Genomic DNA, 97,255 nt, shown 5'->3' with positions numbered 1-97,255 from the left:
GGGTACTGGTAACTCTATACTTTTTGTAATATAATTTTTCGATACATTCCGTTAAACAATGCTGATGCATCTTCCTCCACTCGAATATGTTTCTCATACGGCATGATGATTTGTTCGAAATGTCGTCCGATGTCCGTACCCATCGTTGCTACGATGGGACGAAGGATTTTTTTATTACCGGCAAATCCTGCGAGGGAGGGGCAAATTTATCGAAAATGATTATTCGCCCCCCAGCTCGCGTAACCCGAATCATTTCTTGAAAACATCGATTCGGCTCGGGGACAACGGATAAGATCAGATTTGCAATAACCATATCGAACGATTCCGGTGAAAAGGTCAATTCTTGCGCATCCATTTCTATGAACTTAAAATTGGGGGAGTCATATTTATTCCTAGCTTGATCAAGCATTTCGGATGATAAGTCAATTGCAGATACAGAAATATTTTTGTCCATAATGAACTGCAAATCTGCTCCTGTCCCGACGCCTACAAACAAAAAGAACTTTTGCTTTTAGGCTTAATGTCGAGGTTCTCAAAGATCTTTTTCCGTGCCTTTAAAAAAGGACCGGAATTGAAAAGAGAATCATAAAAGGGTGCCCATAACCGATAAATCACTTTATTCCAACGGTTATTCATATCCGATTATTACCTCTGACTTTTAACAGACGAAGGCTATTCAATGTAACAATAAGCGTGGCCCCCATATCTGCGAAAATGGCCAACCATAACGTCAACCATCCAGGGACAATTAGAGCCAAAGCTAAGAGCTTAATACCAAGTGAAAACGTAATGTTCTGCTTGATGATTGCAAGGGTTTTTCGGCTTAGTCGAATCGTATAGGGTAATTTGCTTAAATCGTCAGCCATCAAAGCAATATCTGCGGTTTCGAGGGCAGTATCCGTACCCGCGCCGCCCATAGCGATACCAACCGTTGAAGCCGCGAGCGCAGGCGCGTCGTTAACGCCGTCGCCAATCATCGCAACATTACCATAGTCTTTACGAAGCTGCTTGATGTAATCTAATTTATCTTGGGGCATTAGATCAGCTTTAACGTCTGTAACATTCAAACGCCGCCCGATTGCTTCGGCGGTTGCTTGATTATCACCCGTAAGCATAATCGTTTTCTTGATTCCAATTTCGTGTAATTGCTTAATTACGACTGTACTGGAATCACGCACTTCATCAGCGACTGCTATTAAGGCAAGAATCTGTTGTTCTGTGCCTAATACCATAACCGTTTTCCCTTGTTTTTGTAATTCTTCAATGCGCTGATTCGTTTCAACGCTGATGTCGGAATGAAGTTCAGCAAAGAGTTTCGGACTACCGACGTAATACAATTCCCCGTTTACATTGGCTTTAACACCTTTCCCGGTGATCGATTGGAAATCCTCAACGACTAGGGTTAGGTCTTCTCCGAGGTTTTCCGCTTTACGAACAATCGCGGATGCGAGCGGATGTTGCGAACCTTTTTCGATAACTGCCGCGATTGAAAGCAATTCATTTTCGTTTTTCGTTCCGAAAGTAACGACATCTGTTACTTCTGGAACCCCCTTCGTCAGAGTACCTGTTTTATCAAACGCAATTGCGGATAGTCTGCCGGCTTCCTCAAGGTGAATGCCGCCTTTGATAAGAACGCCATTTTTCGCCGCGTTGCCGATGGCTGTAACAATCGAAACAGGTGTCGAAATGACCAATGCGCAAGGACAGCCGACGACGAGCAACGCTAATCCTCGATATACCCAATCGCCCCAATCTGCACCGACGAACAGAGGTGGAACAACCGCAATACCTAATGCCAAAATCATAATCGCAGGTGTATAGTATTTCGCGAATCGGTCAACAAACGCTTGAGATGGCGCTCTTTCAGCTTGAGCTTCTTCAACAAGGTGAATAATTTTAGAAATCGTTGTATCCTCGACGCGCTTCGTTACTTTGACTTCAAGCAAACCTTCTTCGTTCAATGTACCAGCGAACACTTCATCGTCAATTGTTTTCGTCACGGGAACCGTTTCGCCAGTAATCGCGGCTTGGTTAATGGTTGATGTTCCTTTAATAACAACACCATCCATTGCAAGTTTTTGACCTGGCTTTACAATCATGACATCGCCAACCTGTATATCATCGACGTTTACCGTAATTTCTTCGGAACCGCGGCGGATCAGAGCTTCCTTCGGTGCAATATCCATCAGGGAACGAATGGATTGACGCGCTTTTTCCATGGAGTAACGTTCCAAAACTTCACTGATCGCAAACAAGATAACGACAGTCGCGCCTTCGCCCCATTCTCCGATCGCCGCGGCACCGATGATGGCGACCGTCATTAGGGTGTTCATATCGAACTGAAGCCGGAAAAGATTTTTGATTCCTTTTTTAAATAATTCATAACCGCCGATAATAATAGAAGCCGCGTAAGAAATAGCGGATAAGATGCTTTCCTCACCGTACTGCTCACCTAATAAGTACCCTGCGACAAGCAAGATAGCCGAAAGCAGTACGTTCCAATGTTCTTTCCAGAAAGGCTTTTTCTTTTCAATAGATCGTTGCTTTTCAGGTGTAACTTTCAGGTTTTCAAACGCGCCGGCCTTTTCCAATTCCTCAACTGTAGTCCTTCCATAAACGGTGATTTTAGATGCTCCAAAATTGACTTGCGCGTCTTTTACGCCCGGCAAATTTTTTACATTTTTCTCGAAAATGCCTGCGCAATTCGTACAGGTAAAGCCTTGAACCCTGTAGACGTTTTTATCTTCGGTGTTTTCAATTTTATTTTCCATTGATGATCAACTCCCTCGAATGAGTAGAAGCTAGCTGCACCAGTTGACGAACATGGTCATCTTCCAGCGAATAAAAAACTAATTTACCATCCTTGCGGTATTTGGCTAGGCCAAGCTGTTTTAAGGTGCGAAGGTGGTGTGAGGCTGTGGCCATTGAAGAGCCGATGATGTTAGCCACATCACAAACACATAATTCATCCTCTTCGCACAGGGCAAAGGCGATTTTCATTCTTGTTTCGTCAGCTAAAACCTTGAACATCTTAATCATGCCTTGAATATTTTGTCTTTCGAGCGCATTTTGTACCTTTCGGACTTTAGGTTCGTCGTAACAGTAAATTTCACATGAATCCTTTTCTTTCCTGTTCATATCCTCACCTCAACAATCAAATCAATATTTGATTATCATCATACAATAAATCCATCGATTATTCAAATACTCATTTGATTATTTCGCAAGGGCATCTAAAATATTCAGGTTCGAGATCCACTAATTGTTCCTCTGTATCTATTGGCTCCTTTCAGACCTTTGCATATTTCAGTAAAAAAGAGCTATACCGGAAGCCATCTGCGATGACTTTTAAGGATAGCTCTTCAAGTTTTCCTTATTACAAATCATTTCCACATACCGTCAATAATGTCCGATACCTTTATCCAGCGAAAATCATTGCCATGGGTGAATTTGATGTTTTTTTGTTGTAGATCAATTTTTGTCACGACTCCTGTTATTTCCGTTACATTAAATTCACCGAATAATACTAAAATTACCTCTTTCCTGAGCTGCATTGATTCAGCAATGAGCATGGATATCCGTTCCATTTCTTGATCATCTAATTGTGGCGGCGGACTCTTTCGCAAGTTCTGCTGGTGCAGGATGTAAGCCTCCTTGTGTTCCGGAAGCATCATTCTGGACGATTCGAATAGACCGTTTCCTTGCAGTTTTTTACTCATTTATAATGTCCTCCAATTTTTTGCGCTCGATCCCGCGCTTGGCCCGAAGCTTTTAAAGAAGAGGCCCTCATGATCGCGGTACTTCCGTATTTCTCTTTAATTCGGTCAGTGGTTCTTTCCAACGCTAACTTTGCCTCGCGGTCATTGAATAAAGTAAGTTGGTATTCCTGATCGCTTACCAATTGACTTAGAGTGACCCCGATTTTTCGAATGGGCAACCCATCCCAATGTCGTTTAAATAGTTTTTTCGCTGCATGGAACACCTCATCCGTGAGGTTCGTCGGGTCGGGTAATTTCATTTGTCTGTAGAAGCCGGAAGGGTGATCAAAATCCGCTCCTTGACACCCTACCGAAACCACCCAGCCCATATAGCCTTTCATTCGAGCTCGTTGACATACTAACTCTGAGAGCTCTAATAGGGGAACCATGATATCGTCAAACTCCCAATAATCGTAGGGAAGGGTCATTTGATGGCCGATGGCTTTTTGCAAATCGTGTGTACTTGGCGTTACCGGGGAATGATCCTTGCCGTTGGCAATGAGCCACAGAACTTCCCCGTTCACTCCCCATTTGGCTCTTAATTTGGTCAGGGGAGTCTGGGCCAGCTGGCCAATGGTATATATCCCCATTTTCATTAAATGCCGGCGCATCCGGGAGCCCACCATAAACATCTGATGAATCGGCAACGGCCAAAGCACTTCTTGCAGATCTTTCACAGGCAAGTGAAAAATCCCCGAAGCATTACGTTTGGCGAAATTATCGCAGGCCATTTTGGAGAGCACCTTATTTTCACTAATTCCAATGCGTACACGAACGCCCGTCTCCTTCATGACTTTATCCTGAATGCTCCTCGCAATCTTATCAGGACCGCCAAAAAGCTGTAAGCTTCCCGTGACATCCAAATACTGTTCATCTATGCTGTACGGCTCTACCAAGTCCGTGTAGGATTGATAAATTTCTGTAATTTGCAAGGATACTCTGATGTATTCCTCCATACGGGGACGAATGACCACAAGATCCGGGCATTTGGCAAGTGCCTCTCCCAGCCTCTCTGCCGTAGTGATCCCATATTGCTTGGCAAGGGGACACGCGGCGAGGATAATCCCGGAACGACGCGCGGGGTCTCCTGCAACCACAACAGGTTTGTCTGCATACTCGGGGTGGGCCGCTTTCTCAACACTTGCGTAAAAGGATTGACAATCCGCCAGCATGATGACTCGACTTTTGTTATCGCTTTTCATAGGCCGTCGCTCCTTAAGTCGACGTTAAGATACTTACTCAAATATTGATTAAGCTCCGCTTTCACCAAGCTCCAAAGCATGGAAAATCTATGTTGATAGCCCCTGCACAAATAGCGGGCCTCCATGCCCAATTCAGTACGTTGTTGCTCGAACACCTTGATCCCTCTGTCGCGCATTTGTTTCCGAACCGACGTCAAATCTGCAGTGATCACATCTTGGGCAGTGTGTAAGGCTCTTGCGTACACCACGTCCATCTTTAGCTTTACTGTCCCCAATGCTTTCATATCCCTTTCCAACACATTCAAAAGAACAGGGAGTAAAATGTATTCTTTGACCAACTGGAGATCTTCTTCTGTCTCCAAGGGTGCTGGGGGCATACCTTTCATGAGAACATCCCCTCTTTCCTCACATCGATCCCCAGATAGGCGCAAAGCCGGCGGATCAGTTCCGCCTTGACCAATCCCCACAGCATGGAGAACTCGTACGTATACCCCCGGCATAAATAGCGGGCTTCAATCCCAAGCTTCGTCCGCCGCTCTTCGAATACCTTCAGTCCATGCTCACGCATGCCTTGGCGCACCCGGGCCAAATCCGCGGCTGCGGCGTTCTGCAGCAAGCGGATCAGCCCCTTGTATACCTGAGGCAGCTTCAACGAAGCGGATGCCAATGCGCGCTGGTCTCGTTCCAGCACATCAAGCAACAGAGAAAGCAGCACATATTGCTTGATCATCTCCGCTTCCTCCTGCGTTTGCCAGGGAATAGGGCTCATGCGTCTCCCTTCTTCATACTGTCTGTCATATGCTCACCTTCTAATCAGAACATCTGTTCCTATTATACTCATAATACGAACAAACATTCCCTTTCGCAACAGGTTTATGTTGGATAATTTGGCAGAGCGAAAGCATGCCAAAAAAGGCGGATCCCTTGTCCCTTCGGACTTTGGGCATCCGCCTTCCTTTCCTGCTTGCTGCTTATTGAGCTGTTAAAATCAGCGGTCCGTCCGCCGTCAGCGCGATCGTATGCTCGAATTGGGCCGACAATTTGCCGTCCGCCGTACGCGCCGTCCAGCCGTCATCGTCAATCATGATGCGGAACGTGCCTTCATTGATCATCGGCTCGATCGTAAACACCATGCCTTCCTTGAGCCGAATGCCCTTACCCGCTACGCCGACATGCTCGTAGTTGGGCTCCTCATGCAGGCTGCGTCCGATCCCGTGACCGAGCAGATCGCGTACGACGGAATAACCGTTCGCCTCCGCATGCTTCTGGATCGCCGAAGTCACATCGCCCAGCCGGTTGCCTGGAATCGCTTGGGCGATCCCCAGCTCCAGACATTCCTTCGTCACCCGCATCAGCTTTTCCGCCTCAGGACTCACCTGACCTACCGCATAACACCAGCACGAATCGCCAAACCAGCCGTCCGCCTCCGCAACGATGTCCAGCTTGAGCAGATCGCCGTTCTGCAGCGGCCGGTCCGAAGGGAACCCGTGGGCCACCACATCGTTCACCGATGCGCAGGTTTCGGCCGGGAACCCGTTGTACCCTTTCGTAAACTGCTTGCCGCCCAGCTTCGTAATATGCCGGACTACAAAATCATTAATTTCCTTTGTCGTGACCCCGGGTTGAATCATTTTGGCGACCTCCCGGTGACAATCCGCAACAATCTGATTCGCCCGTTTCATCTCTTCAATTTCCCGCGGCGATTTCAATATAATCATTCAGCTCTCACTCCTTCGAGGGTCCATCGGGTTCGCTCCGACAGCCGATACAATAGCAGACGCGCAATGTCTGCCGCTTCGTGGTCCAGCGTGCCTTGGCGCAGCGGAGAGCCGGCGCAGCCGGCCAGCGCAGCCAGCAACAATTCCGCCTGACGGACGCCCTCTCCCCCAGCGCCTTGTCCCGCCGCTAAGCTAGCAGTCGCAGCGGTCTCTCCGGAACCCGGCGGCAAACCGCGCTCCAGCACCGCGGCGAACGGCAGCAACACCTCGCGGCGGAACGTCTCCGCAAGCGGCAGTGCCCGGGCTTCCGGCAGCAGCTGGAAGCCATCCGCCGCCAGCTTATACAACAGATAAACGCCGTGATCCTTGGCCCACAGCTTCAGCAGCCGGGTACCTGCTGCAACAAGGGAATCGGCGGCCGCTTCCTGCTCCTCCGTCCTCAGGTCGATCCATTCCCCGGCCCGGTCCATCGCCGTCCACAGCACGTCATGCAGCAGATCCCCTTTATTACTGTAATAGTGGTAGACCGTGCCGTAACCAAGCCCGGCCTTGGTCGCCACGTCCCGAATCTCTAACGTCAGGCCTTTCTCAAGAAACACATCGGCGGCCGCGACACGAATTTGAGCAAGCCGGCGCAGCCTGATCTCTTCATTTTGTTCCTTCGTACGCGGGGTCATCCGCCACAACCTCCTTTTATTTTTGACCTACTCTCATGTCAATATAAAACAAAACATGGAGATTGGCAAGCAGAAATGACTCCCGGCGCTTTGTGCCCCGCTCATGTATCGTTTAGCTTATCTCGCCTGGCCCCGGATCATCCCTCCGAGAAAATAGCAAAAGGCCGCCGGGGTACCGGTCCCCAGGGCCTTATCACCCGTCCCGCCGCATCTCTGCGCGCTTGCTCTAGCGGAACATTCCCCATAAGCGCAGCAAGTGAAGCGTATTCCGCGGGTCGATTCGCTGATCGATGACGAATTGGACGATTTGCTCTTCCTGAACGCCGCTCAATCTTTCGCCAAGCACAGAAGCGGCCGTTCTAACGAGCCTGCGCACCTTAACGCGATCCTGCAAATCCGCGCGGGTGAGGCCGTCGACGACCTGTTTCATCCGCTCTTTGATCGCCGGATTTTTCATTTTCAACTTCACCCGTTCGACCAGCTGCGGACTGATTCCATACTGATAATAGCTGGGCATCGTGACTAGCACCTCCTGTCCCGTCATTTCCGGACTTCAACCCTAATATATGACGGTAAGGCTGTCCATAGTGCCTGAAAATCCAAAAGCACGCGGGAAAGCCGCTAGTTCTGTTTGAGGAACGCCGTTGCCTCATGGGTTTGACTCAACCTGAGGATCGTCTCTTCGTATTGCGTCGAGGCGTACGCGAAGAACAAAATATCGATCATGACCAATTGTGCCAACCGCGAGCTGGACGCCCCGCTACGCAGGGTCGCTTCCGGCGCCTGCGGCGTGTACAGCATCAAATCGGCCAGCTCGGCTACTTTATGATTGCCGAAACGGGACAAGCCGATGGTGCGCACGCCGTACTTTTGGGCAACCCGGAACAATTGCAGCACTTCCTTGGTGTTCCCGCTGTAAGAGATGCCCATAAACAAGGCCCCCGGCGGAGCGCTGGCCAGCGCGGCCGCAATTAGATGCTCGTCCTGCAGAGCGAACGCTTGCTTCCCCAGGCGCAGCCACTTTTGTGCGGCATCCGCTGCGACGATCGCCGAAGCGCCTACCCCGTACATATGGATGACGGAAGCCTCTCGGAAGCTGTCCACCACCTGCTCGATCAGTTCGGGCTGCAGGTGAAGCATCATATCTTGAATGGCTTGGAGACTGTTGGAGACCGTCTTTTGAATGACGTTTTGAATCGTCTCCCCGCGTTCAATGTCATAATAGCCTGGTCTTTGCGGTTTGGCATTATCGACCGACAAACGCATTTTCAAATCAGGAAATCCGCTCAGCCCCAGCGAACGGCATAGCCGGGTAATCGCCGCCGCACTGGTCCCCGCTTTATCGGCGACCGCATGGATACTTAAGCCGGAGACTTCCGCCGAAGCCGTCAAAATATATTGGGCCGCCTTTCTTTCCGATTCAGGCAGTTGTTCCAGCATGGCCTCCATTTGCGTAAGTACGCTTCCCGTCGTCACGGTCATCCCCTCCGTATTCCCAATCCGTCTGATGCTATTTCCATTCCCATAAAACGCAAAAGAAACGCGGCGGCCTGGTTAAAGGCAGCCAAACGTTTCTCTGCTGGCTTGTATTATCTATTATGCTCTATAAGCATCTGCTTTGTAAAACCAAAGAAATACGTGAGCAAGAATCCGGCGACATAGGAGACGATCAACCCGGCCAAGTAACCGAGAATCGTCATGCCGATTCCCATTGGGCCTTGAATCAGCGGGATCAGGACGAGGCCGGAAGGTCCAATCGCCACCGAGCCGATGAAGTTCCCCGTCATCGCGAACAAACCAAGCACAGCCCCGCCAAACCCACCGCCAAGACAAGCGGTTACAAACGGCCGGCCCAGAGGCAAGCTGACCCCGTAAATGAGCGGTTCGCCGATGCCAAGAAATCCGACGGGCAACGCCCCTTTGATCATGTTGCGCATTCTCGCGTTATGCTTCAGCTTGATATAAATGGCGATCGCCGAGCCGACTTGCCCCGCCCCCGCCATGGCCAGGATCGGCAGCAACGCCGTGTATCCGACCTGCGAAATCAATTCGGCATGAATCGGAATGAGCGCCTGGTGCAAGCCGAACATGACCAGCGGCAGGAACAGCGCAGCGAGAACGAAGCCGGACAGCGGTCCGCCATGGGCCAACAGCCAAGTTGTTACCTGTCCGATGCCTTGAGAGATAATACCGCTGACCGGCATCAGGAAGAACACGGTAACCAAGCCTGCAAGCAACAGCGCAATGGTAGGAGTTACGATGATATCAATCGCTGCCGGCATCCGTTTACGAATCCATTTTTCCAACACAGAGATCAGCCCTGCGGCCAAAATCGCCCCGATGATTCCGCCCTGCCCCGCATTCAGCTTAATTTCACCAAACAGGGGATAGGTATAAGAGATATTCGCCACCACCGGTGCAACGATGATCGCGGCCACGGCACCGCCAAGCGCGGGCGTTCCCCCGAACTCTTTCGCGGCATTCACCCCGGCAAAGATCGTCAAATACCCGAAGAAGGCCGAGCCAATGACACTAATAATCGGTTGGAGCGTAAGCAGCCAGTCCGCCCCGTTGCCGGAAGTAATCAGGTTATTGATCAAGCCGGCGATACCGTTGATAATCCCGGCCCCTACCAACGCGGGAATCAGTGGAATAAAGATGTTGCCGATTTTTCGCAAGAAATTTTTGAAAGGCGTGTTGTTCTTCTTTTTGAGCTCTGCCTTGATCTCCGAGCCCTCGCGGAGCGTCGCCGTTTGGCCGCCAGCTGCTGCTCCTTGGCCGCCATGCCCCTCTTCTTTCAGAAGTTTGCCAAATTCCTCCGCCACACTATTCACAACACCCGGTCCGAGGATTACTTGATACGTCTCATCATCAACCGCACCAAGTACGCCCTCGATCTGTTTGAGCCCGATTTCGTCAATTTGGCTACGGTCCCGGACCGACACCCGCAACCGGGTCATGCAGTTCGTAAATTGCTCCACATTGTCAGAACCGCCGATGGATTCCAAGATCCGTTTCGCCATAGTTTCATATTTGCTCATTGGGAAGCCTCCTGCTCTCTATAGGATGGTCTTACTTGTTTCTTCAACGTATTGCAGACGCAGACTTCGCAGCCTTACCGATAAACCCTTGGTTCTCCTCCAATTTCTCCAAGGCTACCTCATACGAACATCCTGTCAAAATCATCAGGATCGCTGGTTTCGGTTTCCCTTCGGCAAGGCGCAAGGTGTTCTCAGCGGTTGATGCATCGCAGCCAGTTGCCTCCATCACAATCCGCTTCGCCCGATCGGCCAGCTTCTCATTGGTGGGCTGAACATCAACCATCAAATTGCCGTAAACCTTACCTAAGCCGATCATCGACGCGGTAGACAGCATATTGCAGACCAGCTTTTGCGAGGTTCCCGCTTTAAGCCGCGTCGACCCAGTCAGCACCTCGGGACCGTTCTCGATCTCGATCGCGATGTCAGAAATGGTGCTGATCACCGCATTCTTGTTGCAGCTGATACTAATCGTCTTTGCACCAACTTGCTTGGCGTATTCCAATCCGCCGATGACATAAGGCGTACGACCGCTCGCGGCGATTCCGACGACCGCATCCTTGGCGGTAAGCCCGAGGTTTTGCAGATCCGTCCGACCGAGCTCGGCCCGATCCTCCGCTCCCTCAACGGCCTTGATAAAAGCGTTGCTGCCGCCTGCGATCAGCCCAACCACCTGGTCCGGGGAAGTACCAAATGTCGGCGGACACTCCACCGCATCCAGCAAACCGATCCGTCCGCTTGTGCCAGCCCCCATATAAATCAGCCGGCCCCCTTTTTTGAGCGACTCCGTAATGGCAGTCACGGCCTGGGCGATTTTGGGAATTTCCTCTTTAACCGCTCCGGCTACTTTCGCGTCCTCTTCGTTCATCACCGTAAGCAGCTCGGTCACTTCCATTTCATCCAAGCGCATCGTTCGCTCGTTTCTCGCCTCGGTTGTCAGATTTTCCAGCATATAAGATACACTCCTTTGTTTGCGTCAATCCTAGTTGTAAGTGATTTCGACATAATTATAATCTATTTGATATTTTATTTCAATATATTACTTTTTTATTGAAATAATATGTCAAATCGTGTTACTTCCTGTTTTTTTAAGTTATCAGAAAGTATAAACTTCGGGGCATTGGCATCCTGATATCGCAAGAAAAACTTCCGCTTAAACGCGGTCTGTCAACTTTGAATGTACATCGATAGACGTTTTTCTTATGATGTATTTTGTGCAAAAAAATAACCGTCCGCGGATCCCGCGAACGGTTTGATGCTTGCTTGCCGTATCAATTTAATCGATCAGCTCACCTTGAAAAACCTGCTCCCGCCGCAGATATTCCCGCAGCGGTCCGTACTCGGGCGAAGTCCAGAACGCTTCGCCCGCAACCAGCCGGGCGGCATCGTCCCGCGCCGCCTCCAGCACCGCGTAGTCGCTGACCATGTCCGCGACGCGAAAATCCGGCACGCCGCTTTGCTTCGTGCCGAAGAAATCCCCGGGACCCCTAAGCTCCAGGTCCCGCCGGGCCACCTCGAAGCCGTCGTCCGTATCGGTCATGACCTTCATCCGCTCCTGACCTACCTCCGACTTCGGATCGGCGATGAGCACGCAATACGACGCGTGCTCCCCCCGGCCTACACGCCCGCGCAGCTGGTGGAGCTGGGACAAGCCGAACCGGTCGGCGTCCATCACGATCATCAGCGTGGCGTTGGGCACGTCGACGCCGACCTCAACGACGGTCGTCGAGACGAGCAGCTGCACCTCGTTCTCGTAGAACGCGCGCATCACTTCGTCCTTCTCCGCCGCCGTCATCCGCCCGTGCAGCAGCCCGACCTTCATGTTCGGGAACGCCTGCTGCATCGACACGTACAAGTCGATCGCGTTCTGCACGTCCAGCTTGTCCGACTCCTCGATCAGCGGGCAGATGACGTAGGCTTGCCGGCCTTGCGACACCTCCCGCTCAATAAAGCCAAGCACGCGGTCCATCATGCTGTGCTTCACCCAATAGGTCGTGATCGGCTTGCGCCCCTTCGGACGCTCCGACAAGGTGGATACGTCCATATCGCCAAAGGCGGTAATCGCCAGCGTGCGCGGAATCGGCGTCGCCGTCATCGTCAGCACATCCGGGTTAAAGCCTTTGCGCCGCAAAATGCTGCGCTGATTCACGCCAAACCGGTGCTGCTCATCGGTAATCACCAGGCTCAGCGACCGAAAAAACACGTCCTCCTGGATCAACGCATGCGTACCAACCACGATGTCGGTGAGCCCCATTTGCAGCGAGCCAAGCAAATCCTTGCGTTTGCGCCCCGTCACACTGCCGGTCAACAGACCGACCGTGATGCCAAACGGCTCAAACAACCGGGACAGTGAGCGCATATGCTGCTCGGCCAAAATTTCCGTCGGCACCATAAAGGTGCCCTGGTGCCCGGACTTCACCGCCGCGTACAAGGCGATGGCGGCGATTACCGTCTTGCCGGAACCGACGTCGCCTTGCAGCAGCCGGTTCATGCAATAGGGTGAGCGCATATCCTTTAGAATTTCCAACTCCACCTTCTTCTGGGCATCGGTCAGCTCAAACGGCAGGCTACGCACAAATTCCCGAATCGTGGCGTTATCAACCACATGCGCTACCCCGTCCATCCGCTCGTGGTTCATCGCTCGATACGCCTGCAGCTTGAGTTGGAACAAGAACAGCTCCTCGTACACCATGCGGCGCCGCGCCTGCTGTCCCTCCTCGCTGTCCTGCGGCTGGTGCAGCCGCAAAATCGCCGTCTTGCGGGGCATCAGCCCATATTTGCGAAGCAGTTCGGGCGGCAGGATCTCCGGGATCATCTCCCCGTATTGCTGCAACGCTTGTCCAATCGTCTTACGCATCCATTGCTGCGTAATTTTGCCGCCTACGGAATAGACCGGCTGCAAACTGCCGCTGCGGAGCGTCCCGCGGTCGGGGAACTCCGACTCCGACACCGTCAGCTGGCTGCGGCGCATGTCCCATTTGCCGGTCAGGATAATCTCCCGTCCCGTCGTCAGCTGATCCTTGAGGAAATGACGGTTGAACCATGTCGCCGTAAACATCCAGTCATCGGCGATCATTTTGCAGGTCAGGCGGGATTTCCGCCCGTACCGTTGCAGTACCGGAAGACCCATGATTTGGGCCTGCACCGTCACCTTGTCCCCATCCTTCACTTCCGTCAAGGAGCGCAGCCGGTAATCCTCGTACCGGAACGGATAATATTCAATCAAATCATTCACCGTAAAGATGCCAAAGGCGTGAAGCTCTTCTTGTTTAAGAGCGCTCACGCCGCTGACTTGCTTTACGGGGATGTGATGTAAATCCAACTTCATCCCCTCACTTTATAGAGGTAGTTCAAAAACGCATCTTCGGATCACGTAGTTCAGACGCAACCCGGACAGCAGCCTAACGGAACTGAGAGACGTTATTTATCCTTTTTGCAGCGATTACTGTGGCTAACGGAACGGAAAGACCTTATTTGGAGCTTTAGCAGCTTATGATCAGCCTTTCGAGCCAAATAAGGTCTCTGAGTTCCGTTACACCGGGAAATCGCCGGGAAATGGTCAAATAAGGGCCCTCAGTTCCGTTAAAATCGTCCAGAGCCACGGCCACGGACCACAGCCACAACCACAGCCACAGCCGCACCCACACCGCAACTTCCAAACATCACTTCGCCGGCCAAATAAACGTCGCCACGGTCCCCGGACCTACGTGCGTGCCAACCACGGCACCGATGCTGTTGCGGACAACCTCATGCAGCGTAAAGTGCTGCCGCAGCAGAGCCAGGATCTCCTCGGAGCCTTCCGGATTCACGCAATCGCAAACGGCCACGTTAATGTCCTTCACCCCGGCAAAATCATTCACAAACAACTCGATGACGCGGGCCATAGCCTTCTTGCGGCCTCGGACTTTATCGACAGCGTAAATCACGCCCTCCTGGTCCACCGACAAGATCGGCTTAATGTTCAGCAGGTTGCCCAGAATGGCTGCGGCTTTACCGATCCGTCCGCCTTTTTGCAAGTATTCCAGCGTATCGACGAGAAAATATAACCGACGCGCCTTCCCGAGCCGCTCAACCTCAGCTCGAATTTCCTCGACCGAAGCCCCTTGCTTCGCCATCCGCGCGGCATGCACAACCTGAAGGCCAAAACCGTACGTCGCACACAGCGAGTCAATGACCGTGACATCGACCGGATGCCCCAGCTCTTCTTCCAGCATCTCCTTCGCCAGCACTGCGGATTGATAAGTTCCGCTCATCCCGGAGGAGATATGGATCGAAATGATCGGTGAACCGGGATAGGCGGCAAGCAAGTTGCGGTATACCTCCACATACTGAGACGGCGAGGTCTGCGAAGTAGTAGGCAGTTCCTTCGATTTGATCAACTTATCGTAGAACTCTTCCGCGGTGATGTCGATGCCTTCAAGATAAGATTGGTCTCCGAAGGCCAGCCGCATCGGTACGATGTGAATTCCGTATTCCGAGACGGTCGCCTGCGGGATATCCGCCGTACTGTCGGCAATAATGACAGCCTGATTCATAGGTATCTTCATCCTCTCATGGGGATTAGGACTCTACCGAAAACAGATAATAATAAATCGGTTGCCCGCCGTTATGGACCTCTACCTCGACGTCGGGATATTCCTGATGAATCCAGGCCACCAGCGCATTCGTCATCTCTTCGTCAGCTTCTTCACCGGCGAGTACCGTAACGATTTCATCGCCGCCAGCGAGCATCTTGGCTAATAAGCCCTGACTCGTTTCCAGCAAGCCCTCTTCAGTGGCCACAATTTTAGAATCGGCAATACCGATATAATGACCTGCGGTAATTTCCAAATCATCAAACATCGTGTCACGGACCGCATACGTCACTTGACCTGTCTTTACGTGTTGCACGGCGTTCTGCATGTTATCCGTGTTGACTTCCACGCTTTCTTCTTCTTGGAAAGCAAACGCTGCGGCAATCCCCTGAGGAATGCTCTTGCTTGGGATGACTGTCACATTGCGCTCCCCTTCAAGCAAATCACGCGCCTGCTGTGCAGCCAGAATAATATTCGAGTTATTCGGCAGAACGAACACGTGCTGAGCCGAAATCGACCGGATCGCCTTCACGAAATCTTCAGTGCTTGGGTTCATCGTCTGCCCGCCGGACAGGACGACATCCACACCTAAGCTCTTGAAAATTTCCGAAATTCCCTGACCGGAAGCAACGGCGATAAAGCCATAAGGCGCCAGCTCATCCGCAGGAATCCCTGCCGGATCCACCGGTTGGGCCGGTTCTGCCGGAATTTCGGCGAACAGCTCCGGCATCGGCGGCGCGGCATCCATCCCTGCAATCAACAGATCCCGGTGCTGCTCACGCATGTTCAAGATATGAATTTGTGTAATTTCACCGTAACGCAGCGCCAGATTCAGCACGTCGCCCGGCGTTTTGGAATGGACATGGACTTTGATGATCTCGTCGTCCGCGATCACGATAATCGAATCCCCATTGACCGAAAGCGCTTTCCGGAACTGATCCTCGTCAAAAACAGCATCCTTGATTTCACCGATTTTTCGATTAATGAAAAATTCCATGTCATAGAGGTATTCGATATCCTCTGTTTCGAGCTTGGCCTGTGCCGAAGCTGGAGCATGCACCGGTACGGCCGTTTGAGCACGCTGCTCTGGTTTGGCAACTGGTGCGGGGGCTTGTCCCAATGTCGCTGCGGCTTCACTGCTGGCGCCGCCTTGCAGCCATTGTAAAAATCCTTCATAAATATAAACAAGTCCTTGACCGCCCGAATCCACGACGCCAACCTGTTTCAACACCGGCAACAGCTCCGGCGTATTCGCGAGCGCTTCCTTCGCTTTGGCCAGCACCTCGCTCATCAATTCCGTGATATCCGTTGTTCTGCGCGAATAATAGACGGCATGCTTGGCGGCTTCCTTCGCCACCGTCAGGATCGTGCCTTCCACCGGTTTGACGACCGCTTTATAAGCGGTATCTACCCCGCTTTGTAGAGCGGCGGCAAATTGAGCTGCATTCATCTCTTCCAATGATGCAGCATAACGGCTAAAGCCGCGGAACAGCTGGGACAAGATCACGCCGGAATTCCCGCGTGCGCCCATCAACAGGCCTTTGGATAAAGTGGCTGCTCTGCTGCCCAAACCCCCGGTTCCGTGATCTTTCAATTCCGTTACGCCGGCGGTCATCGTCAAATTCATATTCGTTCCGGTGTCCCCATCGGGTACCGGGAATACGTTCAGGGAATTGACGTGCTCAGCATGCTCTGTCAGCCGCTTTGCGCCTGCCAATACCATAGCGGTGAAATCTGTTCCAGTTAAAGAACGCTTACTCAATGAAAATTCCCCTTCCTAGCTTGATACGCGTACACCTTGGACTACGATATTCACCTGATCCACTTCGAGTCCAACGATTTCACTTAGTACGTATTTCACTTTGAGCTGTATGTTGTGTGCGACCTCGGAAATTTTCGTGCCATAACTGACTATAATATAAAGATAAATAGCTAATCGATGATTATCCAGGTTCACTTCCACACCCCGGGCCAAATTCTCGCGCCCCAGCAATTCGGCAATGCCGTCCTTCAACTGCTTTCGGCTTGCCATTCCAACCAGTCCATAACACTCCATGGCGGCCGATCCGGCGATCACCTTAATGGCTTCCTCCGAAATATCGATTCGTCCATATTTGGTCGTAAGATTTACAGCCACGCCTATCTCACTCCTTCCATAGAAATTATTATGGACTAAACTATATTGTACTATAAGACCAGAGAGAAATAAATAAAAGAGTCGAACGTCAATAGCTGTTGACGGAGCTTTTTTTACTGTGATATTATATTTAAGTATTGTCAATAACCGTGATATTGTATTGTTAGTGTTATTTTCAAGACAGGTGTATCTGGAACAGGAGGTGTAATGAATGGCTCGCAAATGTTATGTGACTGGCAAGAAGCCAGGCAGCGGTAACCATGTATCTCACGCAAACAATCGCAATCGGCGCTCTTGGGGCGTAAACGTGCAGAAGGTCCGGATCTTGGTAGACGGCAAACCGAAACGCGTATACGTTAGCACTCGGGCTTTGAAATCCGGTAAAGTGACCCGCGTGTAACAGACGGGACGAATTATAGACAAAAAGCACCTTTTCCTATGGAGGTGCTTTTTTACTGCGCTTTTTCCCTTGAAGTCAGCGGCCCAAGCAATCCTTGATGGCGGGAACCGCCAGGCGCGCTCTTCCGCTGCTTGGGGCGGGTTCTCAGGCCCCGCCCGCTAGTTCTTGTGAAACGTGTTCAGTACCGCCTTAACGAATCCTCCCAAAAACTTAGGCAGCTTGAATGTGTAAAATTTCATCGTTCACCCTCCCCATCGTGCTCATGCCTTCACCCATATTCTATGTTTGATGTCATTTACTCGTGTATTCCCGCCACAAAAAAAAAGGCTACATGAGAACCTTCGCTCATGTAACCAATGTATGCGCATCTTGAAGCGCCTATGCCAATCCGGCCAGGCTCTCGCGGATTTCTGCCATCGCAGCACGCCGGTCAGCTTGGCCAAACACCGCATTGCCGGCAACCAGCACATCCGCTCCCGCTTCTACAACCAGCGGCGCCGTCGCAGCGGCGATCCCGCCGTCCACTTCAATCCGCAAATCGTTTAAGCCCAGCTCATCCTTCCAGGCCTTCAGCTGCCGAATTTTGCGCAGCGTTCCCGGAATAAACGCCTGTCCGCCAAAGCCGGGATTTACCGTCATCACAAGTACGAGATCGACGTCCTCCAGCACCTCGCGAACGGCCGAAGCCGGTGTGGCTGGATTAATCGCCACGCCCGCCTTAACCCCTTGCTCCTTAATCAGGTGCAGCACCCGGTGCAGATGCACGCAAGCTTCCGCATGTACGGTGATAAGATGCGCGCCCGCTTTGGCAAAGGCCGGGATATATTCCTCGGGCTTCTCGATCATCAGATGGACGTCCAGCGGCAGCTTGGTCTGCGGAGCAATCGCTTGCAGCACCAGCGGACCAAACGTCAGGTTCGGGACGAAATGGCCGTCCATCACGTCCACATGCAGCCAGTCAGCGCCTCCCCGCTCTACGTCAGCGACCTCCTCGCCCAGCTTGGCGAAATTCGCCGACAAAATCGACGGCGCGATATAGATGTTGTTGCTCATGACGTCAATACCTCCGCTTCTTGTCCTTCATCTCTTCATAGAACTGTACATAATGCTCATAACGGCTGGCGGCGATTTCTCCATTGTCCGCAGCCTCTCTGACCTTGCAGCCCGGCTCATGCAAATGGCTGCAGCCGCGGAATTTACAGCCCTCCGCGTAATCGGCAAATTCCCGGAAGCAGCTGGATAACTCCTCGATCCCTAACTCGAGAAAATCCAGCTGGCTAAAGCCCGGGGTGTCAGCCACGTAACCACCGTTCTCCAGCTCAATCAGCTCGACATGCCGCGTCGTATGACGTCCCCGGCCCAGCTTGAGGCTGATTTCACTTGTCTCCAGCGATAACCCGAGCATCGCGTTAAGCAACGAGGATTTTCCGACCCCCGACTGCCCCGAGAAGACGCTGATCTCCCCAGCCAAACGGGATTTTACCTCCTCGGTTCCCATCCCGGTCACGGAGCTGGTGACAATGACCTCATAGCCGATTGATTCATACATTGCTTTGACCTGGCGAATGATTTCGGGAGTTTCTTCCGCCCCGTCCTCCTCCAGCAAATCCTCCTTGGTGAGGCAGATCAATGCTTGCAGACCAGCGTGCTCGATATGCACCAGAAACTTGTCCAGCAGCTGCAAATTGAGATCCGGCTCCCGCAGGGAGAACAGCAGCACCGCCAGCTTGGCGTTGGCGATCGGCGGACGGATCAGCTCGGTTTCCCTTGGCAGGATTTCGTCCACGGTGCCTTCCCCGTTTTCGGTGGGGGAATAGACCACCCTGTCGCCTACCAAGGGAGTAATGCCTTTCTTCTTAAAAATCCCTCGTCCGCGGCACTGGATATAAGCATCCGCTGCCCCGTCCTGTGCCGTCGCCGGCTTCACGTAGTAATATCCGCTTAATGCCTTCACAATCAAGCCTTCAGGCATATCCGCCGGCCTCGCTTTCATATCGGTCTGACTTAATTGCCATTGCCATGTTTGTTTCGTTTACCCGCCTTTCCTTTACCTTGGGCTGCGCCTTGCTCATTCTGGAGCGAAGCCAGCTTACCGGATAAGATCATGCCGGTATCGGGTGGATTATCACCCGAGTTCATGTCCATTGTGTCCTCATCTTCCGTACCGCCTTGATCCGGGAATTGCGGCACAGGTACAGTTCCTTGCTTCGCATCGATGTACGAGATCGGGTAAGTATCCAGCAAGACGCCGTCGCGCGTTACTGTCACGTAACCGTTCTTGTTCGGCGCCAGAACCAGGTCAACCGACAGGTATTGCGGTTTGCCTACCTTTTGCGTGCCCCATTCGCGCCCTTCTCCACGAGCATCCCCATACACGATCGTATATTTGCTGATTTGGCCTTCCTGTGCAGGTGCAGCCGGTACTTGGAACGTATAGTTGATCGCTTCCTGCGGATAACCGGTGCTGATAAACAACGTCACTTTCGAGCCTGGCACCACCAGGTCGTCCGGGGCATAAGGCCACTGTTTCGTTACTCTGCCCGCCTCGACCTCAAAGCTCGATTCCTCTTTGATTCCGTCTTCAGCCAGCACCAGCCCTGCGTCTCGGATCAATTTTTCCGCTTCCGCTTGCGTCTTGTTCACGAGGTCCGGCATTTTCACCTCAGACGGTCCCTTGCTGACCTTCAGCACGATCGTATCCGTCTCGGGATCAAATTCCTCTCCGGCTTCCGGCGATTGGCTGATGATCATGCCTGGCTCAATCTCGCTGTTGTTTTCCTCCACTTTCCGCACGCGGGCCTCGTCTACGCCAAGCTCTTTCAGCTGCTGCAGCGCATCATCATAGTTTCCCGTTAATGCCGGCATTTTTGCCAGCGGCTTCTCCGTGCTCACCTTCAAGTCGATGACTGAGCCTTCCTTGACCATCGTCCCCTCCGGCTTGCTCTGCTCATAGACGATCCCCTCGTCCACGCCTTCTTTGTATTCCCGGGTGATCTCCCCAACGGCAATCCCTTTATCGGTCAGGGTCTGAATCGCCTGTTCCTCGTGCAGATTAAGCACGTTTGGCACCGCGACTTCTGGGACGGTCACCAATTTCGTCACGTACCAGGCAACGCCGGCCAAGGCAAGCAGGACGACCAGCGTCAGGCTGACCCAAAGCGCCGGCTTGCTCCAAGCCTTTTTCTTAGGAGCGCTCTCCCGTTCCTCCACCATCGCCGCTCCGCTGTCGCGGGACAGTTTGGACGGCCCTGCCGCCACACCTTGAGGTTGATGCTGCGGACGGATCGCCGGAATGATTCGCGTGCTGTCTTCGTCATGATCATCTATAAAGGCCAATTTCGATTCCATTCTTCGTTCCGGCAACAAGCAGGTTTCCAGGTCGCGCAGCATCTCTTTGGCAGACTGGTAGCGTTCGTTCGGATTTTTCCGCATCGATTTCAAGATGATGTTCTCCACGCTTTGCGGAATCATCGGATTCACCATACGCGGCTCATCGAATTGCTCCTGCAAATGCTTTAATGCTACGCTGATTGGGCTTTCACCAAGGAACGGCAACCGACCGGTCAGCATCTGGTACAACACGATCCCCAGCGAGTACAGGTCGGATTTCTCCCCAGTGGCTACGCCTTTCGCATGCTCCGGCGAGAAATAATGCACCGAGCCCACCACTGAGCCGGTTTGCGTAATGGTCGCCGACGTGACGGCACGGGCAATCCCGAAATCGGTCACTTTGACGCGTCCGTTTCGTCCAATCAATATGTTATGAGGTTTGATATCCCGGTGAATAATTTGGTTATGATGGGCGTGGTCCAGCGCATCGGCGATTTGCGACGCAATGCGAACGGCTTCTTCAACCTGCAGCGGGGCCCGCTCCTTAATAATTTCGTTGAGATTCTGCCCTTCAACGTATTCCATCACGATGTAATGGATCTCATCTTCTTGTCCAACGTCATACACGCTGACGATATTCGGGTGCGACAAGGATGCAGCAGACTGCGCCTCCCGGCGGAAACGCCGGATAAATTCCTCGTCGTTCACAAATTGTTGACGCAGCACTTTGATGGCCACGTAGCGGTTCAGCAGCAGGTCCTGCGCTTTGTAGACAAGCGCCATGCCCCCTCCGCCGATCCTCTCGATAATTTGATAACGACCGCCCAATTCGTGTCCGATCATGAATTCCACTCCTTTTTGCCCGACCCGGCATCCTCATGTTGTTCCAGCAGGGCAACGCTAATGTTATCGTCGCCTCCTGCGCTTAGCGCCAGCTGGAGCAATCGGTCGGCCCGGCCCTGTAACCCAAGATCTTCTGAGCCAAGCGTCAGAGCCATTTGTTCCGGTGTCACGTAGTTGCTGAGCCCGTCGCTGCAGAGCAGCAAAATATCCCCCGGCTCCAGCGATACCCGGTTCATGTCGACCTCGACTTGCTCATCGGTTCCCAGCGCGCGGGTCACGACATTCCGATGCGGATGCACCGTTGCCTCCTCAGCGCTGATCTGATTGTTCTTGAGCAGCTCGTTGACCAGCGAGTGGTCATCCGTCAATTGGATGAGCTGGCCCTGCCGGAAATGGTAGGCCCGGCTGTCGCCGATATGAGCGATTACGCCGTCGCGGCCTGCAAAGATCCCAGCGACAACCGTGGTGCCCATACTATGGTATTCCACATGCTCTGACGCTTTGCGGAATACGGCTTCGTTGGCGTGAAGAATCGCCTTCTTCAATTCTTCCCCGCAAGCCTCCACCGACAATCCTGTCGGCAGCGCCCCCAAATCCTCGGTAATGGTCTCAACCGCCATGCGGCTGGCAATGTCTCCAGCCTGATGGCCGCCCATTCCGTCCGCGACAATCGCCAGCGTGTATCCCGATTCCAGCTGGTCCACCCATGTGCAGTCCTCATTGACGGAACGGACTCGTCCCACATCACTTACAAAAACACAATTCATCATATTCGCTCACCTCGCACCAGACTCCATGTGCTTCGCCCGCAGTTGTCCGCAGGCAGCGGCAATATCATGGCCTTGCTCCCGGCGGATCGTCACATTGATGCCTTTATCCGCCAGTATGCGCTGAAACTTAAAAATATCGTTACGCGACGTTCTCACGTATTTGCGCTCCGGCACATAGTTGACCGGAATCAAATTGACGTGGCAAAGCATATCCTTGATCACGTCGGCCAGTTCCTCCGCATGCTCCGGCTGGTCATTCACCCCGCCGATCAGCGCGTACTCGAACGTAATGCGGCGGCCGGTTTTGGCGATGTAGTAGCGGAGCGCCTCCATCACGTCGTCAAACGGAAAGCGCCGGTTGACCGGCATCAACTTCGAGCGGAGCGCATCATTTGGCGCATGGATCGAGATCGCCAAGTTAATTTGCGTGTTCTCGTCCGCAAACCGGTAAATGTTCGGGACAATCCCGCTCGTTGATACAGTAATATGCCGTTGTCCGATGTTCAAGCCCTTTTCATGGATCATAATCCGTAAAAATTTCATCGTGGCATCATAGTTTTCAAATGGCTCGCCGGTCCCCATGATCACGATGCTGCTGACGCGTTCGCCTTTGGCGTCCAGAATCTTTTGCGCCTGCACGACCTGGGCGACGATTTCTCCCGGCGTCAGATTCCGCTTCAGCCCCCCTAATGTCGAGGCACAAAACGTACAGCCGACCTTGCAGCCGACCTGGGTGGTCACGCAGATGCTGTTGCCGTAGTTATGCTTCATAATGACCGTTTCAATAGCATGATCATCATGCAGCCCGAACAGGAACTTCACCGTTCCGTCCTTGGATTCCAGCTTCGTAATCTCCTGCAGCGTAACGAACGCAAATTCGTCAGCCAGCTTCTGCCGAAGCGCCTTGGACAGGTTGGTCATCTCATCGAAGGAGCTGACGCGTTTCACGTACAGCCAATCGAAGATCTGTCCGCCGCGAAACGCAGGTTCTCCCTGCGATACGGCCCATTCCTGTAATTCTTCCAACGTATAATCATATATAAAAGGTTTCATTTTCACACACCTGTCCATATCTATTTTGAAAAGTTGCCCACTCATTCTTCCCATTTTATCATAAATTGACTTCCGACTAAAGTCGACCTTCCCGCCGCAGCGGCGCAAAAAGGCCAAGCCCGCCGTTTCGAGCGGCTGCTTGACCTTGTCATGTCAATCCTTCTCTATCAACTTCCTGCGGAGTCGAGCAATATAAAATCCGTCCGAATGGGCGTCCTGAGGCAAAATCTGCAGCCCAGCCTCGACCCGCCCAGCGGCAGCTGCCAAAGCACCGCGCTCCTTCCAGCTGATCGGCTCATCCGCCAGCTCGAATTCCGGATGGCGGCTCAGGAAGGAGGCGACCATCTCGGCATTTTCGCGCGGTTCAATCGTGCAAGTGCTGTAGACGAGCAAGCCGCCCGGCTTCAGCAGCCCGCTCACCGAGTCGAGCAAAGTCCGCTGGACGCCGGCGATCTCCGTCACGTCCTCCGGCTTCTTCGCCCACTTCAAATCCGGCTTGCGGCGGATCACGCCAAGTCCGGAACAAGGAACGTCCAGCAAAATCCGGTCGAAGGAAGCTGCCTTCAGCCGCTCCGCGAGTTGCAGGGCGTCGCCCGATAACGTATCCACGTTGTCCAGCCCTAGCCGCTTGGCATGGTCCTCGATCAGCTTCGCCTTGTGCGGATGGATGTCGTTCGCCAGCACCCGGCCGCGGCCCTCCATGATCTCAGCGATATGGCATGTCTTGCCGCCGGGCGCAGCGCAGCAGTCCAGTACATTCATCCCCGGCTGCGGATCCAACGCTTCGGCAACGAGCATAGAGCTTTCGTCCTGTACGGAAATCAAGCCTTCCCGGTACCAGGAGGTCAGCGCCATATTGCCGCCGCTGTGGACCACAATGCCGTCCGGCGAGATCGGCGAGGCCGAGGCTCGCAGCCCTTGCTCTTCCATGAGGCGCAGCACCTCGTCCCGGCTCGCTTTCGTGCGATTAACCCGAACGCTGACCGAAGGCGGCTCATTGTTGGCACGGCAAATCGCTTCTGCGGCAGATTCGCCGTATTGCTGGATCCAGAGCGCGACCATCCATTCCGGATGGGAATGCTCCAGGGCGATGCGCTGCACAGGGTCCAGCCCCTCCGGCAAACGCAGCTCCTCTTTGCGGCGCAGCACGTTGCGAAGCACACCGTTCACCATGCCGGAAATCCCCTGATGTCCCTTGCGTTTCGCCAGGTTCACCGCTTCGTTCACGGCCGCATGCGGAGGGATCCGGTCCAGATATTGCAGCTGATAGAAGCTGAGCCGGAGCAGATTTCGCACCCAAGGCGCTAATTTCGCCAGCCCCTTCGTCACAAACTGCTCGAGAAAATAATCGATCGTGTTAAGCCGCTGAATGGTGCCGTAGACCAGCTCGGTTGCAAGACCTGCATCCGGTCCGGTTAATCCGGACTTTTGCAGCGCCCCGTTGAGCAGCAGATTGCTGTAGGCGCCCTCCTGCTCAACGGCGGTCAGCACCTGCAGCGCTACGCTGCGGGCCGACGCAGCCGCCTGATTTCGGCCCCGCCCGCAGGATGAAGGCGTGCCAGACGGCTGAACCGAACCCTGGCCGCGGCTGGCTTGTCCAGCTGCTTTCGCACCGGTTCCAGGTCCCTTGCCTCCGCCCGAGCCTAAACCCGGCCGCTTTCCTGCGCCGCTCATGACAAGACCGTCCCGACTTGCATCACGCCGCCGCGAATGAAATCGCTGGCCTCCATCGCCTTCTTGCCTGCGGGCTGAACCCGAGTCAGCCATACCGCGCCGTCCCCGGTTTTCACTTTGATGCCCTGTGACGAAAGCTCAAGCACCGTCCCCGGCGCTGGTTCAGACGTCGACGCGGCCCCGCCCGCAGAAGTTCCTGCCTCCGCAGGCTTGGCCACCGCCCAAACCTTAAATACCTCACCGTTCCAAGTCGTAAACCCGCCGGCAAAAGGCACCAGCCCCCGCACGCGATCATAAATTTGCCGCGAGGTCGCGCTCCAATCGATGCGCTCATCCTCCCGTGTCAGATTTGGTGCATAAGTCGCTTCCGCATCGTTCTGCGGAATCCGCTCCGCCTTACCCTCAAGGATCAGCGGAAGCTGCTCCAGCAGCAGCCGCGCCCCGGCTTCGCTCAGCTTCTCGAACAACGTCCCCGACGTATCCTCATCGTCGATCGGCACCACCGTCTTGGCGATCATATCGCCGGTGTCAAGCCCCTCGGCCATGTACATCAAGGTGATGCCCGTTTCTTTCTCGCCGCCCATAATCGCCCGTTGGATCGGTGCCCCGCCGCGGTATTTCGGCAGCAGCGAGCCGTGCACGTTCAGGCAGCCGTACTTCGGCAGGTCCAGCACGCCCTTCGGCAGAATTTGCCCGTACGCCGCAGTGACGATCAAATCGGGCTGCAAAGCGGCGACCTCGGCCACCGCCTCCGGCGCACGCATCCGCGCCGGCTGCAGCACGGGAAGCCCATGACGCAAAGCGGCTTCCTTGACCGGCGTTGGCGTCAGCACTTTTTTGCGCCCCTGCGGCCGATCCGGCTGCGTGACCACGCCTACGACGTTGTACCCTTCGCGCAGCAGTCCTTCCAGCGAAGGCACCGCAAACGCTGGCGTCCCCATAAATACGATATTCATCGGGCGCTGTTCACTCCTTCTCTTCACCCTCAGGGGTAATCTCGTACACTCTTTCCGCAATGTCCGTATACAATACGCCGTTCAGATGGTCGATTTCATGCTGGAACGCGCGCGCCAGCAGCTCGGAGCCCGTATAAGTCACTTCGTTGCCATTGCGGTCCAGCCCTTTGACGGTGACGGTCATGGCACGGCGAACATCTCCGCGATACCCCGGAATGCTGAGGCAGCCTTCCGGTCCGAATTGCTCGCCTTCCTTGGACACGATCTCGGGATTGATCAGCTCAATCAGCCCGTGCTCATCGCCGACATCAACCACGATCACCCGCTTGAGGATGCCGATTTGCGGTGCAGCCAGACCTACGCCCTCCGCGTCGTACATCGTATCCGCCATATCCGTCAACAGTTTTTGAATATTAGGCGTAATCTTCTTCACTTCTTTAGCTACCTGATGTAGCACTTCATCCGGTTCCTTAACAATAATCCGAATCGCCATGATGGCACTCCCTTTCCCGTCTTCACTTTCATAGTTTCTTTTGCTCTTTCCCTATTTTATCCCAAATATATGCTAGCGGATGAAAAATGGATCATTTCTTCCGTGCTTACATCAGCATTTGCGGATCGACATCGATACTGATCTGAAGCAATGCATCGCGCCATTGGTCCAGCGTCGCCGCTGCTGTCTCCTGGACCAGGCTCACCGCATCAAGGTCGCCGCGGTATTTCACCATGCACTGGATCCGATAGCGGTTCTTGATACGCGGGATCGGCGAAGCTACCGGGCCAAGAATGTCCAGCGCCGCCGGCACGAACCGGTCCAGGCTGCCGAACCATCCCTGGCGCTGGGCTTTCGCCCGCAGGTCGCCGGCAAAATTCTCAGCCATCCGCAGCAGCAGCGGCAGCTTCTCATGCGACAGCGTAACCAGGATCAGCCGGCTGTACGGCGGATAATGCATCGTCTTACGCGTCTTCAGCTCCTCGCGGACAAACGATAAATAATCGTGGCCGCTGGCGTGTACGATCGAATAATGCTCCGGCATGTAAGACTGGATAAATACCTCTCCGGGCAGCTGGTGCCGCCCTGCGCGGCCGGCAACCTGCGTGAGCAGCTGGAACGTTTTCTCCGCCGAACGGAAATCCGGGAAATTCAGCGCCGTATCCGCCGCGATTACGCCAACCAGCGTCACGTCAGGAAAATCCAGCCCCTTTGCTACCATCTGCGTGCCTAGCAGTACATCGCCTTTTTTCTCGCGGAACGCCTGCAACAGCTTCTCATGGGCGCCTTTTTCGCTAGTCGTGTCAACGTCCATGCGAATGACGCGGATGCCAGGAAACAGCTTGGCCAGCTCCCCTTCCACCCGCTGGGTTCCAGTACCGAAATAACGGATATGCTCGCTGCCGCATTCCGGGCAAACAGACGGTGCGGCTTCCGCATAACCGCAATAATGACAACGCAGGTTGTTTGACTTCTGATGATAGGTCAACGAGATGTCGCAATTCGGACAACTCGCCACATATCCGCAGGTCCGGCACATCACAAACGTCGAATACCCACGCCGGTTCAGCAACAACACGGTTTGCTCGCCGCGCTCCAGGCGGGCGGCAATGCCTTGATGCAGCGCGCGGCTGAACATCGAGCGGTTGCCTTCCTTCAGCTCCTCGCGCATATCGACGATCTGAACGCCGGGCAGCCGGCTGCCAGCCGGACGCTGCTTCATCTCCAGCAGGATCGGGGCAAACTCCCCGAACTCGCCGCCTCCGGAACGCGCCGCGTGGTAGCTTTCCAGCGACGGCGTGGCCGAACCTAGAATCACGGCGGCCCCATGCTGGCGGGCCCGTCTCACCGCCACATCGCGGGCATGGTATTTTGGCGTTTCCTCCTGCTTGTAGGAGGTTTCATGCTCTTCGTCCATCACAATCAGACCAAGCCGGCTGAACGGGGCGAAGATGGCCGAGCGCGCGCCAATCGCCACTTCCACGCGGCCTTCGCGGATTTTGCGCCATTCGTCGTACCGTTCGCCGGTGGACAGGCGGCTGTGCAGTACCGCCACCTTCGCGCCAAAGCGCCCCTTAAACCGTTCAACCATTTGCGGGGTTAGCGAAATTTCCGGCACGAGCACGATCGCCTGACGACCCGAAGCGATGCAGCGTTCGATCGTCTGCAAGTACACCTCGGTTTTGCCGCTGCCCGTCACGCCGTGCAGCAAGAACACTTCATGCCGCTGGGCGTCCAGCGTTTCCGCGAGACGGCGGTACACCAGCTCCTGCTCCGGCGTGCGCGGCAGCGGCTCGCTGCGTTGGAAGCGCCGGCCTTGGTATGGATCGCGGAACACCTCGACATCCTCGATGACGGCAAAGCCCTTCTCCGCCAGCTTCTTCACGGTACCGGCGGTCACCTGCAGCGTCGACAGGACATCTTGAAGCGACTGCGGCAACCCAACCTCCAGCAAGTATTGCAGCACTTCCTTTTGCCGGCGCGCCTGCGGGCCAAACGACGCGAGCGCCTCCTGCGCCGCCTGACCGCTGACAGCGGCAGCAACGGTTTTGACCGTCTTCTTGCGCACCTTGTCCTTGATCGCCTGGCTTTCCGTCAGCACGCCCCGGGCCAGCATATCTTTGATGAGGCCGGCAGCCTCCGGATATTTAGCCCCAAGCTGATTCATCGTGACGGTATCGGAGGCCCGGACGAAACGTAAAATTTCCTCTTCCTCAGGCGTGAGCAAATGTGGGAACGTAAAGGCATGGTTTTCGCCTTCTGCCCGTCCATCCGCCCCGGTCAATGCCCCTTCTTCAGCTGCGTCATCCGCCACACGAATATACCGCTCGGCCTTGCCCTTCAGTGCCGCTGGAATCATCGCTTGCAGCGCTGCAATCAGACTGCAGGCATATTTGCGGCTCATCCACTCCGCCAATTCCACCAGGTCCGGCGGCAGCGGCGGCATCATGTCAAGCAGTTCCTGAATCGGCTTCATCCGCGCCGGGTCCATCTCCGGCTGCTCATGTAAGGACACGACAAAGCCCTGAACCGTACGGCGCCCGAACGGAACACCTACCCGGCTGCCCACCTCGATCCAGCCGGCCATCGATTCAGGGATTAAATAGTCAAAAGGCCGGTCGGTTTCCCGGCTCGGCACATCAACAATCACTTTGGCCATACGGTAGGTCATCGGTCATTTCCCGCCAACCGTTCGGCAGCCAGCTCCATAATCTGCAACGCCACCTCATCCTTGGTCATCTGCGGCACAGATCGAACTAAGCCGGATGCGTCGTAGATGTTCACGATGTTGGTTTCGGAACCAAATCCCGCTCCCTGCACGGTCACATCGTTAGCAACCAGAAGATCGCAGTTTTTGCGCTTCAGCTTATCCATGGCGTGCTGCTCCACATTTTCCGTTTCGGCGGCAAAGCCGATCAGGAACTGCGTTGTTTTTTGCTTGCCTAGGGTCTCCAGGATATCGATGTTTTTTACGAGCTCCAGCACAAGCGAATCCCCGGTTTTTTTGATCTTCTGTACGGCCGCTTCCTTCGGCCGGTAATCCGCTACGGCGGCGGCCTTAACGAGGATGTCGGTATTCGCCCATGCCGCCTGCACCGCCTCAAACATGTCTTGAGCCGACTGTACGCGGGTAACCGGAATGCCGACCGGAGGCTCCACCTGCGTATGCCCGGCGATCAGCACGACCTCGGCACCAAGGCGCTGCGCCGCTTTGGCGATGGCGAAGCCCATTTTTCCCGAGGAATCGTTGGTGATATAGCGAACCGGGTCAATTCGTTCCACGGTCCCTCCCGCGGTGACGACGACTTTTTTGCCGGCCAAAGGCTTCTGCGCGATGCGAGCTCCCCGTGCAAAATAATCCTTCACCACCCGGACGATCGTCTCCGGCTCCTCCATCCGTCCTTTCCCGACATATCCGCACGCCAGGAGGCCTTCGCCGGGCTCGATCATCATGACGCCGCGCGCCGTCAGCTCCGCCATATTGCGGACAACCGCCGGGTGCTCGTACATGTGCACATTCATCGCCGGTGCCAGCATAATCGGCGCCTGGGTCGCCAGCAGCGTCGTCGAGAGCATCTCATCTGCGATCCCCGCCGCCATTTTGCCGATGATATTTGCGGTGGCCGGAGCGACCAGCACCAGATCAGCCCAATCCGCTAAATTAATATGTGCGATGGATTCGGCGTGTTTTTCGTCAAAGGTATCGGTGTATACGAAATTTTTCGATAACGCCTGCATCGTCAGCTCTGTGATAAATTTGGTTGCAGATTGGGTCATAATGACGCGGACCTCCGCGCCTTCCTTCACCAGCTTGCTGCACAAGGATGCCGCTTTAAACGCGGCAATGCCGCCGGTCACGCCTAATAAAACCTTCTTGCCGGTTAACATCGCTACCCCTCGCTTTCCCCAAACGAAAAAAATAACAACCTCGCGGTTGTCGTAAAAAGAAGCCCGGAGGCCTTTCGTATATGCTTTGTTCTCTGAGTTAGTCTGGAATTAGTCTTTGTTGATCTCTTCCGACACTACGTCATCTTGTTTCAGCTTAATGTAGTCCCCGTAGATCTCTTCGAGGGCAATGCCCACTGGCTTGTGCGACTTCGGTTGCTTCAGTTCGCTCTTCTCGCCTTCGCGCAGCTGTCTCGCGCGCCGGGAAGCCGCAACGACCAAAGAGTATTTGCTGCCGACTTTTCCAAGCATCTTGTCAATCGATGGATACAGCATGTTCAAAAACACCTCTTCTTATTTGGACTCATCGCCATATGAAGCGTTAGCTAGTACGACTTTCGGATTCTGCAATGCTCAGCGATGATAATGGATTGTATTCTCTGGCAAGCTAAATCGATCTCGTCATTGACGACGGCGTAATCATAATTCTCCATCAGTCCGATCTCATGGGCCGCCACGCTCATGCGGTGATCGATCGTCGCCTGGTTCTCCGTTCCCCGACCTTGAATCCGGCCTTTCAGCTCATCAAGCGACGGGGGAAGCAGGAACACGAACACGCCCTCAGGGAATTTCTCCTTAACCTTGAGCGCCCCCTGAACTTCGATTTCCAAAATGATATCTTTCCCGCCAGCCAGCGTCTCCTCCACGAAATCGCGGGGAGTCCCGTAAAAATTGCCTACGTACTCCGCATACTCCAGAAGCTGATCGTTCTCGATCATTTCCTGGAATTGCTCACGGGTTTTGAAAAAATAATTGACGCCGTTCTCTTCCCCCGCCCGGGGTTGCCGTGTGGTGGCCGAGACGGAATAAACCAGCTCCGGCATCCGCTTGCGCAGCTCAGTGCATACTGTTCCTTTGCCAACGCCAGACGGTCCGGATAATACGATAAGTAACCCTTTAGACATAGCTCTCTCCATTTTATTCGTCGTTGTCTTCTTCCTTGGTGGACAAACGATGAGCGACGGTCTCTGGCTGTACCGCCGATAATATCACATGATCGCTGTCCGTGATGATCACCGCGCGCGTACGCCGCCCGTATGTAGCATCGATCAGCATGTGGCGATCTCTCGCCTCCTGAATGATCCGCTTGATCGGCGCAGACTCGGGGCTGACGATCGATATGATCCGGTTGGCCGATACGATATTACCGAAGCCGATGTTAATAAGTTTAATTGCCATATTCAGGTAGTTCCCCCTAATTTGCTTGACTCACCCGGCGCCGGGTAGATGGCTTACTCGAGATTCGCCGCCTGCTCGCGGATCTTCTCTAACTCGGCCTTCAACTCGACAACCAGGTTGACTAGAGCCAAATGATTGGCTTTAGATCCAATCGTATTGGTTTCCCGGTTCATTTCCTGTATGAGAAAATCCAGCTTGCGCCCTACCGGTTCATAAGCTTGAAGCAGACTGCGGCACTGTTCGAAGTGGCTCTTCAGCCGAATCAGCTCCTCATCGATGTTAGACCGGTCCGCAAACACGGCCACTTCCATCGCAAATCGCTGCTCGTCGTAGTTCCCCTCCAACAGTTCGGCTAGCCGATTTTTCAGACGGCTCCGGTACTCTTTCACGACTTCCGGAGCCAACCGAACCATTTCGCCGTGGATCGCTTCCAGCCGCTGCAGTCGCTCACCCAAATCGGCGGCCAAATGCTTCCCTTCCCGTTCCCGCATACCTAAAAGCCCAATCAGCGCTTCCTCCAAGCCTTCGGTCAGCACCTGTTCCCATCCGGGATCAGCACTGCCGGCCGGGGCTGCTTCCTCGGGCGTCGTCAAGGCATCCGGCAGGGATAGCAAATCTCTGGCGCTTAGCTTCGCGTCGACACCATAGTGCTTGGCGAGCTCACCCGCTGCCTTTAGGTACGCTTCGACGACCGGACGGTTTAATACGTAAGGAAGGGTGCCGGATTCATCGCGTTCTTTACTGATGTATACATCAATGCGTCCCCGTTTGATATGGCGCTGAACCAGGCGCCTTAGTCCGTCTTCGTAGCACGTCCATTCCCGCGGCATCCGCAGAACAACCTCAGCATACCGATGGTTGACGGACTTGATTTCAAATTGGACGACGTAACCGCCATACGATCTGACGGCCCCACCGTACCCAGTCATACTGTGCGACATAGGCATCACATCCGTTACCCTATTGTAATTGATTATGACAACCGAGACAAGTGGGCCGAGTCCCGTTTGGACTTCTCGCGAATATAATTCGTTAAAGCGACATTCATTTCATAGAACATAAACGGCGTCATGAGATAAATTCCGTTAAAATGCTCCATCGCCGTGTCGAGCAGCTCTTTGGCGATCTCGACGCCCATCGCCCGCCCCTCTTCGCCTTGCAGTCCTTCCATCCGCTTGCGGACTTCATCCGACAGCTGGATTCCGGGCACCTCATTATGCAAATATTCGGCGTTTTTGCCGCTGGCCAGCGGCATAATGCCGATGAAGATCGGCACGTCCAAATGCGCCGTCGCCTGCTTGATCGCCACGATCAGCTCCGGATCGTATACTGGCTGGGTCATGATGTAATCGGCGCCGGAAGCGATCTTCTTCTCCAATCGCTCCACCGCTTTGTGCAAATGCTTCACATTCGGATTAAACGCAGCGCCTACGACGAATTTGGCTTTTTGCTTCAAAGGCTTCCCGGAAAAAGAAATCCCTTCGTTCAGCTGCTTGATCATGCGAATGATTTCAAACGACGTCAAGTCGTACACAGAACTCGCTCCCGGCAGATCGCCAAAGCGGGCAGGGTCGCCCGTCACAGCGAGCACGTGGTCGATGCCCAGCGCATCGAAGCCCATCATATGCGATTGTGTGCCGATGAGATTGCGGTCCCGGCAGGCGATATGCACCAGCGGTCTCAGGCCGAGCTGAGATTGGACAAGATGTCCAAGCGCCATGTTGCTCATCCGCGTTACGGCCAGCGAGTTATCTGCCAGCGTGAGCGCATCGATGCCCGCCTCTTTCAAAGCGGCTGCGCCCTCCATGAATTTCCCGATATCCAGGTCGCGCGGCGGGTCCAGCTCAACGATGACGGTATGCCGCTCTTTCACGAGCTCGGTCAAGCTCGGAAGCTTGCGATTCTCCCCGCCGCCGGAAACAGCACCCGTTTCGCTGGAGCCCGCAGGCACCGCATTCGGCTGCTCGTTGAGCGATACGCTAGCGGATAGATGCGGTTCAGGCAGCTTCCGTTCCTTCGCCAGCGGCTGAGCGGCATACCCTTCCAAGGCCTTGGCCATGGCGGCGATATGCTCCGGCGTCGTACCGCAGCAGCCTCCGATCAATCTCGCCCCCAAATCGGCAAAAGCACGGGCGCACTCCCCAAAATAATCGGGAGTCGCTCCATATACATATTCTCCATCGATATAGTCCGCCAAACCTGCATTTGGGAAAACGGACATCGGCACGTTGAGCGGCCCCTCCACGTCGTCCATGACACCCATGATTCCTTTTGGACCGGAATGGCAGTTGAAGCCAACCACGTCTGCCCCTTCTTCAACCAGCGCTCCAAACGCCTGCGGAATCGTAAATCCGTCCAGCGTGCGTCCGATTTGATCGACGGCGAACTGGCAAATGACCGGAACATCCGTCAGCTTGCGGGCTTGTCCCAAAGCGATCCGCATTTCCCCAAGGTCGTAAAACGTCTCGAACAGCAGCGCATCCACCCCTTCGCTCAGCAAGGCAGCAATTTGCTGCTCGAAGTATTTCCCGAGCTCTTGGACGGTGACGTTCGCCCGCTTGCCGCCGCGGATGGAACCAACCGCTCCCGCGACATACGCACGTTCGCCCGCCGCTTGCTTGGCGATCCGTACCGCAGCCCGGTTGATGTCCTCCACCTTGGCCTCCAGTCCGAATTTGGACAATTTATAGTAATTCGCCGAAAACGTATTGGTTTCCAGCAGCCGTGCCCCGGCATCGAGATAACGGCGATGGATGTCGCCGATCACGTCGGGGCGCAGCAAATTAAATTCTTCATAAGAAATGCCGACCGGAAAACCCAACTGGTACAAATACGTCCCCATGGCCCCGTCGCCGACAATAATTTCGCGCTCCAAAGTCGTACGCAAATCCGGTTTCATGCTTCTGCCCCCTGACTGCCGTGATGTTATATCGCTGTATGAATCAATCCCGGCGCAAACTATTATCATATTAATTTATCATAAATCGCTCCGATTGATAAGGTATCGTTCCCGAATATCGCTGGCAGTTATCGTAAAAAAAGCCGGGTCCCCGATCAGGGATCCCGGCAATCGTTCCATCCTAATTTAATGAACCTCTTATATTTCGACGCTGCCTTTGTACACCGCTTCGGCCGGCCCCGTCATGTATACATGATTGTCGCGTTCATCCCATTCGATAAACAGGTCTCCGCCCTTGAGTCCAATCCAGGCGGCACGATCCGTCAATCCGTTCAGTACGGAGGATACCAGTGTGGCGCAAGCACCAGTACCGCAAGCCAGCGTTGGGCCCGCCCCGCGTTCCCATACGCGCATCTCCACCCGCTGGCGGTTCGTCACGGTGGCGAACTCTACGTTGATCTTGCGCGGGAAGTACGGATGTACCTCCAGCTTTGGTCCCCATGTCGTCACATCGAAATTCGGCGCATCATCCACATAGATGACGCAATGCGGATTGCCCATAGAGACGGCCGTAAACTTAAATTCCTGGCCGTTCGTCTCAATCGGCTGGCTCACCACCGGATTCTGATTCAGCGTCGTTGGGATCGTCAGGCCGTCCAGGATCGGTTCGCCCATGTCGACCCGCACCGTTTTGACCACACCGTCCTCGACCTGCAAGGTCACTTGCTGAACGCCTGCTCCCAACGTTTCAATCGTTACGCTGTCTTTATCCACCAGACGGTTGTCGTAGACGTATTTGGCTACGCAGCGAATCGCGTTGCCGCATTGTTCAGCTTCCGTGCCGTCTGAATTAATGATCCGCATTTTGAAATCCGCTTTGTCCGACGGGAGAATAAACACCAATCCGTCTCCGCCGACGCCAAAATATCGGTCACACCACCGAATCGCCAGTTCAGATACGTTATCCGGCAGCTGTTGTTCACCATAAAATACGAGAAAGTCGTTACCTAGTCCATGCATTTTTGTAAATTCCATGCTAACCCCACTCCTGCATCGTTGGATGATAGGGTTAGTCTAGCTTTTGCCAGGTTCAAAAGCTATTGATTTTATGCACGAATATTTGTACTTTTCGCGGTGACAAATGGACGCGGCCCGCTGCTGCGTCGTCTCCGATTGCCTGACCAGACGCTGCCCGCGCCCATCAGGAAGGTCGGAATGCCAGCGGCCACCAGGGTGATCGCCCACTCCCGCGTGCCAAGCGGTACCGTTTTGAAGATCGGCTGCAGCGGTTCAATGTACATTACGCCAAGCAGCAACACAATCGACGACAGGACAGCGGCAACCAGATATTTATTTTGCAAAATATTACGGTGAAAAATCGACCGCGAGCTGCGGCAATCGAACACATGGATCAGCTGCGCCATGACCAGGGTGGCAAAGGCGACCGATTGCGCTTTGACCAGTTGGGCCGGATCCGATGGCGCATAGCGCAGCGTCAACCAAAACGCGCCCAGCGTGCATACGCCGATCAGCACTCCGCGGCTGATGATTTTCCAACCTAACCGGCGGGCAAAAATGTTTTCGTTTGCGCCGCGCGGCTTGTGCTCCATCAAGTCTTTTTCCGGTTGATCGACGCCCAGTGCCATCGCCGGCAAACCATCGGTCACCAGGTTGACCCACAAAATTTGGATCGGCAGCAGCGGCAGCGGCAAGCCCGCCAGCATGGCGAAGAACATCGTCAGGATTTCGCCGACATTGGAGGCCAGCAAATAACGGATGAATTTACGGATGTTCTCGTAAATGCTGCGTCCTTCCTCGATTGCGGCAACGATTGACGTAAAGTTATCGTCGTTGAGGATCAGCGAGGACGCTTCTTTGGAGACGTCCGTGCCCGTCATGCCCATGGCGATGCCGATATCAGCGGCTTTGATCGCCGGCGCGTCGTTTACCCCATCGCCGGTCATCGCCACCACATGCCCGTTCCGCTGCAGTGCCTTCACGATCCGCAGCTTATGCTCCGGCGACACCCGGGAATAGACATAGATGTTGTCTACCTGCTTCTCCAGCTCCTCATCGCTCAGCGCCTCCAGCTGCTGGCCCGACATCGAGGTACCGCCCCGCGGCAAAATCCCCAGATCGGCAGCAATCGCTTCGGCGGTCAGCCCATGGTCGCCGGTGATCATCACCGTTTTGATGCCTGCGCGGCGGCAGACGGTAATCGCGTCCCGCGCTTCGCGGCGCGGCGGGTCGATCATACCGGTCAGACCCACGAAGATCAGCTGCGATTCCACTTGATCTTCATGCTCCGCCCCTTCGGTTGGCTTCAAGTCGCGGTAGGCCAACCCAAGCACCCGGAGTGCACTGCGGGCCATTTGTTCGTTGGCCGCTTGCACTTTCTGCCGGAATGTGCCCGTGAAAGGCACCACTTTGCCATCCCACAGGATATAGGAGCAGCGCTCGAGCAGCATATCCGGTGCTCCTTTGACGAGCGCCATTTTGCCGCCTTGATGGGAGACGATGACGGACATCCGCTTCCGCTTGGAATCAAAAGGAAACTCCAGATCGCGGACATACGTTCCGCTTAAGGCTGCCGGCGTCATGCCCATTTTGGACGCCAGCGTCACCAGCGCCCCCTCGGTTGGATCGCCCTTCAGCTTCCAGACCGATCCGCCTGCAGCGGCGTCCTCCTTCGTCTTGCGGCGGCCGCGCTTCTCCGGATCGTCGTCATAGATGACCGCATTGCTGCACAACGCGCTGATCTGCAGCATCCGGCGCAAGCTTTGGTCATTGCGCAAATCGACGGGCACGCCTTGGTCCAGAATATTGCCAACCGGCTCGTAGCCTTCGCCCGTCACTTCCAGCGATCTGCCTTCCAGCCACAACCGGGTTACGGTCATTTTGTTTTGGGTTAGCGTACCGGTCTTGTCCGAACAGATGACCGTAGCGCAGCCCAGCGTCTCCACCGACGGCAGCTTGCGAACGATTGCTTTGCGTTTGATCATGCGCTGCACACCCAGCGCCAACGCAATCGTCACGATGGCCGGCAGACCTTCCGGTATAGCAGCAACGGCAAGACTCACTCCGGCAAAGAACATGCTGGCGGCCGGCTGCCCTTGCAGAATCCCCAGGAGCACCACAACGACGGTCAAGCCAAGCGCCATATAAATCAAAATTTTGCCGAGCTGCTCCAGACGCCGTTGTAGCGGGGTTTCCTGGACCTCGGTATTTTGAATCAAATCGGCGATTTTCCCCATCTCGGTGTCCATGCCCGTGCGGATCACGATCCCCCGGCCCGTACCGCGGGTGATCATCGTGCCCATGAAGCCGATGTTCTTCTGGTCTCCCAGCGGAACGTCACTTTCACTCAGCACCCCCGCATGTTTGCCCACCGGATGCGATTCGCCGGTCAAAGCGGATTCTTCCACGTCCAGGCTGTTCGTAGATAACCACCGGATGTCAGCTGGAATCCGGTCCCCGCTTTCCAGCAGGACGATATCCCCTGGAACAAGCTCTCTGGCTGGAATGTTCTTGACGACGCCTTGGCGCAGCACATTGGCATGGGGCGCGGACAGCTCTTTTAATGCCCGCAGGGAACGCTCCGCACGGAATTCTTGGATGAATCCAAGCACCCCGTTCAGAATGATGATGGCGATGATTGTGACGGCATCCAGATACTCGCCGAGAAAACCGGAAATCAGCGTGGCACCCATCAGCACCAGCATCATAAAATCCTTGAACTGGTTCAGGAACAGCAGAATCGGGGAGATGCGCTCTCCTTCCTGCAGTTCGTTCCAGCCAAATTCCTCGCGTCTCTTCTGCGCTTCTTCATCGGTCAGGCCCTGTTCACGCGTGACGCCGAAGTGTTGCAGAAGCGCATCACTGCTCCACTGGTGCCAGTTTTTTTGTTCCATCCTCCTTAATTCCCCTTCCGTTTATTATGCAGTATCGGCGTGAAGGCTTTTCCACCTAGGGTAAATGTATTCTAGCCAGTCCCAAATTATCACAGGGGAGCCCTTAAGTTTTTGCCCGAAGTATGGCATCATAGAGGTGGGCTTTCTCGTGAAGCCGCCGCTTTCATACAAAAGTTTCAGAACAGGAGATTATCATAAAATGGCACTCGACGGCATCGTAACCCGAGCGATCGTACACGAATTGCAAACCTGCATCGGCGGTCGCATCAATAAAATACATCAGCCCGCGGAAAGCGACCTCGTCTTTCACCTGCGCACGCAGGCCGGCAATAAGCGGCTCCTACTGTCGGCGAATCCGACGTACCCGCGGGTTCATTTTACGGAAGCCTCGTTTCCGAATCCGCTGGAGGCGCCGATGTTCTGCATGCTGCTGCGCAAGCACTGCGAGGGTGGGACTATCGAAGCGGTGACGCAGGTCAGCATGGAGCGGATCATCCATATCGACGTCCGCACGCGCGATGAGCTCGGCGATTTGTCTATCAAGCGGATCATCATCGAATTGATGGGACGGCACAGCAACATCATCCTGGTCGACCCGGCCACCGGTACCCAGTTGGACGGAATTCATCACGTGACGCCGGCCATTTCCGGCTATCGGATCGTCATGCCCGGCTTCGCCTATACAGCGCCGCCGGAGCAGCACAAGCTTCATCCGCTCGAAGCGGATCGTGCGGCTTTTATGGCCGCCTGGCAAGCGGCAACAGCCGAAGGCAAAGGCACCGGCAGCGGCTGGCTGGTCGATGCCTTCGCCGGGCTGAGCCCGCTGATCGCCGGCGAAATCTATGCCCGCGCCGGGGTCAGCGGCGTTGCAGCGGAGATCGGGCTGAATCCGGAGGAAGCGGAGCGGTTATGGTTAGCTTTTGACGGATTGATGGAGGAGGTTCGCAGCCAGAAGTATGCCCCCATGACCGGCGAAAACGCCAAAGGGAAAAGCATCTTCTCCGCCATTCGGCTCACAAGCGCCCACGGGGAGATTCGAACCTATCCTTCGATCAGCGAATGCATGGAGGACTACTACGGGGATAAAGCGCTGCGGGATACGGTCAAGCAGAAAACGAGCGACCTGCTGCGCTTCCTGCAAAACGAGCGGAACAAGAACATAAAGAAGCTAACTAACCTGGAGAAAGATCTGAGCGAAGCCGAAGATGCCGAACGTTACCGCATCTGGGGCGAGCTGCTGCTGCCTTCGCTGCATACGATCCGCAAAGGCGACACCAGCGTTGAGTTGGTCAACTACTACGATGAAGCGCAGGGAATGGAGACCATCCCGCTGGATCCGCTGCTGACCCCTTCGGAGAACGCCCAGCGGTACTTTAAGAAGTACAACAAATTCAAAAACAGCCTCGCCGTCATCGAGGAACAGATGAAGCTGGCTAAAGAGGAAATTGCTTACCTCGATGGCTTGCTGCAGCAGTTGAACGATGCGACGTTAAGCGATATCGACGAGATCCGCGAGGAGTTGACCCAGCAGGGATATTTGCGGGACCGGGCCAAACGGGGCAAGAAGAAGAAAAAGAACGACCGTCCGACGTTGCACGTCTATACTTCGTCGGAGGGCATCGAAATTTACGTGGGCAAAAACAATCTGCAAAACGAATACGTCACCAACCGGCTCGGCAAACCCAACGATACCTGGCTCCATACGAAGGATATCCCGGGCTCACACGTGCTAATCCGAAGCGACTCATATGGCGATGCGACGTTAAACGAAGCTGCGCAGCTTGCCGCCTATTTCAGCCAGGCGAAGCAATCAAGCAGCGTCCCGGTGGACTGCACCCTCATCCGCTACGTCCGCAAACCAAACGGCGCCAAGCCTGGCTTCGTCATTTACGACCACCAGCGGACGTTGTACGTCACGCCAGATGAACAGCTCATTAAATCGTTGCCGAACACAGTGAAGAACGGCTGATGATTGTTGGCAAAGTCTCAAATGTAAAAGTGCAGTCGAACCCCATCCAAAACCGCCGAATTGAATCAATCAGATGCAAAAGTACAGTAGATTCTCAGCTTCACCTGGGGATTTGCACGGATTCACGCCTAACGGACTGCACTTTTACATTTGCCCAATAAAAAACGGTGCTCCAAAAGGGATCATCGATTCATTGACCCTTTGGACCACCGTTTTTTCAGTTTTTCTCAGCCCGTCTGGCCGCCTCCGCCGCCTGTTTCAACCGTTCCACCGTACCCGGCGGTGCCGTGCGTCCACCCAAATCACCGTGAAAAACAACACCCTGCCGCACGCCGTGATAATCGGATCCCTCGGTCACGATAAGCCCGTACTGCTCGGCCATGGCGGCATAACGGATCTCCTCCTCCGCCCCGTGGTCAGAGTGGTACACTTCTATCCCGTCCGGCTTCCCACGCTCCAGGATCGACCGCACCAGCTCGTCGTCCCCGTACAAGCCCGGATGCGCTAACACCGCCGCGCCGCCTCCCTCATGAATCCACGTGATCGCCTCCTCCGGCGATATACGCGGCAGAGAAGCATATCCTGGTTTGCCTTCGGACAAATACCGATCAAAGGCCTCGCGCATATCCGACACGTACCCCTTGCGGACGAGAACATCGGCGATATGAGGCCGGCCCAAGCTTTCACCCGGACGCAGCGGCCGGGCCACCCCAGCCTTCACTTCCTCCATCGTAATCTCAAGGCCTAATTGCTGCAGCTTCGCGATAATTAGGGTATTTCGCTCCTCCCGAACCGACCGAAGCCGGGCCAAGCGCTCCAGAAGGTGTTCATCCTCGAAATTCAGGAAGTACCCCAACACATGGATGTCTTTGCCCCCGGCGCGGGTGCTGATTTCGATGCCGGGGACAACGTCCACGCCAAGCTCCTTCCCGGCCAGCAAAGCCTCCTCAATCCCGGCAACGGTATCGTGATCTGTGATGGCCAAGCCCGTCAGCCCTTTCTCCTTGGCCAGCCTTACGTTTTCCGCCGGCTTATTCATCCCGTCCGAAGCTTGGGTATGTGAATGAAGGTCGTAACGTTCGTTTGCCATATGTGGTTCCATGTTATCCCATCCTTCATTTTCGCAATGTCTTTTACGTAGTTTGCGGATATTCCCGCAGGAAAGTCAAAAACGTCACCGCTGTGACCGGCAACAGCGTCGATTTCAAGTGGATCGAATAAAACATCCGTTTAAAAGACAACCCTTCAATATCCAGCACCTCCAGCAGTCCCAGCGCCTGCTCATGCTTAACGGAAGAAGGTGAAATAATCGTGATGCCAATCCCGGCCTCGACCGCCGATTTTACCGCCCCCGTGCTGCCGAGTTCCATAACAGTACGAATTTGATTGATGTCAACACCGCATCTCCGCAGTTCATCCTCCATCACCTGACGAGTGCCAGAGCCTTTTTCCCGCAGTACAAAAGGGTAATGAATCGCTTCCTCCACCGTTACAGACCTTCTCCCCGACAACGGGTGGCCTGCGGGAACAATTAGCTTGAGCTCATCCTCCATGACAGGCTCGGATACCAAGTCCGGATGTTGAACCGGCGCTTCAACTAACCCGAAACTCAGCTGGTGATTCAGGATCTCCTCGATGATTTGCGTCGTGTTGATCACCTTCATCACGATTGAGATATGAGGGTATCGCTGTCCAAACGGCCCAAGGAGCCGAGGGAGGACGTATTCCCCGATCGTCAAGCTGGAGCCGAGCTGCAGCCGCCCCTCCAGCATCGATGTATGCCGCGACATGGCCTGCTCTGTTTCACGAATTAACTCCACGCTCTGGCGAGCAAACGGCAGCAAAGTTTGGCCGGCTTCCGTTAATTCGATCTTTTTCGTAGAACGGATCAGTAGCTTCGTGCCGAAGTAATCTTCCAGCGATTGGATTTGCATCGTAACCGCAGGCTGAGTCATGTGCAGTGCCTGGGCTGCAGCCGAGAAGCTGCCACGCTGCGCCACCGTATAGAAAATATGAAGCTGGTGATAGTTTAACGCCATCGTCCGGCACTCCCCTTTCTTTCCATTGCAAAGCTCTCCATTAACAATAGCATGCCCGGGCCAACTACATAAAGTGCTAGTCCCATGAATTGTTGCCCTATCAAAAAACGCCTGCCCTACATCCGATGGCTCTTATCACTTCTGTGCCCTTTATGTGCCCGCATATGGTCTTGTGCGCGCCTCTTTTGCACCATTATCCCTTTCGCTCAGAAATTAGGAATTGTGGAAGGAGGTTTTCTAAATGAGACAGTCCCAGAAAGCTGACCCTTCAGGATTAATTGGGATCAATTGAGTAAGTTGATTTTTTGGTAGTTTTTTCTTGTGTACAGAACATATGTTTGGTATAATTTAAAAAGAGAACATTAGTTCGTAATTTTGGAGTTGGGAAGATTCACATTGGAGGGATCCGACATGGAGTTAGGTATGAATAAAGAGCTGCTTCAACCTATCAGCAGCCGTTTTCAAAGTGAGGCCGACTGTATCGAGGCGATCATCGCTATGAAGTGGCCAGACGGCTTCGTCTGCCCGCGCTGCGCATATACCGAATGCACCCGCCTGTCCTCCCGACGACTTCCTTTGTTTGAGTGCAGAAGATGCAGCTATCAAGCCTCGCCTTTGGTGGGTACGATTTTTGAAAGAACCCATCTGCCTTTGGTGAAATGGTTTCAAGCTATGGAGCTGTTCCTGCTTCCCGACGGTATCTCAGCGCTGCGGTTGAGTCAGGTGATCCAAGTTACCTACAAGACCGCGTGGCTCATGCTGCACAAAATCCGCCATACCCTCGGTGAATGTGATGCCCGGGAGCTGCTCTCTGGAGAGGTGAAGGTGAACCGCGATCAGTATGGGACGGATCCCAACCGCTTTCATCCAGCTTCTCAACCTTATGCCACCGCAGTCGTCGCCGGCTGCACGGTCACGGAGTCTGGTGAGCCCGAGCGTGTGAAGATTCAACTGATACCGCATAAAAGAGGAGGCGAGCAATGGGCTACCCGGCACGATCTCGCTACGTTCATCAACAAGCATGTAGACGTCCATACCTCAACCAAGCGGTGGTTCCCTTTCGTTTATGGGATGTATCTGCCCTTACGGAAAGTCGTGAGAGAAGCACGGGACTCTATCAGACGCACGTATGTCGCCTTGGGAATAACACATTTGCAGGCGTATTTGAATGAGTACACCGTACGCCGTTACCTGCGCATGTCCTTTTCCGAGGAAGAAATGCGCCAGAACATGCTGCAGATGTGCCTGTCCATTCCAGCAATCTCGTACCGCCAGCTAATCGTAATCCGCCGGATCTCAACCATTGCAGATGCGGCTTAATCGAGATGCTTATCAACATATCTATATTTTTCGCAATAAACCACCCGATCCGCTTTTTTGCAACGTATTTTTAACTTTATCAACTTCAGAGCATTTCCTGTTCCCAGTTTCTCTTCCTCCATGACCTGACGCAACGGGATAATCGTTAAAAAGGGGCGGAGAAACTACGTTATCCTGCCACTGCCACCCCCGCACTGGGAAGGACGTGAGGGCCATGAGGGACGTGAGGGACGCCAGGGATGCAGGAGACGGGAAGGATGCGAGGAACGGAGGAGCGGTGTATTTGAGTTGCAGAAAAATCGGTGAAATCGTATTTGACACAACAGGCTAAAATGTCAAAAGAAGCAGACCGGTTAACGGCATGCTTCTTTCCAAATCGTTCTACGTCTTCTTTCTCATCTTCGGCTTCGGCCTAGTTTCTGTCTTGACCTACTCCCGCAGCTCCTAGCGGTGCTTGCGGCTGTTCTTCATCAGCGTCATTCGCCGGGAATGGCGAAGCCAGGAATAATAAGATTTCAAATCGCGCAATTCAATGGTTTCCGACATCCGTCCAAGAAAGGTAACGATGATCATGCGGTGCATCGGGCGTCCGGCAAGGTCGAACTCTCCGGGAATTTCCGCAAATTCAGCCACCATCACGAGATCGTCATCAATTAAATAGACGTCCTCTTCCTTGCGATAATATGGCGTTATGCGTCCCTGCTTTAAACATTCCCAAGCCCATCCGGCAATCTGTTCAACCCCGACATTATCCCGATCAATTCTGTCCTGGTATCGGAGCTTGGCATGGTTCGTTACTACGATATCGGCAACTCTCTTGTCCCCTAGTTGAATATAGAAGGATTCATAGGTTCTCCAGCGTTCCGTTGCCTTGTCTCTCATGCCGCACCTCTCATTGTATAGGTCTTTGTAAATAGATAAGTAAGTGATTTGCCAATAATTAGGTCTTTTTAACTAAGCTCTTTTGCCTATTATATTACATCATTCCCTAATTTTCTACAAGATTCAAGTGTTTTTTGCCAAAAAATAAGGTCTCTAGAACTATAAATCCATAGGAGACAGTATAAACACAAAAAAGCCGCGCAACGAGTAGCTCGCTGCGCGGCTTTGGCATTCGAATCGCTTGGTCTAACCTTCGGTTAGAGTCCGTAGAAGCGGGTTTTGTCCGGGACGTCCTTACTGTATTCGGTTTTAATTTCCCCACGGTAAGACCGCTCAATTTTGCGAACATAGGATAACTTACGGATATTCCGCATCGTCTCTTCCGCCCGATCGGCATTCACATACATAACCACATAATGCATGCGGCGGGATAGATAATGCACGCTTCCGTATTTTTCTAAGTTCCTTGCCGCTTTCAAGTCGCTTACCCATATGATATATCCTGTACGCTCCGGAAACATGACTTTCCCCTCCCGTGGCTTAACTACCTGGAACTTCCGGAAACCAATCTTCCGGAATGATCGGCTGCTTATGCTCTTAGCCGCAGCTGCAACTTCCACCGGCGCCGCATCCGCCTTTCGGATTCGGATCATTGCTTGGCACCTTGATCGTATCGGAAACGGCATAAGCGATCATTTCCGACATCTGGTGGAGGATATCGTCGAGTTCGTTCTCAGCGGCTTTAAACTTCCGAACCGCCTCGAAGCGCTCTAATTCCCGCTCCACCTCGGCCACTTTATCCTTGGCCTCGTGATAATTCGGATGGAAATGTCCAAAGCGCTCGGTTTCCCGGAACAGTTCCTTCTGAGCTTCCAGCTTCTTGACCCATGCCTGAATCTCACTATCTTCTTCCACGCGCTTTTTCCAATACAAATATTCGGAAACGGCGGCGGATTGATTTATCATATCGCCCAATTCATAGGCGTTGATCAGCACTTCGGCCATGTCGACCGTATTCTTCGCGATTACGCTCATGAATTTCATCTCGCTTTTGTGGTTATTGTTCCACCCAACAGGTAGACGTCACTATCATACCACAATCCTTTAGCGAGCAGAAGAGGTTCATCCTTCCTAAGCTCTCATTTGCGTAAGCCTGTTGGGAGAATTAGGCGGATCGCCTGCCAATCTCGGGGTGACAGCAGCACTTCCTCTCCTGGAGTCTCTTTTCCCTGTGCCTCAGATGAGGGTAGCTTACGCACTCTGACTTGCCAATCCGTTTCACTTTCCACGACTGCCAGCGGCACGCAAACAACGCTCTCTCCTCCGATCTGCAGCATCAGCTTGGCAGACCAGGCCAAAGCCCGTTCGATCAGTTCACGGGCGGTCGAGGCGTGATAACGCCGCAATTCCTTCCACCACATGACGGGGATCTCCGACAAACCCGGGAACAGCTCGTCTACTTCTGGCGGACGGGTTTCCGGCTCATAAAAGTGCAGATCCGCTCCTTTATAAATCCAGCCTTGACCCTTCTGCCCGCTCGGCCCCTCATCATTTGACCAGGTGATTTCCATTTCCGTAAGCTTCGGAAGAATCGGTTCATTGGGGGCTGGAGTGCCCCGGTGAACCGGAGCCAATCGCTCACTTTCTAGAATCTTGATCACTTCCGCCTCGCTGTCCGTCGTTACGAGAAAATGAAGCGGACCAATCCGCTCCAGCTTGCCGGCCAGCGATGGCAAATCTGCAATGCGATCCGCGGCTTCCGTATCCGCACAGCTGAGCAGCTTCACTTCGGTGAGCGTGGTACGGCCGATTTCCCGCCCCCATTGGAGCAAGCCGTCGCGAACAGACGCTGGTACACCGGCAGAATGCTCCTCCAGCAGCTGCAGGATCTCCTGCGGCGTACGACCCAACTTGCATGCCTGCTCCAGGCCCGCACGCGTCAAACGGTAGACGCTCATTACGCCTGACGAGGCCAGTTCAGCGCAAGCCTCCAGCTCAAACCGGACCGTAAACGGTACGTCTGGCGGAACCAGCAGCTCGAAATCAGGCTGCACGATCAGCTTCCCTTTCGCCGATGGGGAAGCCGTCGGCGAAGAAGCGTCCCGTTCAATCAGCCAACGGAACATCCGGCCATCCTCCGGATGGCGGCCAAGCTCCATCCAGCCACAGCCGCACAAAGCTTCAAGCCATCCTTCGATCCAAGCGGCGCGCTCCGGTGACAGATCGCCGCTCTCCCCCCCCAGCAGCCCCTGGTCTTGGAGCGAACCCAGCAGTTCCTCCACCGAATACCACGCGCCGGGTTTTAAATCCGGTGCCGTTAGTCGCAAGGCGACATGCTGCAGTCCAACGTCAGCCGGAACATAGCGCTGCAGCTCGCGCATTAGAACGAAGTTCATCGCCGGCACATCCAAGGACAGCCATGCCGCCATTCCCGGGACATCCGCCCGCCAAACCGCCCTCTCCTTGGCGATCAGCCCTAGCGCCAGCAGCAGATCCATCACAACCGCAAGTGCGGGAGAATATACGTCCGGATGCGGATAGTTGAGCTGCAGACCTGCGATGTCTTCCGCTTTCAGCGCAATTCGGTCTTCCAACTTGCTGTGTTCCTTCTGGTGAATCGTCCCTTTCGCCGTCATCCGCAGTCCATTGCCGGCAATCCAGGTCAAAGCGCGGAACAAATCCAACGCCAATCCAGGTTTGGCCTCCCGTTCAAGTTCCACGCGCACCGGGTTCTGCTCCCGCAGCTCCGCGTACCCCCATATCTTCCACATCTCTAGCTGGCGGTCTAGCGGGATGTAAAACAGCTTCTCTCCCCAAGCCTTGCGTACCGCAGCGATTTCTCCAGAGCGCAGGAGCACCGGCAATGCAGCGCGAATGTCGGCTCCGCTCGAGCTGCCAGCCGCGGCGGCGTTAGCTTGTTCCAGCCGAAACGGCTGTCCTGCATAACGCCGAAACAGGAGCCGGAGCGCCTCCATCTCCGCTTCGTTTAATGGCTCCCTAACTGGCCCATCTATCAAAGAATCTTCGTAAGCTGGCATTTCCGACCGCCTGCTCATGCTTCGATCCCCTCCTGCTCGCGCCGCACGGCATACTCATAACCCTGCTCCAGCAAAAACAATTGCCGCCGGAGGGCAAATTCCTGTTCGCGGGTGTTCTCCGACACGAGGGTATAAAAATAAGCCCTGCCGCCGTCTCGCTTCGGCCGCAGAATCCGTCCGAGACGCTGCGCCTCCTCTTGACGCGAACCAAAGCTGCCGGAGATTTGAATCGCCACCGACGCATCCGGCAAATCTACCGCAAAATTGGCTACTTTGGACACGGCCAGAACCGGAATTTCCCCTTCGCGGAACGCCTGAAACAATCTGCTCCGTTCCGCCTGCGGCGTACTCCCGGTAATGAGCGGAACGTGGAGTTCCGCGGCGATGCTTTGCAGCTGATCCAAATATTGCCCGATAATCAGTACCTGACGGTCCCGATGCCGGTCCAGCAATCGCCGTACGATCTCGTTCTTATACGGGTTCTCCGCGGCGATTCGAAACTTCTCCCGCCCTTCCGCCCGGGCGTATTGATTCTGTTGTGGCTCGGGCATCGCCACCCGGATCTCCTGGCAATCAACCTGCGCGATAAAACCGCTCTCTTCAAGCGTTCTCCATGGGACATCATACCGTTTGGGTCCGATCAAGGAGAAGACGTCCCGCTCGCAACCGTCCTCGCGAATCAGGGTGGCGGTCAGCCCAAGCCGACGGGTCGCCTGAATATCGGCGGTTGCCCGGAAAATCGGCGCCGGAAGAAGATGAACTTCATCGTAAATGATTAATCCCCAATCCCGTTCTTGGAACAGGGACATATGCTTGAAGCCCTCCTCTTTGCGGGCTCGATGGGTCAATATTTGATAGGTCGAAACCGTCACCGGTTTGACTTGTTTTTTCTCTCCTGAATATTCTCCAACCGCTTCCGGCGGCAAAGTCGTTTTCGAAATCATTTCGGAAATCCATTGACGTACCGAGGTCACATTGGAGGTTAAAATCAGCGTCTCGCACTGGAACCGTTCCATGGCGGCCAGTCCAACTACGGTCTTTCCCGCTCCGCAGGGAAGTACGACAACACCGCTTCCGCCTTCACCAGCCTTGCCGGCAAATGCAGCGACCGCTTCCTGTTGGTACGGTCTGAGCCGAAACGGCCTTCCTCCTTCCAGTTCCTCCCGGAGAGCAAACTTCAGGTTGCGGCCTTGGTGGTAGCCTGCTTCGTCCAGGACAGGATAACCCAGCCGGGCAAGTTCTCGTTTTAAGCTGCCGCGCCATGCGGCCGGCAGATGGAGATGGCGCTTGTCCACCAGGCTCCAAGTCCCCGCCGGTAAATCCAGTTGTCGGGATAACTGCTCCAGAAAACCCTCTTCTTCGGTTCCAACGTACTCCAGTTCCAATCGGTCCGATTCACCTGGAACCGGACGCAGCTTCAGCTGCCCGAACCTTCCCATCCAGTTGCGGATGTCTTCAGCCGCGCCGCTCGGCAGTCCATATCGGGCCATAGACTGAAGTTCTTCCAGCACTCGATCCGCATCGATCCCGCAGGAAGCGGCATGCCATAATGTGAGCGGAGTAATTCGATATGTATGATAATAAGCCGGGCTCTTCACCAACTCGGCATAATGGGACAACTGTTCCCGCGCCGTTTCGAAGCCGGGATGCTCCTTCTCCAGCAGCACCGTTAAATCTCGCTGAACGATACATGCTCCCGTTTCTATCATCGGTTATGCCCTCCTTTAGATCAGCCTCTTGCAACCAGCAAAAAGAGAAGTCCGCCGCCAAGGCTGCGAACCTCTCCCGCTTACTTTCTCTTCGTCATTAATGTACCTGCTCCGAGATTTCGGACAGAGCCTCCCCGGCATTGTCGGCAAAAATATTACGTACCGCCAAATCGCCAAGCGATACGATCCCGATCAAGCGATCCCCTTCGCATACCGGGAGCCGGCGGATTTGCTGCTCGGCCATCAGTTCTGCGGCCTCGTCCACCGACATGTCGCGGGAAGCGGTTTTGATCCCTTTGGTCATCACTTCGGAGACTGCCGTCGAGCCGGGACGCTTCTCGGCGATACCGCGGATCACCAAATCCCGGTCTGTGATGACGCCAATCAGCTTATCTCCGCCTTCAACTACCGGAATGAAACCCGTGTCGTGTTCTTTCATTTTAACCGCTACTTCGTAAACATTATCCTGCGGCGTCACAGTAACGACGTTTTGGGTCATAATCTCGCTAACTTTTCTCAACATAAATCCCTCCTTTGAACATAGCGTGCCAAAGTAGGAATCCGATTATGCGTGTTCGTCCTGATAGGATTCCGCCATCGCCGCCAGCAGCCCCGCCGCATGCAGCATGGCGTCTTCGTCGATATCGAATTTGGGATGATGGTGCGGATACATTGCGCCCTTGCCGGGATTTCCCGCGCCAACAAACATGAAACAGCCCGGAACCCATTGCAAATAGTAGGCAAAATCCTCCGCCGGCATGATCTTCGGCGACAGCTCGGCCCGCAGTCCGAACACCCCCGGAGCCACCTTCGTAAAACGATGGTATTCACCTTCATCGTTCACCAAGCTCGGGTAGCCCATCATATAGTTGATTTGCGCCTTCGCACCGTATGCTTCCGCCGTGCTTTGGGCCAACACATGAATCCGCTCGCGGATGAGCTCCCGCGTCTCCTCGCGGAAGCAGCGGACCGTGCCGGACAATCTGCAGCGGTCGGCGATGATGTTCTGCGCCGTGCCGCCCTGGATCGAGCCGATCGTCACAACGGCCGGGTCCAGCGGATCCACCGAGCGGCTCACCACGCTTTGCAGCTGCAGCACAAGCGCCGAAGCGGCCACCACGCTGTCCACCGTTTTATGCGGCATGCCACCATGCCCCCCGCGTCCCTGCACATCGATGAAGAACTCGTCGGTCGAAGCCATCAACGGTCCCGGTGCGCTCGCCACCGTGCCGACCGGAATCGGCGTCCACAGGTGCACTCCGTAAATAACGTCCACGCCGTCCAGCGCACCTTCCTCGATCATCGATTTCGCCCCTCCCGGGCAAACCTCTTCCGCCGGCTGGAAGATTAGACGGATCTCCCCGCGAAGCTTCGCTTTGGTGCGGCTGTAGTACTCCGCCAGTGCCAGCAGCGTTGCCGTGTGGCCGTCGTGACCGCAGGCGTGCATCACGCCGGGGTGCTGAGAGGCGTACTCGCACGTTTTTTCGTCCTGGATTGGCAACGCGTCCATATCAGCCCGAAGCGCCACCGTTTTGCCGGGAAGCTCTCCCCGGATGCGGGCTACAAGGCCAAACCCGCCGACATTAGTTGTCGTTTCGATCCCCAGCTCCCGCAACTTATCGGCGACCAGCGTTGAAGTCTCCTTTTCCATGAAGGAAAGCTCCGGATAGCGGTGAAAATGACGCCGCCGCTCCACCATGGATGGAAACAAATCGCTTAACAGCTTCTCCTCCATCGTCCCACTCCTCTTTCCACGATCTCGTTTAGCTTATTGTAGCAGAAAACGGGTGACTCGTTCAGATTTACCTTAAGGAAAGCCGCCGATTTGCGAGGTTTTCCCATGCTTGCACAACCGATGGAAACATAATATCATGGGGATAAGTGTGATAACTTTGATGAAAAAAGTTCACATTTGAATCGATCCGTGAACTTTGGACCAATATTTTGAAGGGGGCACTCTTTACAATGATCGTAGAAAATACCGGATTGGACGGACTGCAAAGCGATTTGGCTTACTTAGACGAAGCTGCGGAGAAGGTAGGCTTCATCCGTTGGCAATGGGAATATTACCGCGCTACATACGATTATAAAATTGAATATAATAACAGCGACTATTACCTCCGCATCAATACACGGGTGGTAGAAGGCAAACTGGAACGTCCAGACACGGTACTGGCAATCGAAGCGGTCTATATGGGGCGGGCCACTTTTCCGCACGGCTTGGAGTATGAATCGGAGATTCCTGCGATGGTCATGAAGACCGCCAATCATAAGTTGACGGAATTAAAGGAACTTCTTGAGGCCTAATCGGTAACGCGATGAAAGAAGGCACAGAGAAACCAAGACGCGGAGCCCCCGATTTTCAGTTGCTCATCTTAACCTTGCTGATGGCCGGTTTCGGAATCGTTATGGTGTTCAGCTCCAGCTCCAGCATCACGCTGGTTGATGCCAAATTTGGTTATGACCCGATGTATTTTACGAAACGGCAGATTATATTCGCCTTAATCGGGTTAGTCGGCATGTTCGTGACGATGAATATCCCTTACGAGAAATATAAGAAGCTGTTTATCCCTGTGTTCATCCTGGCCATCATTATGCTGCTGCTTGTACCCTTTATCGGCGGACGCATCAATGGCGCGACCAGCTGGTTCACGATTGGTACGCTCGGGATTCAACCGACGGAGCTTGCTAAAATCACGACGATCTTGTACCTGTCGGCCCTCATCTCCAAGAAAGGCGAGCGGTTCCGGGATCTAAGAACCGGGTATATCCCGGTCATGGTCATCGTTGGTTTTGTCGCCGGCTTGATCATGCTCCAGCCTGACCTTGGCTCTTGTCTGATTCTTGTGGCTACCGCCGGGCTGATTATTTTCGCCGGCGGCGCGAATTTGAAGCACATTCTCGGTTCCATTGGGTTGCTCATATTAGGTGCCAGCATCGTGCTAGGCGTCGAAGCGTTGTGGGACAAGATCAATCCGCCCGATCCCACCGTCGCTGCGAGCAGCGATTATCGGATGGGCCGGATCGAAGCCTTCCTCGACCCATGGCATGATACGCAAGGAACCGGCTACAACCTGATTCAATCGCTCACCGCGATTGGCCATGGCGGACTAACCGGTACTGGATTCGGACAAGGCATTCAGAAGCTGCATTATTTGCCGAATGCGTATAACGATTTTATTTTCTCCGTCATCGGCGAAGAATTCGGGTTTATCGGTACGTTGATCTTCCTGCTGTTTTATATTTATTTCATTTGGCGCGGGCTGCTCGTGTCGCTGCGCTGCCAAAGCACGTTTGGCACGTTAGTTGGGGTTGGGATTATGGGCTTGATCGCCATCCAGGCGTTCGTTAACATCGGCGGCGTCACCAACACGATTCCGGTGACCGGCGTCACCTTGCCCTTCATTAGCTACGGCGGCTCTTCGCTGCTCGTTATGATGGTCTCGATGGGCATTGTGCTTAGCATTTCGCGCGAATCATCTCTGCCATTGAAGCAGGAACGCACCAAATCGGTGATCATCCGCGAACCAACGCCGTTCGAACTGCGCAGAGAAGCCCGGCGCGGTTTATAATTTGAAGCTAACAAAAGAAGACTACGGAGTGATGATCTCCGTAGTCTTCTTTATGCTTACTGCATATGCCAGCAATCCGGTCATTCGAGGCCGAAAGCGAAACTCAGGTATGCTGCAGAAGGTCAAGGAAGGGGCGATCAGATTTCATCGTCCTTAAACGCCACGCCCTCGACTTTCACGTTCACTTCTACAATTTTAAGTCCCGTCATGCTCTCTACCGCTTCTCGAACATTTTGCTGAAGCATCCGGCAAACTTCGTGGATCGGCGTCTCATATAACACGATAATTCGCAGGTCGATTGCCGCCTCCAATTGACCAACTTCGACCGTGACGCCCTTTTGCACATTTTTGCCGCTTAACCGTTTAGCCCAACCTTCGGAAAGCCCCCCGGACATCGCGGCAATCCCCGGTGTCTCTAGAGCAGCCATTCCGGCGATTTTGGCGACAACATCGTCTGAAATCCGAATTTGCCCGCTATCCAACTGCAGTTGTTCGGTCATGGTCATTCCTCCTTCAACCTCATTAATTTCATTGTAAATCGGAAGTCGTATTAAAGCAAATGTAGACCTTTCGATTAATTTTGAGTAAAATTGTTACATTCAGTTTATTGCCAAAAAATGACTAACTCGAGGTGTTCCATGAAAAAGTTTATTTCACCCGCATTGTTGCTGATTTTCTTTGCACTTAGCGCCATGGGGCATTACGCGCACTGGTCAGCAACGTTAGAATTTGTCATCTCCGCGATCGCCGTCATTCTTGTCGCGGGCTTTCTCGGCCGGGCAACGGAGAGCGTGGCGCATTACGCGGGTCAACGCCTGGGCGGCTTCCTAAATGCCACCTTCGGTAATGCGGCCGAATTGATTATCGCCATCATGCTGGTCCGCGAAGGGCTGTTCGACATGGTGAAGGCCAGTATTACCGGGTCCATCATCGGCAACCTGCTGCTCGTGCTGGGGCTCAGCTTGTTTGCGGGAGGCTTAAAGCACAAGGTGCAAAAATATAACGTCACGTTAGCCGGCATGAACGGCTCGCTGATGATCGTAGCGATCATCGCATTGTTCGTCCCGGCGATCTTCCTGCAAACCCACGTGCTGCACGAGGACGATCGTTTCGCGCTCAGTTTGGTTGTTGCCGGCGTTCTGATTGTCGCCTATATCCTCTGGCTGATCTTCTCCATGATCACGCACAAGAACCATCTGGCAGATATCAGCGAGAAGGACGCGGAAGAGCTTCCGCATGAACATGCCCCGGCCTGGTCCAAGGGGAAGTCGATTTTATATCTGGTGATCGCTACCGTTATGGTTGCGTTCGTCAGCGAATGGTTGGTACATACGCTTGACACGCTGACCGCCGATTTCGGTCTGAGCGAGCTGTTCGTCGGTGCCTTTGTCGTTGCGATCGTTGGTAATGCCGCCGAACACAGCGCTGCCATCATGCTGGCGATGAAGAACAAAATCGGGGCAGCCGTAGAAATCGCCGTCGGCTCTAGCTTGCAGATCGCTTTGTTCGTGGCTCCTGTGCTCATCTTCGTCAGCCATCTGTTTGGCAAGCCGATGGATATCGTATTTACCGTCATCGAGTTGGCCGCGATTGGCGTCTCGGTATTTATCGCCAAATCCATCACGCAGGACGGCCAAACCAACTGGTTTGAAGGGGTACTGCTGCTGGCGGTCTATATGATTCTCGGCGTTTCGTTTTATCTCGTATAACCCTCAACAACAAAACAAGCGTATGTCTTCGGCAACTTCCGAAGCATACGCTTGTATTATTTAGCAGCAACAGCAAATGCCTTACTGTTGTCTATTGTTCATGGCTTCATACAGCGAGGCCAAATTACGTTCCAATCTGCTGAGGATTTGTTTACCTACCGTTTCTTGAATAAGTCCGACGCGAATTGCGTAATCTACTTGTCTGGAGAATCCATACATCTGGGTATCCAGCACTTCCTCATAGAGAGGGCAATAACGTGTGGCCAAGTTCTCCATCTGTACTTCGATCAGCTTCTCAATTTTATCTGCATCTTCTTTCAGAAGATTAAGTGCCTTCAGGTTTAGTTGCTCCTGCAACTCAGATGAAGTCATGCTTCTTCCCCCCTATGTCCAAAATCGCCTACCATTCATCTCTAATCTTAATATTAGACGAAATCGAAAGCCAATACAAGAACCTGCTTAAATTAACCTATCTATGAAAAACCGCTGAGTACCGCTGTTCGCAGGCATTAAAAAACACCCCCGACCTAAGTCGGGAGTGTTTCTCATTGACATTAATCGGCAACAACTTTGACGTCCAACCCGTGTTTCGCAAACACTTCGGTTACGGCTTTCTTCGCTTCTTCCGCATCCGGTCCGTGAACGTGAAGCTCATAGCTCTTCGTATTTACGAGCGTGGTGAAGAGGCCGAGGATACTTTTTACATCGATGTACTTATTGTCCGCTTGAAGCACAATGGAAGAAGTGAACTTGCCTGCTGTTTGGGCAATTTCGACTACCGCTTCATTGTTCGTGGCCATAGGATCCCTCCGTCTTTAACATTGGAAATAACATACTTCAATCATACATTGAATCCGCTTTCCTAGCAAGGAGGATTTCTGATTACTTCAGGTTTTCCGGGTTCAATCCCTCAAGCTCAGGCAGCACAAAAATGCCATCCTTACGGATCAGTACATCGTCAAAATAAATTTCTCCGCCGCCGTAATCCGGACGCTGGATCAGCACAAGATCCCAGTGAATCGAGGAACGGTTGCCGTTATCGGCTTCCTCATAAGCTTGACCTGGGGTAAAGTGAAGGCTGCCCGCAATTTTCTCGTCGAACAAGATGTCCTTCATCGGATGCAAAATATACGGGTTGAATCCGATCGCAAACTCCCCGATATATCTAGCCCCTTCGTCCGAATCCAGGATTTCGTTCATCCGTTTCGTGTCGTTGCTCGTAGCTTCAACGATCTTACCGTTCTCGAAGCGGAATTTGATATTCTCGAACGTAACTCCGTTGTACAGCGTAGCCGTATTGTAGCTGATCGTGCCGTTTACGGAATCGCGGACCGGAGCCGTATAGACTTCGCCATCCGGGATATTCCTTTGACCGGAGCACTTGACCGCCGGAATGTCTTTAATCGAGAAGGTCAGGTCGGTGCCCGGAGCAACGATCCGGACTTTGTCCGTTCTGTTCATCAGATCAGCCAAGGCATCTTGCGCCCGATCCATTTTGGCATAATCCAGGTTACATACGTCAAAATAGAAATCCTCGAACGCTTCCGTGCTCGTATTGGCCAATTGGGCCATGCTGGCGTTCGGATAACGGAGAACCACCCATTTCGTACGTTTCACCCGTTGTTCGCTATGTACAGGGTGGGAATAAAGCGAATTGTACAGCTTCATCTTATCTTCGGGTACGTCGGACAGATCGTTGACGTTAGAACCCGCACGAATGCCGATGTAACAGTCCATCATTTGCATCCGTTTTAAATCGTATTCCGCCCAGGTTTTGATGCCGTCTTCCGTGGCGTATTTCAATTGCGCACGTTGTACAGCCCGGTCAGTAATCTCAACGAAGGCGTTCCCGCCCTTCTTCCCAACCTCTTCCACGACCGCTTTCAGCAAATCACGTTCATCGCCAATCATTTCGACCAGGACGTTCTCTCCCGGTTGTACATTTACGGAATAACCAACCAGGTTTTCCGCCAGCTTCTGAATTCTAGGATCTCGCATCTGGCTTCACACTCTCCTCAATATTCGTTGTGGGATTTGGTATTACAACCCGTGCCGGCCGTCCAAACACCCCATTGGTTTAACCATTGGTTAATTCTTCTGCTATTGTAGCACGATAGGGTCGGAAAGTCAGCCTAACCTAGGATGTCACTCACGCCTACTGATAACCCTCAAACCGGTTATCGGTTCGCAGCACCTCCCGCTGCGGCACGCCTTTGGGTGACAAATAATTCAACGTCGTCTCCGAGGTCAGCCTGGAAGGTAATCCCGATTTGCGGTCAATCGTCAAATGGTAGACGACGGTCGCTTTCATTTGCTTCAGCATGACCGCTAACTGCTTGCTGCCCGTCGTCCAGATCTGCGACAACTCGTTTCGCAGCTGCTCCTTCTGTGAAGCCGGCACCTGTTCTAATTGCGCCAGCCCGGCCTCACGCGTGAGCTCCATTTCCGACAGCAAGCGATCCTTTAACCGCATGGTAGCTTCGGCTGGATCCATCTCGATCCGAAGCACCTTCGTCCCCCGTGCAGCACCGCTTTCGGAAGTGATCGTTTTCTTAGCGGCCATTCGAATCTCCTCTAGTTGTTCCAGCGGGTTCAGACGGACCACCCCTTGCAGCAGCGCATTGTGGTCATCGGATTGCACCAGCCAGTTCCCGTGCTCTAACCGGAGCTTGGCTTCCCAGCCATTCGGCTCTGCTAATCCCGCCGTTTGCAGATGGCCTGCAGGGTTTCCCGCCCGTTGACCCATCGGCTCGCCTCGGATACTTAATTCCCTATGCTCTTGAAGACGTCCCGTATAACTGAAACTCTCTTCCAGCCCTTGCCTGTTTCCGCGCTGCAAGGCGGCTAAGCCGCGAAAGGTTAACGTGTCACATCCCGCCAGCCCGGACCAGGTGAAGTCAAACCACTGCTCCGGCGTCCTCGCTTCGTTGATCCCGCACGACGCCAAGATTAGCGTGACTAGCAGGCCATAGATGATCTTCCCTAACCGATATTTATACGTTGGCCTTCTCCGTGATATCCCCTTCATATGCAAGCCCCCGCCTGAAAAAATAAACCCGGTTCCCCACCGGATCATTCCTTTTGCTAGTTCTAGCAGTATCCTGCCACAGGGACGGTCACTCTATTCGCAGGTTCGACCGGCAACCCAAAAAAGAACGCTCCCGCCGTCCATATGTCCGGTCGAGAGCGTTCTATACCAATAAAGCAACCATTTACGAGGAGGGGGCGTCCTCTCTGGATCCGACTTGCGTCTGGTTCCGCCCGTTGTTCTTGGCTTTATACAGCGCCATATCCGCCTCATAGAAAAGCGACTCCACGCTAAGCTTCTCATCGCCCTTTACCCACTCAGCAATACCGCATGAGACGGTCACCGGCGGATCGGTATCCATCGCGACGCGCAGCCGAATCGTTTCTGCGATTTGGTAGCTGTTCTCAGCGCTTGCACCGGGCAGGTACACCGCCAGTTCTTCGCCTCCCCAGCGGGCGGCGATATCTGTCTTGCGGATTGAGCTCTTGACGATTGCGCACACCTGCTTCAGGATTTTATCCCCGGTTTGGTGCCCGTACGTGTCGTTGACTTGCTTAAACTGATCAATATCCACGATGATTAAGGAACCGTTCGTGTCTTTCTTCTGGAATTCCTGGATCGCATCATCGACGTAATGGCGGGCGTAAAGTCCAGTCAGCATATCGCGATTGGCCATCCGGCGTACCTCCGCATGCAGCGACGCGTTGGCGATTGCAAGACCGATGTGTGAGGATAAGACCTGAAGCAGCTTGTAATTATCATAAGAAAAAAAGCGGGTCTTGCGGTGCGCCAGCATGATTACCCCGTTCACTTCTCCCCGGACGAACAAAGGTGCGGTGATCAGCGAGCGGGAGTTCGTCTCCTCCATAAATCTCGAGGATACCTTCCCATAGGCTTGAAAGTCCGACAGAATGATCGGCTCCTGCGTGGAATATACCAGCCCGCTGAATCCATAGTTTTTCGGAAAATGCTCCTTCGACAGCCCCGGAACATTGCTGGACACAATCTCGAACGTTTCTGTCTCTTTGTTTAATTGGGAAATACAGCAATACTCCGCCTGAAAAATCGATAGCAACTCTTCGGTTGCAAATTGGAAAACTTCCTTGAGCCGCAGACTTTGATTCAGCCGTTTCGTTAATTCATTGATCAGCCTCAGCTCGTTGATCAGCAAATTCGATTGTTCATACAGCTTCGCGTTCTCAAATGCCGTGCCGGCCGTATCGGCCAGCATGCCGATCAGCTGCAAATCCACATCATCGATCTCCTCACGCTGGATGCGCAAGTGGAAAACCCCGTACACCCCTTGTTTGCCACTGAGAGGTACGGCGATTTCCAAATTTCTTTCGCCTTCTCCCTTCGGATCCACGGTTTCCCTAACCTGCATTCTGCCCTCCATGAAAGCCCTCACGAGCAGCTCATCGCCTTGTCCAAGCAATTGAAACGATTTAACCCGCGGATCGAGACTTACATGATCCTGAGACATAAGCAACTCCAGACGGGCATTCGGATACATGCCGGACACCCGCTCGAACACCTCGGTCAGGACCGAATCCACGTCGATCTTATCATGAAGCTTCTGCACCATTTGAAAAAGCTTAGAGCGGCGCTGCTCCTCCCGCTTGGCTTGCTGCTGGATGCGGACCAAATCCGTAATGAACATTCCCTCAAAGCAACGATAAAAACAGGTTTGAAACAGCCGGGCCGCCATCTTGGCTAACAAGATCGCCTCTGAAGTGCAGCTCTCACGAATGAGACAGCCAAACACCGCAAACAACTCGCCATGAATGCGTGTATACACCGGTACAGCCGCATAAACTCCGTCGGCCTTCTGGGCTGCGATGGCTTTGCGCTCATACAAGCTCTGCTTGATGACCTCTTCCATTCCGCTAGGCCAGGAACGTTCCAGCGGTTGCCGCGGGTTCAACGAATCGGCAAGCAGCTTCTCGCCGCGGCTGCCGGCAAGGAAGAAATCAGCCTCGCCGAGTTCCGGCATATCGCTGATCTGTTTGCGCCATTCCGCAAATCCCTGTTGTAATATGGAATCGATGTAGGGAAAATCGTGGGCGTTAATATCTAGCTGCCGCAGCCAATCGGTATAATCGTTGACATCATCAAGCCGCGGCAGGCCGGAAGCGTTATTCAGGTTCAGCATCGGCTGACCCAAGGATTGATCGGCCATAAAAAAGCTCCTTTATATGCTGCGTTGGAATTGTAACCCTTCTGCGATAAATATTAAACGGACAAGCTCTTGTCCTGAAGTTCAAGCTTGTCCATCTCCGCCATATCCGATCTTGTCTGATATCTCTATTTTACTATCTTCCTTAGGGTTTTGCATTATAAATCCTAAGGTTTAAGGTATTTTTTTGGGACTAAAGCCCTATCGACAAAAATCCACCCATCTCTACAAAATCACTTATTGACTTTATAACCTCAATTCATATAATATATATTGTTGATGAAGACTGGATAGAGTCTTACTTAGGGCGTAACGCATGCGAGCACCCTCTCGGTTTTTGTTGCTGACGGGACAGCGGCTGAACTTTCCTGTCAGGGAGCGTATCATTATCTATCCTTCGCTCAACCAAACAAAACCCGCGCAAGTAGAACCCTAGACGAAATTTAACTAACAAAGGAGTCTACCTATACAATGGCACGTTACACAGGTCCTAAATTTAAACTCAGCCGCCGTCTTGGCATTTCCTTGAGCGGCACTGGCAAAGATTTGAAACGTCCGTTCCCTCCGGGGCAACACGGTCCTAACCAACGTAGAAAAGTAAGTAACTACGGAGCACAATTGCTCGAGAAACAAAAACTGCGCCACATGTACGGTTTGGGTGAGAAGCAATTCCGCACCCTGTTCGAGAAAGCGCAGCACATGCCTGGTATCGCGGGCGAAACGTTTATGATCTTGCTTGAAAGCCGTTTGGACAACCTTGTTTACCGTCTGGGCTTCGCGAACTCCCGTGCTGGTGCACGTCAGCTCGTATCCCACGGTCACGTAACGGTTAACGGCAAGAAAGTAGACATCGCTTCTTACCGCGTAAACGTTGGCGACGTAATCGGCCTTCGTGAAAGAAGCCGTGGTCTCTCTTCCGTGAAGGAAGCTCTGGAGAACCGTACGCATGTTCCGGCTTACCTGGAATTCAACGACACGACTCTGGAAGGCAAATACATCCGTTTGCCAGAACGTTCCGAGCTGTCGCAAGACATCGACGAGAAGCAAATCGTCGAGTTCTACAACCGTTAAGATTCGGAAGCAAACCGACCCAAGTTGTTCTCAACTTGGGTCGGTTTTTTTGTGCCTACCTTTGGCTATTTGGTCATAATGCTGTAATCCGTACACAATTGACTTTCCACCAGTCACTTACATACGGTCACTAACGTTTGGAACAGCTCATTTTGTAAGCGATCATCTTCGATCAGGTGCAAGCGTTCAATATGCTGCTTCGGAAAAATCAATAAATGCCCCTTGGTAGCCGGATATAGATCGAAAATACACAGAACATGTATTGACTCGTGTAGAACCACAGCTTCTCGGGTTTCTAATACATTGCAAAGTATACAATCAACCATCATTAGACCCTTTCTCTGACTAAAAGAGGAACAGTAAAGTTCTGTTCCTCTTTTAGCTGATTATGCATGATTATATGCAAAAATTGGCGAGGGATCTTTATATAGTCCATTCCTCTTATTTTACCGACAACTTGGCGAATTTGCGTTTACCGACCTGGATGATCTCTCCGCCCGCCAGCTCTACTTCCGCATTCGGGTCGCTGATCTTCTCTTCGTTCAGCTTAACCGCACCCTGCTGGATGCTGCGTCTTGCCTCCCCATTTGATGCGGCGAACCCTAGCAACGTCAGCAACTTGATCAGACGGATTTTCCCATTGTCCAGCTCAGCGGCAGGAATTTCTTTCTCCTCGATATCCTCCGGCAGCGCACGTTGCTGGAACACCGTTACGAAATGCTCCTGCGCTGCATCGGCAGCTTCTTGACCATGGTACATCCGGACGAGCGTATGGGCCAGTTTCATCTTGGCGTCGCGCGGATGCACGGCTCCCGATTTGAGGCCTTCGGTGAGTTCAGCCAATTCTTCGAGGGACAGGTCAGTCACCAGCTCAAAGTACTTCGTCATCAGCTCGTCCGGCACAGACATCGCTTTACCGTAGATTTCGTTTGGCGCTTCATCGATGCCGATGTAGTTGCCAAGGCTTTTACTCATCTTCTGCACGCCGTCCAAGCCTTCGATGATTGGGGTCATGATCGCGACTTGCGTGTCTTTGCCATATTCTTTCTGCAAGGTCCGGCCCATGAGCAAGTTAAACTTCTGGTCCGTTCCCCCCAGCTCGATATCGCTTTCCAGCGCCACCGAATCCATGCCTTGCATCAGCGGGTAGAAAAACTCGTGGATGCTAATCGGCTGACCGCTTGTATACCTCTTCGTAAAATCGTCGCGTTCCAGCATACGTGCCACGGTCACCTTCGCGGACAGCTTCACGACGTCGGCAAACGTCATCGGTGCCAGCCATTCCGAGTTAAAGTTAACTTGCGTTTTTTCCGGGTCCAGAATTTTAAAGATTTGCTGGCGGTACGTTTCCGCATTCCGTTGTACGTCTTCTTCGGTTAATTGTTTGCGGGTTTCCGATTTGCCGGTCGGATCGCCGATCCGCCCCGTAAAGTCGCCGATGATCAGCTGCACCTGATGGCCGAGCTCCTGAAACTGCCGCAGCTTCTGCATAACCACCGTATGGCCGATATGAATGTCCGGCGCGGAAGGGTCCAGCCCCAGTTTAACTTTCAGCGGCTTGCCGGTCACAACCGACTGGATCACTTTTTGCTTCAGCTCATCCTCCGGCACGATCTCCACAACACCGCGGGAAATCACCTGAAGTTGGCGTTCCACCTCGGCTTGCTGGGCCGCGCTTAATTCTTCCCATTTCATTGCTCTTCTTTCCCTCCATATTCGTTAGTCCTGCTTAGAAAACGGAACGCAAAAAAGCTCCTTCTCATCCCAAGGGACGAGAAGGAGCACTCGCGTTACCACCCTAATTAAAACCGTTTGCGGATCCTGCGGCGGATTGCCAGACGAACCGATGACGGTTTTCACTTCATTCACATAACGGGATTTCCCGGTACCGGACTACTGGCGCATTCTACGCGCGTTCCCCCGGACGGCTCCAGACGGTAATTCAAAAGGGATCCGCCCATTCGGTTCGCAGCAACCACCGATTCTCTGAGCGACGGGATTCCGCCTTCTACTGAGTCTTTCTAAGCCTTTGACGATTTGCAATTTAAAATATTATATAACACAGATGCATTCCCAAAGTCAAATCTACGAAAGCTAGGTCATGAGCAGGAACTAGGCTCCATCACACGCCAAAATACGCTGAAAAAACATCCAAATCCCCTTTTTTATGCTATAATGTTGCTGTTTATAAAGGAGGATCATGCATGGATCATGAGAACGACAAGAACTCCGGCAAGCTGCGGCGCAATAACCGGAGCGAAAAAAACTCAAAACCCGCCCGGAAGCGCAAAAAAGGCAGATTAGCCTGGGCGATTGTGGGTTGGCTCGTTCTGTTTGGATTTGCCGGCGTGATGTTTGCCGGTGGAGCCGTATTCGGATACGTATCCTCCATCGTTAAGGACGATCCGGTACGGTCGCGTGCCGACATTCAAGCAAAAATCAATCATAATGAAATGACAGGTTTCGCCTATTTCCGTGACGGCCAGCCGATTGGCCAGCTTCGCTCGGAAGAGGATCGCCGTCCTGTCACCTATAAGGAAATCCCGCAAATCGTGCTCGATGCTGTGATCGCCATCGAAGACAACCACTTTGAGGAACACATCGGGATCGACTTTAAAGGGACGTTGCGAGCGGTTAAGCAGCGGGTGCTTAAAGAGGACGTGCAGACCGGCGGCAGTACGCTGACCCAGCAGCTGGCGCGACGCGTGTTCCTGAACCTGGATAAGACCGAAGACCGGAAGGTTAAGGAAATGCTGCTGGCACTTAGGCTGGAGCGTTTTTTATCCAAGGAAGAAATCATTACGGCTTATTTGAATAAGGTTCCCTTCGGCAACGGTTCGAATGGGTACCAGGTTTACGGCATCAAAGCCGCAGCCAAAGGTCTCTTTAACGTCAGCAATCTGTCGGATTTGAATATCGCGCAAGCGGCCTATTTGGCTGGTCTGCCTCAGCTTCCCTCCACCTATTCCGCTTTTAACGGGAAAGGGGAATTTAACGAGGAGGCATTCGGGCGGGCGGTCAAACGCCAGCAGCTGGTGCTGCAGCGCATGCTTGAGGAGAACAAAATTACGCAAGCGCAATATGAAGAAGCGATGGCTTTCGATATTAAAGGATCGCTGGCCAAGCCAACGAAGAAGGCTTATGACACCTACCCGTATCTGATGCTGGAGACGGAACGGCAAGGCGCGATCGTCCTTGCGATGCTCAACAATCCGGAGATGACCAAAGAGGAGGTTGCCGCCAACTCGGCCATCCTCGAGGAAGCTCGGCAGGAGCTGCTGACCGGGGGATACCGGGTGTACACGACCATCGACAAGAAGGTCTACAACGCCATGCACAAGGTATCGGAGAACGCGGACAATTTCTCTCCGTACAGTGAGAAGAAGGGCCTGGAGCAGGTCGCCTCGATGATGATCGACAACAAGACCGGCGCGATCCTCGGCATGATCGAAGGGCGCGACTTCTACACGGAGCAAATGAACTATGCGACGCAAATGAAACGGCAGCCGGGTTCTACGATGAAGCCTATCGCCGCTTATTTGCCGGCCCTCGAAGCCGGGTTAGTTCAGCCTGCCTCGATCATTGATGATTCGCCGATTATTTTGAAGGACTACCAAAAAGGCTTCCACATTCCTGTAAACTCAAGCGGCGGCTATAAAGGGCTTGTGACCGCGCGGACAGCTTTGAATGAGTCGCGGAATATCCCCGCGCTTAAGGTGTTTAACAATATCGTTGGCATCGACAAAGCTTGGGACTTTGCCAAGAAGCTGGGCATCACTACGTTGGAAGATGAAGACTACAACGCGCAAACCGGCGTGCTTGGCGGCTTGAAATACGGTGTCACCGTTGAAGAACTGACCAATGCGTACAGTGCCATCGCCAACGGAGGGCAGATTACCGACGCTTATATGATCGAGAAGATTACCGATGCGAAAGGTAACATCGTCTACAAGCATGAGGTTAAGCCGCAGCGGGTCTTCTCCGAGCAAACGGCTTACCTGATGACCGATATGCTTCGCACCGTCATTACGGACGGCACCGGTAAATCGATCAAAAGCGACTTCAAGAAATATGGCAAAATCCCGGTTGTCGGCAAGACCGGAACAACGCAAAACTACGCCGACGTCTGGTTTATGGGTTACTCGCCGGACGTCACACTGGGAGTATGGATCGGGTATCGCGAACCGGTGAACACGTTGTCGGAAGCCGGTAAATCCCGGGCGCGCAAAATTTGGGCGCTCGTTATGAACGAAGTCACCGAGAGCAGACCGGAATTGTTTGCGACCAAAGCGTTCACGAAACCGGACGGTATCGTAACGAAAACAGTATCCGGCTATAGCGGGAAGTTGCCAACGCAGTTAACGCAACAGGCCGGGAAGCTGGTTACGGATATTTTTAATGCTAAATACGTACCAACCGAACCGGACGACGTGCTGATTCGAGCTAAGTACGTGACGTACGAAGGCATCAACTACGTGCCGCTCGAAACGACGCCTTCGGATATGCTGCGTGAGAAGGTTGTGGTGAAGCGCGAAACGCCGATCGAAGTGCTCAAGGAACAGCTGGAGCAGGCGTTCGCCGGAATGTCCGGCAGCCACAAACCGCTGAGCTTCTACCTGCCGAAGGATGCCGGGGAAGATGCGCCTTACAAACCAGATCCTCGCGTCGATGACGGTCAGGCGCCTGCGCCTCCGGCGAATGTCGCCTTGTCTGCAGGCAGCGGAGCAGCTACGATTACGTTTAGCGAAAATACGGAAAAAGACGTGGTCGGCTACCGGTTGTACCGTGCAGACGACGGCGTGACGTTCCAGTATACCGGGAAAGCAGCGCTGGTTGGAGATCCGGCGGTCATTACAGACGATCGATCCGTTGGCTTCACCACCGCGTACTACGTCACGGCCGTTGACGTGGCCGGCAAGGAATCGGCGCCAAGTGCGATCGTCAACGTCTTTGGCGGCGGCGTATTCCCGGGCGGCGGCTCGACGCCGGATACGCAAAACGAGACGCCGGGCGGTAACGACGGCGGCATCATCGGCGACAATGGCAACAACGGTCCGCTTCCTGCATCACCAGCTAACGTGAGCGTGAAGAAGGACGACCGCGGATTCACGGTGAGCTGGGACGCGAACGGTGCTCTCGACCTGGTGACGAGCTACAACGTCTACGTGTCCGATGCCCAAGGCGGCACCTACACGAAGGTCGCTTCCACCTCGGACCCGCACTTCTCGTTCAAGACCGACTCCAGCTCCGTCTGGATCCAGGTCACCGCCGTCAACGTGCTGGGCGAATCCCCGCCGTCGGCGCCGGTGCAGTATAGTAAGTAATGCAAAAGCAGCAGGTGTGGGCCTGCTGCTTTTTTGGTGCTGCTTTTTTATTCTGCTCTTTCTTGTGTGATCTTGTGCTCGTGGGTGCTCCTATTTCATCGAACCGTGAAACGATGTTTCCTTAAGGCTGTCCGTATAAATATATATGATTTTTCGAACATAATTCGCTGCAAACTACCCATTTGGCGGAAATATATTCGATTTTTCACATAAAATCTCAAAGTTCGGGCTTCAAGGGAGCGATTATATATGAAATTTCATATAGAATGGGCCAAATCCGCCATATTTGAGCGAATATATTCGATTTTTCATATATAATTCCGTTTCGGCGGCAGAGCCGCGCCCCCAGCCCAGCCCAACCCAAAGGCGTATACCCCTCTCCTCAAATCATAACCACCCGTCCAACGGGTAATTTGCTCTTGGGGTATAACCCCTTGTTGCCAAACTACGCCTAAAGGCGGCGCTAGCCTGCTCTTTTTTGTATTCCTGCGCTCTTCGACGTCCTATTTCATTTCATAGGCCACTAAGTCCACATTCAAATCGATCCGCATCGACGAATTTGGTGAAGCGCAAGCCTTCTAGGCTCAGGTTGAACCAAGTCATTGCACCGCGAAAACGATGTCTCCATACGCTTGGCGTCAGCAGGATCTGACTGATCCCGCTTAACGATTCAACATTAACAAAGTCCTATTGACATGATCATAATATAAATGAAATATAGTATTGTAGCCATTTATTGTTTTTACAGGAGGCACCTATTGTGAGCCAAAAAAATCCTCGAATGATTCAATCCGTCCAGCGCGCCCTGGATATCATCAACTGCTTTGATTCCCTGCACGTCCAACTGTCGCTAACGGAGATCAGTCAGAAGCTGAATCTGAACATCAGCACGGTACACGGCCTGATTAATACGTTAATCGCATACTCATATATCGATAAAAATCCGGACAATGGCAAATACAGACTGGGGCTGGAGTTTTTGCTCAAGGCGAATCTGGTATCACAGAGTCTGGATTTGAAGGAGATTGGACATCCTTATTTAACCGACCTGACAAAAAAATATCACGAAACCTCTCATTTATATATATACCAGCATGAGCAGATTTTTTGCGTGGATAAAGTCGAATCGCCCAACAATTACTTCATCATCAGTTCCAGAGCCGGCCATAAGCTGCCCCTCCATGCTTCTGCCTCAGGGAAAGTGTTCCTGGCCTACATGTCCGAGGCTGAACTTCAAAATTTCCTGAGCAATAACAAACTGACAGCGCTCACCGACCATACCATTACGGACAAAAAAAAGCTCCTCAGCAACCTGCAACAAATTCGGGAGCAAGGCTTCGGAATTGAGAATGAAGAGATTGAAACAGGCGCTTACAGTATCGCCGCTCCGATCCGGGATGCCTCACACCGCATCGTCGGCACGATCAGTGTAGTGGGCTCGATCACACGAATCAAGGGGCAGGAGAGCGAGATTCGAGCCGACCTGCTAGAAGCCGCAGCTGCGATCTCCGGCCAATTCGGGTACCGTGTTCATTCTTTTACAGAATAAATAGCATACACGCGCAGAAGCAGCCACGGTGCGCCGATCAGAATCGGTGGCGGCCGCTTCATACGCCTGTCGGCTCTCTGCTAATCCTCTCAAGATATTCCACCAATACCCTTGCGATTTCTCGCATTCCGGATACATCAGCCAGAGACTCGGCGTCCGGATTATAATTGGTGTTTGTGTTTATGTCATACGTTATCGGTTTTGCCTACCGCGTCGGTAATACATTCAATTCCGGCGAAGCTGATCCCGTTCTGCTCCAGGAGCGCTTCATACTTGGCAATCAGCGGGCTGGATCCCTCGATTACCTCGAACTTCGTTCTTTCAGTCGCGCAAGCAGTGCGTCATCTATGGCATGGGCATTGCGCTGATTCCTAAAATCGCCGTCAAGGATCAGCTTATTCAGCATGCACTATCCAGCTTCTCCGTTGCTCGGGGAGAGCTGCAGCCATTTTATTCACAGATTGTATTATCCAAGAACAAACATATCACCGCACCGATCAACGATCTCACCTCGCTGCTGACGGTACATGAGTTTGCGGCCGGCTAAAGGCGGTTAACATTGAAAAAGACCTTCCGGCCAGACTGGTCAAAAGGTCTTGATGGTACGGCAGAATAGAGAATCTACTTCGCGAGAAGCAGCAAAGCATGATACAGCACCTCGGCTCCCAGCCCGCAATCCTCCTTGGAGCTCCACTCCTGCGGATGATGACTGATTCCATTCCGGGAACGCACAAAGATCATCCCAAGCGGCCATAGGCCGCTAAACTGCATCCCGTCATGGCCGGCGCCGCTGACCAGCTCCGGCAGAGGGTCCGGCAGCCCGGCAAGCTTCCCGGCAGCAGCGATCGCTTCCTTTACCTCCGGAGAGCTCGGAGCCGGCGCGACTCTTTGCAGCAACTCAAGGGTGAGCTCCGTGCCATGCTTTCGGCACACTTCGCCCGCGTAATCCCGGATGCGGCCTTCCAGCATATCCCGCTCGGCCTCTTCCACGTCCCGCAAATCCAGCGAGAACTGTACTTGCCCCGGTATAACATTGACGCCTCCGGGCAGGGTCTGAATTTTGCCAATCGTGGCCACGGCATTCGGAAATTTCCGGGTCTCTGTATAGATGTAGCTCATGAGCTCTGTTGCCGACTGCAGCGGATCTCTGCGCAGGTTCATCGGCCTCGCGCCCGCGTGACCGGCCTGGCCTTTGATCGTGAACTGCTGCCACAACGGTCCGGCAATTCCGGTTACGAGGCCGACAGGCTGACCGATACTCTCCAGCACGACCCCCTGTTCAATATGAAGCTCGACGTATGCCTTGACCTGATCCGGCTCTCTAGCCGCCTCTTGCACCCGCTCAGGCGCCAGGCCGGCCGACCTCATCGCCTCGGCAATCGTAATGCCGTCCGCATCCGCATGTCTCAAATTTTCGGGACGCAGGGTGCCGGCGACAGCGCGGCTGCCGATCATGCCGAACCCGAATCGGGAGCCTTCCTCATCGGTGAAGGCGATCACCTCAATCGGATGTGCGGTAGCGATGCCCTGCTCCTGCATCGTCTGAAGCGCCTCTATGGCGGCCAGCACGCCCAAAGGACCGTCAAACTTGCCCCCGGACGGCACCGTATCGATATGTGATCCTGTCAGCACAACAGGCGCTGCCGGGTCGCTTCCTTCCCGCCGTCCGATCAGATTGCCTGCCGCATCCTCGCGCACGGCAAGGCCCGCTTCCTTCATATAGCGTGCAACCTGTTCCTTGGCCGCACGCTCCTCGGCGGTAAACGAAAAGCGGGTGACTCCCCCGCTCTCCTGCGCGCCGATCTCGCCAAGCTCCATCAGCCGCTTCCACAGGCGTCCGGCATTAATGATCATCGCCCTCGCCTCCGGCCTTTTCCTTCTTATCGGCGTCTGTATTGTTCTCGTTGTCTGCTTCATTCATTTTAAATCGGAAATGGCAGTGCCCGTCCTTGAGCAAATATTTATCATGCTCCACTTCAAAATTCGGATTATATCCTCTCGCAATGGCCGGATCGATCATTTGGCAGTACAGAATGCCGTACTCCTCCATGCCGTCCTTCTTCCACTGGTCGCCAAACGCGCAGCGGGTAAAGTTCTGCTCGATCTCTAGGGGATGGTACTCCGTCACATATTCAAACAGGTCGCTGCGTCCCATATCGTAATTCGGCAGGTAGCTGTGAATGTCATTAGGCTGTCCGGCCGCAGCCGCACGCCGGGCGATATCTCTGCCCCGCTCCTCACCGAATGTGCGAACCCCTTCGCGAATGGCGTCTTTGCCCTCTTCGCCGAAGCGGTCAACAACCGCCTTCGAGAGATGAGCAAACAGTTTCGCCATAATAGTATACGGATCTACCGGCTCCAGACTTTCATCATGATCAATTGTCGTATTGGATTGCTTGTCTGTCGATTGTTGTCCCATTATGAATACCTCCCAGGTTCAAAAGTGTGTCGGTGTCTCTACCTTCTACCTTAGCCTTAGCACCATTATCCCTTATGATCAGGTTGCAGGCCAAGCTCTGTCTTTTCACTTCTCCTGGCGCCCCTGTCTTTGATACTCGTGTCTCATCTTTGATTCTCGTGTCTCATTCCCGGCGCGCCATTGATCTCGCATCTTGGAGAGCTGCTTCCATATGCAAAGAAATGTCCTTCTTCCGAGTTTGTCGGTCTCCTTGTTGCCTGATCAAACGGGATATTGTGCAAAGCATACAGCAATAGCGATTATTTATGTCCTACAAAGGCTCAAGCTGACTTAGGTGCTGATAAAAGTTAAGTTATATAGTTGCAAGCTTAATGCTTCGTCGACCCCAAGTACACGGATTTGACAACATCGTTGTCTCTCAAGTTCTCGGCGGCGCCGTGCACGACGATACGCCCCGTTTCCATCACGTACCCCCGATGAGCCGTTGCCAGCGCCATGCGGGCATTCTGCTCGACCAGCAGGATGGACACGCCCTCTTCGTTAATTTGCCGGATGGCGGCAAAAATCTCCTTCACGACCAGCGGAGCCAGCCCCATGGACGGCTCATCCAGCAGCAGCAGCTTCGGTCTGGCCATCAATGCGCGGGCAATGGCTAGCATCTGCTGCTCGCCGCCGCTCATCGTCCCGGCCAGCTGCTTCTGCCGTTCCTCCAGCCGCGGAAACAGCCCGTACATTTTATGAATATCGGCGGCAATCTCGGCCTTGTCACGACGAACATAAGCGCCAAGCCGCAAATTCTCCAGCACGGTCAGATCAGGAAAAACGCCGCGTCCCTCGGGAACCTGGGAAATGCCCAGCTCCACAATGCGGTGGGGCTCCAGCTTGGTGATATCCCGGTCTTCAAACCGGATGCTTCCCTCCGCGCTTTTGATCAGGCCGGAAATGCTGCGCAGCGTCGTTGTTTTGCCGGAACCGTTCGTTCCGATCAGCGCTACAATTTCCCCGCTGTACATATCCAGATTGAGCCCCTTCACCGCCTGTATAACGCCATAATTCACCGTCAGCCCCTGGATTTCCAGCAGCTTGGGACCCTCCTGGCCTGCCTGTAGACTCTTCGTCACGCCTCCTCGACCTCCCCGCCCAGATATGCTTCGATGACATTCGGGTCGTTCTGAATCTGCGCCGGATTGCCCTCCGCAATCTTCACCCCATAGTTCAGAACAACGATGCGGTCGGAAATGTCCATCACCAGGCCCATGTCATGCTCAATCAGTATAATCTCGATGCTGTACTGGCTGGACAGCCGCTTGATTTTCTGAATCAGCTCGGTCTTCTCGACAGCGTTCATTCCGGCCGCCGGCTCATCCAGCAACAGCACCTCGCAGCCAGTCGCGAGCGCGCGGGCGATTTCAAGCAGACGCTGCTCGCCGTACGGCAGACCGCCTGCCAGTACATCCAGCTTGTGCTCCAGGCCAACCATGCCCAGCTTCTCCACACAGTCCTGCACGATTGCCGCACGCCTGCGCTGGAGCGACGCCTGGGATTTGAAAATGGCCGAGAACATCCCCTCTTTATTGCACTCGGCATGGGCGACCAGCACATTCTCCAGCACGGTCATGTTCTTAATGAGTCTCGTATTCTGAAAAGTTCTCGCTAGGCCAAGCTCTACTCTGCGGTAAGGCTTGAGCTTGTTAATGACGGTATCCTTGTAGCGAATCGTGCCGGAGGTCGGGCGATAGATGCCCGTAAGCAGATTGAACAGGGTCGTTTTTCCCGCCCCGTTCGGGCCGATAATCGATAAAATCTCGCCGCGGCGTACCTCCAGGTTAATGTCGCTCAAAGCCGTCAGGCCTCCGAAATTCACCGACACGTTGTTCAGTTCGAGTACCTTCTCCATCATTTGTTCCCAACCTTCTTCACGTTTCCGTAAAAGTTACGTTTCCGGTATTGCTCGCCCCAGAATCCCGAAGGCTTGAATATCATCATTAGCACGATGGCCAGGCCAAGCAGAATCATTCGATAATCGCTCACATATCTCAAGATTTCGGGTGCCGCCACCAGAATGACCGCACCAAGCACAGAGCCCGGCAGACTTGCAGCTCCCCCTAATATGACCATCGCAAGGATATTCACAGAATCCAAATACCGGAATGCATCTGGACTGACATACGAAATATAGGTCGCCCAAAATGCACCGGCGGCACCGGCGAAAAATCCCCCGACGGTAAAGGCCATCAGCTTGTAATAATTCGGACGGATGCCGACCGATTGAGCCAGCGTTTCATCTTCGCGTACCGTCAGCAGGCTGAGGCCGACGCCCGAATGCACCAGTCTATGGATGACAACATAAGTGATCAGCACCAGCAGCAGAATCAAGTAGTAAAACTCCAGCTTGTCCCTGAACACAAAGCCGAAGAGCGAAGGCGCCGGAATGCCCGGCAGGCCCATCGGGCCACGGGTCAGATCGACCCAGCCGACAAAAATAAGCCGGACAATTTCTCCGAAGCCGAGGGTCACGATCCCTAAATAGTCCCCCCGCAGCCGGATGACAGGACTGCCAAGCAAGAAGCCGAACAGCCCGGCAATGGCAGCCGAGGCGGGAAGCGCGATCCAGAAGGACAGATGGAAATGCAGCATCAGCAGCGCAGCGGCATACGCGCCGATCCCGTAGAAGGCCGCATGCCCAAGCGCAAACTGCCCCGCATACCCGATAATGACGTTAAGGCTCAAGGACAGCATGGAAAAAATACCGATCATAATGACAACATGCAGCAAATAATCATTGACCAGCTGAAGCACAATCGGAAGGACAATGGCCAGCACAGCCGCGGCGGCCATGGCCGCTTTCTTGTTCATACCTATCACCTATACCTTGTTGATCTCTTTGCTGCCAAGGATGCCCGAAGGTCTGATCAGCAGTACAATGATCAAAATTGAAAATGAGATAACGCTCTTGTATTGGGTCGAAATATAAGCGCCGCCGAGCGTTTCGACGAGACCAAGCAGCACGCCGCCCAGCATCGCGCCCGGGATGTTCCCGATCCCGCCGAGCACCGCCGCCGTAAATGCGTTAATCCCCGCCATATATCCCATCGTCGGATAGACCGCATTGTAATAAATGCCGACCATAATGCCGGCACACGCTGCCAGCGAGGAGCCGATGGCAAAGGCAAGGCTGATCATCCGGTTCGTGTTGATGCCCATGAGCGCGGCGTTGGTCAGGCTCATCGAGGTCGCCCGCATCGCGGTCCCTGTTTTCGTCCGGGTTACGAACAGCTGCAGACCCAGCATCAGCAAGAAGGAGAGCAGCAATATCAAGATTTGAATTTCAGAAAATGTGATGCTCCCGAACGTGTAAGTCTGGCTACCAAAAGTGGTCGGGAAAGGATGCATTTCCGTCCCCCACAATTTCTGCGCCAGGCTGACCAGGAGCGTGGACACGCCAAGAGCACTGATCAGCGGCACGATCCGGTCCGCCAGACGCAGCGGCCGATAGGCGAGCCGCTCGATAAGCATGCCAATCCCCGCCGTAACGGCAGCGGATAGCAAAAATGCGAGATATAAAGGAAGCTGGAATTCCTGCATAAAAAAGAGGCCCAGAAAACTGCCGATCATAAAGATGTCGCCATGCGCAAAGTTAACAATTTTCAGTATGCCGTACACCATCGTATATCCGAGAGCGATCAAGGCATAGATGACGCCGATGGTCAGCCCATTGGTCAATTGCTGGAGGAACATGCGTAACACCCCTTCAAAGCCGAGGAACAGGAAAACGAGCTTTCCTGTTCCAGGTTCACGTAATGACTATTATTTATAAAGTTCAAATTTGCCGTCCTGAATCGTCAGACGGGATGGCTCTGTAATCACATCACCGTTCTCATCAAAACTGATAACGCCTGTAGCGCTGCTGTAATCTTTCAGTGTTTCCAGATAAGACTTGATCGCTTCGCGATCGGTGCCCTGTTCCTGAATCGCCTTGATAATGACCGAGGTTGCTACGTACGAGTATGCAGCATACGTATCCGGCTTGCTGTTGTACTTGGCCTGGTATTCCTCGTCAAAGCGGGTCGCTTCAGCATTGTCGCCGCCCGGATAGAAGAATCCGATCAGCTTGAAGCCCTCCACCGATTCCTTGCCCAGATCTAGCAGCGCTTCGGAATACAAGCTGTCGACGCCGATGAAATCAGCGTTCAGGTTCAGCTTCTGTGCCTGCTGGGCGATCAGCGCCGCTTCATTATAGAAGCCGCCGATAAAGATCGCGTCCGGCTGCTTCTCCCGGATCTTGGTCAGGACGGTGCTGAAATCCTTGTCGCCCGGATTGTAAGCTTCGGCAGCTACAACCTCAACGCCGTTCTCTGGCGCGGATTGCTGGTAAACGTCCAGCAGCCCGAGTCCGAAGTCGGATTGCTCGTAGATGAGAGCTACCTTGCTGTAGCCCAGTTCCTTCGACCAGCCGGCCAGGTAATCAGCCTGGAATGCATCGGTCGTAATGACGCGGAAGGTGTATTCCCCGGCATTCGTCACAGCCGGCGCGCTGGAAGATGGCGATACTTGAACGATTTTATTCTTGTTGTATACCGGAGCTGTTGCCAGCGTCGCCGAGCTGTTGAAATGGCCGACCACGCCCAGAATGCTCTTGTCGGTTACAAATTTATTGGCGACGTTCACCGCTTCGTTCGAATCTCCCTTGTCATCCTGAACCACAATTTCGACTTGCTTGCCGTCAATGCCGCCAGCCTCATTGATCTGTGCAGCTGCCAGCTCGGCGCCGTTCTTGAATGCTGTTCCATATTGGGCCTGCGTGCCTGAGATCGGTGCTGCTAGACCGATCCGGATCGTATCCCTGTTAGCTTGGGAATCGTCGCTTGCTCCACATCCGCTCAGCAGCCCTGCTGCCAAGCCGGTGATCGCAAGTGCGGATAAAAATCGTTTCATTGTAATCCCCCTTAAAGATGAATTAATCCTATGAGTTAAGTATGGCTTTATTATAATGAATCGTTTTGAAATTGCAACACAAATTTTTGTATAGTCATATAAGTTTCGATAATGTCAAATAATACAGCGGGCTGCAAATGCCCTTAGTGCCATATTGAATGATCTGGATGATTGTAGTCTCGGGCTGCTGCTGCTCAGCCTTCTTTCCAGCCAGCTCGACAATGCTTCGCTGATCGTAACAGCCGGTTGGCTTCTGTTCGCAGGAATCGTGCTCTTCTCTGGGAGCTTGTATTCATAAGCTTGACCGGCATCCGGAAACTGGGGGCCATTACGCCGCTTGGCGGCCTCTGCTTTCTCACGGGTTGGCTGCTGGTGGTCATACAGGCATTCCAGGGACATGATTTCGTCCATAAACTGCTGAACATTACTTCGGATCCCGGCAACGGTATGGTAGAACACATTGTTAATCACATCGGATTTCAGCCATTTTCATAGACCTTCAACAAGGTTGAGTAAAGGTGTATGTCGATTTCGTATAGCTCAGCTCTTGACGATGCATCATTTTCGAGACACCACGAAGCGAATAGATATAACCAAATTTCAATTGATCGTCGTATCCGATTGGACTTCTGATCTAAGCTGAGTGGGTGGAGTCAGTGGTGTAACTGCTTGCTGAAGTGATGAAGATGATAAGGCCTCGCTATAATCTGAAAAGGAATTGTCCTGCCCCTGCGCCCTGATCATAAATGCGTATGTAGTTGCCGGTGCCAACCCCGTTGCCGTAAATTTGCTTTGGTCACCGGAAACGATCCCGACCAACTGGTCGTTGCAATAAATCTCGTAGAATTTAATCGTTTCGGGGGTTGAGATGATCTGCCATCCAAATGAATCTATGTAGGAGAAATTTACTATTGAATAAATATTTTGCAATTCAATTATTAAACACCAGCATTTGTAGGAAACAAAACTCGTCAAAATATATATGATTTTTCGAACATAATTCACTGCAAACCACTCGATTGGCGGAAATATATTCGATTTTTCATATAAAATCTCAAGTTTTGGGCTTCAAGAGGGCGATTCTATATGAAATTTCATATAGATTGGGCCAAATCAGCCATATTTGAGCGAATATATTCGATTTTTCATATATATTTCTGTTTCGTCGAGAGAGGTCGCGCCCCCAACCGAACCCAACCCAAGAGCGAATCCCCTCTCCTTCTCAAACACAAAAGTCCCCTCAAGCCTCAGCTTGAAGGGACTTTCTATTTCTATCCTTAATCCTCAATCGTCGACAAATCGCCGGCTGGGAGGTTGAGCTCCCAGGCTTTGAGCACGCGGCGCATGATCTTGCCGGAGCGGGTCTTGGGCAGTTTGTCTTTGAATTCGATTTCGCGCGGAGCGGCGTGGGCGGACAGCCCTTCCTTGACGAATTTGACGATTTCCGCCTTCAGTTCCTCGGACGGTGTGAAGCCCTCGCGCAGCGAGATAAACGCCTTGATGATCTCTCCGCGCACCGGATCCGGCTTGCCGATAACCCCTGCTTCCGCTACAGCTGGGTGCTCAACGAGCTTGCTCTCGACCTCAAACGGACCAATCCGTTCGCCGGAGGAGTTGATCACGTCGTCGATCCGGCCCTGGAACCAGAAGTACCCGTCCTCGTCCATGTAGGCCGTATCGCCGGAAATATACCAGCCCGGGATGCGGAAATACTCCTCATACTTCGGCGCGTTGTTCCAGATGAGCCGCATCACCGACGGCCATGGGGTGCGAATCGCCAGGTTCCCCATCCGATACGGCGGCAACTCCTTCCCATTATCGTCGATAATCGCCGCCTGAATGCCCGGCACCGGTCTGCCCATAGACCCCGGTTTGATTGGCATCGACGGATAGTTGCAGATGAGCTGGCCGCCCGTTTCCGTCATCCACCAGGTGTCGTGGATGCGCCGGTTGTACACCTTCATCCCCCAGCGAACAACTTCTGGATTTAACGGCTCACCGACCGACAATACGTGACGCAGCGACGACAGATCATATTGCTTAATGATATCCTGTCCTGCACCCATCAGCATCCGGAACGCAGTAGGCGCGCTGTACCAAACGGTGACTTTGTACTTCTGAATCGTTTCGTACCAATCCGCCGGGCTGAAGCGACCGCCGCGCACGACGTTGGTCACCCCATGCAGCCACGGGGCAAAAATACCGTAAGATGTGCCGGTTACCCATCCAGGGTCCGCCGTACACCAGTAAATGTCGTCTTCTTTCAGGTCCAACACGACATTGCCGGTATGATAATGTTGAATCATTGCGTTATGCACATGGTAAACGCCTTTAGGTTTGCCGGTTGAACCCGACGTATAATGCAAAATTAAGCCATCTTCGCGGTTCACCCACTCGATTTCAGCCTCAGGGGATGCGGCTTCCATCTCCGCCTTATAATCTACAATACCGTCCCCAGCCTTCACATCGTCGCCTACAACGATGATCGTCCGCAGCGTCGGCAGCTCTTCACGCTTCACCCGCGGCAGCAACGCCGACGTCGTGACGAGCACAACCGCGCCGCTGTCCTCCAAGCGATCCTTGACCGCCGTTTCCATAAACGCCTCAAACAACGGACCAACAACCGCACCAACTTTAAGCGTGCCCAATACACTCACATAGAGCTCCGGCGTCCGCGGCATAAAGACGAAGACCCGATCCCCCTTCGTGATTCCGTATTTGCGCAGCACGTTAGCAAATCGGTTCGTCAGCCCCTGCATGTCCTCGTACGTATACGACTCCTCGCGTGTCGGATCGCTGAACAACAGCGCTACGCGCGAGCCCTTGCCCGCATCGACATGGCGGTCGATCGCCTCGTAAGCCATGTTGACTTTGCCAGTGACGTACCAGGAGAACTTCTTCTCGACATCCTCCCACTTAAAGTTCTTATACGCCTCTTCGTAGTTGCCCATATTGGACGACGGAACGCCCGATGAAATGACTTCCCCTTGCAGTTGACTCATCGTTTCATCCTCCCTTAATCTTTGGAAATCTCCAAGCAATAGATCAAAGTTTATGAAAACGGATACATAGCAACGTAAGTTGAAAGCTTTGTTCAGCGTCATGGGTGAGGGCATCCGTTTTGATCGAAAAAGCAACGACAGAACTTAAACGATTGAGGTGGTTTTCGAGGACAACGATCACATCAGCGGACTGAAAATGTGAAAATTTTATGTCGGAGAACATTATAGCACACGTTTTCGCGCACAGGCTACACTTTTCATTTTTTCTTTTTTCTGTTATAAGTGAGGGGAACGAGCAAAGGAGGCGGTTCCATGGAACATAAAAAAACGTATATCCGCCACACCCTGCCCCATCAGCAACGTGAGATTGTTGTGGAAGGACCCGTATCCCCTTCCCATCTCCAAACCTTAAAAATGCATCCCGATCTGGACGCATTCCGCAAGCCTGCAGATCAACATGCCGCGCTGGTGGAAATTGCCGGACTTCCAGAGGGACGTATCATCCTGGCCCGGGAGGATTCGACCATTGTAGGATACGTCACCTTTCACTATCCCGACGAGATGGAGAGGTGGTCCCAGGGCAATATGCCCGACCTGATCGAGCTGGGAGCCATCGAAGTGGCCGACGACTATCGGTCGCTCGGAATCGGATCGAAAATGATCCGCACGGCATTTGAAGACGAACAGATGGAGAAATACATCGTCTTTACGACCGAATATTATTGGCATTGGGATTTGAAAAACAGCGGGCTATCCGTATGGGAATACCGCAGCATGATGGAACGGCTGATGAAGACGGTCGACATGGTCTGGTATGCTACCGACGACCCGGAAATTTGCTCCCATCCGGCTAACTGCCTGATGGTGCGGATCGGTAAGGAGGTTCCTTTGTCCTCCGAGGAGCAGTTTGACCGGATTCGTTTTCAGCAGCGTTTCATGTACTGACAGTTAAAAAGGAAGGCGTGATGAATCCATGCCTGGAAGCGCTTTATTTGTCCACCATGAACAGGCGATGAACTACCGGTTTCACGACGGCCATCCTTTCCATCCGATCCGGCTGGAATTGACGATGGACTTGCTGCAGGATCTGGGCGCGCTAACGCCGCAGCAAATGCACCTGTCGCGCCCGGCAACCGACGAGGAATTGCTATGGATCCATCAGCCGGCGTACGTTGAAGCGGTTAAGCAGCTGAGCCGCCCGAATCCTGAGGCGGACTGGATCACGCGCGGCGAGCAGTTCGGGCTGTTGGACGAGGATACGCCGTATTTTCCCGGCATGCATGAAGCGGCAACCTGGGTCGTCGGAGGAACGATTACAGCCGTAGAGACCGTGCTCTCCGGCTCCACAACCCACGCCCTGCACCTCGGCGGCGGCCTGCATCACGCCCTGTCGGCTAAAGCCGCCGGCTTCTGCGTCTACAACGATGCTGCAGTGGCTATTGACTATGCCCGCCGCAAGTACGGCGCACGCGTCCTGTACGTCGATACGGACGTCCACCACGGAGACGGGGTGCAGTGGAGCTTCTATTCAGACCCCGATGTTTGCACTTATTCCATCCATGAGACGGGAAAATATTTATTCCCAGGCACCGGCTTCCTGCCGGAGCGCGGCGAGCATCAAGGCTATGGCGCCTGCATGAATCTGCCGCTCCAGCCTTATACGGAAGACGCCTCCTGGATGGAATGCTTCGAGGAGTCGATCCGGCGATTAGCCGCGCATTTCCGGCCGGATGTGATCGTCAGCCTGCACGGCTGCGATGCCCACGCGCTGGACCCGCTGTCGCATATGCACTGTAGCATGGCGATCTACCGCGATATGCCGGCGATCCTGCACGAGCTGGCCCATACGTATTGCGAGGGACGCTGGGTTGCGATGGGCGGCGGCGGTTATGATTTATGGCGGGTCGTCCCGCGGGCGTGGAGCTTGCTGTGGCTGGAGATGAGCGATCATCCGTTGATCGCTTCCCTGCGCCGCAACCCGCTGCTTCCGCTGCCGCAAGCCTGGATCGACCACTGGCAGCCGCAGACCCCGTTCCAGCTTCCTGCCGCTTGGCTTGACGACCTGTCCCATTGGGAGGGCATCCCCCGCCGGGCGGAAATTACAGCAAAAAACCGCGAGAGTCTCGCGGTCGCTTTACAGGATTATCCCTAATACTCAGGTGGGGCTGGCTGAACCCCGCCTGAGTTTTTATTTTTTCAGCTCACCCACATGCTGGACCATGTCATTGAGAATAGCAAACGAACGCTGGGCCGCCAGCGCGGTAAACTCAGCAAAATTCACATCCGCAGAGCCGTCCGCCTTGTCCGAAATGGAGCGGAGTACAATAAACGGCACCCCGTTCCGTTGGCATACCTGGGCGAGCGCCGCCCCTTCCATTTCGACGCAAGCGCCGTCCAGCTCCCCGTATAGAACCGAGCTAACAAATTCCGGATCCGCGATAAACTGGTCGCCGGACAGCACCCGTCCGACCCGATATTGATGGTCCGTGCACTGTCGGGCGCAGGCCTGATCTGCCAAGCGGATGAGCCCGGGGTCAGCCGGAAAGTCGGAGACGTCCTGGTACGGCGTAATGCCGCGCGCAAAGCCCAGCGGCCGCACGTCCATATCGTGCTGCTGGCAAGTTGAAGAGATGACGATGTCACCTACGTTCAGCTCGGGATGCACTGCTCCAGCCACCCCGGTAAACCAGATCGTATCCGCTCCAAAACGGTCGATCAGGACTTGCGTTGTGGCTGCGGCATTCACTTTGCCGACGCCGGATTTACACACCACCACGTCCTGCCCATGGAGTACGCCCTTGACGAAACGTGCCCCAGCCGCGTCAACCGCCTCCTGGTGCTCCACCTTTTCGAGCAGCAACGCAATTTCTTCATCCATGGCCCCCATCAGGCCAATCGTATTGTACATGGTTCATTACTCCCTCCGATACTCCCGTTCATCCGTGCGGACAAGTTGTATCGCCCTGTATTTCCTCAAAATGCTCAAAAAAGCTCCTTATGCAAGGAGCTTTTTGTCCGTTGTTAACCTTTTTCATATATATCTATGTGTTACATATCTCTCTAAGCCGAAACACCTATAGCAACCGAAGCCTTACAGGTGGCTAACAGACAAGCGTAAGATCGTCTCGTGCGGCAAAATCACCCGAGGGTTCTCAACCGTTTCCTTCTTCATCAGCTTCGTCAGTAAACGCATCGCTACCGCACCAAGGTCGTACATCGGCTGAGCGACCGTCGTCAGCTGAGGACGCACCATCGAAGCCATACGGATGTTATCCACGCTGATGATCGAGAAATCATCCGGCACCTTCAAGCCTTCGTCCTGAATGCTGTGGATGGCGCCAATCGCCATTTCATCCGTTGCGGCGAAGATCGCTGTCGGCCGTTTCTTCAGCCCCAGGAAATACTTCATCGCTTCCACGCCGGATTCATAACGATAGTTGCCGATCCGCACCAGATCCTCTTGGTACCGAATGCCCGCTGTTTCCAACGCACGCTTGTACCCCTGGAATCTGGCATAGCCGTTCGCCGGATCCTGCAACGTTCCGCTAATCATCGCGATTTCGCGGTGCCCATGGCGGATCAGCGTGCTAACTGCGTCAAACGCTGCGGCTTCATGATCAATATCCACGGATGGATATTGGCCGTTCTCGTCACTCGTTGCGCACAGCACAATGGGTACCGCAGACGTCTGGAACGCTTGAATATGCTCCTCCGTTACGGTTCCGCCCATGAACAGGAGCCCGTCCACTTGCTTCTCGAGCAAGGTGTTGATGACGCGAATCTCCTTCTCTTTCCGTTTGTCGGCATTACACAAAATAATGTTATAGTGATACATGTTCGCAATATCTTCGATGCCCCGAGCGATTTCTGCAAAAATCGAATTCGAAATATCGGGGATAACCACGCCTACAGTGGTGGTCTTCTTGCTGGCAAGCCCCCTGGCTACGGCATTGGGCCGGTAGCCTAACCGTTCTATCGCTTCGTAAACCTTTTTCCGGGTCTGCGGTTTCACATTCGGATTGTTATTGACAACCCGGGAAACCGTGGCCATCGAGACGCCTGCTTCACGTGCCACATCATAAATGGTAACCGTCACATTCTTCTCTCCATTGCCAATAGATTTTCACTCATTCATCCGGTAAAGATCCAGAGCTTCAATTAAATTTATGATACGACAAAATACTACTTAATGCAATGATAACGCTTCACTCAGCGCAAAATCTCTTCCAACGCCGACTTCGTGATCTTGGAATGGGACGTGTGCCAAACGGCTTGTCCATCTTTAATCAGGATCGCTTGTGGGGATTCATGCTTGACGCCAAGCCGCTCGGCTGCCTCGTTAGATACGTCTCGGTTCTCGATGACGTAAATCAGCCCGTATGTAACGTCTTCGCGCGGAGTCCCGTTTAAATAAGCCTCCGCTTCCTTATGCGCCCCGGCACTGATCGGGCAGCGGGTACTGTGCTTGAATAGCAACAACGGCTGGTTTGAGGAGCGTTCCAAAGCATCGTTCAGCTCCTGGATCGATTGTATTCTCATCCATTTGGACATGACAACTCATCCCTTTTTGTTCGAATAAGAATCTCCAGATGTTCTGTTGATATCTTAACAAAAAGAGAAATGAAAATACAACTTTTATTTACAAAATGATTTGCAAAAATCGAGTAAAATCGTCAATTAGCCTTGGAAAGTTGTCGATTCTTGACATATTTAGACAATTGGGATAGACGTTTGGAGATTTCGTTCATCCAGTCCAGATCGCCCAGGTTCTTGGCTCCGCCGTACAGATCCAGCAGCATGTTGATTCGTTCTTCGCATTGCTGCTCCAGCAGACCTTCAAAGGATTCGTTATCCGTCCCGTCCCACTGACGATAGATGCTGAAGATCAAGTCAGCCAGCTCGTTCCGCTCGGTAAAATAAATGCGGCCGCTCGGCGGCTCCTTCTTGAGCTCGGTCAGCAGGTCCGTCAAATTCGACTTCACCTCGGGAAGCACCTCGTAGAAGTCGCAGTCTTCACACTCGTAAATTGGAACGCGCTCGATTTCATAGATTCCTTCAAAAATGACCAGCCTGAAGCCCAGGTTCATCATTTTCCCGCACTGACAGTGCTTACGCACAGTACCACCTCATCTTAGTCCTCTGCATTTTTAGTTCCGATGATTTTGTTAGATATAAGTAAGCCCTTCGTATCGGAGCCTCCGCTGCCTTAGATTGCTAGAATATTCCACACCGCTCTTTGCAGCTCGTGACTTTTGACGTGCACCGATAGACGTTTTTGATAGGATATGGTTCTTATTCGACCCGTCTGCGAGAATCTCCTTCTGTTAGCAAAAAGTACTTTAAATTGCCATATTTGGAAGGCTTTCAGAAGCCGCCGGGCATAGGAATAGTCATCATTTTTGATACAATTAAAATATTGAATCGAATTTTCGTCAAGTACCATAAAAGACAGGAGGAGTTGGATTTGAGATTAATTGGCAAAAAGATCGTTGCCTTAGTAGATGAAGAGTTCGAGGATTTGGAGCTATGGTACCCTATTTACCGCGTTCGCGAAGAGGGAGCGGAGGTGCATTTGGCCGGCCCGGTGAAAGGCAAAAAATACATCGGCAAATATGGCGTCCCCGCCGAAGCGGAATTTGCCTTCGAGGAAATCGATGCCAGCGCATATGACGGGATTCTTGTCCCCGGCGGCTGGGCGCCGGACAAGCTTCGCCGCTACGACAAGGTGCTCCAGCTCGTCCGCGAGCTGCACCAAGCGAAGAAGCCGATCGGGCAAATCTGCCACGCCGGCTGGGTGCTCATCTCCGCCGGGATCTTGAAAGGCGTGACCGTAACGTCCACGCCAGGCATCCGCGACGATATGCGAAACGCTGGCGCGATTTGGGTCGACGAGCCCGTCGTCGTGGACGGACACATCATCTCAGCGCGCCGCCCGCCGGACTTGCCGGCTTACGGCAAAGCGTTCGTGGATGCGGTGGTGAGGCAGCGGTAACGGTGTGTGTGAGGCAGTGAGTGAGCGGGTGCGGTGTGAGGTAGAAGCGTGTGGTGCGGTGCGGTGTGCGGTGACGGCGTACGGGAGCCACGTGCGCTAACGGTGCGCCGAAGTGGCGTGTAGATGCCGTGTGTGGAACGGCGTGCGGTGCGGTGAGCGGTAGTGGCGTGCGGCAGTGATGTGCCGCTCCCCGCCGGCACCCTACTATGGTTAAGCAGTTGGGAGCTGTGGCACCAAGCACGGAGCAGCAGCTAGTGGCGGAAGGATACTGCAACTAACCTTCGCCTGCAACTAACCTTCGCCTGCTTCCGCCAAGTGTAAAAGTGCAGTCTAATCCCTTCGAACTTCCCGAATTTCGAGATTCAAATGCAAAAGTGCAGTTCAGATCGGCTTAAAAGCTCATATTAGGCCCGATTTCCTCAATATCTACTGCACTTTTGCATTTCAACTAGCCGTTCGGGGCATGTTCGACAAAAACCGCCTGCACTTTTACATCTCAGCGAGGGAAGTTAGTGCGGAGTGAGTGCGAAGCTAGTGCAAACAAGCGAATCGAGCGCGAAACGAGCACGATGCGAGCAGAGCCAGCGCAAAGCGAGCGAAGCCATCGCCGAAGCGAGCGCGAAGCATTGCAGCGCAACCGCACGCCAAGGCGCAGCATAAACAAAACAAGGCCGTCCCTGGTGTCGATCCTGACCCGAAGGGACGGCCTGTATTGTTTATTTGCCCAAACGCTCTTGCTCCAGCTCGTGCGCGTAGCGGACCAGCTCGGCTTCGACCTGATCGCTGGTCGGTAAGCGGTAGCAGGCTGCGCCCACTTCTTTGCTCTCCCGCGAATCGGAGTTCAAGATGCGGTGCTTCACCCGCAGCAGCGCCTGCGGCGACATGCTTAGATCGGTGACGCCAAGGTACAACCATAACGGCACCGCTTTCTCGTCCCCGGCCATTTCGCCGCAGACGCTCACGGTGATCCCGGCATCCTTGGCCGCTTGTACCGTTTGACGCAGCAGTCGCAAGACGGCCGGATGGAACGGATGATACATGTGGGCGATCTGCTCGTTCATCCGGTCAACGGCGAGCACGTACTGTACCAGATCGTTGGTGCCGATACTGAAGAAGTCCACCTCTTGGGCCAGCAGATCGGCAATCGCCGCCGCGGCCGGAATTTCAATCATAATGCCGACCTGAATATCGGGGTCGTAAGCGATTCCTCGCCGGGTTAAATCCTGCTTGGCTTCCTCCAGGATCGCATTCGCCTTGCGGATTTCCTCCAGCGAGGAGATCATCGGATACAGGATTTTCATTTTGCCGTAAGCGCTGGCGCGCAAAATAGCGGCAAGTTGAGTTTGAAACAGCTCGCGGCTATCCAAACTGATGCGGATTCCGCGATAACCCAGCACCGGGTTCTCCTCTTCCTGCAGCTCGAAATATTCCAGCTGCTTGTCGCCGCCGATGTCGAGCGTCCGGATGACGACCGGATGCGGACCTGCCTTCTCCGCGACCTGCCGGTACACTTCAAATTGCTCATCTTCCCCAGGGAAAGTGGACCGGTCCATATATAAAAATTCCGTGCGGAACAAGCCAACGCCTTCCGCGCCGTGCTTTAAAGCCAGCTCCAAGTCCTTCACGGAGCTGATATTGCCGGCGAGCCGCATGCGTACGCCGTCCTTGGTCACCGCTTCCACTGCAGCCAGCAGCTGCAGCTGTTCTTTGCGGCGGCGCTGCTTCTCCGCCAGCTCCGTATACCGGGCGATGATCTCCGGCTCTGGATTCAGATATACGCATCCTTCGTCGCCGTCGATCACCAGCAGATCGCCCGTTTGTAACGGCTCGGTCAGCTTGTTCTCCAGCCCCGACACAAGCGGAATGCCAAGGGCCCGCGCCATGATCGCCGAGTGCGACGTTTTCCCGCCGGCCATCGTGACCATACCCAAGACGTTGTCCGGGTTCAAATGGACCAATTGGGAGGGGGAAAGCTCCTTCGCCACCAAAATATACGGCTGCGTATCCGCCGGCAAGGTGATGTCCGGCGTCCCCAGCAGATGCTTCAGCAGGCGATTGCCGACATCCTTGATGTCGAGCGCCCGTTCTTTCATATATTCGTCATCCAGCAGGTCAAACATCGTGACAAAATGATCGATCGCTTCCTTGACGGCGACCTCCGCCGCCTTGTATTGGCGTTCGATAATCCCCTGGATCTCGCTCATAAATACGGGATCCTCCAGGATCGCCAGATGGGCATCAAAGATACCGGATTCCTCCGCACCCACCGTCTCCTTAATCTCGTTCTTCATCACTTCGATTTCGGTTTTGGACGTGCGAATACCTTCGTACAACCGCTCGAATTCCTTGGCGAGATCCACCTTCTCCATTCGGCGATCCGGTACGTCCCATTCCCAGGCGGGCAGCACAAAAGCTTTGCCGATGGCGACTCCCCCTGCTGCTCCGATCCCCTGTATCATGTAGTGACCCCCTAGTCCTGCTTGTAAGTTCCTAACCCAAGGCACTGTTCATTCTTGAACTTTCTCTATAGGATGCCCTCTATCTATTTCATTATGGTAATCCTAGCCCCTTAAATTTGTCAAAGAAAAAACGCGCAGCCCAAAAAGGGCCCTCCGAACTCGGACGGGTCCTCTTGGATAGGCTTAGCTTAACTGCGTTTTCCGATCAGAATGCTATCTTCGACCTTGATGCAGCGGTCCATAATGACGGTCAGTCCGCCTTTCGAGGCGATCTCATAAGCTTCTTCGCTGAAGATCCCCAGCTGCAGCCAAAGTACGCGGGCCCCGATCTTCACTGCTTCCTCCGCGACCGGCGGCGTCTGCTCACTGCGGCGGAATACGTTGACAATATCAACCGGCTCCGGGATATCCGACAAGCTCGGGTATACCTTCTCCCCCAGAATTTCACCGCTGACCATCGGATTCACCGGGATAATGCGGTAACCATTCTGCTGTAATGCTTGAGCAACCATATACGAAGTCCGGTCAGGTTTGTCTGACAGACCCACGACGGCAATGTTACCGGCGTTTAACAGAATCTCCTTGATTTCCTCACGGCTTGGATTCGCAAATGCCATTTTGGCCATCCTCCTTTGTCGGCGCCGGCCCAGCCAGCGCCTTGCCTCTTAGTTCAAGTTTATTCTACCCGTTCGATAGATGCACCAAGCGAAGTGATGTGATCAAAAAATTGCGGATACGATTTCGCCACATGATGCGCATCCTTAATCACCAGCGGCTCCCGGCAGCGAAGGCCTACGACGGTCAACGCCATAATGACGCGATGGTCATAATGCGCATTGATTGTCACGCCGCCTTCGAGGCCTGACGGACGCCCGTGTACGATAATTTCCGACTGGCGTTCTTCGACGTTCGCGCCGGCTTTTTTCAACTCGGTCAAAAAGTCGGTGATCCGGTCGCATTCCTTGTAGCGTAAATTTTCCACGTTATAGAAACGGGACGTCCCATCGGCGAACACCGCAGCCGCTACCATCGCCAGCACAGCGTCGGTTGCCGCGTCGCCGTCAAATTCCACCGGCCGCAGACGGCCATTCCCTTGAACGTGCACCGTACCGTCCTGATGCGTCAGCGGCACGTCCATCATCTGCAGCACGTCCACCACGGCACGCTCGCCCTGCTTGCTGTGCTCCGCCAGCCGGTGAACCTTCACGTCCGACTTCGTCACGGCTGCCGCAGCCAAAATCGCCGCCGAGCCGGGATAGTCGCCCTGCACGGTATACGTCTTCGCCTGATAGCTTTGCCGTCCTGGCACGCGGAAATGCATATAATCGTCGCTGGCATGGATCACGATCCCGGCTTGCTCCAGCACTTCCAGCGTTTGCCCTACAACGACCTTCGATTTCAGATCGTTGAGCACCTCGATTTCGCTGTCTTCATCAAGCAGCGGCGTCAGGAACAGCAAAGCGCTCAGGTACTGCGAGCTGACCGATCCGGATACGCGGATCTTCCCGCCCTTTGGCGCGCCGCCGCGAATGGTAATCGGCAATTTCCCTTCGTTATGGCTAACTTCCACTCCAAGCTGCCCCAAGGCGTCGATCAGGTCATCATGCGGCCGTTTGCCCAGCGAATCCGGATACGTGTTCACGAACGTCACCTCCGGGCAGAGCGACGCGATTGCCATCAGGAAACGGAGTACCGCCCCGGCATTCCCAACGTTCAGCTCCTTGACGTCCTTCGGCCGCCGTCCAAAGCCGGTGATGACGATCTTCTCCTCGTCCTCTTCCAGCACCGCGCCCAAATCGGCGATGCAGCGTCGCATGGCGTCGCTGTCCTCGCTGTGCGCCGGGTAATAAACCGTGCTTGTCCCTTCCGCCAAAGCCGCAACCAGCAGGTAACGGGTTGTATAGTTTTTGGAGGATAATGCTCCGATTTCGCCCTTTAACTCCGGCGTAGGCCTAACGATAACGTCCATAGTGTTCACATTCCCCTTTGTTGTGATTAATCAAGAACCGCGGTAATGCGTTAAAATTTCAGCCGCCACTTGCTCCGCGCTTTTCCCCGAAGTGTCTACGGTCAGATGGGCAAAAGCATAAGCATCCTTCCGTTCCTCCAGCAGCGCGGTGATCCGCTCCTTCGCGCCTCCGGCCAAGAGTGGCCGGCCCGGATCCTCCCCGACCCGCACGAGAATCTCGTCGGCCGTCGCTTGAAGCGCCACCACCAGACCGCCGTCCCGCATCGCCAGGCGATTCTCCTCGCGCAGTACCGCACCGCCGCCGGTGGCCAGCACAATCCCTTGCTCCTGCAGCGTTCTCCGCAGCGCCGCGGTCTCAAGATCACGGAAATAAGCTTCTCCTTCGGCCGCAAAAATATCCGGAATCGACCGCCCGGCCTCCATGGCAATCCGCTGATCGAGATCAACGAGCTTTAAGCCGGTTTCGGCGGCCAGCAGGGAGCCGACGGTTGTCTTCCCCGTTCCCATCATGCCGATGAGCACGATGTTATGATGCAACATTTTATCACCTGCTTGCTCTGCATAGATCCTCAAGGCACTCGCTCAGAGTAAACTTTTTCATATCATAACACAGGCTGTCCTATTTTCACCATGAAAAAGAAGCCGGAAGGAACGCTTTCGTCCCTCCGGCCTCGGGTTGAACCTAACCTGTAGTTTAGAACCATTGATGGTGGAAGACGCCTTCCTTGTCCACGCGTTTGAACGTGTGCGCGCCGAAGTAATCGCGTTGCGCTTGCAGCAGGTTCGCCGGCAGGCGTTCCGTACGGTAGCTGTCATAGTAGGACAGCGCGCTGGCAAAGCCAGGAACCGGAATTCCGTACGCCACGGCGGTGGAAACCACGTTGCGCCATGCGTCCTGATAGCTTTCCACGATATTTTTGAAGTAAGGGTCGAGCAGCAGGTTCTTCAGCGCCGGGTCACGGTCATACGCTTCCTTGATGTTATGCAGGAACTGGGAGCGAATGATGCAGCCGCCGCGGAAGATCATTGCGATGTTGCCATATTTCAAATCCCAGCCGTATTCTTCGGAAGCGGCGCGCATTTGCGCAAACCCTTGGGCATACGAAACGATCTTCGAAGCGAACAGCGCTTTGCGCACGTTCTCGATAAATTCCTTCTTGTCGCCGCTGAACGCCGGTTTCGCTGGTCCGCTCAGGATTTTGCTGGCGGCTACGCGCTCTTCTTTCATCGCCGAGAGGAAACGGGAGAATACCGATTCGGTGATCATCGAGAGCGGTACGCCAAGGTCGAGGGCGCTTTGGCTTGTCCATTTTCCAGTACCTTTTTGACCGGCAGCATCCAGAATCACGTCGACCATCGGTTTGCCGGTTTCTTCATCGTATTGCGAGAAGATGTCGGCGGTAATTTCGATCAGATAGCTGTCCAGCTCGCCTTTGTTCCATTCGCTGAAAATTTCGTGCAGTTCCTTGGCATCCACGCCCAGCACGTCTTTCAACAGATGATAAGCTTCGCAGATCAGCTGCATATCGCCGTATTCAATGCCGTTATGCACCATTTTTACGTAATGGCCGGCTCCGTCCGGACCAATATATGTACAGCAAGGATCGCCGTTTACTTTTGCGGAAATGGCCGTCAAAATCGGTTCAACCAGCTTATAAGCGGATTCTTGTCCACCCGGCATGATCGCAGGCCCTTTCAAAGCGCCTTCTTCACCGCCGGATACCCCGGTGCCGATGAAGCGGAATCCTTTGGCTTCCAGCTCTTTGCTGCGGCGTTGCGTATCTGGGAAGTGCGCATTGCCCCCGTCGATGATGATGTCGCCTTGATCCAGGTAAGGCAGCAGCTGTTCAATCGTAGCATCGGTCGCCGGACCAGCTTGTACCATAATTAAAATTTTACGCGGCGATTCCAACGAGTTCACGAACTCTTCAACGGAAAACGTGCCGACGAGGTTTTTCCCCTTGCCCTCGTTGTTAAGCAGGTCATGCGTCTTCTCAGGGGAACGGTTATATACGGACACAGTAAAGCCCCGGCTTTCAATATTCAGGGCCAAGTTCTTGCCCATGACGGCCAAGCCGATGACGCCGATTTGTTGTTTTGACATGGTCTCCATCCTTTGCACACTATTTTTTTCAATATTATCATTTTAACTCTTTTGTGTACAGAAGTGAACCCTGGCCGTTAGCCCAAAAAACAACCCCCAACGCCGTGGGAGCCAAGGGCTTGCCATTCGATTTTAGGTTGTGGGTATTCCTTTAGGATGAGCCGTTTCCATCATTACCATTCAAGCTGCATTAGTTCCATTCTCAGCTTGCGCAGCCGCTCTTTGCAAGCCTCCGAAGCTTCGGCATCCCCCTGTTGGATGGCCTCGAACAACCGCTCCAGCTCGGTGTCCAGCTCCTTCTGCAGCTGTGCCAGCCGCTCCTCTGCCGCTTCGGATGCAAACATCTCGGCCATTTGCGCCATGTCGACGATGGGCCCTTTTTGAAAAATAACCCGATGCTCCATCCCCGAAATTTCTACCAGCCGAATCACTTCTCCAAATAAAATGTTCTCGACTAAGATCTGACGATCCCTAATCCGTTTGACCACCGCATGACCGCGCAGGTCGCCGATCAGCTTCTCCAGCCATTCCGCCAGCTTGACATCCCGGATGACATAATCGCCTACCAGCTTGTATCCTTTGGCGAGACGCTGAAACCGCAGCTTGGTCAGCTTGCGTCCGGTGCGAACGGAGATGATGAAGAGCGATTCGTTTTCGCTCCAATATAAAGAATACCCGTCTTGGATCAAGTCGCGGATCAATTGTTGTATGTGCCGGCGGTCGAATCGGAGTTCCAGGTTGCAGTATTCCACTTCGTAACTTTTGTTCACGGCACTCCCTCCTAACGGTTTACCATATCTTATACTTCATCTTATGTAATGGAACTTGGTTTATTGATTATTTTTGCCCCGTTCAGGCCGGAGTTGCCGCGGAAAATATGATATACTAGTACCGTTGCACATCGAACCTAATCAGATCCATGCCGAAAGTTGGAGGTACTGCACGATGGCCTTTGAAGGATTTACGACACAAGATTTCGACGCCCTTACCGTCCCGGGTCTGGAGTCCCGAATGGAAGCGATTATAAGTCACATTAGACCTAAATTGGAGACGCTGGGTGCGGAGATGGCCCCCTACCTGTCCGCTTTATGCGGAGAAGAGATGTTCCCGCATGTGGCCAAGCATGCCCGCCGGACGGTGAACCCGCCGAATGACACGTGGGTCGCCTGGGCGGCCAGCAAGCGCGGGTATAAAGCGTTGCCGCATTTTCAGGTCGGGATGTTCTCCACGCACCTGTTTATCATTTTCGCCGTCATTTATGAGAGTCCCAATAAGGCCGTGTTTGCCAATTATTTAGACAAGCATGCGGCGCAAATTAAGAAGACGATCCCGGACGGGTTCTACTGGTCCCTGGATCATATGAGCCCGGACGGCACACCGCATCGGGAAGCGGATACCAAGCAGCTGAAGGCCTGGGCCGAGAAGCTGAAGACGATCAAGAAGTCCGAAGCCCTGTGCGGATTGCGGCTGGAGCGGAACGACCCGATCGTATCCGACGGAACCAAGCTGATCCGCACGGTTGAAGAGATGTTCCAAACGCTGTTGCCTTTGTATAAAGGCGCGTTTTGAGCTTGGAGCAGAAGTAACCTAACGGACACCAGAGACGCTAATGACTGTCCTAAGCGACTTCCCGTTGGCTAACGGACTGAGGAGGCCTTATTCAAGGAATAAGCAGCAATCCGGCTGCCCATGTCCCTGGATAAGGCCTCTGGTGTCCGTTACAGCGGGAAATGACCGGGAAATCGGCCAATAAGGTCACTACGGTCCGTTACACACATGGATGGCCTGCCTTCTGGCTTGCACTTCAAGCCTCCCTGACCTTATGGGTTGGGGGAGGCTTTTTGCGTGCGGACGAGGCCGAGGTGCAGGAAGAAGAGCAGCGCCATCGTGACCGCGCTGGCTAGGAACGGTGCGGCCGGGCCGAGCAGGTCCCACATTTTGCCGGAGATGATCGGCCCGACAACCATGCCGGAGCCCTGGATCGTCAGAAACAGGCCCCAGATCGTGCCTTTTTCCCCGCTTGGGATCATTTGCGCGATCATCGTATTCCATGTCGGGAGGATTAACGCATAGCTGCATCCAATTAGGATCACGAACGACCAGACCAGGGCGACCTCCCGCGTCATCGCAAACAGGCCGATCGAGAGCGCCGCCAGGGCGAAGCCGATATGCAGAAACCAACGCGTCCCCATCTTGTCGACCAGCTTGCCCACGGGGATCAACCCCAGGACGGTAATCCCGCCGCCGATGACCAGCATGGCGCTGAACGTCTCCGGCGACAAGCCCAGCTCCGTCCGGACGTACAGCGTGATGACCGGCGTCAGCAGACCGACGGCGAATGATTGCAGGAACAGCGCCGGGTATAACAGCGGACTGACGTGTAAATGCGTGCGGATATGGTGAATCGAAGCACGCAGTTGACGCCACATCCCTCCGATCTTGGCGGAGGGGGAATGGCCGGGGACGGCAGCTTTGGCCGTGCCCGCGGCGGTGGAGCCGCCCGATTTTCCCGGCAACATCAACGACACCAGCAAGACCAGCGCCAGGCATCCGAGCAGGAACCAAAAGATCGGCTGATACGAATCATTTAAGAAAAAGTTGATCAGAACAGGCCCCAACCCGGTTCCACCAAGGCTGGAAATTTGGATGACGCCCATCGCCGTCGCGAAGTTGTTATTCTCCTCCGTGACCGCAGTGATGCCCATCAAGACGCAGGGCCAGAGCGGCGCAGTCCCGATGCCGAGGAGCGCGCAGCCAAGCACGAGAAACCCCATGGAGGGAAGGAACGCGATCATCGCTACAGCGCCTAGGGTGATGAACAAACCCAAGCTCATCGTCCGGCGAAAGCCGATCCGTTCGATCAGCCAGCCTGCCGGGCTGCGAAACAGATTATCCCCGATATACTGCATCGAAAAAGACAACCCGATCGCAAACGCGCTTAGCTTCAGCACATCCCCCATATAGACCGGCAGGATGGATACGATGAGCGCCCCCTTGACGAACTCCACCAAAAACATGATAAGCCACAGGCTGGCGAACGTGGGATTCAGCAGTTTTTTCCTTGCGATGCCGCTTGTCAGTTCCACGAAAAAGCCCCCTCTCCTGGTTTCCGATCACCGGTTCTCTTACATTTTGTCCTTTTTTGTCGGCAAATTAACCCATGTTCCGTCAATTTTGCGTAAAAACCAGCGGGTTTTGCTTGCATTCCAGACGCATTTTGCTATACTCAAGCTTGTTTGAAAATTATGTAGATGAAAGGCAGGGATGGCCCGTATGGATCATCAAAGCACGCCGCTCTTCACTGCTCTCAAAAAGCATGCGGCCGGCAATCCCGTTCAGTTTCACATTCCTGGGCACAAGAAAGGGCTCGGCACCGATAAAGAATTCCGAGAATTCATCGGCGATAACGCCTTGTCTATCGACTTGATCAACATCGCCCCGCTAGATGACTTGCACCAGCCAACAGGCGTCATTCAAGAGGCGCAGAAGCTGGCCGCCGACGCCTTTGGCGCGGACTACACCTTCTTCTCGGTACAAGGGACCAGCGGAGCCATCATGACCATGATTCTATCTGTTTGCTCTCCGGGAGATAAAATTATCGTCCCGAGAAATATCCATAAATCCGTGATGTCGGCCATTATCTTCGCCGGAGCGAAGCCGGTGTTTGTCTCGCCGGCGCAAGACCCGAATTTGGGCATCGACCACGGGATCACAACGTCCTCGGTCCGCCGTGCGCTGCAGCGTCATCCCGACGCCAAGGCGGTGGTGGTAATCAACCCGACGTATTTTGGCGTTTGCGCCAACCTGAAGGAAATCGTCGATTTAGCCCACAGCTTCCATGTACCGGTGCTGGTGGATGAAGCGCATGGGGTGCATATTCATTTCCATGAGAAGCTGCCGATGTCCGCAATGCAAGCGGGCGCCGATATGGCAGCGACCAGCGTACACAAGCTGGGCGGCTCGATGACGCAAAGCTCGATTCTGAACCTGAACACGAAGAACGGGTACGTGAATCCGCAGCGCGTGCAAACGATCATCAGTATGTTGACAACGACGTCCACTTCCTATCTGCTGTTGGCTTCCCTGGATACAGCGCGCCGCAATTTGGCGCTGCACGGACGGGAAATGGCTGAACGGGCGATGGAGCTGGCCGAATATGTCCGGTCGGAAATTAACCAAATCGAAGGCTTGTACTGCTTCGGGCGGGAGATTTTAGGCGGAGAAGCAACTTATGATCATGATCCGACCAAACTGACGATCCACGTTCGCCACTTGGGGATTACCGGCTATGAGACGGAAAACTGGCTGCGCAAGCACTACAACATCGAAGTGGAGCTTAGCGACATGTACAACATCCTGTGCCTGATTACCCCAGGGGATACACAGGAGACGGCCGATATTTTGCTGACCGCGCTGCGGGAGCTGTCTAAAACCTATTATAAGGAAAATAACGCAAATGAGCTGATCGTCAAGGTCCCGGAAATCCCGCATTTGTCGTTGATCCCGCGGGATGCATTCTATGCGGATACCGAGGTCATTCCGTTTAGGGAATCGGCTGGCCGGATCATTGCTGAATTTATTTATGTGTACCCGCCGGGGATTCCGATTTTGCTTCCGGGTGAAGTCATTTCCCAGGACAACATCGACTACATCCTCGATCATGTCGAGGTCGGCTTGCCGGTAAAAGGGCCGGAGGATCGGTATATCGACAAGGTTAAGGTGATTGTTGAAGCGGATCCGATTTTTTAATTCAAATCGAGTAGGATGGGTACTATCCCCATCCTTACCCAATGTACGGAAATGGCCGCAAGGCCTATTTGAGTGCCATTGTTGACGGATATGACAACTCTGTTGTTTCATGGGTGCTCAGCCATTCCAATAACAATAAGCTTGTTATGAATACGGTAAAGAAAGCTTTTAAAAGAAACCCGAATGCTATGCCGCTCTTGCACAGTGATCGCGGCATTTTCAATATACTTCGCCGGAATACAAACAACTTCAAAAGAGATACAAGTTTACAACAAGTATGTCCCGTGTAAGTCGATGTTTGGACAACCAACCCATTGAACGATTCTGGGGTACTTTTAAAGCAGAAAGCTTTTATCTGGAAAAGTACGATACATATAACAGTCTCCTTCGTAGTGTAAGAACTTATATCCATTATTACAATAATTTTCGATACACCGAACGACTAAACGGCTTATCCCCTAACGAATATCGACGAGCAGCTTAACTAAGAAAATAATCCCCTCAGTCTTGATAACCGAGGGGATATTGAATACTGATGATTTTGTTTTTTAGTCTGTCTACTTGACAGGGAGCACTTCAGATTCCTGGCTGGCCTAAGAGAGCATACAAAGCGCTCATTCTCAATAAATTATTTTTTACTATCTACTATATTGTTTAACTATTTTACCGTCCTTTTTTGATATTAAAAAAGTAGCTATCGGCACAGATGCTTGATCAAAAAAGATTACTTTGTAGCATCGTATATGTTTACCTTCCTCAGTAACAGTATAAACTTCATTTGTTTCTACAAAATATTCTGTTTCTAAAACAGTATATTTCTCTTGAAATTCATTGAGGGCTATATCATTAGCTGTTTCTAGTGTGATGGTATTTGAACAACCTGCAAGTAAAATCGGAAATGCCAATAAGCAAAATAGAAGTCGCTGCATAAAATTAAACTCCATTAACAACTGACATACTGATATTTCCCCAATTGTTATAGTACATTTGATTGCGAGCATTTTCTAAACTGGTTGCTGCATTTTTGCTATACTGTAATCTCGAATAAGTACCATATGCTGTTGAAGTTAACCCTGCAAATAGAGATAATGCTCCACCATAATTGAGGACGATTGTAATCCACCCTGCCGGACCTGTTCCCCAACCAACTACTAGCAACACGAAAGAGGATAATGCCAAGGCCCAGCCTAATACCTCATAAAAAGTATTTGATTCCATATAATCAACTACATTTGTTTCGTAATCATCAATGTATGATCGAAAAGTATTGAAAGCAGAGGCGTTTTTGCTATCTCCTATAGTCGTACCTACATATTTAATGTACTTTTGACTTTGTGCAGACAAAGCTTGTGCTACAAAATTACCATTAGTGTACTCGTAGTTGTAGTAATTGTCATATGCGCCTGCTCTGTCTAATGCTTGAATCTTCATTTCATTTTTTAACTTATCAATTTTCATTTTCAAATCTAAAAATTGTTGCCTTGTAAAACCCTGAACTTGCTCATATTTCACATCTACTAACAATTTACTTTTTTCTTCAATATTCTTTTCTATTGCTAGAGCTTCAGTTGAGTTAATTTCAATGGGGCCGTTCTGTGATTTATCCCTAGTTCGATTTACTGAAATAGTTGTCAATTCATTTTTGTTAAATCTCAGTTCTCCTGTCTTCTGTTCTGCAAGCCC

General features: G+C 53.4%; 91 protein-coding genes, 3 pseudogenes and 1 other annotated feature. Of the genes and pseudogenes, 19 read left to right on the top strand and 75 right to left on the bottom strand.

What is annotated here, in order from left to right; translation table 11 throughout:
- Window positions 1-148: 148 nt before the first annotated feature.
- From POTG_RS25255 to POTG_RS12850, 17 genes are all read right to left on the bottom strand, one after another.
- Window positions 149-454 (bottom strand): class I SAM-dependent methyltransferase, encoded by a 306-nt coding sequence (locus tag POTG_RS25255; RefSeq protein ID WP_332306503.1) that lies wholly within the window; start codon window positions 452-454, stop codon window positions 149-151.
- Between the two features lie 178 nt (window positions 455-632).
- Entirely contained in the window at window positions 633-2,771 is a 2,139-nt protein-coding gene (locus tag POTG_RS12925; protein WP_009225275.1) for a heavy metal translocating P-type ATPase, read from the bottom strand.
- Window positions 2,761-3,138, bottom strand: coding sequence for an ArsR/SmtB family transcription factor (locus tag POTG_RS12920; RefSeq protein ID WP_009225274.1), 378 nt, complete (start codon window positions 3,136-3,138; stop codon window positions 2,761-2,763). Before POTG_RS12920 ends, POTG_RS12925 begins: the two co-directional genes overlap by 11 nt.
- Before the next feature lie 245 nt (window positions 3,139-3,383).
- The gene (locus tag POTG_RS12915) at window positions 3,384-3,719 is read right to left on the bottom strand and encodes a YolD-like family protein (RefSeq protein WP_009225273.1); all 336 of its coding nucleotides are present in this window, start codon (window positions 3,717-3,719) and stop codon (window positions 3,384-3,386) included.
- Window positions 3,716-4,960 (bottom strand): DNA polymerase IV, encoded by a 1,245-nt coding sequence (locus POTG_RS12910; RefSeq protein WP_009225272.1) that lies wholly within the window; start codon window positions 4,958-4,960, stop codon window positions 3,716-3,718. The genes POTG_RS12915 and POTG_RS12910 overlap by 4 nt, the downstream gene beginning before the upstream one ends.
- Window positions 4,957-5,346 carry a hypothetical protein gene (locus POTG_RS12905; RefSeq protein ID WP_232282291.1) on the bottom strand — a complete coding sequence of 130 codons (390 nt, stop codon included), beginning with the start codon at window positions 5,344-5,346 and terminating at the stop codon, window positions 4,957-4,959. The genes POTG_RS12910 and POTG_RS12905 overlap by 4 nt, the downstream gene beginning before the upstream one ends.
- Window positions 5,343-5,690, bottom strand: a complete 348-nt coding sequence (locus POTG_RS12900) for a hypothetical protein (protein ID WP_232282290.1) — start codon at window positions 5,688-5,690, stop codon at window positions 5,343-5,345. The genes POTG_RS12905 and POTG_RS12900 overlap by 4 nt, the downstream gene beginning before the upstream one ends.
- 241 nt (window positions 5,691-5,931) lie before the next feature.
- Window positions 5,932-6,678 carry a type I methionyl aminopeptidase gene (gene map / locus POTG_RS12895; protein ID WP_009225269.1) on the bottom strand — a complete coding sequence of 249 codons (747 nt, stop codon included), beginning with the start codon at window positions 6,676-6,678 and terminating at the stop codon, window positions 5,932-5,934.
- Window positions 6,675-7,355, bottom strand: coding sequence for a TetR/AcrR family transcriptional regulator (locus POTG_RS12890; RefSeq protein ID WP_009225268.1), 681 nt, complete (start codon window positions 7,353-7,355; stop codon window positions 6,675-6,677). The genes map and POTG_RS12890 overlap by 4 nt, the downstream gene beginning before the upstream one ends.
- A gap of 226 nt (window positions 7,356-7,581) precedes the next feature.
- A complete protein-coding gene (locus POTG_RS12885) occupies window positions 7,582-7,872 on the bottom strand; it encodes a stage VI sporulation protein F (protein WP_009225267.1) in 291 nt (96 codons plus the stop codon).
- Window positions 7,873-7,976: 104 nt separating this feature from the next.
- Window positions 7,977-8,837: a MurR/RpiR family transcriptional regulator gene (locus POTG_RS12880; protein ID WP_036645262.1), complete on the bottom strand. Its 861-nt coding sequence runs from the start codon at window positions 8,835-8,837 to the stop codon at window positions 7,977-7,979.
- A 107-nt stretch (window positions 8,838-8,944) separates the two neighbouring features.
- The gene (locus tag POTG_RS12875; RefSeq protein ID WP_009225265.1) at window positions 8,945-10,396 is read right to left on the bottom strand and encodes a PTS transporter subunit EIIC; all 1,452 of its coding nucleotides are present in this window, start codon (window positions 10,394-10,396) and stop codon (window positions 8,945-8,947) included.
- A 43-nt stretch (window positions 10,397-10,439) separates the two neighbouring features.
- Window positions 10,440-11,345, bottom strand: coding sequence for an N-acetylmuramic acid 6-phosphate etherase (gene murQ, locus POTG_RS12870; RefSeq protein WP_009225264.1), 906 nt, complete (start codon window positions 11,343-11,345; stop codon window positions 10,440-10,442).
- Between the two features lie 324 nt (window positions 11,346-11,669).
- Window positions 11,670-13,721 (bottom strand): ATP-dependent DNA helicase RecG, encoded by a 2,052-nt coding sequence (recG, locus tag POTG_RS12865; protein WP_009225263.1) that lies wholly within the window; start codon window positions 13,719-13,721, stop codon window positions 11,670-11,672.
- Between the two features lie 334 nt (window positions 13,722-14,055).
- Complete coding sequence (locus POTG_RS12860) at window positions 14,056-14,928, bottom strand: DegV family protein (RefSeq protein ID WP_009225262.1); 873 nt, start codon at window positions 14,926-14,928, stop codon at window positions 14,056-14,058.
- Window positions 14,929-14,953: 25 nt separating this feature from the next.
- Window positions 14,954-16,729: a DAK2 domain-containing protein gene (locus tag POTG_RS12855; RefSeq protein ID WP_009225261.1), complete on the bottom strand. Its 1,776-nt coding sequence runs from the start codon at window positions 16,727-16,729 to the stop codon at window positions 14,954-14,956.
- Between the two features lie 15 nt (window positions 16,730-16,744).
- Window positions 16,745-17,104 (bottom strand): Asp23/Gls24 family envelope stress response protein, encoded by a 360-nt coding sequence (locus tag POTG_RS12850; RefSeq protein ID WP_009225260.1) that lies wholly within the window; start codon window positions 17,102-17,104, stop codon window positions 16,745-16,747.
- A 211-nt stretch (window positions 17,105-17,315) separates the two neighbouring features.
- Between POTG_RS12850 and rpmB the strand changes: the two genes are divergently transcribed.
- The gene (gene rpmB / locus POTG_RS12845; RefSeq protein WP_009225259.1) at window positions 17,316-17,504 is read left to right on the top strand and encodes a 50S ribosomal protein L28; all 189 of its coding nucleotides are present in this window, start codon (window positions 17,316-17,318) and stop codon (window positions 17,502-17,504) included.
- A gap of 158 nt (window positions 17,505-17,662) precedes the next feature.
- Here rpmB and spoVM read toward each other — a convergent pair whose 3' ends face one another.
- The 18 genes from spoVM to POTG_RS12755 all read right to left on the bottom strand — a co-directional run bounded on the left by spoVM (window position 17,663) and on the right by POTG_RS12755 (window position 38,557).
- Window positions 17,663-17,743 (bottom strand): stage V sporulation protein SpoVM, encoded by an 81-nt coding sequence (gene spoVM / locus POTG_RS12840; protein ID WP_036621610.1) that lies wholly within the window; start codon window positions 17,741-17,743, stop codon window positions 17,663-17,665.
- A 139-nt stretch (window positions 17,744-17,882) separates the two neighbouring features.
- On the bottom strand, window positions 17,883-18,557 hold the full coding sequence (rpe, locus tag POTG_RS12835) for a ribulose-phosphate 3-epimerase (RefSeq protein WP_009225258.1): 675 nt from the start codon (window positions 18,555-18,557) through the stop codon (window positions 17,883-17,885).
- A gap of 4 nt (window positions 18,558-18,561) precedes the next feature.
- Window positions 18,562-19,476: a ribosome small subunit-dependent GTPase A gene (rsgA, locus tag POTG_RS12830; protein WP_009225257.1), complete on the bottom strand. Its 915-nt coding sequence runs from the start codon at window positions 19,474-19,476 to the stop codon at window positions 18,562-18,564.
- A 32-nt stretch (window positions 19,477-19,508) separates the two neighbouring features.
- Window positions 19,509-21,677 (bottom strand): Stk1 family PASTA domain-containing Ser/Thr kinase, encoded by a 2,169-nt coding sequence (gene pknB / locus POTG_RS12825; RefSeq protein ID WP_009225256.1) that lies wholly within the window; start codon window positions 21,675-21,677, stop codon window positions 19,509-19,511.
- On the bottom strand, window positions 21,674-22,447 hold the full coding sequence (locus tag POTG_RS12820) for a Stp1/IreP family PP2C-type Ser/Thr phosphatase (RefSeq protein ID WP_009225255.1): 774 nt from the start codon (window positions 22,445-22,447) through the stop codon (window positions 21,674-21,676). The genes pknB and POTG_RS12820 overlap by 4 nt, the downstream gene beginning before the upstream one ends.
- Window positions 22,448-22,453: 6 nt before the next feature.
- Window positions 22,454-23,500, bottom strand: a complete 1,047-nt coding sequence (rlmN, locus tag POTG_RS12815; RefSeq protein ID WP_009225254.1) for a 23S rRNA (adenine(2503)-C(2))-methyltransferase RlmN — start codon at window positions 23,498-23,500, stop codon at window positions 22,454-22,456.
- 153 nt (window positions 23,501-23,653) lie between these two features.
- Complete coding sequence (gene rsmB, locus POTG_RS12810) at window positions 23,654-25,174, bottom strand: 16S rRNA (cytosine(967)-C(5))-methyltransferase RsmB (protein WP_009225253.1); 1,521 nt, start codon at window positions 25,172-25,174, stop codon at window positions 23,654-23,656.
- Window positions 25,171-26,130 carry a methionyl-tRNA formyltransferase gene (gene fmt / locus POTG_RS12805; protein ID WP_036645260.1) on the bottom strand — a complete coding sequence of 320 codons (960 nt, stop codon included), beginning with the start codon at window positions 26,128-26,130 and terminating at the stop codon, window positions 25,171-25,173. The genes rsmB and fmt overlap by 4 nt, the downstream gene beginning before the upstream one ends.
- Before the next feature lie 10 nt (window positions 26,131-26,140).
- Window positions 26,141-26,623 carry a peptide deformylase gene (gene def, locus POTG_RS12800; protein ID WP_009225251.1) on the bottom strand — a complete coding sequence of 161 codons (483 nt, stop codon included), beginning with the start codon at window positions 26,621-26,623 and terminating at the stop codon, window positions 26,141-26,143.
- A gap of 106 nt (window positions 26,624-26,729) precedes the next feature.
- Window positions 26,730-29,294, bottom strand: a complete 2,565-nt coding sequence (gene priA, locus POTG_RS12795; RefSeq protein ID WP_009225250.1) for a primosomal protein N' — start codon at window positions 29,292-29,294, stop codon at window positions 26,730-26,732.
- On the bottom strand, window positions 29,291-30,511 hold the full coding sequence (coaBC, locus tag POTG_RS12790; protein ID WP_009225249.1) for a bifunctional phosphopantothenoylcysteine decarboxylase/phosphopantothenate--cysteine ligase CoaBC: 1,221 nt from the start codon (window positions 30,509-30,511) through the stop codon (window positions 29,291-29,293). Before coaBC ends, priA begins: the two co-directional genes overlap by 4 nt.
- A 108-nt stretch (window positions 30,512-30,619) precedes the next feature.
- Window positions 30,620-30,844, bottom strand: coding sequence for a DNA-directed RNA polymerase subunit omega (gene rpoZ, locus POTG_RS12785; RefSeq protein WP_036645258.1), 225 nt, complete (start codon window positions 30,842-30,844; stop codon window positions 30,620-30,622).
- Between the two features lie 50 nt (window positions 30,845-30,894).
- Window positions 30,895-31,473: a guanylate kinase gene (gene gmk / locus POTG_RS12780; RefSeq protein ID WP_036645256.1), complete on the bottom strand. Its 579-nt coding sequence runs from the start codon at window positions 31,471-31,473 to the stop codon at window positions 30,895-30,897.
- Between the two features lie 13 nt (window positions 31,474-31,486).
- A complete protein-coding gene (remA, locus tag POTG_RS12775; protein ID WP_009225246.1) occupies window positions 31,487-31,747 on the bottom strand; it encodes an extracellular matrix/biofilm regulator RemA in 261 nt (86 codons plus the stop codon).
- A gap of 53 nt (window positions 31,748-31,800) precedes the next feature.
- Complete coding sequence (locus POTG_RS12770; RefSeq protein WP_009225245.1) at window positions 31,801-32,688, bottom strand: YicC/YloC family endoribonuclease; 888 nt, start codon at window positions 32,686-32,688, stop codon at window positions 31,801-31,803.
- Between the two features lie 32 nt (window positions 32,689-32,720).
- Window positions 32,721-34,646 (bottom strand): bifunctional homocysteine S-methyltransferase/methylenetetrahydrofolate reductase, encoded by a 1,926-nt coding sequence (locus POTG_RS12765; protein ID WP_009225244.1) that lies wholly within the window; start codon window positions 34,644-34,646, stop codon window positions 32,721-32,723.
- Window positions 34,647-34,844: 198 nt separating this feature from the next.
- Window positions 34,845-35,681, bottom strand: a complete 837-nt coding sequence (gene dapF, locus POTG_RS12760) for a diaminopimelate epimerase (protein WP_009225243.1) — start codon at window positions 35,679-35,681, stop codon at window positions 34,845-34,847.
- A gap of 71 nt (window positions 35,682-35,752) precedes the next feature.
- Complete coding sequence (locus tag POTG_RS12755; protein WP_009225242.1) at window positions 35,753-38,557, bottom strand: calcium-translocating P-type ATPase, SERCA-type; 2,805 nt, start codon at window positions 38,555-38,557, stop codon at window positions 35,753-35,755.
- Between the two features lie 199 nt (window positions 38,558-38,756).
- Here POTG_RS12755 and POTG_RS12750 point away from each other — a divergent pair, with 199 nt between their 5' ends.
- Window positions 38,757-40,526, top strand: a complete 1,770-nt coding sequence (locus tag POTG_RS12750) for an Rqc2 family fibronectin-binding protein (RefSeq protein WP_036645255.1) — start codon at window positions 38,757-38,759, stop codon at window positions 40,524-40,526.
- 217 nt (window positions 40,527-40,743) lie between these two features.
- On the opposite strand, the gene POTG_RS12745 is transcribed toward POTG_RS12750, so the two are convergent.
- Together POTG_RS12745 and POTG_RS12740 are read right to left on the bottom strand one after the other, a co-directional pair.
- The gene (locus POTG_RS12745) at window positions 40,744-41,628 is read right to left on the bottom strand and encodes a PHP domain-containing protein (protein ID WP_009225240.1); all 885 of its coding nucleotides are present in this window, start codon (window positions 41,626-41,628) and stop codon (window positions 40,744-40,746) included.
- Between the two features lie 31 nt (window positions 41,629-41,659).
- The gene (locus POTG_RS12740; RefSeq protein WP_009225239.1) at window positions 41,660-42,565 is read right to left on the bottom strand and encodes a selenium metabolism-associated LysR family transcriptional regulator; all 906 of its coding nucleotides are present in this window, start codon (window positions 42,563-42,565) and stop codon (window positions 41,660-41,662) included.
- Between the two features lie 411 nt (window positions 42,566-42,976).
- Here POTG_RS12740 and POTG_RS12735 point away from each other — a divergent pair, with 411 nt between their 5' ends.
- Entirely contained in the window at window positions 42,977-43,885 is a 909-nt protein-coding gene (locus POTG_RS12735; protein ID WP_009225238.1) for a transposase, read from the top strand.
- A gap of 444 nt (window positions 43,886-44,329) precedes the next feature.
- Here the strand turns inward: POTG_RS12735 and POTG_RS12730 are convergent, their stop codons facing one another.
- The 7 genes from POTG_RS12730 to POTG_RS12700 form a co-directional block, all read right to left on the bottom strand.
- Complete coding sequence (locus tag POTG_RS12730; protein WP_009225237.1) at window positions 44,330-44,767, bottom strand: hypothetical protein; 438 nt, start codon at window positions 44,765-44,767, stop codon at window positions 44,330-44,332.
- 257 nt (window positions 44,768-45,024) lie between these two features.
- Window positions 45,025-45,288, bottom strand: a complete 264-nt coding sequence (locus POTG_RS12725; RefSeq protein WP_009225236.1) for a YlbG family protein — start codon at window positions 45,286-45,288, stop codon at window positions 45,025-45,027.
- 76 nt (window positions 45,289-45,364) lie between these two features.
- Entirely contained in the window at window positions 45,365-45,802 is a 438-nt protein-coding gene (locus POTG_RS12720) for a YlbF family regulator (protein WP_036645300.1), read from the bottom strand.
- Window positions 45,803-45,906: 104 nt separating this feature from the next.
- Window positions 45,907-47,823 (bottom strand): helicase-associated domain-containing protein, encoded by a 1,917-nt coding sequence (locus POTG_RS12715; protein ID WP_009225234.1) that lies wholly within the window; start codon window positions 47,821-47,823, stop codon window positions 45,907-45,909.
- Window positions 47,820-49,514, bottom strand: a complete 1,695-nt coding sequence (locus POTG_RS12710; RefSeq protein ID WP_009225233.1) for a DNA repair helicase XPB — start codon at window positions 49,512-49,514, stop codon at window positions 47,820-47,822. Before POTG_RS12710 ends, POTG_RS12715 begins: the two co-directional genes overlap by 4 nt.
- A gap of 97 nt (window positions 49,515-49,611) precedes the next feature.
- Window positions 49,612-50,034 carry a CBS domain-containing protein gene (locus POTG_RS12705; RefSeq protein ID WP_036645298.1) on the bottom strand — a complete coding sequence of 141 codons (423 nt, stop codon included), beginning with the start codon at window positions 50,032-50,034 and terminating at the stop codon, window positions 49,612-49,614.
- Between the two features lie 45 nt (window positions 50,035-50,079).
- Window positions 50,080-51,249, bottom strand: coding sequence for a M20 family metallopeptidase (locus POTG_RS12700; protein WP_009225231.1), 1,170 nt, complete (start codon window positions 51,247-51,249; stop codon window positions 50,080-50,082).
- A gap of 230 nt (window positions 51,250-51,479) precedes the next feature.
- On the opposite strand from POTG_RS12700, the gene POTG_RS12695 reads away from it, so the two are divergent.
- Together POTG_RS12695 and ftsW are read left to right on the top strand one after the other, a co-directional pair.
- Window positions 51,480-51,821 (top strand): YugN family protein, encoded by a 342-nt coding sequence (locus POTG_RS12695; RefSeq protein ID WP_009225230.1) that lies wholly within the window; start codon window positions 51,480-51,482, stop codon window positions 51,819-51,821.
- A gap of 11 nt (window positions 51,822-51,832) precedes the next feature.
- On the top strand, window positions 51,833-53,086 hold the full coding sequence (gene ftsW, locus POTG_RS12690; protein ID WP_009225229.1) for a putative lipid II flippase FtsW: 1,254 nt from the start codon (window positions 51,833-51,835) through the stop codon (window positions 53,084-53,086).
- Window positions 53,087-53,223: 137 nt separating this feature from the next.
- Here ftsW and POTG_RS12685 read toward each other — a convergent pair whose 3' ends face one another.
- Complete coding sequence (locus POTG_RS12685) at window positions 53,224-53,586, bottom strand: Asp23/Gls24 family envelope stress response protein (RefSeq protein WP_036645252.1); 363 nt, start codon at window positions 53,584-53,586, stop codon at window positions 53,224-53,226.
- A gap of 138 nt (window positions 53,587-53,724) precedes the next feature.
- Here POTG_RS12685 and cax point away from each other — a divergent pair, with 138 nt between their 5' ends.
- Entirely contained in the window at window positions 53,725-54,795 is a 1,071-nt protein-coding gene (gene cax / locus POTG_RS12680) for a calcium/proton exchanger (protein ID WP_009225227.1), read from the top strand.
- An 81-nt stretch (window positions 54,796-54,876) separates the two neighbouring features.
- Here the strand turns inward: cax and POTG_RS12675 are convergent, their stop codons facing one another.
- The 5 genes from POTG_RS12675 to POTG_RS12655 all read right to left on the bottom strand — a co-directional run bounded on the left by POTG_RS12675 (window position 54,877) and on the right by POTG_RS12655 (window position 60,002).
- Window positions 54,877-55,167: a YlaN family protein gene (locus POTG_RS12675; protein ID WP_009225226.1), complete on the bottom strand. Its 291-nt coding sequence runs from the start codon at window positions 55,165-55,167 to the stop codon at window positions 54,877-54,879.
- A 182-nt stretch (window positions 55,168-55,349) separates the two neighbouring features.
- On the bottom strand, window positions 55,350-55,595 hold the full coding sequence (locus tag POTG_RS12670) for an HPr family phosphocarrier protein (protein ID WP_009225225.1): 246 nt from the start codon (window positions 55,593-55,595) through the stop codon (window positions 55,350-55,352).
- An 82-nt stretch (window positions 55,596-55,677) separates the two neighbouring features.
- Complete coding sequence (locus POTG_RS12665) at window positions 55,678-56,793, bottom strand: aminopeptidase (protein WP_009225224.1); 1,116 nt, start codon at window positions 56,791-56,793, stop codon at window positions 55,678-55,680.
- Window positions 56,794-56,950: 157 nt separating this feature from the next.
- The gene (locus tag POTG_RS12660) at window positions 56,951-57,823 is read right to left on the bottom strand and encodes a hypothetical protein (RefSeq protein WP_009225223.1); all 873 of its coding nucleotides are present in this window, start codon (window positions 57,821-57,823) and stop codon (window positions 56,951-56,953) included.
- Between the two features lie 184 nt (window positions 57,824-58,007).
- On the bottom strand, window positions 58,008-60,002 hold the full coding sequence (locus tag POTG_RS12655) for a diguanylate cyclase (protein WP_009225222.1): 1,995 nt from the start codon (window positions 60,000-60,002) through the stop codon (window positions 58,008-58,010).
- Between the two features lie 468 nt (window positions 60,003-60,470).
- Between POTG_RS12655 and rpsD the strand changes: the two genes are divergently transcribed.
- Window positions 60,471-61,070, top strand: coding sequence for a 30S ribosomal protein S4 (gene rpsD, locus POTG_RS12650; protein ID WP_009225221.1), 600 nt, complete (start codon window positions 60,471-60,473; stop codon window positions 61,068-61,070).
- 113 nt (window positions 61,071-61,183) lie between these two features.
- Here the strand turns inward: rpsD and POTG_RS25395 are convergent, their stop codons facing one another.
- Window positions 61,184-61,396, bottom strand: a complete 213-nt coding sequence (locus tag POTG_RS25395) for an HIT family protein (RefSeq protein ID WP_412837315.1) — start codon at window positions 61,394-61,396, stop codon at window positions 61,184-61,186.
- A 115-nt stretch (window positions 61,397-61,511) separates the two neighbouring features.
- The gene (gene tyrS / locus POTG_RS12645) at window positions 61,512-62,765 is read right to left on the bottom strand and encodes a tyrosine--tRNA ligase (protein WP_009225220.1); all 1,254 of its coding nucleotides are present in this window, start codon (window positions 62,763-62,765) and stop codon (window positions 61,512-61,514) included.
- A 69-nt stretch (window positions 62,766-62,834) separates the two neighbouring features.
- Window positions 62,835-63,103, bottom strand: a binding site (T-box leader).
- Window positions 63,104-63,274: 171 nt separating this feature from the next.
- Here tyrS and POTG_RS12640 point away from each other — a divergent pair.
- From POTG_RS12640 to POTG_RS12630, 3 genes are all read left to right on the top strand, one after another.
- Window positions 63,275-66,394, top strand: coding sequence for a transglycosylase domain-containing protein (locus POTG_RS12640; protein WP_009225219.1), 3,120 nt, complete (start codon window positions 63,275-63,277; stop codon window positions 66,392-66,394).
- A 760-nt stretch (window positions 66,395-67,154) separates the two neighbouring features.
- Window positions 67,155-67,943 (top strand): IclR family transcriptional regulator, encoded by a 789-nt coding sequence (locus POTG_RS12635; protein ID WP_009225218.1) that lies wholly within the window; start codon window positions 67,155-67,157, stop codon window positions 67,941-67,943.
- A gap of 352 nt (window positions 67,944-68,295) precedes the next feature.
- Window positions 68,296-68,490: a hypothetical protein gene (locus POTG_RS12630; RefSeq protein ID WP_009225217.1), complete on the top strand. Its 195-nt coding sequence runs from the start codon at window positions 68,296-68,298 to the stop codon at window positions 68,488-68,490.
- 74 nt (window positions 68,491-68,564) lie between these two features.
- On the opposite strand, the gene POTG_RS12625 is transcribed toward POTG_RS12630, so the two are convergent.
- The 7 genes from POTG_RS12625 to POTG_RS12595 all read right to left on the bottom strand — a co-directional run bounded on the left by POTG_RS12625 (window position 68,565) and on the right by POTG_RS12595 (window position 75,297).
- Window positions 68,565-69,797: a Zn-dependent hydrolase gene (locus tag POTG_RS12625; RefSeq protein WP_009225216.1), complete on the bottom strand. Its 1,233-nt coding sequence runs from the start codon at window positions 69,795-69,797 to the stop codon at window positions 68,565-68,567.
- On the bottom strand, window positions 69,787-70,362 hold the full coding sequence (locus POTG_RS12620; RefSeq protein ID WP_009225215.1) for an L-2-amino-thiazoline-4-carboxylic acid hydrolase: 576 nt from the start codon (window positions 70,360-70,362) through the stop codon (window positions 69,787-69,789). Before POTG_RS12620 ends, POTG_RS12625 begins: the two co-directional genes overlap by 11 nt.
- A 368-nt stretch (window positions 70,363-70,730) precedes the next feature.
- Window positions 70,731-71,444 carry an ABC transporter ATP-binding protein gene (locus POTG_RS12615; protein WP_036645286.1) on the bottom strand — a complete coding sequence of 238 codons (714 nt, stop codon included), beginning with the start codon at window positions 71,442-71,444 and terminating at the stop codon, window positions 70,731-70,733.
- Window positions 71,445-71,479: 35 nt separating this feature from the next.
- Entirely contained in the window at window positions 71,480-72,259 is a 780-nt protein-coding gene (locus tag POTG_RS12610) for an ABC transporter ATP-binding protein (RefSeq protein WP_036645283.1), read from the bottom strand.
- The gene (locus POTG_RS12605; protein ID WP_036645249.1) at window positions 72,259-73,218 is read right to left on the bottom strand and encodes a branched-chain amino acid ABC transporter permease; all 960 of its coding nucleotides are present in this window, start codon (window positions 73,216-73,218) and stop codon (window positions 72,259-72,261) included. The genes POTG_RS12610 and POTG_RS12605 overlap by 1 nt, the downstream gene beginning before the upstream one ends.
- A gap of 9 nt (window positions 73,219-73,227) precedes the next feature.
- Entirely contained in the window at window positions 73,228-74,100 is an 873-nt protein-coding gene (locus tag POTG_RS12600) for a branched-chain amino acid ABC transporter permease (RefSeq protein WP_036645247.1), read from the bottom strand.
- Window positions 74,101-74,169: 69 nt separating this feature from the next.
- The gene (locus tag POTG_RS12595) at window positions 74,170-75,297 is read right to left on the bottom strand and encodes an ABC transporter substrate-binding protein (protein ID WP_009225210.1); all 1,128 of its coding nucleotides are present in this window, start codon (window positions 75,295-75,297) and stop codon (window positions 74,170-74,172) included.
- Window positions 75,298-75,472: 175 nt separating this feature from the next.
- Between POTG_RS12595 and POTG_RS25390 the strand changes: the two are divergent.
- A pseudogene (locus POTG_RS25390) lies at window positions 75,473-75,678 on the top strand (DUF423 domain-containing protein); the annotation flags it as partial.
- Window positions 75,679-75,696: 18 nt separating this feature from the next.
- Here the strand turns inward: POTG_RS25390 and POTG_RS24835 are convergent.
- The 3 genes and pseudogenes from POTG_RS24835 to acsA form a co-directional block, all read right to left on the bottom strand.
- Window positions 75,697-75,822: pseudogene (locus POTG_RS24835) on the bottom strand (IS630 family transposase); the annotation flags it as partial.
- Complete coding sequence (locus tag POTG_RS25385) at window positions 75,797-75,859, bottom strand: hypothetical protein (protein ID WP_371859541.1); 63 nt, start codon at window positions 75,857-75,859, stop codon at window positions 75,797-75,799. The gene POTG_RS25385 and the pseudogene POTG_RS24835, both read right to left, overlap by 26 nt.
- A 715-nt stretch (window positions 75,860-76,574) precedes the next feature.
- Window positions 76,575-78,299 (bottom strand): acetate--CoA ligase, encoded by a 1,725-nt coding sequence (gene acsA / locus POTG_RS12580; RefSeq protein ID WP_036645245.1) that lies wholly within the window; start codon window positions 78,297-78,299, stop codon window positions 76,575-76,577.
- A gap of 312 nt (window positions 78,300-78,611) precedes the next feature.
- On the opposite strand from acsA, the gene POTG_RS12575 reads away from it, so the two are divergent.
- Both POTG_RS12575 and POTG_RS12570 read left to right on the top strand, forming a co-directional pair.
- Complete coding sequence (locus POTG_RS12575; RefSeq protein WP_009225207.1) at window positions 78,612-79,244, top strand: GNAT family N-acetyltransferase; 633 nt, start codon at window positions 78,612-78,614, stop codon at window positions 79,242-79,244.
- Between the two features lie 28 nt (window positions 79,245-79,272).
- Window positions 79,273-80,451 carry an acetoin utilization protein AcuC gene (locus POTG_RS12570; protein WP_009225206.1) on the top strand — a complete coding sequence of 393 codons (1,179 nt, stop codon included), beginning with the start codon at window positions 79,273-79,275 and terminating at the stop codon, window positions 80,449-80,451.
- Between the two features lie 36 nt (window positions 80,452-80,487).
- Here the strand turns inward: POTG_RS12570 and POTG_RS12565 are convergent, their stop codons facing one another.
- From POTG_RS12565 to POTG_RS12550, 4 genes are all read right to left on the bottom strand, one after another.
- Window positions 80,488-81,207 (bottom strand): 5'-methylthioadenosine/adenosylhomocysteine nucleosidase, encoded by a 720-nt coding sequence (locus tag POTG_RS12565; RefSeq protein ID WP_009225205.1) that lies wholly within the window; start codon window positions 81,205-81,207, stop codon window positions 80,488-80,490.
- A 183-nt stretch (window positions 81,208-81,390) separates the two neighbouring features.
- Complete coding sequence (gene ccpA / locus POTG_RS12560) at window positions 81,391-82,395, bottom strand: catabolite control protein A (RefSeq protein ID WP_009225204.1); 1,005 nt, start codon at window positions 82,393-82,395, stop codon at window positions 81,391-81,393.
- A gap of 113 nt (window positions 82,396-82,508) precedes the next feature.
- The gene (gene ytxJ, locus POTG_RS12555) at window positions 82,509-82,850 is read right to left on the bottom strand and encodes a bacillithiol system redox-active protein YtxJ (RefSeq protein WP_009225203.1); all 342 of its coding nucleotides are present in this window, start codon (window positions 82,848-82,850) and stop codon (window positions 82,509-82,511) included.
- Window positions 82,851-82,972: 122 nt separating this feature from the next.
- Window positions 82,973-83,416 (bottom strand): hypothetical protein, encoded by a 444-nt coding sequence (locus POTG_RS12550; RefSeq protein WP_009225202.1) that lies wholly within the window; start codon window positions 83,414-83,416, stop codon window positions 82,973-82,975.
- Between the two features lie 347 nt (window positions 83,417-83,763).
- Here POTG_RS12550 and POTG_RS12545 point away from each other — a divergent pair, with 347 nt between their 5' ends.
- Together POTG_RS12545 and POTG_RS23890 are read left to right on the top strand one after the other, a co-directional pair.
- Window positions 83,764-84,291, top strand: coding sequence for a type 1 glutamine amidotransferase domain-containing protein (locus tag POTG_RS12545; protein ID WP_036645242.1), 528 nt, complete (start codon window positions 83,764-83,766; stop codon window positions 84,289-84,291).
- Window positions 84,292-84,810: 519 nt separating this feature from the next.
- Window positions 84,811-84,951 carry a hypothetical protein gene (locus tag POTG_RS23890; protein WP_157273436.1) on the top strand — a complete coding sequence of 47 codons (141 nt, stop codon included), beginning with the start codon at window positions 84,811-84,813 and terminating at the stop codon, window positions 84,949-84,951.
- A 56-nt stretch (window positions 84,952-85,007) separates the two neighbouring features.
- Here the strand turns inward: POTG_RS23890 and ptsP are convergent, their stop codons facing one another.
- From ptsP to POTG_RS12515, 6 genes are all read right to left on the bottom strand, one after another.
- The gene (gene ptsP / locus POTG_RS12540; protein WP_009225200.1) at window positions 85,008-86,750 is read right to left on the bottom strand and encodes a phosphoenolpyruvate--protein phosphotransferase; all 1,743 of its coding nucleotides are present in this window, start codon (window positions 86,748-86,750) and stop codon (window positions 85,008-85,010) included.
- Between the two features lie 188 nt (window positions 86,751-86,938).
- On the bottom strand, window positions 86,939-87,367 hold the full coding sequence (locus POTG_RS12535) for a CoA-binding protein (RefSeq protein WP_009225199.1): 429 nt from the start codon (window positions 87,365-87,367) through the stop codon (window positions 86,939-86,941).
- 59 nt (window positions 87,368-87,426) lie between these two features.
- Window positions 87,427-88,719 (bottom strand): 3-phosphoshikimate 1-carboxyvinyltransferase, encoded by a 1,293-nt coding sequence (aroA, locus tag POTG_RS12530; protein WP_009225198.1) that lies wholly within the window; start codon window positions 88,717-88,719, stop codon window positions 87,427-87,429.
- Between the two features lie 30 nt (window positions 88,720-88,749).
- Window positions 88,750-89,259 carry a shikimate kinase gene (locus tag POTG_RS12525; protein WP_009225197.1) on the bottom strand — a complete coding sequence of 170 codons (510 nt, stop codon included), beginning with the start codon at window positions 89,257-89,259 and terminating at the stop codon, window positions 88,750-88,752.
- 154 nt (window positions 89,260-89,413) lie between these two features.
- Window positions 89,414-90,823 carry an NADP-dependent phosphogluconate dehydrogenase gene (gndA, locus tag POTG_RS12520; RefSeq protein WP_028539940.1) on the bottom strand — a complete coding sequence of 470 codons (1,410 nt, stop codon included), beginning with the start codon at window positions 90,821-90,823 and terminating at the stop codon, window positions 89,414-89,416.
- Between the two features lie 173 nt (window positions 90,824-90,996).
- Entirely contained in the window at window positions 90,997-91,593 is a 597-nt protein-coding gene (locus POTG_RS12515; protein WP_009225195.1) for a hypothetical protein, read from the bottom strand.
- 175 nt (window positions 91,594-91,768) lie between these two features.
- On the opposite strand from POTG_RS12515, the gene POTG_RS12510 reads away from it, so the two are divergent.
- Window positions 91,769-92,392: a YktB family protein gene (locus POTG_RS12510; RefSeq protein ID WP_009225194.1), complete on the top strand. Its 624-nt coding sequence runs from the start codon at window positions 91,769-91,771 to the stop codon at window positions 92,390-92,392.
- Window positions 92,393-92,643: 251 nt separating this feature from the next.
- On the opposite strand, the gene POTG_RS12505 is transcribed toward POTG_RS12510, so the two are convergent.
- Window positions 92,644-93,909: an MFS transporter gene (locus tag POTG_RS12505; RefSeq protein WP_009225193.1), complete on the bottom strand. Its 1,266-nt coding sequence runs from the start codon at window positions 93,907-93,909 to the stop codon at window positions 92,644-92,646.
- A 187-nt stretch (window positions 93,910-94,096) separates the two neighbouring features.
- On the opposite strand from POTG_RS12505, the gene POTG_RS12500 reads away from it, so the two are divergent.
- From POTG_RS12500 to POTG_RS25375, 3 genes are read left to right on the top strand one after another with little or no spacing between them, the layout of a single operon-like run.
- A complete protein-coding gene (locus POTG_RS12500; RefSeq protein WP_009225192.1) occupies window positions 94,097-95,572 on the top strand; it encodes an aminotransferase class I/II-fold pyridoxal phosphate-dependent enzyme in 1,476 nt (491 codons plus the stop codon).
- Window positions 95,573-95,613: 41 nt separating this feature from the next.
- A complete protein-coding gene (locus POTG_RS25380) occupies window positions 95,614-95,862 on the top strand; it encodes a DDE-type integrase/transposase/recombinase (RefSeq protein WP_157273435.1) in 249 nt (82 codons plus the stop codon).
- Complete coding sequence (locus tag POTG_RS25375; RefSeq protein ID WP_083791499.1) at window positions 95,850-96,056, top strand: IS3 family transposase; 207 nt, start codon at window positions 95,850-95,852, stop codon at window positions 96,054-96,056. The genes POTG_RS25380 and POTG_RS25375 overlap by 13 nt, the downstream gene beginning before the upstream one ends.
- A gap of 154 nt (window positions 96,057-96,210) precedes the next feature.
- On the opposite strand, the gene POTG_RS12495 is transcribed toward POTG_RS25375, so the two are convergent.
- Entirely contained in the window at window positions 96,211-96,501 is a 291-nt protein-coding gene (locus POTG_RS12495; protein ID WP_036645237.1) for a hypothetical protein, read from the bottom strand.
- Window positions 96,502-96,505: 4 nt separating this feature from the next.
- Window positions 96,506-97,255: pseudogene (locus POTG_RS12490) on the bottom strand (hypothetical protein); the annotation flags it as partial.

Source organism: Paenibacillus sp. oral taxon 786 str. D14 (genome assembly GCF_000159955.1).
GTDB lineage: Bacteria > Bacillota > Bacilli > Paenibacillales > Paenibacillaceae > Fontibacillus > Fontibacillus phoenicis.
This window is presented reverse-complemented; position numbering and strand designations above follow the sequence as displayed.

What these genes read in the sequence shown, in the direction of transcription:
- POTG_RS25255 (WP_332306503.1), bottom strand. Translation starts at nt 454, where the DNA reads ATGGACAAAAATATTTCTGTATCTGCAATTGACTTATCATCCGAAATG.
- POTG_RS12925 (WP_009225275.1), bottom strand. Translation starts at nt 2,771, where the DNA reads ATGGAAAATAAAATTGAAAACACCGAAGATAAAAACGTCTACAGGGTT.
- POTG_RS12920 (WP_009225274.1), bottom strand. Translation starts at nt 3,138, where the DNA reads ATGAACAGGAAAGAAAAGGATTCATGTGAAATTTACTGTTACGACGAA.
- POTG_RS12915 (WP_009225273.1), bottom strand. Translation starts at nt 3,719, where the DNA reads ATGAGTAAAAAACTGCAAGGAAACGGTCTATTCGAATCGTCCAGAATG.
- POTG_RS12910 (WP_009225272.1), bottom strand. Translation starts at nt 4,960, where the DNA reads ATGAAAAGCGATAACAAAAGTCGAGTCATCATGCTGGCGGATTGTCAA.
- POTG_RS12905 (WP_232282291.1), bottom strand. Translation starts at nt 5,346, where the DNA reads ATGAAAGGTATGCCCCCAGCACCCTTGGAGACAGAAGAAGATCTCCAG.
- POTG_RS12900 (WP_232282290.1), bottom strand. Translation starts at nt 5,690, where the DNA reads ATGATCAAGCAATATGTGCTGCTTTCTCTGTTGCTTGATGTGCTGGAA.
- map (WP_009225269.1), bottom strand. Translation starts at nt 6,678, where the DNA reads ATGATTATATTGAAATCGCCGCGGGAAATTGAAGAGATGAAACGGGCG.
- POTG_RS12890 (WP_009225268.1), bottom strand. Translation starts at nt 7,355, where the DNA reads ATGACCCCGCGTACGAAGGAACAAAATGAAGAGATCAGGCTGCGCCGG.
- POTG_RS12885 (WP_009225267.1), bottom strand. Translation starts at nt 7,872, where the DNA reads ATGCCCAGCTATTATCAGTATGGAATCAGTCCGCAGCTGGTCGAACGG.
- POTG_RS12880 (WP_036645262.1), bottom strand. Translation starts at nt 8,837, where the DNA reads ATGACCGTGACGACGGGAAGCGTACTTACGCAAATGGAGGCCATGCTG.
- POTG_RS12875 (WP_009225265.1), bottom strand. Translation starts at nt 10,396, where the DNA reads ATGAGCAAATATGAAACTATGGCGAAACGGATCTTGGAATCCATCGGC.
- murQ (WP_009225264.1), bottom strand. Translation starts at nt 11,345, where the DNA reads ATGCTGGAAAATCTGACAACCGAGGCGAGAAACGAGCGAACGATGCGC.
- recG (WP_009225263.1), bottom strand. Translation starts at nt 13,721, where the DNA reads ATGAAGTTGGATTTACATCACATCCCCGTAAAGCAAGTCAGCGGCGTG.
- POTG_RS12860 (WP_009225262.1), bottom strand. Translation starts at nt 14,928, where the DNA reads ATGAATCAGGCTGTCATTATTGCCGACAGTACGGCGGATATCCCGCAG.
- rpmB (WP_009225259.1), top strand. Translation starts at nt 17,316, where the DNA reads ATGGCTCGCAAATGTTATGTGACTGGCAAGAAGCCAGGCAGCGGTAAC.
- spoVM (WP_036621610.1), bottom strand. Translation starts at nt 17,743, where the DNA reads ATGAAATTTTACACATTCAAGCTGCCTAAGTTTTTGGGAGGATTCGTT.
- rpe (WP_009225258.1), bottom strand. Translation starts at nt 18,557, where the DNA reads ATGAGCAACAACATCTATATCGCGCCGTCGATTTTGTCGGCGAATTTC.
- rsgA (WP_009225257.1), bottom strand. Translation starts at nt 19,476, where the DNA reads ATGCCTGAAGGCTTGATTGTGAAGGCATTAAGCGGATATTACTACGTG.
- pknB (WP_009225256.1), bottom strand. Translation starts at nt 21,677, where the DNA reads ATGATCGGACACGAATTGGGCGGTCGTTATCAAATTATCGAGAGGATC.
- POTG_RS12820 (WP_009225255.1), bottom strand. Translation starts at nt 22,447, where the DNA reads ATGATGAATTGTGTTTTTGTAAGTGATGTGGGACGAGTCCGTTCCGTC.
- rlmN (WP_009225254.1), bottom strand. Translation starts at nt 23,500, where the DNA reads ATGAAACCTTTTATATATGATTATACGTTGGAAGAATTACAGGAATGG.
- rsmB (WP_009225253.1), bottom strand. Translation starts at nt 25,174, where the DNA reads ATGAGCGGCGCAGGAAAGCGGCCGGGTTTAGGCTCGGGCGGAGGCAAG.
- fmt (WP_036645260.1), bottom strand. Translation starts at nt 26,130, where the DNA reads ATGAATATCGTATTTATGGGGACGCCAGCGTTTGCGGTGCCTTCGCTG.
- def (WP_009225251.1), bottom strand. Translation starts at nt 26,623, where the DNA reads ATGGCGATTCGGATTATTGTTAAGGAACCGGATGAAGTGCTACATCAG.
- priA (WP_009225250.1), bottom strand. Translation starts at nt 29,294, where the DNA reads ATGACCTACCGTATGGCCAAAGTGATTGTTGATGTGCCGAGCCGGGAA.
- coaBC (WP_009225249.1), bottom strand. Translation starts at nt 30,511, where the DNA reads ATGTTAACCGGCAAGAAGGTTTTATTAGGCGTGACCGGCGGCATTGCC.
- rpoZ (WP_036645258.1), bottom strand. Translation starts at nt 30,844, where the DNA reads ATGCTGTATCCATCGATTGACAAGATGCTTGGAAAAGTCGGCAGCAAA.
- gmk (WP_036645256.1), bottom strand. Translation starts at nt 31,473, where the DNA reads ATGTCTAAAGGGTTACTTATCGTATTATCCGGACCGTCTGGCGTTGGC.
- remA (WP_009225246.1), bottom strand. Translation starts at nt 31,747, where the DNA reads ATGGCAATTAAACTTATTAACATCGGCTTCGGTAATATCGTATCGGCC.
- POTG_RS12770 (WP_009225245.1), bottom strand. Translation starts at nt 32,688, where the DNA reads ATGTCGCACAGTATGACTGGGTACGGTGGGGCCGTCAGATCGTATGGC.
- POTG_RS12765 (WP_009225244.1), bottom strand. Translation starts at nt 34,646, where the DNA reads ATGAAACCGGATTTGCGTACGACTTTGGAGCGCGAAATTATTGTCGGC.
- dapF (WP_009225243.1), bottom strand. Translation starts at nt 35,681, where the DNA reads ATGGAATTTACAAAAATGCATGGACTAGGTAACGACTTTCTCGTATTT.
- POTG_RS12755 (WP_009225242.1), bottom strand. Translation starts at nt 38,557, where the DNA reads ATGGAACAAAAAAACTGGCACCAGTGGAGCAGTGATGCGCTTCTGCAA.
- POTG_RS12750 (WP_036645255.1), top strand. Translation starts at nt 38,757, where the DNA reads ATGGCACTCGACGGCATCGTAACCCGAGCGATCGTACACGAATTGCAA.
- POTG_RS12745 (WP_009225240.1), bottom strand. Translation starts at nt 41,628, where the DNA reads ATGGAACCACATATGGCAAACGAACGTTACGACCTTCATTCACATACC.
- POTG_RS12740 (WP_009225239.1), bottom strand. Translation starts at nt 42,565, where the DNA reads ATGGCGTTAAACTATCACCAGCTTCATATTTTCTATACGGTGGCGCAG.
- POTG_RS12735 (WP_009225238.1), top strand. Translation starts at nt 42,977, where the DNA reads ATGGAGTTAGGTATGAATAAAGAGCTGCTTCAACCTATCAGCAGCCGT.
- POTG_RS12730 (WP_009225237.1), bottom strand. Translation starts at nt 44,767, where the DNA reads ATGAGAGACAAGGCAACGGAACGCTGGAGAACCTATGAATCCTTCTAT.
- POTG_RS12725 (WP_009225236.1), bottom strand. Translation starts at nt 45,288, where the DNA reads ATGTTTCCGGAGCGTACAGGATATATCATATGGGTAAGCGACTTGAAA.
- POTG_RS12720 (WP_036645300.1), bottom strand. Translation starts at nt 45,802, where the DNA reads ATGAGCGTAATCGCGAAGAATACGGTCGACATGGCCGAAGTGCTGATC.
- POTG_RS12715 (WP_009225234.1), bottom strand. Translation starts at nt 47,823, where the DNA reads ATGAGCAGGCGGTCGGAAATGCCAGCTTACGAAGATTCTTTGATAGAT.
- POTG_RS12710 (WP_009225233.1), bottom strand. Translation starts at nt 49,514, where the DNA reads ATGATAGAAACGGGAGCATGTATCGTTCAGCGAGATTTAACGGTGCTG.
- POTG_RS12700 (WP_009225231.1), bottom strand. Translation starts at nt 51,249, where the DNA reads ATGGAGGAGAAGCTGTTAAGCGATTTGTTTCCATCCATGGTGGAGCGG.
- POTG_RS12695 (WP_009225230.1), top strand. Translation starts at nt 51,480, where the DNA reads ATGATCGTAGAAAATACCGGATTGGACGGACTGCAAAGCGATTTGGCT.
- ftsW (WP_009225229.1), top strand. Translation starts at nt 51,833, where the DNA reads ATGAAAGAAGGCACAGAGAAACCAAGACGCGGAGCCCCCGATTTTCAG.
- POTG_RS12685 (WP_036645252.1), bottom strand. Translation starts at nt 53,586, where the DNA reads ATGACCGAACAACTGCAGTTGGATAGCGGGCAAATTCGGATTTCAGAC.
- cax (WP_009225227.1), top strand. Translation starts at nt 53,725, where the DNA reads ATGAAAAAGTTTATTTCACCCGCATTGTTGCTGATTTTCTTTGCACTT.
- POTG_RS12675 (WP_009225226.1), bottom strand. Translation starts at nt 55,167, where the DNA reads ATGACTTCATCTGAGTTGCAGGAGCAACTAAACCTGAAGGCACTTAAT.
- POTG_RS12670 (WP_009225225.1), bottom strand. Translation starts at nt 55,595, where the DNA reads ATGGCCACGAACAATGAAGCGGTAGTCGAAATTGCCCAAACAGCAGGC.
- POTG_RS12665 (WP_009225224.1), bottom strand. Translation starts at nt 56,793, where the DNA reads ATGCGAGATCCTAGAATTCAGAAGCTGGCGGAAAACCTGGTTGGTTAT.
- POTG_RS12660 (WP_009225223.1), bottom strand. Translation starts at nt 57,823, where the DNA reads ATGAAGGGGATATCACGGAGAAGGCCAACGTATAAATATCGGTTAGGG.
- POTG_RS12655 (WP_009225222.1), bottom strand. Translation starts at nt 60,002, where the DNA reads ATGGCCGATCAATCCTTGGGTCAGCCGATGCTGAACCTGAATAACGCT.
- rpsD (WP_009225221.1), top strand. Translation starts at nt 60,471, where the DNA reads ATGGCACGTTACACAGGTCCTAAATTTAAACTCAGCCGCCGTCTTGGC.
- POTG_RS25395 (WP_412837315.1), bottom strand. Translation starts at nt 61,396, where the DNA reads ATGGTTGATTGTATACTTTGCAATGTATTAGAAACCCGAGAAGCTGTG.
- tyrS (WP_009225220.1), bottom strand. Translation starts at nt 62,765, where the DNA reads ATGAAATGGGAAGAATTAAGCGCGGCCCAGCAAGCCGAGGTGGAACGC.
- POTG_RS12640 (WP_009225219.1), top strand. Translation starts at nt 63,275, where the DNA reads ATGGATCATGAGAACGACAAGAACTCCGGCAAGCTGCGGCGCAATAAC.
- POTG_RS12630 (WP_009225217.1), top strand. Translation starts at nt 68,296, where the DNA reads ATGGGCATTGCGCTGATTCCTAAAATCGCCGTCAAGGATCAGCTTATT.
- POTG_RS12625 (WP_009225216.1), bottom strand. Translation starts at nt 69,797, where the DNA reads ATGATCATTAATGCCGGACGCCTGTGGAAGCGGCTGATGGAGCTTGGC.
- POTG_RS12620 (WP_009225215.1), bottom strand. Translation starts at nt 70,362, where the DNA reads ATGGGACAACAATCGACAGACAAGCAATCCAATACGACAATTGATCAT.
- POTG_RS12610 (WP_036645283.1), bottom strand. Translation starts at nt 72,259, where the DNA reads ATGGAGAAGGTACTCGAACTGAACAACGTGTCGGTGAATTTCGGAGGC.
- POTG_RS12605 (WP_036645249.1), bottom strand. Translation starts at nt 73,218, where the DNA reads ATGAACAAGAAAGCGGCCATGGCCGCCGCGGCTGTGCTGGCCATTGTC.
- POTG_RS12600 (WP_036645247.1), bottom strand. Translation starts at nt 74,100, where the DNA reads ATGTTCCTCCAGCAATTGACCAATGGGCTGACCATCGGCGTCATCTAT.
- POTG_RS12595 (WP_009225210.1), bottom strand. Translation starts at nt 75,297, where the DNA reads ATGAAACGATTTTTATCCGCACTTGCGATCACCGGCTTGGCAGCAGGG.
- acsA (WP_036645245.1), bottom strand. Translation starts at nt 78,299, where the DNA reads ATGAGTCAACTGCAAGGGGAAGTCATTTCATCGGGCGTTCCGTCGTCC.
- POTG_RS12575 (WP_009225207.1), top strand. Translation starts at nt 78,612, where the DNA reads ATGGAACATAAAAAAACGTATATCCGCCACACCCTGCCCCATCAGCAA.
- POTG_RS12570 (WP_009225206.1), top strand. Translation starts at nt 79,273, where the DNA reads ATGCCTGGAAGCGCTTTATTTGTCCACCATGAACAGGCGATGAACTAC.
- POTG_RS12565 (WP_009225205.1), bottom strand. Translation starts at nt 81,207, where the DNA reads ATGTACAATACGATTGGCCTGATGGGGGCCATGGATGAAGAAATTGCG.
- ytxJ (WP_009225203.1), bottom strand. Translation starts at nt 82,850, where the DNA reads ATGTCCAAATGGATGAGAATACAATCGATCCAGGAGCTGAACGATGCT.
- ptsP (WP_009225200.1), bottom strand. Translation starts at nt 86,750, where the DNA reads ATGATACAGGGGATCGGAGCAGCAGGGGGAGTCGCCATCGGCAAAGCT.
- POTG_RS12535 (WP_009225199.1), bottom strand. Translation starts at nt 87,367, where the DNA reads ATGGCATTTGCGAATCCAAGCCGTGAGGAAATCAAGGAGATTCTGTTA.
- aroA (WP_009225198.1), bottom strand. Translation starts at nt 88,719, where the DNA reads ATGGACGTTATCGTTAGGCCTACGCCGGAGTTAAAGGGCGAAATCGGA.
- POTG_RS12525 (WP_009225197.1), bottom strand. Translation starts at nt 89,259, where the DNA reads ATGTTGCATCATAACATCGTGCTCATCGGCATGATGGGAACGGGGAAG.
- gndA (WP_028539940.1), bottom strand. Translation starts at nt 90,823, where the DNA reads ATGTCAAAACAACAAATCGGCGTCATCGGCTTGGCCGTCATGGGCAAG.
- POTG_RS12510 (WP_009225194.1), top strand. Translation starts at nt 91,769, where the DNA reads ATGGCCTTTGAAGGATTTACGACACAAGATTTCGACGCCCTTACCGTC.
- POTG_RS12500 (WP_009225192.1), top strand. Translation starts at nt 94,097, where the DNA reads ATGGATCATCAAAGCACGCCGCTCTTCACTGCTCTCAAAAAGCATGCG.
- POTG_RS25380 (WP_157273435.1), top strand. Translation starts at nt 95,614, where the DNA reads ATGTACGGAAATGGCCGCAAGGCCTATTTGAGTGCCATTGTTGACGGA.
- POTG_RS25375 (WP_083791499.1), top strand. Translation starts at nt 95,850, where the DNA reads ATGTCCCGTGTAAGTCGATGTTTGGACAACCAACCCATTGAACGATTC.
- POTG_RS12495 (WP_036645237.1), bottom strand. Translation starts at nt 96,501, where the DNA reads ATGCAGCGACTTCTATTTTGCTTATTGGCATTTCCGATTTTACTTGCA.